The organism is Asaia lannensis NBRC 102526 (genome assembly GCF_024054035.1).
Taxonomy (GTDB): domain Bacteria; phylum Pseudomonadota; class Alphaproteobacteria; order Acetobacterales; family Acetobacteraceae; genus Asaia; species Asaia lannensis.
In genome coordinates this window covers 230,051-345,393 of record NZ_JAMXQU010000003.1, presented here as the reverse complement: position 1 = coordinate 345,393, position 115,343 = coordinate 230,051, and the positions used below count along the sequence as shown (strand labels likewise).

Below are 115,343 nucleotides of genomic sequence, written 5' to 3'. Positions count from 1 at the left end.
GCGACATGCTCGACCCCGATTTCGCGCCGGTATTCGCCCCGGAACTCGCCGATGTTCCTCCGGCCATGATCGTGACCGCAGGGTTCGATCCGTTGCGCGGGGAGGGGGAGCTTTACGCAACGCTGCTGCGCGCCGCTGGTGTGAAGACGAGGCTCGTCTGCTATCGCACGGCCATCCACGGGTTTCTCAACTTCTATGCACTGGTTGTGGAAGGGCGAAGCGCTCTGCGCGTTGGCGGGCAGTTTCTGCGGGACAGGTTTGCCCAGTGGCACAGGGACCGCAAACCCGAGGGCTAGAGGTGTAATACGGCTTTGCTTAGTAATCGCTATGCCATCGATGCCGTTTGAGAAGTGGCGGGGCAGAGCCTGCACATGAAAAAGCCGGGCATATAGCCCGGCCTTCAGCTTGTCGCAGAAGCTGTTCGTTACTGCTGCATCATGGCGTGGAAGCGACCTGGCGTGCCCTGATCGGTGGCAAGCATGCGATCGGCACGATTTACCTTGATGGTGAAAAGCCTGTCGAATGTGCCCGGCTTGCCGGGGCAGCCGTCATTGCTGCGTTCCATGAAGTCGATGCGTGTGGCCTCTGGCGGATCGTTTCCGTTGAGAATGGGCACAAGGCATTTGGCGGGCACATCGGTCATGCCATTATGTGTGACCATCACACGCAGATGTTCGACAAGCTTGGTGTTGTCGAACCAGGCGAGCCGGTCGAACTGGATCTTGTCCGCAGCCTGATCGAGCCATCCCATTTTCATGACGAGAATGGCCAGAAGCGAGGCAGGAACCAGCACGACCAGGCGGCGCAGCAAATGCTGCTTGAGCGTGCGTGGCTTGCGACGACCCGATCCGAGCCTTGGCGACCCGGACGGGGGTGTTGTTTTGGGATCGGAGGCCAATGGAGTGCCTTATTCCATATCTTCATGCCAGACCTGCCCGTCGCGGGCGAGCATCTGACGTGCTTCCTCGGGGCCCCAGCTACCGGCAGCGTAATGCGCCATGGGGACCTCGTTTTTCGCCCAGGCATCCATCACCGGTGCGACCCATTTCCATGCTGCCTCGACCTCGTCGCGACGGATGAACAGTACCGGATAGCCACGTACGGCATCGAGCAGCAGGCGCTCATAGGCATCGGGGTAGCGCACAGCGAACTCACGTTCGAAATGCACATCCATCGCCGTTTCCCACAGGCCGAAATCGTCGTCCATCGGGTTCTTGACGTTGAAGCGCCATGACACGCCTTCGTCCGGCTGGATGCGGATGACCAGCACGTTCCTTTCCGGCTGGGCCGGGAACAGATTGGTCGCAGAGGGCTTGAAGGTCACAACGATCTCACTGACCTTGGCCTTCAGGCGCTTGGCCGAGCGGATATAGAACGGCACGTTCTTCCAGCGTGGCGTATCGATTTCCGCACGCAGGGCGACATAGGTCTCGGTGTTGCTCTCATGACCGAGCTCTTCGAGATATCCTTCGACCGTCGCGCCCTTGATGTGGCCCTTCGTGTACTGCGCGCGCACCGTGCTCGTGGGGAGCGTGCTGGAATCGAGCGGCACGAGGGATTTCAGAACCGATACCTTGGCATCGCGCACGTCATCGGCCTGGAGCGAGCTGGGCTTCTCCATGGCCACGAGGCAAAGCACCTGCAGCAGATGGTTCTGCACCATGTCACGCAGCGCACCGGAATTGTCGTAATAGGCTGCACGCCCTTCGACGCCCACCACTTCACCCGCCGTGATCTGCACGGATTCGATGTGCTCGGCCGACCAGACTGATTCGAAAAGCGGGTTTGCAAAGCGCAGGGCAATGACGTTCTGGACCGTTTCCTTGCCCAGATAGTGATCGATGCGGAAAACGTAGTTTTCCTTGAAATACTTGCCCACAGCCTCGTTGATCTCGTCGGCTGTCTTCAGGTCGATCCCGATCGGCTTTTCAAGCACCACGCGGCTGTCTTCCGTGATCAGCCCTTCCTGATGCAGGTTCTTCGAGATGGCACCGTAAAGATCGGGAGCCGTGGCGTAGTAGAACACGCGCACATGGTCTTCGGCCTTGTGGTTCAGAACCTCGCGTAGGCCTTCCCAGTTGCTGTCGGGCTTGGAGCCGTCGAGGCTGACGTAATGAACCATTTCGAGAAAACGATCGACTGTATCCTCGTCGAAATCGTCGCTCTTGACGAAACGCTTGAGCGCATCGCGTGCGCGCGTCTGGTATTCGCTGCGCTTGAGCGGCGAGCGTGCCGTACCGATGATACGGGCCGTGTCGGGCACCTGTCCCATGGTCAGACGATAATAGAGCGCAGGCAGCAATTTGCGCATCGTCAAATCGCCGGTGGCGCCGAAAATGACGTAGTCGAATGGGGCGACCTTATGGCACTGGGTCATCTTCCTGGCTCTCCGGTTCTGAATGCGGGCAGTGCGGTCTTATGACATGCACGCCCGGATGGGGTAAAGAGTGCAAGGCAATGCACGAAACCGGTTCCGGGTTCCCGTGCAATAGGCGTTGACCCGCCCGGTCCCGGCGCGATAAGCCGCCGTTTCTCCCCTCATGCCGATGGGCTTCGCCTGGGTGCATCTGTGGCTGTTGCGGTCCGCAAGGGCTGTGCGTAACCCCCGTTTTTCGAGGTCTCCATGTCCGACATGCCTTTTGATATCGACGAAGCCGCCGCCAGCCGTGCGCGTCAGGCTGCCGATCCTGACTCGAATGTGGGCGGGATTGCCGTCGACCGTCTGCGTAGCGTGATCGAGCGCGTCGAGCGTCTCGAAGAGGAGCGCAAGGCGCTTGCAGGCGATATCAAGGATATCTTCAGCGAAGCCAAATCTGCCGGTTTCGATGTGGCAACAATCAAGAACATCATCAAGCTGCGCAAGAAAGAGCCGAACGAGATCGAAGAGCAGGAAACGCTTCTCGATATCTATCGTCGTGCCCTGGGCATGTAATTGCTGCCCCGAGAGCCTGCGGGGCGGTGTACTATCCGTTCCGACAGGCTTGCGGTTTCCATGAAGATTTGAAGACAGCGCGTATACCGCGCTGACAATGTACATCGCCCCCGATATGAAAACCGCATTTCCGGATTTTCATTTCTGGCAGGGTGGCAATGTCGACGGCAGACTGGTGCTTAGGACAATCTGTCTGGACGTCTCTGCATGAGCGTATTCGACGTCAGAGCCGTCGGAACGATACCGACGATCTGCTTCAGACAGCGCTATTGCATCTTTTCGAACGTGGGCTGGAGGGGATCGACCATCCGGAAGCCTATGTTCTGCGCGCTACACGCAATCTTGCCATCGATCGCGCCCGTCGCGAAAAACGTATCGGCTTCACGTCGCTTGATGACGAAGCAGGGACCGAGCCGGTTTGCGCATCGCCGGGCCCCGAGCGCATACTTCTAGGGCGCGAGCAGCTGAGCCGTGTGCGCAAGGCTTTTGCCATGCTCGACGAGCGCACGGCACGTATTTTCCTGATGCACAGACTTGAGGGGCTGACCTATAGCGCGATCGCCGGGAAAATGGCGCTGAGTGTGAGCACGGTCGAGAAATCCATAGCGCGTGCTCTGGCCCATCTGGCGCTTGCGCTGATGACGGAACGTACGCCTTGAGCCCGGATCACATCGAGCAGGCGGCGAGCTGGCAGGCGAGACTGTTATCTGACCGGTGCTCGGCACAGGACCGGCAGGGCTTCTCCGATTGGCTGCGTCAGGATGAGGCGCATCATCATGCCTATGATCTCGTTTCCCGGATCTGGAAATCTGGCAGTTTCGATCATGCGCCACGATCTCCTGCCGTGACGCGCCGCAGGGTACTTGGCGCAATGGCGGCCCTGGGTGCGACGCTTGTGACCACGTCACGCAGTGCCGATGCCGTAACGATCAGGACAGGGCGTGGCGCGACACGCCATGTCGCTTTCGGTGCGATTCAGATCGATATGGATGCCTGTAGTACCCTCATGCATGCGCCCGGGAGTGGCGCGTCCGGCATTGGTCCGGCCGCGCAGGGGGCCATCGCGTTCGGGGAGGGGCGTTATGCGTTGTCGATCACGCGCGCTGCTACACGTCAGACCTTCCATTGCGGCTCATGGCGCGCTGAAGGCGGGGTAGGGCGCTACGCAATCGATATCGCGCCGCAGGCCATGAAGATTGCGGTTCTTGCGGGTGGACTGAGATTGACGCATCCGCACTACCCCGTACTATCGCTCATTGAAAATCAGGTACTCGTCGTCGATGGCAGGACGGGTCATATCGAGCGCCAGTCGGTGCGCATGGACGATATTCTTGCATGGCGTGAAGGGCGCGTTGTTTTTCGCGACACGCCGCTCGATCGGGCTCTGAGTGAAATGGCACGCTATACGGATCGACCCGTGACACTGCTTTCGCCTGCACTGGGCGGGCTGCATATCAGCGGTGTGTTTCATACCCGCGATCCAAGGCGGTTCTTCAATGCACTATCCCAGCTCATGCCGGTGAAGGTGCTCTACGAGCCGCGTCGCATCGCAATTGTTAAGCTTTGATGAAACGGTGGCGAAACGGATGAGGGACTGAGCGGGACGGTCGTCCCACAGGGGAGAGATCATCGATCTGCCCCTGATGGAACCCGCCCTGATGAGACGTACCCACGCCCGAATGCCCGCCCGACGCCAGAAACTGGCTCTGGTTCTGGTTTCACTGACAGCCCTTCCCGGATCATGTCTTGCGCAGACGGCTGCACACTCCCATCCATCAGGTGGGCCCAATGCACCGGGGGGGCGCAACGCTGCCCCCGGCGATGCCAGCCTGCACGATCCCGACACGCGCAGGAGTATGACGCTCAATCAGCCAGCTGCATCGCTTGAAGAGGCGTTGACAGGGCTCGCGCGTCAGACAGGGCGGGATATCCTGTTTTCAAGCGATCAGGTGCGCGGCAAAAACGCACCGGCGCTTCGCGGCAGGCTGACGCTGGACAAGGCCTTGCAGAAACTGCTGGGCGGGTCCGGGTTGAATGCCCATATCCAGCCGGATGGTGCCGTGGTGATTGCCAATGCCGCACGCGGAAGCAATTTCGCGCATGACAGGCGTGACGACAAAACCGGGCAGGAGCATATTACGGTGATCGGTCGGGCAGAGCGTCTGGCGCCCTCGACGGTACCGCTGACGATCACCGAGCCGACCTCGATCATCCAGAAGCGGTTTATCACCAATAATATCGTGCCGCTTGCGAGTGTGGACGATATCATCAAGTTCCAGCCGAGCATCTGGACCCAGAACCCGAATGGCCCCGGCATGGGCAAGGCCGAAACGATGAGCCTGCGCGGCTTTCAGGACGGGCAGTATAACATGCTGTTCGATGGCATTCCTTTCGGCAATGCAAGCGACCTGCACCATACGACGTCGTCACTGTTCATTTCGCATTTTCTGGGACAGGTGCAGGTCAATCGCGGCCCGGGCACGGCATCGACCATAGGCAATGCAACATTCGGCGGCACGATAGGGTTCGAATCCCGCAATCCAGCCAAGAGCTTCGGCGTGACGCCCTATGGAACCTACGGCAGTTTCAATACCCGTGCTGGCGGCGTGGAGGTCGATTCAGGCAAGACCCGTTTCGGTTCGATGGTGCTCGACCTGCAACATGAGGAGACCGATGGCTATCTGACCGGCTCGGGCGAGCGACGCAATAACCTGCTTTTCAAGGATGTGGCCCAGCTTGGAGAGAGCACCACATTGACGCTGCTCACCACCTATAACTGGGAAAACCAGAATACGACCCAGGGCGCAACGCTGGAACAGTATCGCAAATACGGCAGGAATTATGGCCTGTGCAGTAACCCTGCGCTGCAATGCTATGCCGGTTATCAACCCAGTACCTATACGGCGGATTTCGATTACATCGACATCAAGAGCCGCGTCCTAGCCTGGCTCACGGTGGAAAACCGTCTTTATACGAACGGTTTCGAGCATGATTACACGGAATCGACCGACGCCAGTTCCGACGATCCGGCAGCGAATGGCGTGACCTTCTATTCTGCCAGCGGCAAGAAGCTGGCCACCTACAGAAACGACGTGCCCGGTAAGTATGCCGATGCCAAGTTTCGCGATTACGGCGATACGCTGACGTTCAAGGCTCATACGTCGCAGGGCGATATACTGCTTGGCGCGTGGGCCGATCTGCAGGATGACAGGCGCTATACCTATGCGCTCGACCTCAGCAAAGGCGGCATTATGGTGCCCGGCAAGAACGGTTCAGCCTATAGCTACGATATTTCCGACTTCAATACGACCGTTCAGCCCTATCTCGAATTCGACTGGAAGCCGTTCAGGAACACGGTCATCAAACCCGGCATCAAATATTCCTATTTCCGTCGCGATTACGATGCCGCGGTCAACAAATCGACCAAGGTCCCGCTCAGCGCCACACAGAAATTCAGCTCATGGCAACCTTCGATTTCGGCAAACCAGATCATTCTTCCTGGCTGGAGCGCCTATGCGCAGATTGCGCGCGGTTTTCTGGCGCCACCCATGAGCGTGTTCCAGACGCAGAATGTCGGCAATGTCAGCCCTGAAACCACACTGAACTATCAGGTCGGCACGGTGGTGCAGCAAAAGCGCTGGACGCTGTCCTTCGACGCTTATTACATCGATTTTTCCAACTATATTGCCTCGGCGCAGATCAGGGTGCCGGGTTTTGGCACGCAATCGACGTCAGTCAATAGCGGTGGTGCAATCTACAAGGGGCTCGAAGTCGAGGGGCAGTATGCCATAGGCAGGGGCTTCTCGCTTTACGGCAATTACAGTGTGAACGATGCCCAGTACAAGCACAGCTCTGTCCGTGTGGCTGCCACGCCGAATGTCCTTGCCTCTTTCGGGCTGCTTTATGACGACAATAAGGGGCCTTATGCCTCGATTATCGGCAAATTCGTTGGAAATCACTGGGGGCTCGACAGTACGACTGACAGTGCAGGCAAGACGGTTTTTGCCAATCAATACCGTATTGGCAGCACCACGACGGCCGACCTCGCTCTTGGCTGGCATTTCAAGAAACTAGGCGGATATATGCGCGACGTGACGCCTAGCCTGAAGATCTCGAACCTGTTCAATAACCGGGCTGTCAGCGATTTCGCCGGCAACCAGTCGGCAGCCAGCGCAGGTTATCCCGATGGCGCTCCGCTCTACTGGCGTCTGGCCGGTCGCAGCGTTTTCTTCAATCTGACGGTCACCCTGCCATGAACCGCTTTCGTATGCGTCGCACGGGGTTCACGCGTGGTCTCGCGCTTTGCTGCGTGATTATGGGGCTTGTAGCAGGCGCGACAGGCGCCTGGGCAGGTAGTCCCATTGCGCTTTCTGCCTCTCCTCCCGGTCCGAATGCCGTTCTTCAGCGTGTCGTTCTCGTGGCGCGTCACGGCATAAGAAGCCCTACGCACGAGCCTGCCTCGCTGAAAGAGGAGACCGGTCTGGACTGGCCCGACTGGCCCGTCGCTTCCGGCCAGCTCACACCTTATGGGCGCAAAACGCTCGATGCATTGATGCGCGATATTGCGCGCTTTTATGATTTCCCGTGCAGGTTGCCAGGTACATTCTGCCTCACGAAGGATGAGCCGGTTATCTGGGCGGACTCAGCCGATGACAGAACGAGAGAAAGCGGTCAGATCATGGCTGATGCTTTCTCATCGACGCGTCGCCTCCGGGCGCGCTCTATGGCGCCGGGTCAGCGCGATCCGGTTTTCAACGCGGTAACGCCCGAGTTCATCGCAGCCCATCGCGACAGGCTGCTGGAGGAAACTGCGCGCATTGTGGCACTGGATCGTCGCGCGCGTCCGCCCAGCGTCATCGAGGGGCTTCGGGCGCTTCAGGCAACGATCGCACCGCAGGGCTGTCAGGTGAAAGACCGGCCCTGCTACACGGCACAGCTCGCCCTCTCGGAGAACAGGGAACGCCCGATGGTTTTGGGTGGTGCGGCGCGTGCGGCCTCGGTCGCTGAAAATCTGCTTCTGGTTTACGTCGAGGGCCTTGAGAGCACGAGGCATGGATGGCTGGGTCAGATCGAGCCGGGGCTGCTGTTCACGGTCGTTCCCGTTCATGATTACTTCTCGGATCTGACACGCCGTCACGGTGTGCTGATTGAAGAAAAATCCCGTGTGATGGTGGGCATGATAGAAGCCTTTTTGGCAGGGCGGGATATTGCGCTCGGTGATGGCACGCCGGTGAGGCGCGAGACGCGCGTGCTGGCTTTTGCCGGGCATGACACGACCCTCGATGCGCTGGCGGGTCACTACGGGATCGACTGGCGCTTCAGCGACCAGCCCGATCGCACGGCCCCGGACACGACGCTGGCCTTCGAACGCTGGCAGAAGCCCGATGGAGAGATTGTCTATCGCGCACGGGTTTTTCATCAGTCTCTCGCATCGCTGCGCGCCGGTCAGGGAAACCCGAACCCACCTCAGGATGTCACACAGGTGCCATCCCGATAGGATCGAGCGATGGGGCTCCGAACTGCTGGAGGTGTGACCCGTTCACGGCATGAACAGGCGCGCAGACGCCACGCTTTTCGATACAGAACGTGTCGTGAACGCTTTTTCTCTATCGTGAAGGGTCGAAGCACCAAGATCGCTCTTGGCGGAGTCGGTGAAATTCGCATAGATCGCAGATCATGACGAGCGCTCTTCTCTCCCTGCCACTCTGGATGCAGTTTCTGACCGGGTTTATCCTGCTTGGTCTTGGGCTGATGTTCATTCTCATGCCGTTCTCGATTTTCGGCGTGAAGCCGCGCCTTGAGGAGGTCGAACTCCAGCTGAACGAGGTGCGAGCCGAATTGCGCATTATCGCCATGCGTCTTGCGCAGGGGGCGGGAGAGACAGGGCCATCGGGCGAGCCGATCTACGCGCCGCCACGCCGTGCGTCGCAGACCAGTGTCGAGGCCACCGTGCGCCCTGTCGAACCGGTCAGGAGCGCAGAACCCATGCCATGGTCCGCGCAGGCGGCGCGCCAGACGACCGCGCGAGCTGTTCCGGTAAATGAGACTCCCAGGCACGATCCAGCTTCGCGCCCGTCAGCTGGTACGCGTGAGCCTGTGGTTGAGGAGCGCCGTGAGCGACCCGTTTCTCCCCCTCCGGCGCGGGATGATTACAGCTATGCGGAATCGGGTGCGCAGGAAAATATCGAACGCATTCTTCGCCCGACGCATTTCGAACCGCCACCTTCGCGCGAGGCCCCGCGGCCGCCCATGCCGCCCTCGGGCAATCCCTCGGCGTCTCCCGCTGCCCAGCAGGCGTCGCGCCAAAGCAATGACGAGGCCTGGCGGCTGAGAGACCATCGTCAGGAAATGGCGCCACGCGGGGCAGGGGCCGAGGCCGAAAAGCTGCGCAATGCCGAGGAGGCCGGAGCCCGTCGCATGCGCTCGGAGCCTACCTTGCGATGGCCGCCCCGCCCCTGAGAGGGAAGGGGGCTGGAACGTAGTTCAGGTCTCGGCGCCCCGGTGCTGCTGGTTGGGAGAGATCTTGGCATGTAATCCCCATATATCGGGACAAAGTCTGGCGGTATCACGCCGGTAACTCCAATGTGCAGGTTGCAAAATATAATTTAGAAATCGGAAATATGTCTCCCGGAACGTCGTAAAATCAAGGGAGAAACAGGCGCCGGACTATCCGAAATCTGCCGGGAGATTTCTGTTCTGCAACGATGACTTTGCAGAGGCGCTATCCTGTTTGCTTTGTGTCGTATTATGTCCCTTGCCTGCATCATGCAGGAACAAGGAACGACGATCATGTCTGGTACACAGACCCCCCGAAATCTCCCGGCAGATCACTTTTCAACGCGTCAGGGCTATGCGCGGCGTTCGTTGCTGGCCGCAGGACTGGCGGGTGGGGCCGCTCTCTTCACGACAGCGACCCGTGCGAATGCAACCGCCGTGAACGATGATGGCGGTGATGCCTTGCCGCAGGTTCCTCCGGCCTACAGCGCCGGAGCGATCAAGCCGGGGCGTGGGTCCCAGCTTGCAGGGCGTGTTGCCGTGGTAACGGGAGCAGCGCGTGGAATAGGGCGTGCCATCGCGGTCGAATACGCGGCGAACGGGGCTGATGTCGTGGCGCTCGACATCGCAGGGCCGATCAGCACGGTTGCCGATGCGGTACCTGCAACTGGCGATGAACTGGATGAAACGGTCAGACAGATCCACTCATTCGGCCGGAGGGCGCTCGCAATCAAGGCCGACATCAGGCAGATCGGCCAGCTTCGTGCGGCCGCTGATCAGGTCATGAAAACATTCGGCAAGATCGATATTCTGGTTGCGAATGCGGCAATCCAGGGCTGGAAACCCCTGCTGGACATGAACGATGCCGACTGGGACGATCAGATAGAAAACAACCTGAACGGTACAGCGCGCACCCTGCGTGCCTTTGTGCCGCATATGACAGGCAGACCCGGCGGACGTGTGCTGATCGTGTCCTCCATGCAGGGGCGCCATGGTACGAAGGGCGGCGCGAGTTACTCCGCCTCGAAATGGGGACTGATCGGCCTGATGAAATCGGCCGCCATGGAGTTCGCGCCTTACGGCATGACGGTCAATGCCATTATTCCGGGACTGGTCGGCACAGCATTGACGCTGAACCCGGAGCGTCTTGCCGCCATTGAACAGCAGGTGCACCACAAGGTGTCGGGCCCCGTCAGCCCGGCTCAGGCATGGCGGGACAGGGCCAGCACAGAGGTCGAACCCATCGGCTGGCTCCGACCCGAGGATATTTCCCCGATCGCGGTTTTTCTGGCTTCGGAAGCCTCCGCCCTTACCACCGGCGCGGAATTCGAAGTCAATGGAGGCGACAGCGCCCTCATGACCTGAAGATGGATTGCCGCACTTCCGTGGCATAGTCTGTTCGGGAGTGCGGAGCCGGCTAAGTGCCGACTACCGAAGCTTCACATCTGCCATGGCCATTCTTTGGAGAGGCGCGTGCCTAAGTCCGCGCTAGATATTCAATTCCCTATAATCGTAATTGGTTGTGTTGGAAAATATGTATTTAATAATACGTATTATTATGGTTTTGGAAAATAAAACAATATATCATTAATAATTCAACTGCTCGGGCAGTGGATTTCCGCCCAACCTGATATGAGATGATCAAAATTTCGAAAATTGAAGCAGGCAGACCGGCCACGATTAGTCTGGTTCGGGGAGTTTTGATACTTATCGTTACGCAGTTATGGAGATGCGCTTTTTTATCAAAGTGTGAATAAAGGCTGTCGTTGAGAAAGCGTGATTGTATTCCTGATGATACGTTGCTTGAAATGCTGAGCAAACGATCACCCCCGTCGATTGTGTCGAGCGGTTATGTCGGTGGTGAACCGATATCTGATATCTCGGGTAGAGAAGTATTTTATGAAGTCAGAAAAGGCAGAATGCCTCATCGAACATGTCGGGCGGTATACACTCTCCCACTATAAAAAGAGTGCCGATACTATAGTTGTGGTATTTGCCTCTGCTGGTGCGCGCCTGGCTGGCCCTATTGAGGAATTCAAGGGTTCTTTACGTAAGTACAAGGTGTCTATGCTTTTCGTGCTGGATAGTGAAGCATCGTTCTTTGCAAAGCCAGAGACGATCGCCATGTTCGAAAAAGTTGCCGAGATTGCTGGACAATATGACAAAATCGCGGTCATGGGCGAGTCCATGGGTGGATCTGGCGCTCTGATATTTCCCAGGTTCTGTCATAAAATCGACCGAACGCTTGCGTTCTCCCCATTGTATAGCTTCGGTTATCCTTTCAGCAATTTCGCCTCGGGGCCCCGAGACGGTCATTCTCCAATTTTCTGGGCCTTCGACTCTGATGATAAGGCAGCCAAGGCACGTTCAGTGCTGATTTATGGTGCACGTCAGTGGCAGGATGCCGCGCATGCAGGGCAATATCTGCTGCATGGCTATGACGTGCTGACGCTCGCAGGTGCCGGTCATCTGGTCGCATCCTATCTCAAAAAGGGATACGATCTGAATTATCTCGCGAAGCTGCTTGATCTGTTTCTCGACTTTTCGATCCAGTTCGACGCCGGCCTTGTCAGGGATGCTCTCGCACCGGTTCTCGCGGAATATGGTTCGGATGAGCGGGAGTGGTCATTCGAATCTGCTATGAAGCGTGCTCATTTGCGGGTCGCGCATGTTACTTTGCCGGGACCTCCGGAGGGTGCAATCGATCTGGCAAAAGGCCGCCCGACAGAGCAGAGTTCGGTTTGTGAGTATTCAGCAGGAAAGACCACAGCAGAGGACTCAGCCAGGGCGCTATTAGATCCTCCCCCGGAGTTCTACGCATTTCATACCGATCTGGAAAATCGACCTTGGTGGAAGGTCAGTTTGGACAATGCCGCCGAAGTCGAGGAGATACGGATCTATAATCGTATAGACACGCATGCAGAGCGTGGATTGAGATTTACGATCGATGTGCGTGAGCATGGTCGTTGGAAATCTGTGTTTCGAAAAAACGACGACTCTATCTTCGGCGGGATCGATGGAACGCCGTTCATCTGGAGACCTGAGCAACCCATCCGCACGAGAGAGATCAGGGTACGATCACTCCTGCATGAGGATTATCTGCACTATCAGAAAATAGAAGTATTTGGACGTATAGGGTCAGGTCTTCCAGGGTCGGAGATTTTGCCGAGTCCTGAGTGTATCGACCTGGCCCTCGAACGACCAACTAGCCAGAGTTCGATTTGTAAATACTCGATAGGCAAGACGCCTGAGGAAGATTCGGCAAACGCGGTCAGTTCGCGCATATATCGACCCTATGCTTTTCACACCGATCTGGAAAAAAGGCCATGGTGGCAGGTCGACCTTGGTGCGCATGCCCTTGTTGAGGAAATCCACGTCTATAACAGGTCCGGAGACGAGGCATCTCGCGGACTATGCTTTGTTTTCGAATCTCACGAAAATGGCCGTTGGGTAGTTATACATCGCAAATCTGATGGTAAACCGTTCGGGGACCTGAATGGTGAGCCCTATGTCTGGAGACCGAAAAAGAGACGAGAGATTACGAAGCTTCGAATTCGTCTCTCCTCCGAGGATTACCTGCATTTTCAGAAGATAGAGGTGCTGGGTGTACGGATGCCTGTCATGGTCTCGGATGAGGGTTAAAAAATGTTGGCTGCAGGACCGCTCGCGCTCCAGTCCATATAATCAGGACTAAGGTTTTGTCGTGAGATATGCCACCAGGCGGCGTTTATCGCTTAACCATGGTGGCAGAACCCGCACCTGTAGCAGTCTCTCCCAGTATATCAGGGTAATCAGCCACTAAAAAACGAAACCGGCCTACCGTTGACGGATCAGCACCAGATCGTCGCGGTGGATCAGCTCGTCCCGGCCGGAATGACCGAGACATGCCGTGATGTCTTCCGAGCGGTGGCCGGCAATCAGGCGTGATTCGGAAGCGTCGTAAGCCGTGAGGCCGCGACCGAGTTCGTGGCCGTCTTCGTCGAGAATGACGACCAGATCGCCCTGATTGAATGTTCCTTCCACCTGACGTACCCCTGCCGGGAGCAGTGAGCCGCCATTATGAAGGGCGCGTACGGCGCCACGATCGATAATGACGCGGCCTTTCGTTTCCAGCGCGCTGGCCAGCCAGCGTTTGCGTGCCGAACCTGCGTCTTCCGCGGCAAGGAACCAGGTGCAGCGCCCCGTATCGAGCAACTGGCTGATCGGATGCGGGGAGAGACCGGATGCAATGGCCATGCGTGCGCCCGCGCGTGTCGCAATCTGTGCGGCGAGGAGTTTGGTGTGCATGCCACCGGAGGAGTACCCGGGCGGTGGGGCGCCGCCCATGGCCATGATCGACTCTGTCAGAGCCGTTACCTCAGGAATGTGCTGTGCATTCGGATCGAGACGGGGGTCGGCGGTATAAAGCCCATCGATATCGGAAAGCAGGATCAGTGTATCGGCACCGATCATCTGGGCGACGCGAGCCGCCAGACGGTCATTGTCGCCGAACCGGATTTCGGTTGTGGCGATGGCGTCGTTTTCATTGATGACCGGCACGCAGCCCAGGCTGAGCAGGGTACGCAAGGTTGCCCGTGCATTAAGGTGGCGCGCGCGATCTTCAGTGTCGTCGGGGGTGAGAAGCAGTTGACCTGCCGTGAGGTCCTGCAGGGACAGGGCTGCGCTCCAGGCCTGGGCCAGCTGGATCTGGCCGACACTGGCGGCTGCCTGCTTTTCTTCCAGGCGGAGCTTTCTCCCCACCATGCCCAGGCGCACGCGTGCGAGCGCGATCGCACCCGATGACACGACGACCACGTCGGTCCCCTGGCGTCGCAATCTGGCGATATCCTCGCAGACCGTGTTCAGCCAATGATGGCGAAGCGCTGCATTTTTGGCATCGACAAGAAGGGCAGAGCCGATCTTGATGACAACACAGCGCGCTTCGGCCAGTCGATTGGTCACTGATTACTCTCGCGTTCTTCCAGACGGTATTCGGTAACGCGATCCTGCACGATGCGCAGCAATTCGGCCAGTCCTTCATGGGTTGCTGCCGACAAGGTGAACACCTCGGCACCGGATGCCTTGGCAAGGGCCTTGGTCTTGGCTGTGATCTGCGTCTTGGTCAGGGCATCGCATTTGTTCAGCACAATGATTTCCGGCTTTTCGGCCAGGGTCTCGTCATAGGCGGCGAGCTCATTGCGTATCATGCGGTAGTTCTTGACCAGCTGACTCTCCGTGCCGTCCAGCAGATGGATCAGCATGGCACACCGCTCGACATGACCCAGAAAGCGGTCACCCAGACCTGCGCCTTCGCTGGCCCCTTCGATCAGCCCCGGAATATCGGCAATGACGAATTCTTCGGTCGAGGAGAGACGCACCACACCGAGCTGCGGATGCAGCGTGGTGAAGGGATAATCGGCAATTTTGGGCTTGGCGCGTGAGCAGACCGAGAGGAGGGTGGATTTGCCGGCATTGGGCAGCCCCACAAGCCCGACATCGGCGATCAGCTTCAGGCGCAGCCAGACCCAGCGTTCCTCGCCCGGCCAACCCTTGTCTGCGCGACGTGGTGCCCGGTTGGTGCTGGTCTTGTAGTTGGCGTTACCGAAGCCGCCATCGCCGCCCTTGCAAAGCAGCACTTCCTTTCCGGCCTCATCGAGGTCGGCGAGCATGGTCTCGCGATCGTCATCGAAAATCTGCGTGCCGATGGGCACATTGATGATCACGGTTTCGGCTTTTGCGCCGGTGCGGTCGGACCCTGCACCGTTGCCACCCTTGCGGGCGCGGAAATGCTGGGTGTAGCGGAAATCGATCAGTGTATTCAGGTTCGGTACGGCGCGGAAAATGATATCGCCGCCGCGTCCGCCGTTACCGCCATCGGGGCCGCCGAACTCGACATATTTTTCACGACGGAACGCGACAACACCATCCCCGCCATCGCCGGAGCGTACATAAATCTTGGCCTGGTCGAGGAATTTCATGGTCTGTCTCGTCTTCGTCCAACAATATCGTTCAAAACAAGAAAGGCCGGCCCAAGCGGACCGGCCTCTCCCGTCAACTGGTATTGGCCAGTCTTTTATTCTGCGGCTTCTGCCAGCGTCACGGAAACGTGGACGCGGCCTTCGGCGCGGCGCGTGAACTTCACAGCGCCATCGGCGAGGGCGAACAGGGTGTGGTCACGACCGACACCGACATTCGAACCGGCCATCATCTTCGTGCCGCGCTGACGGACGATGATGTTGCCAGCAACGACGGCTTCGCCACCGAACTTCTTGACGCCGAGACGGCGGCCAGCACTGTCGCGTCCGTTACGGCTCGAACCGCCTGCCTTTTTTTGTGCCATGGAGGTCTCTCCTTCTCTCTAGCGTCAGTTACGCTGCGTTGATCGCGTCGATGCGCAGGACGGTCACATGCTGACGGTGACCGTTCTTGCGGCGGCTGTTCTGCCGGCGACGCTTCTTGAAGATAATGACCGTGTCCAGACGATCCTGGGCGATCACGGTTGCCGTGACGGTGGCTCCAGCGACCAGCGGAGCGCCGATCTTGATGCCTGCGTCGGAACCGACTGCAAGAACGTCAGAGAAGGTGATGGTCGAACCGGCTTCGGCTTCGAGCTTCTCAACCTTCAGTGTGACCTGCGGGGCCACGCGATACTGCTTTCCGCCTGTGCGGATGACTGCGAACATGTCTAAACTCTCTATCAGTCCGATCTCTTGGCAATTTTGCCGGGGTTTTCCCCCAGTCGGCATTGCCCAGTCGCTTTTTATTATTGGCAGGCCCGCACACATGTGACTGCGCGCACTCCCGCGAGGGGGGCTCACTACAGGAGGCAGGGCGCAGCCGTCAATAATTATCGCGCGACCAGACCTCTAAAAGATGGTTCCGCAAGAAGGTCTTTCGCGATGGCCCAGATTACAGGGCAGGGATGGCATGCGGGAGGGGCCGAAAAATACGATAAAAAATTCTGCTGCCCCTCTTGCGCAGGGGGCAATCTCGCCCCTATAAGCCGCCCACGACCAGGTTATCCTGCTACGGAGAGGTGCCAGAGTGGTCGATTGGGACGGTCTCGAAAACCGTTGTGCCTTCACGGGCACCGTGGGTTCGAATCCCACCCTCTCCGCCAGACCCCATAATGATGCCCCTGCAAGGGCAGGCGGGTCCGAAACCATCCCAGAAATCAGCGCTATTCAGCCCGATCCCGGACTCGTTCCGTCTTTTCGGGGCGGTCTCTACGTTTGCCGTGCCATTTTCGCTGACAATATCCTGGGGACACGCTGCGCCAGTTTCACCCGCGTATCACCGTACCAAAGCAATCAGCGCGCCCAACGGGTTGGTGTCGGTAGTCCTGCGCCGGAGTGGCCCCATTACGTCCCGCCCCGTTACGCCCCGCCCCGTTACGCCACGTAACGCGATGCCCGCTTTGCAGGGAGCCCGGCGACGAGGTTTCCATATTCAAGGTGGATGCATTAGAGAAGGCAGCATTCAAGCAGGCCCGGATCGGGGCATCAACAACAGGAACAGGATCAAGATCGTGCAAAACGACCTTTGCCCGCAATGCGGTAGCGAACACATCTATCAGGACGGTGCCTTGTGGATCTGCCCGGAATGCGCCCTTGAATGGAGTGTGACCGCGACGGCGCCGGTATCGGAAGAGGATGAGGTCGTTCGGGACGCCAATGGAACGATCCTGTCGGATGGCGACAGTGTGACCGTCATCAAGGATCTCAAGGTCAAGGGATCGTCTTCGGTCATCAAGGGCGGAACCAAAATCAAGGGTATCCGTCTTGTCGACGCGAGCGATGGGCACAATCTCTCATGCAAGATCCCCGGGGTCGGCAGTATGAATCTCAAGTCCGAGTTCGTCCGCAAGGCATGAGAAACGACAATGCCTGAGAGACGGCGAGAGAAGAAAGGGTGAGACGGCGATGTCAGGTGGTTCCGGCGATCACGCGATGCTGCATCCCCGGACCCGACTGACACGTCGCACAATCCTCTCCTCGTCTCTTATGGTTTCCGCGGCGATGCTTGCGGGTTGCCATGGGCCGTCCCGCTCCGATGCGCCCGAACAGATCGCGCTCTGGGCGCAGACACCTCCGGGCGGCGGTGGCCCAAGCGGGCCTGAGCAGGCGACGGCCAGGGGTGCGCTGTACAATATTACCGAACCCCGTCTTGAAGTGTTTCGACCTGCTCGTCCCAATGGGAGCGCGGTCCTGATTGCAGCCGGTGGGGGGTATCAGCGTATCGGCATGCAGAGAGAAGCCTATCCTGCTGCGCGCTGGCTGACAGCACGCGGGATAACGGCTTTTGTGCTTGTTTACCGACTTCCGGCAGAGGGGTGGGCCGAAGGGCCGGTCGCGCCCTTGCAGGACGCAAGGCGTGCGCTCGCCATTATCGGGCATCACGCCTATGGCTGGGGGATCGACCCTGCACGCGTTACGCTTCTGGGCTTCTCGGCAGGGGGGCATCTGATGGGAATGACCGCAACGTCCTGGCCAGGGTCGGGGCCTTATGCCGATTCTGTCGTAGCCAGGGCGGATCTCTCCTCCGGCGTAAGGCCAGTCGGTGCCGCGCTGATCTATCCGGTAATCACGCTCGAAAAACCTTATGATCACACGGCGACCCACCGCGACCTCGTCGGGTCGAATGCCAATGCGCAGGATGCAGCACTGTGGTCGGTGCAAACCCATGTCGGCCTCGGCTATCCGCCGGTTTTTCTTACCCAAGCCGATAACGACCGAATTGCCAACCCGTATAACGCTGCGCTGATGGCGCGGACCTGTACAGCAATAGGAACGCCGGTCGATTATCATCGATTGCCTAGCGGTGGGCATGGCTTTGGTATGGGTGAGCCAAGCAAGGTGACATCGCTCTGGCCACATTGGTATGAGGCATGGCTCGGGGACCGCTTCCTGATTTGACGGGTACTCCCGTTCTGTCGGGTTTCCTCAGACGGCCGTTCTGACGTGACGGCGCCCCATGACGTAGGTCGCGGCAATGGAACGGTCGTCGCCCAGCATCGACAAGGCGAACAGCAGATCCGATACCGTCTCGGCGCGGTCTGCGCGCTGCTTCAGAAGTGGCGTCGCATAGGGATCCAGAACGCATAGATCGGCTTCCCTGCCGATTTCGAGCCTGCCGATCCGGTTTTCCAGCCCCAGTGCGTCTGCGGCGCCGGCAGTCGCCAACCAGTAGGCCTGTATGGGGTGCAGGCTTGTCTGGTGCGATTGCGCAGCGCAATAGGCATCGTTCATGACACGGAGCATCGACAGGCTGTTGCCCCCGCCGATATCGGTGCCGAGCGCGACATGAACGCGCCTGTCCGATCTGAGCGCGTCGAATAATCTGAACGCCCCGCTGCCCAGAAATGCGTTCGAGGTTGGGCAATGAGCAAGGGTACAGCCCTTATCGGCGCAGCAGGAAAAGTCGCGCTCATGCATATGAACGGCATGACCGAAAATACTGCGTGGACGCACCAGACCGGCATGGTCGTAAACATCGAGATAACCGGACCGATGTGGAAAAATCGTGCGAACCCATTCTTCTTCCTGAACGGTTTCCAGCAGATGGGTCTGCATGAAAAGGTCAGGAGACGTATCGAGGAGTGCTCCGGCAAGAACGAGCTGTTCCTCTGTGCTTGTCGGCGCAAAACGCGGCGTGACGGCGTAAAGCTGTCGTCCGGTGCCGTGCCAGTGGTCGATCAGGCGCCGGGACTGGTCGAAGCCCTGTTGCGCTGTATCGCGCAGATAGTCCGGCGCGTTGCGATCCATCAGAACCTTGCCAGCGATCATGCGCGTATTGCGCTTGCCGGACTCGGCAAAGAACGCATCGACCGACTCCGGGTGTACCGTGCAGTAGACAGCCGCCGTCGTGGTGCCATGATCGAGAAGACTGTCCAGAAAGCTGGAAGCAATCGCTGTGGCATAGGCACTGTCGGCGAAGCGGCGCTCTTCGGGAAACACGTACCGGTCGAGCCATGAAAGCAGCTGCTCGCCATAAGAGGCGATCACGCCGAGCTGCGGATAATGGACATGGGCGTCGATGAAGCCAGGACCGATCAGATGTCCATGATGATCGATAACGGGCAGGGAAGGGGCGAGGCCGGGCGAAAGGGCATCGTACGATCCGACCGCTGTGATGCGGCCGTTCTCTATGACGACCAGACCGTTCGTATCGGCTTTTAACGCCTCTTCCGGGGGCATATCGAACGGATTGCCGGCAAAGCGCAGTGTCGTTCCCCGCAGGGCGAGGCTTGGCGCCTTGTCGGTCATCGCGGTTCTCTCAGAAGCTGATGGCTGGTGCAACCATGCGTTTCATCCAGAAAAGCCGCATTGGCAACCAGCTCGTCTCTGATCACCACGAGATAGGAAATGCCGCGTATCAGTTCGAGTCGTGTCACGAGATCCTGCTCGGTGCGGTCGAGTTCACGCAGGCGTCGTACCGCAGCCGCTGCGACACGCGCCGGGCGGTCATGGCGATCGCGTGTATATTCCATACGATCCAGCAGGAGCTCGATAGGGCGACGTGCGGTTACGGGTAGATGCTCGCGGTCGAGAAGGGTGCGCAATCTGATGACGTTCAGACCGATTGTCATGACCGCCAGTGTGCCTTGCAGATAGCTTTCGACCACGGGCAGGGGCGAAGGGCCTGCATGACGGATCAGCCGGGCGAAGCGGTCGATATTGCGGCCGATCCAGGCCCGCGTTTCGGGTGCCTTGCGCAAATGGCAAAGGCTGCGCAGTTCGGACAGCATCTGACGGCGCAGACGCAGGCGCTCTGATTGGGGATTGAAAGGCAGGAAAGTGTGGAACACCAGCACAGCCGCGCAGGCGGCCATGACGGTCGCCATCGAACCGTTGAAAAAGGCAATCTCGTTCAGGCGATGGTGGTTCTGGACATTGACCATGCTCGGCATGAGCAGGCCATAGGCAGCTGCAGCCCCAGCGGTTGCCGCATTGGCGCGCGCAAGCCCACCGATGAACATCGCCGGGCCGAATGCCATGATGAACATTTCATAGGTGTCGAATTTCGGCACGAATATGAATGTCAGGATTCCGCCAGCAATGACCGACCAGATGGCGCCCTTGAGAAAGGCAGTCGTTCCAAGCACAGGATTTTCCTGCGTGGCGAACAGCCCACAGATCAGCGCCGTCATGGAAATAAAGCCCGTTCCGTTCGGCCAGGCCGTAACCTCCCAGACTAACGCAGTGAACAGAATCGCTGCCATCACACGCAAGCCGTTATTGATGGCATTGCGCGGATCGCGATGCGACTGGAGCCTGAAATGAAAGCGGTCCCGGGGAATGAGATGGGTACTCGCATCATATTCGATGATGGCGACTTCCAGATCGTTGAGCAGTTCACCGAGCGCCACATGCAGAACACGCTCGTCGATCGGCCCGAGCGCAGGCACGTTGTCCTGTGACGAGCGCAGGAAGGGCGCTGCATGAATGCGGCATCCCTCGATCAGGATATGCAGATCGGCAAGAATGGAATGGACGGGCTCACCCGATTTCAGTCGGCCTTCCAGACTCCGCAGAAACTCCTGAGCGTGATGCGAGGTCTCCCTGAAACTTCCATGACTGTGGGAGAGGGCAGCCAGACGCGTTGCCATGCCGAACCCGCGTGACAGCAGGATCGAGACTGCAGCAAGCGCGGCGCGGGCGTGATCGCCTTCGTGACCGTGCGGCCCCATCTCGATTTCGGCGAATTCGATCTCGCTGTTCAGGCGCAGGATGGTCGCGAAGAGTTCGCGCGCCTTGCGCTGTGTGCTTGCCGCATCCGAGAGAATATCGGCAATCGACAGCGAGACGAGAGAAAGCGCGGTTTGCAGTTTGGTACGCACCGCCTGACGGGCCTGACGCTCCTGACTCGTCGCAAAAATGAGCCCCATTCCGGCTTCGCAGATCACGCCGAGCGCAATGTAGGTCGAACGCGAGACCGCAATCATGAAGACATTATCGGGATCGTAGACCGCACCCATCGCGATGATCGCACAGGTGTAACCTGCCAGAACGAGGGCATAGGCCCGGAAATTACTGACGAACGTCGCAAACCCGGCGCACACACCCATCCATAGGGCAAGGACGAGAAAGAAAAGAGCGGGCTGTTGGGGGAAGACCGTAAAAAGCCCCACCGCAGCGGTGGCCCCCATGATTGTACCGACGATACGCCAGCGTGCCTTGGAGAGGCTTTCGCCACGCGTGCCCTGAGCCACGGCCCAGACGGTCATTGTTGCCCAGATCGGGCTGTCCAGCTCCATCCACATGGCGGTACCGAGTGCCAGAAGGGCGGCAATTGTATTGCGTAGAGCGAATTCTACTGCCTGGCCAGTTGGCGCGTAGAGCCATGCCCAGCGATCACGTCTGACCAGAGTGTTGAAACGCGCGATGGTGTTGCTGGCGGGTGGCATGAGCAGCGACGCGAAGCGGCTGGCATGCGTTGGGAAGCGGGGAAAAGGACGCAAGGGAGAAGACCGGTATCTTGCCTGGCTGAAGAGCGAGCTGGAAGCGATGACCCGGGCTGGAATGCGTCGGGATGGCGGCAGAATAGAGCAGCGCTGTCCAGCTATCGTCTAAAGAATCGGTAATAACGGGCATGTTTGTAAAGCCCCAAGCATTCTGTGGATCGGACATAACGCTGTAACAATGAACCGATAGTTAACGTTCGTTATTGCTTGGTTCATGTCCCTCTCAGGGCGTCTGTCGCAACCGTCGGGGCTCCCGGGGGAGGGAGACTCGTTGAGGATGACAACCAGTCCCCACGGCGTTCAATGGAATAATTTATGAATAACCGCAGGTAAAAAAGCAGAATCGATCATGAAAAGGGCGAGCCGAAGCGTTACAGCGGCAGGGCGAAGAGATGCATCGCGCTGGCAGCATATGCCCGGAGTCTTTACCTCGGTAGGGGCGTATCGCCCGGGAATTACGTAGTTCAGGGCGGTAGAGTCACAGAAACTGCAACGCTAACGCAAAGAAATATATCGTTAAATAACCGACAAATCCTTCAATCGTCAGGATTGTTGGTGCGTGGAAAAAAAAATCCTCGCGCAGGGGAGGATTTATCAAAAATTTTACCAAAAACTTCTATTATTGTTTTGACGAATATTGACGAGGTGAACAAGAAAAAGGATAAAACAATAGCACGGGAAGAAATTTTTTCTTGTGGGCAGATCGAAATCATTGTGAATTCAAGTGGCTTTTAACGAAGCAAGATCGGAAGTATAAATTTCGGTAGATAAATCGTTAAACCTATTTACCTCGTAAAACTGATGCTATAAAACACCCGGTTAAAAGAGTTAAACTTCAACAAAGAGAAAATAAATGTCTGAGTCTGAAACCAATGTCGCTCTTCTGGAGCTGACCGCACAGATCGTTTCCTCTCACGTTGCCAACAATTCGATGGCTGGCGACGACGTTCCTGGCATGATCAAGCAAGTATATAACGCGCTTCAGGGTGCCGGTCAGGCCGACCCCGAGCCGGAGCGCCCGCAGCCTGCCGTGCCGATCAAGCGCTCAGTATTCCCCGACTATATTGTGTGCCTTGAAGACGGTAAGAAGCTGAAGATGCTCAAGCGTCATCTTCAGAGCGCTTACGGCATGACGCCGGAACAGTATCGCGAGCGTTGGGGCCTCCCGAGCGATTACCCGCTGGTTGCACCGAATTACGCAGAGCGTCGCTCGCACCTCGCTCGTGAAATCGGTCTGGGTCGCAAGATCAATGCCGGTGCCGATGCTGCTGCGCGCGCCACGGCTGAAGAAGGTGCCGAAGGCGAAGATCGTGCTCCCCGTCGCGGTCGCGTCAAGAAGGCCTGAGGGTAAAAAGACCCGTCAGCAATAATTACCCTGTAGACGTGTCGCAAAAGGCAACTCATCCTGTGATGAGTTGCCTTTTTATTTGTCTGACAGGGGAAAACGATGGCGGCGTTCAATCGTCAGGATGACGACTCCGGTCCTGCGCTGGTTCAGCAGCGCAAACGCCTGCTCCTGTGGCGCGGCGTCGCTGTCGCGGCCCTTGCAGTCGCTGGCGTGTCTCTCCTTGCTCCGGGGCGGCATGGCACCCCACACGATTCCATTGCGCGTCTCGAGGTGAAGGGAGTTATTGGCAACAACATGCGGCCCACGGTTGAAGCGGTCGAAAGGGCGGAACACGATCCTCGTATCCATGGATTGCTGCTCGTCATCGATAGCCCCGGTGGCGGAGTGACGGGTGGAGAAGCGGTTCACGATGCAATTGAATCGTTTGCGGCGCATAAGCCCGTTGCGGTGTCGATGCAGGGCGTTGCGGCTTCGGCTGGCTATATGATTGCGGTCCCTGCGCAGCGTATTTTTGCCTATCCCTCGACGATTACCGGGTCGATCGGTGTCATTATGATGCGGCCGGATGCATCGGTACTTCTCAATCGTCTCGGCGTGAGCGCCGATACGATTACTTCCGGCCCCATGAAAGACCAGTCGCAGCCTTTCACCGCGCTCAAACCTGAAGGGCGCGCGATGTTGCAAGGGCTGGTCAACGATCTTTTCGACCAGTTCGTGACCATGGTCGCAAAGGGACGGCATCGCCCGGCGGACGAAATCAGGCAGCTTGCCGATGGGCGTCCCTATACGGGGCGTCAGGCCATTCCGCTTCATCTGATCGACCAGATCGGCGACGAGGACGGAGCGGCAATCTGGCTGCGCAGTCAGATCAGGGACGGCAAGGACATGCCGATCAGGAAACTCTCGGCCGAAAAGCCGCCGAGGACATTGTGGGAGCGACTCCATCATCGATTCGTCGGGTCGTGGTTCGGACTACCCGAAGCGATCGAGCAGATGGCTGCCTATCAGACGCTTGACGGTGCGGTCGCCATTTTGCCACGGTGAGAGTCGAGATCTCCGGGGCAGGACGTATCCTGCCTCTTGTTTTCACAGAAATTGCTGAGTCCCCAATGACGAAGTCCGAACTGATCGCAGAACTCTCGGCTGCCCACCCGCATCTTGCAGCGCGCGATGTGGAACTGATCGTGCAGACGATCCTGACTGAAATCAGTTCGGCATTGTCGCGTGGCGATCGGGTTGAAATCCGCGGGTTCGGTGCGTTTGTCGTCAAGAAACGCGATGCCCGTCAGGGGAGAAATCCGCGTACGGGAACGTCCGTTGCCGTCGAAGAGAAAACGATTCCCTTCTTCAAGGCGGGTAAGGAACTGCGTGAGAGGGTCAACGCTCATGCGGGCAAAAGAGGCTGACACGACAGGCACGGTCTGTCGTTCCGGTCACGACCGGACGTCCTCAAGTTCCGCAAACCCTGGTGACATCTGATCGCGCCGCGAAAGACCCGTGAGGGATGGTGCTGCGCACGCCGCGATGACTGCCAGCAGAGGCACTCCGGGTATTTTCGCTTACTGACGTGAGGACTGGATTTCGCTCAGAAGGAAATCGCGCAGCACCGTGATGCGTTTCGACATCTTGAGCTCTTCCGGATAGACGAAAAATGCCTCGACTGTCGGGACGGGTTCCTGCGGCAGAATATGCACGAGCTCGGGATGCGCCTGGGCCAGATAGGTCGGGACGGTTCCGATGCCCGCACCATTGGCCAGAGCGGTGGCAATGGCAGGAAAGCTGTTGATTTCGAGTTTGTTGCGCACGGAACCATGACATTGGCGTCGCACCAGCTCAAGCAGCCAGAATGCATCCGGGAGTGGGGGGGAGACACCAGCAAATCCGACAAGTTGATGCTGGCCCAGTTCGGCAATGGTCGTGGGCGTGCCATGCTGATCGAGATAGCTCCGACTGGAGTAGATCGGCATGGGGAAATTCGCCAGATGACGCTGGATCAGATCGGCCTGTCTGGGCGGATGCATGCGTATGGCCACATCGGCCTCGCGCATCCCGAGATCGAGATCCGTATCCTCCATGATGAGGCTGACCTCGATATCGGGATGCAGGACCAGAAAGCGCTCGAGCCGCGGCGCAAGCCACCCCAGACCGAAACCGGATGTGGTGGTGATCTTGAGTACGCCCTTGGCCTTGACCTTGCTCTCGCTCAGATACGCCTGGGTAAGCGAAAGCTTGGCAAAAACTTCCCGAACCGTGTGATTGAGCGTTTCGCCCTGCTCGGTCAGGATCAGACCGCGTGCATGGCGATGGAAGAGGGGTACGTTGAGTGTTTCTTCCAGGGCGGAAATCTGGCGCGATACGGCAGACTGGCTCAGATTGAGCCTGTCGCCCGCATGCGTGAACGATCCGGCTTCAGCGACCGCATGGAAGATTCGCAGTTTGTCCCAGTCCATGCGTCTTTCCTAGAGAGCGTCCCCGACCGCAACGAAACAAGCCCATCTCGAGGGAGTCTCCTCTCGATGTCGTCTGCGGTCATCTCGTGGTGAAGACACTGACTTGGCAGCATTCCACGGCGCTGCCAAGTCATTTTATGCACGGGAACTTACGCAGAAATAACGATTCGTCCCTCAGGACAATCCAGCCAGAAGATGCTCGGCTTCGAGAGCTGCCATGCAACCTGTCCCTGCTGCAGTAATCGCCTGCCGGAATTTCTTGTCCTGCACGTCGCCCGCCGCGAATACCCCCTCGACCGAGGTTCTGGTGCTTCCCGGCACTGTCAGGATATAGCCTTCGGAATCGCAATCGAGCGTATCCCGGAAGGGGTCGGTATTAGGGGTATGGCCGATTGCAACGAAGACACCGTCGACATCGAGTGTCTGGACGCTGCCATCAAGCGTGTTGCGCAGCTTCACGCCGCAGACAGTTTCGGGTTTTCCCGATCCCAGGATTTCCTCGACGGCATTGTTCCACAATACGGTGATCTTGGGATTGGCGAACAGACGATCCTGCAGAATGCGCTCGGCGCGCAGCGTGTCGCGTCGATGAACGAGGGTTACATGATCGGCGTGATGGGTCAGATAGAGCGCTTCCTCAACGGCTGTATTGCCGCCACCGATCACAGCAACCTTCTTGCCGCGATAGAAAAAACCGTCACAGGTGGCGCAGGCCGATACGCCGCCGCTCTGCAGGCGCGCCTCGGAAGGCAGGCCGAGCCATTTGGCCTGCGCTCCCGTCGCGATCACCACAGTACGGGCCAGATACTCAGCGCCTGAATCTGCCCTGAGGCTGAAATAACCCTCATCCGTTTTGCGGTCGAAGCGGCATTCCGTGATCAGGTCGTAATGGATTTCCGTGCCGACATGCTCGGCCTGAAGGCGCATCTGTTCGACAAGCCACGGTCCCTGTACCGGTTCGGCGAAGCCTGGATAGTTCTCGACTTCGGTTGTAATGGTCAGCTGACCGCCCGGCTGCAATCCGGCCACGAGAATCGGCTTGAGATTGGCACGGGCCGCATAAATGGCTGCCGTATACCCTGCGGGGCCTGCGCCTATGACAAGCAGGTCGGTCTTGAAGGTCTGGCTCACTGGTAGTGTCCTCGATCGGGGCCGGGGCCGGGACCCCGTGGTGATATGACGTGACAGTTGTGACGAGACAACGTGATAGAGACATGGCTCTTGGTTCAGGATGCAGATATAGGTGATGCAGCGCGCCTGCCAACCGACTAGTTTAGACCGACCCCACGGTGACGATGACTGACCACAGCGAAGACGACCATATTTCCCATCCCCTTTCATCGAAGGGCGACTCGCCACAGGGGGGATCGCCCTCAGGGGGCATGCATGCGGCAGGACCGTCTTCCGTGCTGTCCGGCACGGGTATTATCGATCTGGACCCGATCGACAGACAGATCGTCGCCGAGTTGCAGCGCGACGGGCGTATGACCAATGTCGAGCTCGCCAGACGCACCGGTATTTCTGCGCCGCCCTGCCTGCGCCGCGTTCGCCGCCTTGAGGAAATCGGGGTGATCGAGGGCTATCATGCCGATGTCGATGCTTCGCGTCTGGGATGGTCGCTCACGTTCTTCGCCCTTATCGGCCTCGAAAGCCAGAAGGGCAGTGTGCTCGAGGCGTTCGAGGCGGAAGTAGCTGCCTGGGCGGAAGTGCGCGAGTGCCACATGATTCGTGGCGGGGGCGATTTTCTGGTGCGGCTCGTCGCACGCGATGCTGCGCACCAGAATTATCTCACCAAGAAACTGACCGATCTCGATCACGTCGTGAGGGTTCAGACGCTTCAGACCATACGCACCAGCCTGAGCCGCGCTGGCGTTCCCGTATGACCCTGCCGCTTCCGGCGGAGCTTACTCTCGTCATCCCCTGTTACAACGAGGCCGCAAATGTCGTTCCCCTGATCGAAGGGGTCAGGCGGGCACTGGATGGCATGCGGTGGGAGATCGTATTCGTCGACGATGATTCTCCGGACGGGACCTCGCGCGCGGTCGAACGCTGCGCATGCGAAGACCCGCGTATACGCCTCATAAGACGTGTGGGGCGCCGGGGTCTTTCATCTGCCGTGATCGAAGGCGCCTTGTCTTCGACCGCACCCGTCATTGCGGTGATGGATGGCGATCTGCAGCATGACGAGGGGATATTGCGCGACCTCGTTGTGCCCTTGCTGGAAAACCGGGCCGATATTGCCGTGGCAAGCCGCCATGTCGAAGGCGGGGATAGCAGTGGCCTCGCCAATCGCTGGCGTCACCTGCTTTCGCAGGCAGGCATACGCCTTGCCCAGTCCATTCTGCCCATGCCGCTCTCCGATCCGATGAGCGGATTTTTCGCCCTGCGTCGGGAGATGTTCGATCGGGCCGTTCCCCGCCTTACGGGGACAGGGTTCAAGATCCTTCTGGAGATTGTGCTCTCCGTTCCGGAAAAGGTCCGTCTGGTCGAGGTGCCGTTCGTCTTCAGGCCCCGTGTTGCGGGAGAGAGCAAGCTCAGCCCTCTGGTCATGGTCCAGTTCCTTGGCATGCTGATCGAGCGCGCCTGCGGGGGATGGCTTCCCACGCGTTTCATTATTTTCGCGGCCGTCGGACTGGTCGGGATTGCGGTCAATCTCGTCGTTTCCGAGCTGGCACGGTATGCAGGGGCCGATTTCAGGGTCGGGCAGATTATCGGTACCGCCTGCGCCATTCTGGCCAATTTCCAGCTGAATAACCGCATCACCTATCTCGATCGCCCCTTGCGTGGCAGGCGCTGGCTGCCCGGCCTGCTGATCTTTGTGATTGGCGCCACAATCGGGGCTTTCGGGAATATCGGTGTGGCGCAACTCCTTTACGAAACACATGGACACTGGAGCCGCGCGAGCGCTGCGGGAGCGGTGATCGGTGTGGTGTGGAATTATGCGATTGCCTCTACCCTCGTCTGGCGTTGATCCTTCCGGCAGGACATCTGCCCGTTCGGAGCCGTTTCGTTTGTGGGGGATGCAGGCGGGTGCCGCGACGACCCTGTTCTGGGTGCTTCTTGCCGGGCTGACTATCCTGCGGCTCGGTCTGGCCGCGAGACTGGGCATCACGCCCGACGAGGCCTATTACTGGCTGTGGTCGCGTCATCTCCAGCCCGGCTATCTCGATCATCCCCCCATGATCGCGCTCTGGATCAGGCTTGGAACCGCGCTTTTCGGCAATGACGGTTTCGGCATCAGGGCGCTCGGTCCGGTTTTTGCCCTTCTGGGTTCCGTCGCCCTGATCCGGGCCGGGGAAGATCTCTTTGGATCCAGGGCGGCAGGATATCGTGCGGCTCTGCTTCTCAACGCCACATTGATGCTTGGACTGGGCGCCGCGACGGCGACGCCGGACACGCCGCTCGTGTTCTTTCTCGCGCTCGTGCTCTGGTCGCTCGGTCGTCTTGTCGCGACGGGGCGCCCCGTCTGGTGGCTCTGCACAGGTCTGTTCTTCGGGCTGGCTTTCGATAGCAAATATACGGCGGTTCTGCCGGCTCTCGGCTGCGGTCTCTGGGCCCTATCGACCCCTTCGGTTCGGCGACACGTATTCTGGTTGGCGGGCGGCGTAGCGACCGGACTGACGGCTATCGCGCCGGTCCTGTTCTGGAACGCCACCCATCACTGGGCGAGTTTCGTCAAACAGGGGGGCAGGGCGGGTGACTGGCATCCGCTGCGCGCCATCGGTTTTCTGGGCGAGCTGATCGGGGGGCAGATCGGCCTTGCTACACCCGTCGTCTTCATTCTGTTCTGCATCGGAATCGTGTGGTGTCTCAGGCGTGCAGGGGGCGATTCCGTCGCACGGCTGTTGGTCTTTTTATGCCTCGTGCCGATTGCCGTGTTTGTTCAGCATGCTTTTGGAGGGCGTGTGCAGGCCAACTGGCCGGTGGTGCTCTATCCTGCGGCCTCGCTTGCTGCTGCAGTCTCGATCCACCGCATTGGCCCTGCCTGCGCCACCGGCCTTGGCCTGACACTTGTCGTGACCGTTCAGGGGATTTTCGCGCCGCTACCGTTATCGGCCCATCACGATGTGATTGCCCGTCAGACCGCCGACTGGTCCGGATTGTCGAACCAGGTGAGGGCCGCCCTGCCGCCAGGGCGTGCACTTATGGTCGGTGATTACGCTCTGGCAGCGATCCTGAGTTTTGAGGCCCCCAGGGCCGCGGTTTACAGTTACGACACACGCTGGGCTTATCTGGGCAGAGCAAAACAGTCTCCCGGCCCTTCCGTCCTGCTTTTGCGCGATACCGAAAAGCCCGATCTTCCGCGTTCCTGGCTTGGGGCGCCTCTACCGGCACGCCCGTGTCGCAGGCTCAGGGGACAGGATCTGGTCTGTTATCGTCTGTATCCGGTCGATCCGCCAGCCGATATGACGTTTTATCGTCTGCCCTGACCGCAGGGCGTACTCCCGTGTTCCGGATCGGGAGTTTCCCGTCTCGTAACGATAGAGCATCGGTTTCCCTCTCCCTTCGGCATGGTCTACGCTCATTGCGATTCTATGAGGGAGACCGCCATGAGGCGCCTATATCTGGCGATGACATCGCTTGTCTGCACATCCCTTCTGGGTGCGGCACCGGTCGCGGTCCGGGCTGCGCCCGGTGTGGGGGAGCCAGCTCCACCGCGAGCCGTGCTCGAACAGGTGGAGGGGCAGCAGGCGCTCGACTGGGTAAAGGCCCAGAACAGCCGGAGTGCCGAGGCACTCAAGGCGGACAAGCGCTACAGCAAATTCTATGACGATGTCCTGACGGTCGAGCAGGCACCGGGACGGTTGCCTTTACCCGAGCAGGCGGGCGGAAAGCTGTGGAATTTCTGGCAGGACGCTGCCCATCCCAAAGGTATCTGGCGTGTCACCACGCCAGCCTCCTTTGCGAAGGCTGAGCCGGACTGGAAGCTCATGCTCGACATCGATGCGTTGTCGCGCAGGGAAAAGCGCGATTGGGTATTTCAGGGGGCAGAATGTCTCGAGCCCGAGGCGGAGCGCTGCCTGATTACGTTATCTCTCTCTGGCGAGGATGCTTCGTTCTATCGCGAGTTCGATACCACAACGGGGCAGTTTGTGTCCGGTGGCTTCGATCTGCCCCATTCCAAGCAGCGTGTGGAATGGCTGGACCGGGATACGCTTCTGGTTTCGCGCGACTGGGGGGCGGGTACGATGACGCAATCGGGCTATCCCTATAGCGTGCGACTGGTCAAACGCGGCGTGCCGCTTTCGGCGGCGAAGGAAATCTATCGTGGCGAGCCGGGTGACATGATTGTCGAACCCGAAGTCCTGCACGATGAAACCGGGCGTCGCATTGCCCTCATCCAGCGTAATCTGGATTTTTTCAGAAGCGAATACAGGGTTTATGATCCGTCCACCGGGTCACTGCGCCAGATCGCCTTGCCGCAGAAGCTCGGTTATCTCGGGTTCTATTCCGGCAAGCTGATCGTGCGCCTAGATCAGGACTGGACATCTGGTGCACAGTTCACGCGCGGGAGCATCGTTGCGGTTGATCCTCAGGCACCTGATGCGACACCGGTTCTCGTTTTCCGACCCGAGCAGAACGAAACGACGACCGATATCGGTATCACGTCTCAGGGGGTGATCGCTGTCGTCTATCGTGACGTCCACCCTTCAGTGCGCGTCTACAGACCGCAGGAGAGCGGCAAGGCCTGGCATGAGAATTACTATATTCTGCCACGCATGAGTTCGGCGACGCTCCAATCGTCCTCGCCTTCGGTCAGCTCTGCCTATCTCAGGGTCGAGGGGTACATTATCCCGCCCGAACTCTGGAGCTTCGACACGGCAAAGGGGTCTTCCGCAAAAATCAAGACGACGCCGGCTCTCTTCGATGCAAAGGGGTTGGTTACCGATCAGTACTGGGCAAAATCGAGCGATGGCGTGGAAATTCCCTATTTCGTCACCCATCGACGCGACTGGAAGGAAGATGGCCATAATCCCACGCTGTTCACGGCTTATGGCGGGTTCGATCTGTCCTATCTGCCGACCTATTATGCCGATATCGGCAAGACATGGCTGGAGCGTGGTGGCGTCTATGTCGTGGGGAATATCCGTGGGGGTGGCGAGTTCGGGCCTGCCTGGCACGAAGCCGGTATGAAATCGGGGCGTCAGCATGCCTATGACGATTTCGCAGCGATCGGGCGCGATCTTGCTGCGCGTCACATCGCCGATCGCGAGCATCTGGGCATACGCGGGCGGTCGAATGGCGGTCTGTTGATGGGGGTAGAGTTCACACAGCATCCGGAACTGTGGAAGGCGGTCGTGATCGGCGTGCCTTTGCTCGATATGGAGAATTTCGAGACCATGGCCGCCGGGGCTTCATGGGCGGCCGAATACGGACATATGAGCGTACCCGAGGAGCGGCGCTTCCTGCAGGGTATTTCCCCCTTGCAGCATCTGAAAAAGGATGTGTCCTACCCGGTACCGTTCATTTTCACATCGACTAAGGACGATCGCGTAGGCCCTGTCCATGCACGACTGTTTGCTGCGCGACTACAGGAGCTGGGCAAGCCGTTCTTCTATTATGAAGACACGGGGGGCGGTCATGCCGGAACGGTCAATGCGAAGGAAATCGCCTATGAGCGCGCGCTGGAGGCTGTTTATCTCTCCAGGAGCCTCATGGATCAGGACCCTGCTTTCAGGCACTGAGGCCCCTCGTTAACAAGGGCATACGGTGTGGCGCAGGAGATCTGTGTCACACCGGGCAGCTTTTGACTGGGCCGTCTCTGCCGCGGGGAGGGGGCGTTTTCAGGGCGCTCGATATAAGCTGTCCGGCAGGGGATGCCCGGAAACAGGACACTAAGGGTAGAGTTGTCTGAAATGACACGCCCGTCCGGGCGTTTTTCAGGCACAAAAAAACCGCCGTAAAAACGGCGGTTGTTCTGTTTGCCGGTTCGGCAGGCTGCTCAGAAGCCTTCACGCTCCAGGCGCTTGCGCTCCATCTTGCGTGCACGACGAACCGCCTCGGCAGCCTCACGAGCGCGACGCTCCGAGGGCTTTTCGAAATGGCGACGCAGCTTCATCTCGCGGAAAACGCCTTCGCGCTGCATCTTCTTCTTAAGCGCCTTGAGCGCCTGATCAACATTGTTGTCACGAACCAGAACCTGCACGGGTCTGCCATCTCCTGTCCGACCATGAAATCATGGTCTGTTTGTAAATGCGATGCCAGGAACGCGTTACCGATGGCAGTGCGTTCCAAAGAGGCCGCCGCCTTAGCACATGTTTTGAAGAGGACACAAACTCTTTGAGCAGTATCGCCCGAAATTTATTCATGTCACCATGGCGGCTATCACGGGAACTTATTCCGTCAGGTTGGAACTGGGTCAAGAAATGGCGTTGCTGAAAATCGCGCGTATGGGGCATCCGGTATTGCTCCAGAGAGCACAACCGGTTGAGGACGTTCACTCTTTATCGATAAGACAACTGGTTTCGGACATGATCGAGACCATGCTCGATTCACGGGGGGCAGGGCTTGCCGCTCCTCAGGTTCACAAATCCTTGCGCCTGTTCGTTTATCATGTGCCCGAGGCGCGATGCGGCGCCGGAGAGACCCCGATTCCGCCTCGCGTTCTTATCAATCCTGAAATTGCGCCTGTGGGTAATGCCATGATGCAGTGCACGGAGGGATGTCTCTCGCTACCGTCGCTGCGTGGGGTCGTGCCCCGTCATGCCGTCGTGACGTATCGTGCCCTCGATCTGGATGGGGCGGTGATCACAGGCGAGGCAAGCGGTTTTCACGCCAATGTGCTGCAGCATGAATACGATCATCTCGAGGGTATTCTTTATACGATGCGCATGACCGATTTCGCGACCTTCGGCTATGCCGAGGAATTCGCTCTCATGCGCGAGAGCTAGGCGATGTCGGGAGTACGAGTACAACGCGACGCGCCGGGTCAGGCGCATCTTTATCTGCGTGAAGAGCAGATACGTCTGACCTATGAGGCGATGCTTCTGGCCTGGCGCGAACTGGGCGCCACCTGCGATCCCTATCAGCGCGATCATCAACTGGGCGCAGCGCATCATCGCGTGATGTTTCTGGTCTCCACCCATCAGGGTCTGACCATGAGTGCACTCTTGCGTCGGCTCAACATCACCAAACAGAGTCTCAATCGCGTTCTGCAGGAGCTGATGGCGCGCAATCTGCTCGAACAGCGCCCCGATGAGCATGACAAGAGGCTGAAGCATCTGCACCTCACGCCTGAGGGAGCGGCGATGGAAGAAGAGATTTTCGCTGCTCTGCGCGACCGTATGACACTCGCCTATCGTGCAGCGGGTGGGCAGGCTGTCGAGGGGTTCAGGCGTGTTCTTGCGACCCTTCAGGGAGAGGGAGACATCTCATGACCCAGGCCCATGTTCTCGTCGTCGATGACGATGCACGTCTGCTTCGCCTGCTACAGCGTTTCCTGAGCGAAAACGGCTTCAGGATCACTACGGCGATGGATGCAGAGGCCGCACGCAAAATCCTTTCCGTCACGCAGCCCGATGCCATGGTGGCCGATATCACCATGCCCGGTGAGGATGGGCTGAGCCTGACACGCTGGCTGCGAGAAAAAGGCCAGGTGTGGCCGATCATATTGCTGACAGCGCGTGGCGAGCCGGCCGACAGGATCATTGGGCTCGAATCCGGAGCGGATGACTATCTTGGCAAACCCTTCGAGCCGCGCGAACTGCTGCTGCGTCTGCAGGCACATCTCAGGCGTCATGTTCCGCGCCCCTCGGGAGCACCGCGCCTGTTGCGCTTGGGGAAGCTGGAATTCGATACGGGACGCGGTCTGCTGAGCGGTCCTGAGGGGATTGTGCATCTTACCAGCGGTGAGGCGGCGCTTCTTGGCGTGCTGACACGCTCTCCCGGCGAGATATTGTCGCGTGAGGCGATTGCCGAGGCGCTGGGGATGGATGAAATCGGCGAGCGCGCCGTGGATGTTCAGGTGACACGTCTGCGCCGGCGCATAGAGCCGGACCAGAAAGAACCGCGCTTTCTGCAGACCGTTCGGGGCAAGGGTTATGTTCTGAAGCCCGGGAGCTGATATCGTCATGCAGCCTGCGCGTATGATGGAGCGGCTCGTTCGCCGTATTCTGCCGCGCTCCTTCCAGGGGCGGTCGCTGCTCATCGTCTTCATGCCGCTGCTGATTACGCAGATCGTGGCGTTGCAGCTTTTCTACGGCAATTATCTCAATGTCGTTTCGCGCCGCCTTGCCGATGGCGTTGTGGCCGATCTGGCCCTGATCAGGGATTCCGTTGAGCGTCATCCTGCGGACAAGGAATGGCTGATTCGTCAGGCGAGATGGCGCACCCAGCTCGATATTGCCTTCCATCCGGGCGAAACGCTGACCGATGCCCGCGCGCCTTTCGTGCTTGGCCCCATGGATGAAGACCTGACAAATGCCGTGCGCAGGGTGTTCGATGCGCCATGTCATATCGACTGGAATGCAACCAGACAGAGCGTGAGGCTGGAAATACCGCTCAGCGACGGCGTGCTCGATGTCATCGTGCCGAGGAAACGCCTCGATGTCGGGCCGATCTGGCTGTTCGTGGTATGGGAAGTCGGCAGTGCGATCCTGCTTTTCATCGTGGCGGGTCTTTTTATCGGCAAACAGGTGCGCGCCGTGCGCCGTCTGGCCAAGGCTGCCGAGAATTTCGGGCTCGGGCGCGACGATGGGCCGATAACCCCTCAGGGCGCGCTGGAGATACGCAAGGCGGCCCTGGCGTTCAATCGTATGCAGGCGCGCGTCAATCGCTTCGTCACCCATCGTACGGCCGTTCTGGCGGGTGTATCGCACGATCTGCGCACGCCGCTGACACGATTGCGTCTTACCCTGGCCATGATGCCTGTCGAAGGGGCGGTGGAGGCACAGGAACTGCGCCCCGATATCGAAGACATGATTGCCGATATCGCCGAGATGGAGCGTCTGATCGGCAGTTATCTCTCCTTTGCGCGTGGCGAGGGGGAAGAAGATCCTGTGCCGACCGATCTTCTTGCCCTGCTCAATGACGTGGCGGCGGCGACGACTCGAGCAGGGGGAGAGGTGCTCGCGATTCATGCAGAGCAGAGCCTCACCGTGACCGTGCGCCCCGATGCGATACGTCGCGTGCTGATCAATCTTGCGGAAAATGCCAGACGTCACGGCGGGCGCATGACGTTCTCCCTGCGCCAGACAGGGCGTATGGTCGAGGTCACGATAGATGACGACGGGCCGGGGATCGCCCAGTCACGCAGGAAGGATGTCTTCCGGGCTTTCAGCAGTACTGCAGGACCGCAGGGCGGGACGGGGCTGGGTCTGACCATTGCGCGCGATATCATGGCAGCGCATGGCGGGAGCGTCGTGCTGCGCAACAGCCCGCTTGGCGGTCTGCGGGTGATGCTCAAACTGCCGCAATAGGAACGGAGCGGTCGAGCCGATCCGGATAGCGAGGGCAGGGGAATTGCCTGTCGGGTGCACATTCCACACCCGGCATCTGGGGAAGCATCGCCGGGCTGATGCCGATCCATAAACTCAGACAGGTGACAGGCAACAAAAAACCGGCCTCGTCGCAAGACGAAGCCGGTTCGTATCGTGTGCCTTGGAGAAAGGGACGATCAGGGAATCGAGTTGCCCGTACCGCCATGGCCTGTACCCTGACCGGCACCGAGCGGGCCCTGTGTGCCGCCGAAGGTGCTGCCCATGTTGCTCATCGGGTTGTAGCGTCCGACATTGCCCAGCAGCTGTTGCAGCACGTTGATCTTGGTGCCCGGCGTCGGTGTCGTTTCGCCGACCATGCCGACATTGTAGCCGTTCTTGCGATGCAGCATGTCCATGCGGCGCAGCACGCCCGTCGTGTCGAAGGCCAGCACCAGAACGTTCTGCTTCGTCACCCGGGGAAAGCCGAGCGGCTGCGGTACCGTCACCATCGAGATATAGAACCACGTATTGTCGTCGAACGTCGCGTGGGTTGTGGGCGAGCCGAGAAGGTCGGTCACGTCGTTACGCGTGCTGGTGCCGGGCTGAAGCTGGGAATAATCGTCCTTTTCGATCAGCGAGCCACGATTCTGTGGGATCGGACCGAAAACCGAGCAGCCAGCCAGGGCAAGGGGAGCGATGCAAAGCAGGGCGCGCGCAAGGCCCGCATGCGATGTCTGCCGCGGGGAGGTCTTCTTGGAGGCGCTCTTCATGGCGGATTATGTCGTCCTGCAGTGATCGATAAAATGGCGAATGATCGTCCCGGACAGGAGAAAACGGTGTTTCTCCAACATCGCAGGACGAACCAACTCTTCTATATTGCGGAGAGCAACGGTAAGGCAATTCGTAAAAGAAAGCCTGTTCGCGGGTTTTTTCCAGCATAATCTCAGGAAGGCAGCATGAAAGACAGCAAGGGGTCGCCGTTTACCCAGTCCGGCATGGCGAGCACCGAGGGGCATCCCCCGGAGTTTTCACGCCGTCTGCTCATCAATCGCATCGGGCATGAGGGTCTGACCGAGACGGTCAAGGCCAATGAAGCCGAGTGCCGCCAGCTGGCCAGGCGGCTGGACATACCGGCCGTTCATGCGCTGAGCTGCAAGATCAGGGTCATGCCCGAGGGGGCTGACCAGTTCGTGCTCGACGGTGTGCTGACGGCACATGTATCGATGGAGTGCGTGATTACGGGCGAAGCATTCGAAGACGCCCTGACCGACTCCTTCGCGGTTCGCCTGGTGCCGATGCGACATTTTTCCGAAGAAAGCGCCTCCGATCTCGAAGCGATCGATGAGATCCCATATGAGGGTCACGCGCTGGATCTGGGTGAGATCACAACCGAACAGCTGGCTCTGGTTTTGCCGCCTTACCCGCGCAAGCCGGGTGCCGCACTTGAAAATGCGGTTGACGAAGCCCCGCGTGAGACGGCAGAGGATGCCCCTGATGAAGCGGACGCACGTCCCAATCCGTTCGGTGCTCTCGCAGGTCTGTCGCTTGACAAAAAAAAGACGGATCTGAGCTAGAATTGAACAGGATGCTTGCGACCCGGCCTAGGGTCTGCTAGAGCCGCCCGCCTGATCATAGTGAACAGTATCGTTCCCTGTTGCGGTCGAATGGCGACCGGATGCAGGGACGATCTAAGAAGAAAGAGGCTCCCGCCATGGCCGTCCCCAAAAGAAAGACCACGCCGTCCCGCATGGGCATGCGTCGCAGCCACCACGCCCTGACCGTTCAGGCTCATGCTGAATGCAGCAACTGCGGTGAGCTGAAGCGCCCGCACCATGTCTGCGCGCATTGCGGTCATTACGACGGTCGTGAAGTCGTGGCTTCCGGCAAGACGCTCAAGACGACCGTTCGCGTTTGAGGCTCGATGGGGCTGGCCCGTCCGGGGCCGGCTCATCTTGTTTGAAATGAGACGCGGGGCGGAGCATGACTGACCTAGATGCGCCGGCCAGCCAGGCTGCGCCTTATAGTTTGGCCATTGATGCGATGGGAGGGGATCATGCCCCCGATATCGTTCTGGCCGGTTTGGATCGCGCTGCCGATCGACATCCCTCAGCAAAAATCCTGCTTGTCGGTGACGAGGCCATACTGCGTCCGCAGCTTGCCCGTTACGCGAAAGCACAGCGTATCTGCGAGATACGTCACGCGCCTTCTTCCATTTCGATGGAGATGAAGCCCACGGCGGCTCTGCGTCTGCGTGACTCCTCGCTGCGTATGGCGATCGATGCTGTGGCCTCGGGCGAGGCCGGTGGTGTCGTGTCGGCTGGTAACAGCGGTGCAATGCTCGCTCTTGCCAAGATCGTGCTCAAAACATTGCCGGGCATTACCCGTCCAGCCATGGCAGCGGTCAACCCGTCTGCGCGTGGCGATGTGGTGATGCTCGATCTGGGGGCGAATATCGCCTGCGATACGCGCAATCTCGTCGAGTTCGCCGTTATGGGTGAGGCTTTTGCCAAGGCTGTGCTCGGCCTGCCTGCGCCGAGCATCGGTCTGCTCAATGTCGGCGCCGAAGAGCTGAAGGGCGACGAGCGCCTGCGTGCCGCAGCGGATATTCTGCGCGATTCGCCGCTTTCGTCCCAGTTTCACGGCTTCGTCGAAGGGCATGATATCACGGCCGGGACGACCGACGTGGTGGTGACGGATGGATTCTCGGGCAATATCGCCCTCAAGACAGGCGAGGGCGCGCTCAAGCTCGTCTCCCTGCTTCTTCAGCGCGTGTTCAAGACCAACCTTCTGACGCGCATCGGGTATCTTCTTGTGCGCCCCGGGCTGGAGCGCATGAAGGAGTGGATCGATCCGCGACGTTACAACGGTGCGGTATTCGTCGGGCTGAACGGCATTGTCGTGAAGTCCCATGGCGGTGCCGATGCTGAAGGTTTTGCCGCGGCGATCGATGTTGCGATGGATGCGGTAACCCACTCGATCAACGAAAAGATCCGTGAGCGTCTTCGTCAGGTCGAGGCGCTTATGGCCTCCGATGCCGAGAACGATCTTGCTCCGTCCACTACTGCGGCCTGACCGATACAGGGCCTTTACAAGATGCGGCGCGGTTGCATGACAATCGTTCGGCAGCCACTGCCGTCTTGTGCTTCGTTGTTCCGGCTCGCGCGGCGCCCGGAACACAGGCATCAGACAATCCCGGCATCAGTTCATGAGGAAGAGACATGCCCCTGCGCGCGCGCCTGACCGGATCCGGCAGCTATCTGCCCAAGCAGGTCGTCACGAATGCCGATCTTGCCCTGCGTATCGAGACCTCCGACGAGTGGATCAGGACACGCACCGGCATCGCCCAGCGTCATATCGCAGGCGATGATGAAACGGCTGTTTTCATGGCAACGCAGGCCGCGCGTGCCGCTCTGGATTTCGCGGGGGTCTCGGCCAGTGATGTCGATGCCGTCATTGTTGCTACCGCAACCCCGGATCAGAGCTTTCCCGCGACAGCCGTGCGTGTGCAGGCTGCTCTGGGCATGAGCCAGGGTTTTGCGTTCGATGTCACGGCGGCCTGTTCGGGTTTCGTCTATGCACTTTCTGTTGCCGAGGCGTTCATACGCAGCGGCCAGGCCAGGAAAGCCCTGGTGATCGGCAGCGAGGTTTACTCGCGCATACTGGACTGGGAAGACAGGACGACCTGCGTTCTGTTCGGCGATGGTGCCGGAGCCGTCCTGCTGGAGGCGACCGAGGAAGAGGGAGTAGGAATACTCTCGACCCATCTGCATAGCGACGGCGCTTTCGGCGACATGCTTTATGTCGATGGGCCAAGCTGCACCAAACCGGTTCTGCACATGCAGGGGCGCGATGTGTTCCGCCATGCCGTGGCCAAGCTGTCGGCCGTGGTCGACGAGGCCCTGTCGTGCAATGGGTTGACCGGGCAGGATATTGCCTGGCTTGTGCCGCATCAGGCCAATCTGCGGATTATCGAAGGAATGGCCAAGAAGCTCGCTCTGCCGCTCGACCGCGTTGTCGTGACAGTCGATCGTCATGCGAACACCTCGGCGGCTTCCATCCCGCTTGCGTTCGATGAAGCCATGAGAGACGGGCGTATCAAAAAGGGCGATCTCGTCCTTCTCGAGGCGCTTGGGGGCGGTCTCACCTGGGGTTCTGCGCTGCTGCGTATGTAAAGACGCATCGTCTCGTCTTCACATTACGTCTCACGTCACTGATTTGATTGACCTTCGTTACTGTCATGATACGGTGACGTCATGACCACGGTGACCCGCGCGCAAATTGCAGAGCATATCTACAGTGAAGTTGGGCTGTCCCGGCACGAATCCGCCGATCTGCTCGAGACGGTTCTCGAGCTGATCGCTGCGCGGCTCGAAAAGGGTGAGACGGTCAAACTCAGTGGATTCGGCACGTTTTCCGTCCGGCAGAAAGGTCGGCGTGTCGGTCGTAACCCGAAGACCGGCATCGAGGTGCCAATTCTGCCACGCTCAGTGCTTGTTTTCAGGCCGAGCCAGATCCTGCGGGCGGAGGTCAACGGAGAATCGACCGAGGGCCTGACCAGCGAAAGCGATGATTCATGACAACCTCCTATACCGGCACCACCTCTCCGAAGGTGCCGGAGGATCGAAACGATCTGGAACGCCTGGTCAAAGGTCCGAACGCCTATAGAACGATCAGCGAGGTGGCTGACGAGCTGCATGTCCCGCAGCATGTGCTCAGATTCTGGGAAACGCGTTTCCCGGAGGTTAAGCCGCTCAAGCGTGGCGGCGGCCGTCGCTATTATAGCCCGGAAGATATCGAAATCCTGCGCCATATCACCGACCTGCTCTATGTGCAGGGTTACACGATCAAGGGTGTGCAGCGCGTGCTCAAGGAGCGCGAGCAGGCCGATTCGGTTGTGGTTCAGGAAACGCCGGTCGAGGCCGTGGTGGTGCCAGTGCCGGTGTCCGAAGAAGAGGAGATCGCGCGCACCTCTTTCGATATTCCAGATTTTCCCGCGTCCGAAAGCGCCGAGGCAGCTTTGCCTGAAGGCGCCGGGGATGATGCATCCGCTGGGGTCATTTTCTCTGAAGAACACGGTATGCGAGCCAGCGATGCTCTGCCCGATGAGGCGGAGCACGAGGCGCTTCATCGGCCTGAAGAAGAAGTCGTGGACGCTGCCGAAGCGCTCATGATCGACCCCGGCGAGGAAACCAGCGCCGCTTGGGCGCATGAGGCACCGCAGGGTCCTGTGCAGGACGAGGTCCAGGCGGAGTCTGTGCTGGAGCATGATATCGAGACCGTTCTTCTCGACGAGCTTGCAGAGCTGCGCGCGCGTCAGGATCGCTGGACACAGGAGCGCCGTGCCCTGCGTCTGGCACTTGAGGACGTTCTGGGCGAACTGGATAATCTGCGTCAGATGGTCCCGACCAGCTGAGTGGAATTTTAGTGAAAAAACCTGCCCTCAGACGCTTGCAGGGAAAGCGCCCCCCTGCTAAACGGCCTCTACCGCAGGACTGACGGGCAGTAGCGCAGCCTGGTAGCGCATCAGTCTGGGGGACTGGGGGTCGTGGGTTCGAATCCCGCCTGCCCGATATCGTCCTGTCCTGCGGTTCTTTCCCCAAATTATCGTTCCAGCAGACCGTTTTTATGCAATCCGCATTGGGGCGTAGCCTCGTGCGGTTTTTTGCATGTGTTTGGGGCTGTCAGGCAGCATTCTGTGATGCTCCGTTGGGACCGCCCTGACGCCATATTGGATATTTGTTCTGGCTGTATGCTTTGGGCGGACGCATGACGCGAGACGCATGACGCGATGCGTTCCTGGCCCGCCTGTGAGGCTTTCACAGGACTGTGGCGCCGCAGGCAATGCGACGCCAGAGGGGGTTAATGCGCATCCTCACGAAGCTGGATTTCCGAATCGGAGCTCCAGATGCGCCATAGAAGGTGGACGGCTGCCATGATTGCCGGGCCGAGAAACAGGCCGAGCAGTCCCCAGGTTTCCACACCCCCCAGAATGCCCAGCAGGACCCATAGAAACGGCATTTGTGTGCTGCCGCCGATAAGGGCAGGGCGGATGAAGTGATCGGCCACGAAGATGACCACGGCCCCGAGTGCCACGACCACGATTCCGGCGATCATCTTTCCCTGCACGATGATGAGCAGAGCCGCAAAAAGGACAGTCGGCAGGCCAAGGAACGGGATCATGGCCGCAACACCCGTGAGGAGGGCGAATAGGAGCGGTTGAGGCGTATCTGTCAGGACATAGGCGATGCCCATGACGAAACCTTCTCCAAGGCCGACCAGAACGAGCCCTGCAACCGTTCCATGCACCGATGAGATGATCTGCCTGGCAAGCTTCTCCCCCCGTCGCCCGAAAGTCCTGTTCGAGACGACAAGAACGCGATGGATGATGTCGGCACCGTCACGCAGCAGGAAGAACAGGGTCAGGATGGAGAACAGGAACAGGGTGGCCCGTTTGGCGACCTGGGTCGTGACCTGACGGGTCACCGCCATGCCGTGATTCGCATCCACGGAATGGAAAAGACGGTTGAGATGTTCCGGATTGACCAGATTGTTCTGCCACCAGCGTGCAACCTGCGCACGCTCGAATGGAAGCTCGTTCAGCCATTCCGGCATGGGAATGCCTGTATGGCGTACCGTATCGATCCAGTGGAGCGCGCTCTGTGCCTCTTCTGCGGCCTTGTAGCCGACCAGACTCAGGGGAATCAGGAAGATCAGGGCGATCGCAGCGGTGAACAGCATGGGAAGCCATTCCGTGCGTCCGAAACGCGCTTCCGTGCGCTTGTAGAGTGGCCAGGAGGCAATTGCGAACACGCAGCCCCACAGGAGTGCTGGCAGGAAATTCTTGAGTGTGAAGAGAGCGAGCGCGATGAAGAAAAAGCCGAGCAGGCCGCGCGACCGTCTCTGGGCCCGGCCGACCGGGGAGCCGGTCGTGACTTCTTCTGGAAGATCGTCGTCCACCGTGCAGTCCTGACCGGCGGTGGATGCGCCTTTCAGGTTACGGGGTGGCATGGCGTTCTGATCGGTCATCATGTTCCTCAACCTCAGCGGCCTGCGCCTCGGAATTTCGAATGAGGCGTCGCGCGCGGTGCGCTGCCTGTCTTGTTATTGCGTGTAGCTTATTGCCGGCTGCGCTGGCATCGCCATGTCACCGTATCAGAGTGATTATGGAAAAGCCGAAAGTCAGTACGGACACGACAGAGGGTCACGTCAATATCATTTGCACATTCCAGTTTATCATGGACCGCACCGACAGGTCTAAATCCTGTAACCTTGGGACAGTGCCTGATCTGCACTGTCTTTTTTCGACCCTGAAACGAGGTCCCGACAGGATTGCCCGTTGAGGCCGCCTCAGAACGATGCGCAACCCGAATGCATAAACGCAGCGACCGATTTCTGGTTGAAGCGTTTTTTATAGGCTTCGCGAATGGCGTCGAGCGCAGGAACGAGGGACGGACTGTCCGGCGCCATGATCCATACCAGCCTTGACGGCTCATGCGTGACCGACTGAGCGGGCGTTTCCTGCCATTGCCCCTGAGCCTCGATGACAGACAAACCGGCGGGGAATCGTGGCGTCACGGTTCTGGCGAGGAAGTTGTTCCACGCCTCCGTCGTGATCTGTCGGCCATCGGGAGTCGTCAGGCCAAAGGCAAGCGTGATGGACTCCATTTTCTGGCCATGCGGCAAGAGGCAGAGGTCCCGGTCTCCCTGAGCTGTCTTTCCTGTCCGGCTGTCCGTTCCTGGTCGATCTGCTGTCGCGTCAGGACCCGCGCACCCCGAGAAACAGGCCACGCACAGTATCGCCACGAAATGGCGCAGGGCAGGGCATGTTGGGCTCATGCGCGATCGAGCGCTTCGCGCAGAACGATGCTCTGCTCGGGCGTGAACAGACCTTCGCGTATGAACAGGTCGATAAGCACCAGATTGACGTTGAACTTGATTTCGGTCGTATCGCGCACAAGGCGATATACGGTTTCGATCGGCATCAGCTCGAAGTACTCGACCTCGCCATCAACGGGTTGGGGCGTGAAGTCCTCAAGCAGGGTCAGATCATAGCAGAAAAGCGTGTCCTGTCTCAGTCCCTCAGGGCGCTCCATCGCGTAGCGCAATGTTGCCACAGGCCGTGCCTGTTCCGCGAGCGCAGGCGGGATGGCGGCTTCTTCGCCCGCTTCCTTTACCAGTGCCTCAAGAGGTGTGAGGCCTGCGCAGATACCGCCGGCGGCGAGGTGATCCAGTTTGCCTGGATCGAGGCGCTTGTTGCGCGCACGGTGACCCATCCAGAGAAACAGCCCGTCATCACGTCGCACCAGCCCGTTGAGATGCACGCCAGCGGCGGTACAGCCAAGCAGGGGAAGGGCGCCGCGGTCGATCTGGCCAATCACGTCGCCCTTGTCATCGAAAACGTCGAACAGCTCGTTATGGGGGCGATAAAGCCCGAGCGCTGCCAACCGTTCTCCAAGTATCACGAGGTCCGTGTTTTCGGGCAGCTGGAAGGAGGGGGAGCCTGCCGTCCGGTCGGGATCCGAGGCATAGCCGAACGATGTCAGGGCGTCGAACAGACGTGGATCTGCCAGGCCGAATATGTGTTGTCCGAGGGCGACGGGCCTGCGGTCGCCCGGCAGGATGGCCGTGTGGCATCGTGCGATATGGGCCAGAAACGGGACGAGACTGTCATCATGCATGAAAGGCGGTACTCTCTTGTCTGAACGCAAACGATATCGCGTATCGCGAGGCGATTGCAAAACGACCGGTGGCACCTCACTCTGGTGAGATGATCTTCTCATGGCGACTGCCTCAGGCAGTGACCGGTCTCGCCCGTGCCTGGCGGCTGGTCCTGTCTCACGATATCCGCTTTTTCCGGCTCGGTATGGGGCTCACCCTGCTTCTCCTGCTCGGAGAGCGCCTCTGCATTCTGGCTATTCCCTATATGTTCAGCCGTCTTGTGGCGCATTTTTCCGTTCAGGATCTCAGGATGCTGATCCCGGTCGGGCTGATTCTGGCTTATGGAGGGTTGATTTTTTTCCGCAGTGTTTTTTCGGCACTCCAGGAACTGGTGTATCAGCCAGTCGGTCAGCGGTTGCAGGCTCTGACCGCGCAGGAGGCGTTCAGACACCTGCTCGATCTACCCTACCGTTTTCATCGCGACCGTCAGACCGGGGCACTGACACGCGCCATCGAGCGCGGCTCGGAGGCCGCAGACACGTTGTTGCGCCTCGCTCTGTTCAACATCCTGCCTGCATTTCTCGATACCGGCCTTACGATTGCCGTGGTCTTTCATTTTCTGGGTGGGCGTTACGCTGCGGTGATTGCGGTTGCCCTGCTGAGCTATATCGGGCTTGCGCAATGGTTCGTGCGTCAGCGTGTCCGGGCGCGCCGGCAGCGTAACGAGGCCAACGGGCGCGCGCAGCATTTCCTGCTCGACTCACTGCTCAATTTCGAGGCTGTGCGGCATTTCGCCAACGAATCCCACGAATATGGACGTTACGAGGCCGCGCGTCGCGAGCAGGAAAAAGCCAGTCTGCGCATGACGATGGTGGCGGGGTTATCCTCTGTCAGCCAGAACGGCATGATCGCTCTGGCAACGCTGGCGATTTTCTTCATGGCAGCACGAGATCTCGCGGCAGGCAGGCTCGATGTTGCCGCCTTTGTCATGATCGGCACCTATCTGCGTACTCTCTATCAGGCCATTATCTCGCTCAATCTGGTCTATGCGGGCTGGCGTAATGCCTGCGTCGATCTGGAGCACCTGACCGATCTGATGGATGAAACGCCCAGGAGCGCGGGCGTTGCGCATGATTTACAGGATCAGGGAGCGCAGCAACCGGCATCGCTTTCCTTCGAGCATGTGGAGTTCGATTATGACGGACGTCAGATCCTGCAAGACGTGACCTTCCACGCGGGTGCCGGTGAGACCATTGCCATCGTCGGACCGACCGGAGCGGGGAAATCCACCATCGCGCGGCTTATTCTCGGAGCCTATGCGCCGGGTTCGGGGCGGATCCTGCTCGATGGGTGCGATCTGACCACCATTGCGCCGGCCGACCTTCACCGCATGGTCGGCGTGGTGCCGCAGGATACGCAGCTCTTCAACGATACGATCGGCTATAACATTGCCTACGGTCATCTCGATGCCAGCCTCGAGGCGATTAAGGAAGCCGCACGGCTGGCCCAGATCCACGACTTTGTCGACGGGCTGGAGGACGGGTACGATACGCTCGTGGGTGAGCGCGGGCTCAAGCTGTCCGGCGGGGAGCGGCAGCGTATCGCTCTGGCACGGATCATTCTGCGTCGTCCGCGCGTGCTGTTGCTGGATGAGGCCACCAGCGCGCTCGATACAGGCACCGAACAGAGGCTCATGGATGCCTTGCGTGACGTAACGGCGCGCCAGACGACCATCGCCATTGCCCATCGCCTGTCCACCATACGCCACGCGGGCCGTATTCTGGTGATCGAGTCCGGCAGGATCGTGGAGGAGGGGAGTCATGATGTGCTGATGGCACAGCAGGGGCGCTATTTTGAGATGGTGACCACCCAATTGGAGACAGGCACCTAGTTTTACGCATGCACGCGACCTACGTGTTGGGCCACAGGACAAAAGACCAAAGGAGACTGTTCATGACAAAGCAGGCCGAAGACCTCGCTCAGGATTTCCATCCGGACAAGGCTGTGGAGGAGGAGATCCGGGAACAGGCCGCTCATGAGCTTTCCGAAGATCCCGATGCCGTGGAGATTCCCGAGGAGCTGCGCCAGTGCGGTGCCGTGATCGACAAGGCAATCGGTTATCTTGTCGAACAGAACCTGCCGACCGAGCTTATCGCCTCGGCGCTGCTCGGCGGATCGCTGGGTGTGCTGGCCCGCACGACCGACGCCGAGACGATGATCCGCATGCTGCACACGGCCATAGAGAGCGTTCGTTCGGGTGAACTCATCTGCGCCGATGCCTTTTCGGACGGCGAATAGGCTGTTTGAGACGCTTTCGGCTTGACGGGAGCGGGGTGCTCCGTCATAAGCCGCGCCTTAACGCATCGTCGTATGCCGGGACTGGTCTCGGCGAACATATTACTACCGAGGATCAAGTCCATGTCACGCCGCTGCCAAATCACGGGCAAGGGTGTGCTGACGGGCAACAACGTCAGCCACGCCAACAACAAGACCCGTCGTCGCTTCCTGCCGAACCTGCAGGAAATCACCCTGCTGTCCGACATCCTGGGTACGGGCGTTCGCCTGCGTCTGTCCACGCAGGGCATTCGTACGGTTGAGCACAATGGCGGTCTGGACTCGTTCCTGATCAGCACGCCGAACCGCAAGCTGCCGGTTGAGGCTCAGGTCATCAAGCGTCGCATCCTGCGCGCTCAGGAAAGCAAGGCCGCTCAGTCCGCCTGAGACTGACGGCACCTGCCTTTTGCCGCCTGTTCCCAGCTGCCCTGCGCAGCAATGAGGTCCATGCAGCAAAAGGCAGGCTGCAACAAAATTGGCCTTGAAAACGTGATCGGGTTGTTTCATTCACCCTTTCGATCACAAGGCCCACTTGGTCGGTCCGGCTTCGACGTATTACTTCCCGGGTTTCTTCGGAAAAGCGTCGATCTGTGACGGCCACGGCAAAGGTGTTTCGGGGCGGCCTGAAGCACCTTTCATCGCATTCTGGAGGTATCCCGTGTCCGAAAGCAGCGTCGCAGAAGCCAAATCGGCTCTCTCGAAGATCCGCAATATCGGTATTACCGCGCATATCGATGCCGGCAAGACCACGACGACCGAGCGTATTCTGTACTACACCGGCGTGTCGCATCGCATTGGTGAAGTGCATGACGGCAACACGACCACCGATTACATGGCGCAGGAACGTGAGCGTGGCATCACGATCACCTCGGCAGCCGTGACCTGCGAGTGGGAAAACCACCGCATCAACATCATCGACACCCCGGGCCACATCGATTTCAACATTGAAGTGAACCGCTCACTGCGCGTGCTCGATGGCGCCATCTTCATCATCGAAGGCGTTGCCGGTGTTCAGCCGCAGTCGGAAACCAACTGGCGTCTGGCTGACCGTTACAACGTGCCGCGCGTCATTTTCATCAACAAGCTCGATCGCACCGGTGCCGATTTCTATCGCGCATTCGACACGCTGAAGGAAAAGCTCGACATCGTCGCTATTCCGCTTCAGCTGCCGATCGGCATTGAAGAAAACTTCGTTGGCGTGGTCGACCTGGTCGAAATGCGCGCCATCATCTGGGAAGGCGGCGAGCTGGGCGCAAAGTTCCACTATGCCGAGATCCCCGATGACCTGAAGGAAAAGGCAGCTGAAGCGCGCCAGAACCTTCTGGACACGGCACTGAGCGTTGATGAAGCTGCTATCGAAGAATACTTCGACAAGGGCGATGTCGATGTTGCAACGCTGAAGAAGTGCATCAAGAAGGGCGCCATCTCCGGCGTGTTCCGTCCCGTCCTGTGTGGCACGGCCTTCAAGAACAAGGGCGTTCAGCCGCTCCTCGATGCCGTGATCGACTACCTGCCGGCTCCTGACGAAGTCGAAGGTATCCGCATTGCTCCGCCGGAAGGCGAAGAGGTCGACGAGGACTTCCTGCCGATCGTGCCGGTCGACCCCGACGGCAAGTTCGCTGGTCTCGCGTTCAAGATCATCTCCGACAAGTACGGCACCCTGACCTTCGTGCGCGTCTATCGTGGTGTTCTGAAGTCCGGCGATACCGTGCTGAACACGACCAAGGGCCACAAGGAACGCGTGGGCCGCATGTTCCAGATGCACGCTGACAAGCGTGAGGAAGTGAAGCAGGTCGGCGCTGGCGATATTGCTGCTTTCGTGGGTCTGAAGGACACCCAGACGGGTGACACCCTGGCCGATGCCGCCGATCCGGTGGTTCTGGAGCGCATGCAGTTCCCGGTTCCGGTGATCGACATTTCGGTCGAGCCGAAGACCAAGGATGCCGTCGAGAAGATGACGCTGGCGCTGCAGAAGCTCGCCGCTGAAGATCCCTCGCTGCAGCTCAAGACTGATCAGGAAACGGGTCAGACCATCCTGTCCGGCATGGGCGAACTGCATCTGGACATCATCGTGGACCGTCTGCGTCGTGAATACGGCGTTGAAGCCAATGTCGGTGCGCCTCAGGTTGCCTATCGTGAGACGATCTCGCGTCCGCATATCGAGACCTACACCCACAAGAAGCAGTCCGGTGGTTCGGGTCAGTACGCTGAAGTCAAGATCGAGTTCACCCCGGTCGAGCGTAACGAAGGCATCAGCTTCGAGAACAAGGTCGTCGGCGGTACGGTTCCGAAGGAATACATCCCGGCTGTCGAAAAGGGCATCCGCATGCAGTCCTCGACGGGCGTGCTGGCTGGCTTCCCGACGGTGGACTTCAAGTTCACGCTGCTCGATGGCAAGTACCATGACGTCGACTCGTCGGCTCTCGCCTTCGAAATCGCCGCCAAGGCCTGCTTCCGCGAAGGCATGAAGAATGCCGGCCCCGTGATCCTTGAGCCGATCATGGACGTCGAAATCACGACCCCGAACGACCATGTCGGTGACGTGGTGGGCGACCTTAACCGTCGTCGTGGCATCATCCAGAGCCAGGAGACGGCCGGTTCGACCGTCATGATCCGCGCTCAGGTGCCGCTGAAGGAAATGTTCGGCTACATCTCGCATCTGCGTTCGGCCACCAAGGGCCGCGCGTCGTTCACGATGCAGTTCCATCACTATGATCCGGTGCCGCGCAACGTGGCCGACGAGATCATGGCGAAGAGCGCCTGATCCTTCGGGTTCAGTCTCGGAATACGGAAAAGCCGCCCTTCGGGGCGGCTTTTTTCGTATGGGCGGCACGGGGGTAACGGGATACCATTTCAGCCTGTGTTCAGACGGCCTCGGCCGGTGCGCAACGTGACTCGTAAAAGAGGAAAAGGCTTTTGCCAAAGAAAGTGAGTCCGATCATTGCGAGCAGGCTCAGCCTGAGCAGGGTATGGGCGCCGACAGGATCCGACTTCAGGCAGGACATGATGACAAACACGGCAGCTCGAAGCGTGAAATAGAGCGTCCAGGCAAGCGTATAGAGCCTGAAGAAGCGTGTAAGCCTGAGATGCCTGCTGTCGCTTACGACGAACTCTCCCCGACGCTGCTCGGCGAGCTGCATAACGAGGGGGACGCGCCACACGCTTCCGATCGCAAAAACAGCGGAGAGGATGAGCGCGCAGAGCGCTCCGAACAGATCGGGAGATAGACGATCTCCCACCAACCGGTCCATTGTGCTGAAAAGGAGCGCCGTGGCGTTGAAAAGCCACCAGATCCTCCCGAAACCCAGCCTTGCCCGATAGCGCCTTGCAGCGTCGGCGGCGATCAGCACGATGCAGGCAGGCAGGGCGAAGCGCTGTAATCCGGCCATTTCTCCACCCCAGACGAGTGCGAGACTGCCGACTTCTCCTACAACGGCGCGCCAGCTTCGAAGATTGGGGGATGACGGGCTTTCGTGCATGACTGATCTTGGGTTTGTGTTCTTTACAACGTAAAGATTGGGGCGACTGACTTATCCATGTCAACTTTTTCCTGTAAAGATTCTGCATGAACCGTTCGGCCCAGTTGCAACGACGCCCGCACGAAAGTGCACCTTATCATCATGGCGATCTGGCCCGTGCGCTGGTGGAGGCGGGGAGCGACATCCTCACGGAATCCGGTGTTGATGCCCTTACGCTCCGCGCCGTCACACGACGTGCGGGGGTATCTGCGACAGCTGCGACACCGCATTTCGGTAATCTGACAGGCCTGCGCTCTGCAATCGCGGCAAAGGGGTACGAGGCCCTGGCCACTCGTCTCAACGCCGCCAAAGGGGGCAGTACCCTTGAGGTCGGGATGGCCTATATCGGTTTTGCCAGAGCCAATCCCGACCTGTTCCGCCTCATGTTTCGTCGTACGATGCTGGACTTCAGCATTCCTGCTCTGGCTGAGGCCTCGGCGCGCGCTTTCGTCACCCTGGAGACCCTCGCAGGTCAGGCACCGGACGATGGGTCCAGCCCCGCGCGCATGGCGGGCCTATGGGGACGGGTGCATGGACTCGCGGTGCTCGCCATAGATGGCATGCTGATCCCTTTTCTTGGTGATGACAGCGATGAAACCGTGACGGGTTTTCTCATGCGTGCTCTTGGAGAGGGTAGATCGGCACGCTGAGACAGGCGTTAGCATTCTTTCACAGCGATCGGCAGAGGGTCGGGTAGCGGCTCCACAGAACCCGGCCCGGCCCTTCAAGATGAACTCGAATTAATTATCACGTTTTCGTATTATACCGTTTGATTGCAAAAACATTATATAAATTTAACAAAATATCTGCTTCTCTCATGAAAGGCAGAGGGACGCGTCAGGACCGGTCTCACTGCCCGATTTTTCATCCGGGAGACTGTTCCCATGACACTGGCCCAACACATTTCGTGTGATACGCAGGGCGATAAACCGCTTCTGCATATCGAGGGTATTTCCAAGACATTCTCGGGCGTTAAGGTCCTCAAGGATGTTTCCCTCGTCGCCTATGGTGGCGAAATTCTTGCCCTGATGGGTGAGAACGGGGCTGGTAAATCCACTCTTATGAAAATCCTTTCCGGGGCCTATACGGCCGATCCGGGTGGCGAAATCCGCATTGCCGGCGACGTTGCGAAAATTACCAACCCGGCTTCGGCGCGCGCTCTGGGCATCGGTATTATCTATCAGGAGCTGGCTCTCGCCCCGAACCTCACCGTGGCCGAAAACATCCATCTCGGTTCGGAGCTTCGCAAAAACGGCATGATCGATCGCGCGGCGATGAATGACGCCTGTCGCGATCTGCTCAGGGAGCTTGGCGCACCTTTCGGCCCCGAAGACAAGCTGTCGACCATGTCTGTGGCCGAACAGCAACTGGTGGAAATTGCCCGCGCCCTGCACCGGGATGCCCGCATTCTCGTGCTCGATGAGCCGACGACAGCTTTATCGGCGCGTGAGACGGACAGGCTGTTCGCCCTGATCCGTCAGCTGAGGGCGCGAGGGCTCGCCCTGATTTATATCAGCCATCGCATGGACGAAATCGATGAGCTGGCCGACAGGGTTTCGGTTCTGCGTGACGGTGCGCACGTCGGCACGCTGGAAAAGCACGAGCTTTCCTCAGCGCGTATCGTGAGCCTGATGGTCGGGCGCGATCTGTCCAGTTTTTATGAAAAAGACGGCAATCATGTCCGTCGCGATGCCGCCCCCATTCTCCGGGTCGAGGGTCTTACAGACGGACGGCGCGTCCAGCCGACCAGTTTCGATCTGCGCCCCGGTGAGGTTCTGGGCATTGCCGGGCTGGTCGGTGCCGGGCGCACCGAATTGGCACGCCTTGTTTTCGGCGCCGATCCGAAAACAGGCGGTACGGTCTGGCTGAATGCAGACAGGGTCGATATCCGCAGCCCGCGGGACGCGCTGGCGGCAGGGATCGCCTATCTGACCGAAGACCGGAAAGCTCTGGGGCTTTTTCTGGATATGTCGTGCAGCGGCAATATCAATCTGGGGGTGGTCGAGCGCGATTCACGCATGGGTGTGCTCGATCAGTCCAAGGGGCGCACAAGAGCGACTGGGTCGTTTTCGGCTCTGCGTATCAAGGCCCAGAACATGCTGACCAATGTGGGCGGTCTGTCGGGGGGTAATCAGCAGAAGGTTCTGCTCGGTCGCCTTCTGGAAACCGGGCCCAAGGTTCTTATCCTCGATGAGCCGACACGCGGTGTCGATATCGGGGCCAAGACAGAAATATATCGTATTATCAACGATCTGGCAGCGCAAGGACTGGGGATTATCGTTATCTCGAGCGAGATGGCCGAGATCATCGGTGTGAGCGATCGCGTTCTCGTCATGCGCGAAGGCCATCTCACGGGCGAACTCGAAGGCCGCGCGATCACGCAGGAGGCAATCATGTCTCTCGCAGTCGGGCTCGTCTCTCCCTCGCCAATCGCCGCCTAGGATATCACGTCTATGAGTAATACTCTCAATCCGGCGGTGGCGGTTTCGCCCGCCGCGCAGATGAACGCGCGCGCCACGACGCGCAGCATCATGCAGGCGGCTGGAATGCTGCCCGTCCTTATCCTGCTCGCTCTGGGCTTTCACTTCCTCGGCGGCCATCGTTTCCTGTCGGGGCAAAACCTCTCCATCATCGCCCAGCAGGCCTCGATCAACACCGTTCTTGCTTCGGGAATGACCTTCGTTATTCTCACCGGCGGTATCGATCTGTCGGTCGGCTCCATTCTGGCTTTCGCCGCCATGTGCGGTCTTCTCGTCTCGGTCATGCCGCATCTGGCCTGGCTCGCGGTGCCTGCCTGCCTTGGTGCAGGGCTGCTGATCGGTGTCTTCAACGGTGCCCTTATTGCGGGTGTGAAGATACCGCCTTTCATCGTGACGCTGGGTACGCTCACGGCCGTGCGTGGCCTTGCCCGTCTGATGGGTAACGACCGCACAATCTTCAATCCCGATCTGTCCTTTGCCTGGATCGGTAATGACGGCATCGCAATTACCTCAACCTTCACGATCCCCTGGCTCGCTGTCATTGCCTTTGCCGTGGTCGTTGCGAGCTGGTTCATTCTGCGTCGCACGGTACTGGGCGTTCATATCTACGCCATCGGCGGCAATCCTTCTGCCGCCCGTCTGGCGGGTATCCGTGTCGGCCTGGTTCTGATGTTCGTTTATGCGGCATCGGGCCTTCTGGCCGGTCTCGGTGCTGTCATGTCCTCGGCACGTCTCTACGCCGCCAATGGCCTGCAGCTTGGGCAATCCTATGAGCTGGATGCCATTGCGGCGGTCATTCTGGGCGGGACCTCCTTCGTGGGCGGCATCGGATCGATCTGGGGTACGCTGGTCGGCGCGCTTCTGATTGCCGTGCTCACCAACGGGCTCATCCTGATCGGCGTGTCGGATATCTGGCAGTTTATCGTCAAAGGGCTGGTCATTATCGTGGCTGTCGCACTCGACCGTTTCCGGGCACCGACGGCACGCACCTGATCGTGCTTCGCCAGCGGAAAGCGCCCTTCGTGGCGCTGCCTGCCGGGGGCCCTATCGATGCCTCCGGCTTTTCTCCTTCCATAGTTTGTCTTTCTTCCGTTTCGGATGTTTCAAGATGATCACTCGTTCCAAATTTTTCCTCGGCGCTCTCGCTCTCTCAACCATTCTGGCGGCGCCTGCGGCACGTGCCGATGGCATCTCCAATGTGGGCGTTTCGGTCGGCTCCCTCGGCAATCCGTATTTCGTGGCGCTCGTCAAAGGCGCGACGACGCAGCTCAAGACGGTGGCGCCGAGTGCCAGCATCAATGCGCTTTCAGCGGATTACGATCTGAACAAGCAGTTCTCACAGATGGACAGCTTCGTGACGTCGGGCGTCAATCTGATCCTGATCAACGGCGTCGATCCTCAGGCCGTCATGCCCGCAGTCAAGCGCGTGCAGAAATCCGGCGCGACCGTCATTGCGGTGGACGTGGCTTCTGCCGGAGTGGACGGAACGGTGCAGACCGACAACGTCGCGGCAGGCCGCATATCCTGCGAGTATCTTGCCAGGAAAATCGACGGCAAGGGTGAGGTGGCGATCGAGAACGGGCCGCAGGTTTCTTCGATCATCGACCGGGTGAAGGGGTGCAAGGAAGTACTCGCAAAATATCCCGACATAAAAATCGTCAGCGACGACCAGAATGGCGGGGCCGAACGTGACCTCGGGTTCAAGGTTATGCAGGGCTTCCTGGTGCGCTTTCCCAACCTGAAGGGCGTTTTTGCGATCAATGACCCCGAGGCAATCGGCGGTGATCTCGCAATCCGTCAGGCACGTCGTCAGGGTATTGTCGTGACATCGGTCGACGGCGCGCCGGATATCGTCTCGTCACTGAAAGATCCGCGCTCTTCCATCGTCGCCTCTGCAAGCCAGGATCCTTATCAGATGGGGAAGGATGGGGTGGAAATGGGGCAGGCCATCAAAGACGGCAAGGTTGCCAAAGGCACGGTACGCCTTATGGCACCCACGCTGATTACGCGTGATAATGTCGGCAGCTACAAGGGTTGGACAGGCGAATAAGAATACTGAACGAAATAGGTAATCCTCCCCGGCGCAGGACGCCGGGGAGCCGTGTTCAGTTTGGCTGATCGTTGTTCTTCGCAAAAATGCGGTAGATGAGAAGCAGGATCATGGCGCCGAATACGGATGCCACGAAACCGGCAGGCTGGCCTTCATGATAGAAGTGAAATTTCTGTCCCAGCCATCCTGCAAGCAGGGCGCCGGCAATGCCGAGAAAAATCGTGATGATGAAGCCACCCGGATCGCGCCCGGGCATCAGAAATTTGGCGATAAGTCCGACGAAGAAGCCGACGATCAGTGTCCAGATCAGATGCATGTCATCTCCATGGTTTTTCAGATTGCGAGAGTGTGAGTAATTATCAACTCTGTGTGACTAACATGAAACGCAAGTCATGTCACAGGGCCGCACGAATCAGGGTTTCCGATCCTGTTTGTTGAGCGACCAGCAACGCGATGTCGGGACATTCTGGTCGTTGCGCGTATCGGGCGGCGTTAGAGCGCAGATCAGCGTCGAGCCGCGACGCGAGAGGGTCATCACCAGCTCGGGGCCTGTACGGGCAATCGCCCCAATGCTGTATCCTTGGTCGAGATACGAATCGAGCGCTGCGGGCAGCGGTTTTAATGTGGTTGGAATGGCCAAGGGGGAGTACGGCGATTTAACCCCTGAATCGGGGAGAGGCCCAGTTTCCTCTGCCGCTAAGGCCGGTGACAATGCCGTATGCCCGAACAAAGCCCCGAGTAACGGGATCGTATAAGCAAGAAAGCGCAGTCGTTTCATGACAGATCCTTGAGCAAGGGGGCTTTGCAAGCCCCGCTTCAGAAGGGTTCGATACAGGTTGTATCCGTACCACGCGTCTTTAACGACTGAGCCTGTCCTTGCGTTCAGCCCCGGCGGTGCATTTTGCCCGCCACTGGGACTGAATTACCCACACAGAACAGGGATCTGCACCTGCCCGTTTTTTGGTTGTGCGGGCAGGGTTTTGAAGGTGTCAGCCGAATGACCCGTTAGCGTGCATGACCGCAACGCTGATTTCGCGCAGTAGCGCGAAAAGTCGTGCCATAGGCGCAAAGATTTCCTCGTGCTCCTTGGTGAAGCCGTGATCGTCGCGCGGACCGCTGGGCTCATGGAAATCGAGATCGGTCACCATGCCGGCCGATTGCGGGAAAATTTCCGACAGACGCTTGAGTACAGCGGGAATTTCGAGCTGGAGCACGAGCTTGAGCAGGGTCTCGCGATTGATGTCGTTGCGCGGACTGAAATACGGGATGCGCGTGGCCAGCAGCCAGATCTGTCCGATGACCGCATGCCGTATGGCATGAAGCGTACGCTCCTGTGCACTCATCTTGAGTGTGTGGCTCCAGGCGGATTCGAGCGCAATGTGATCGGCCTGGATACGTCTGAACATGGCGGGCAGGCTGCGCCAGAATTCGAGCCCTTCAAGCCCGCTTGCCAGCACGAGATGCTGGCTGCGCTGCTCCTCATTGCGTGCCGAGGCCGCGCGGTCCAGCCAGGTGCCAGGGTCCAGCAGGCGCACGATCCCACGCAGGGCGCCGATATCCGAATGCGCGGCGGCCTGACGGGCAAAGTCGAGCGCGAGGCCGAAGCGGCGGCTGCTGCGAGCCAGCTTTTCGAAGGTCTCGGGATGGCGCGATGCTGCCGTGCCGAAACCCTGCAATACGTTCGTCCACCAGCCGAGCTGTTCGAGAATCGCATTGTTTGGAATGGCGCGCAGCTGGCTGGGATGCGTGATGCGCGTCACACTGATGCCATCGCCCTGACGTGCTGAAGGACGAGAGCCGGATTTGTCGATCAGGGCAGGGCCGAAAGCACCGAGAAGGCCGGCATAGCCGGGATCCTCGACCAGGCTGCTCATATCGTGTGCGATGGTCGAGAAGAAATCGGCAGAGAAATCGGGCTCGTCATAAATCGGATCGCGCGCTGCGGAGAGCGGACGCACCAGATGCTCGGCCAGTGTCGCGATGGTCGAGGTGGCGAGCGGCGCCGTGCCGAACAGTGTATAGCCATCGCCCCCCTGAAAAGCGGCTTCCTCACGCAGGCTGATTCCGGCCTTGGCGAAAAGACCGCGCGTATGGTCAGGCGAGAAATAGCTCAGCCGGTCGGACAGGCTGAAAGGATGAGCGCCGCGCCCTATGCTCTCGCCATGCGTGTCGAACAGAACCAGTTCGATATCCTGCATGCCGTGTTTCTGCATGAGTGAGAGGGTGCGCAGGCGCAAACGCTCGACAAGATTGGTCGCGGCAAGCTGGCCGATATAACGGCCGGAATCCGAATAGCCGAATTGCAGGCAGAGGCGGCCGTTATTGCGAATATACTCACGCCAGTGCGGCGAACGGAAAGCTTCTTCCAGAATGATCTCGCCATGTTCGAGCGCGCTCTGCGTCTCGAAGAGCGGAGAGATCTGGATCTGCTCGTCACGGATGCCCAGCAGTCGCGCCAGCCAGAGCGTTGCGAGAAGCGTGTAGCCGCTCTCGGTCTCGGCAATCAGGAAGCGTATCGGCGTTGCGCCATCGATATGCTTGAGTATCTGCGCCATCGTCATCATCAGACGACCGGCAGAAGACTGCTCCATCATCACCGCGCCGAAATCGACCGGGATCGGCTCCTTGATGGCTTCGAGGGCTTCGTTGATCTGCGACAGCACGAGGCGCCGGCGCGAGGGGATGGTGGGGTCATCCTCGATGCCGAGGCGATGGCGCACGACATTGTAGATCTGTGTGGCATTGAGGCGTGTGTGGATATGGGCTGCGCCGAGCCCATGAGCCATGAAGCCGGACCGCGCCGTAAGAAGTGCTACGCGCCTGTCGTTGTCGTCGCCCATCAGGGTGAGGGCTTCGTCGAAAAGGGGCTTCAGCGGTTCAGCGGATACGAGTGCGGCTTCGCGTCGGCTGACGAGCGTCTGGGCGAAAGCGGCAATGGCGGTTGCATCGTGGTGCTGCTGATCCGGACAGGCGGCTTCCTGCTCCTTCACTGCGCCGAGGGCCACATCGATACGTGCAACCAGATGCGAGCATGCGGGCAAGAGCGATTCGAGCTGTGTGCGCAGTCGTTCGAGCTGGGTGCGCTTGAGCGCAAGACGGATGCGCAGCGTGTCCCACCAGTGAATATCGCTTCGGCCATCGGTGTCGAATCCGACCCACGTGGCCAGGATCAGCGTTCTGATATCGAGCGCACCCAGTATTTCGGGCTGATCGGGCCAGCGTTTGACCGCATGATCGAAAATGGCCGCATTGAAGATATCGAGGGCGTCGCGGCCGCGCAGGATTGCCGTGAGTGCGAGGTTCTGTTCATGGGCGAGGGTCGGTGCCCCCTCGCGACGGTGCGATTTCAGCTCGGGCAGACGATGGCTCGGATCGGTCGCCATTTCGACGATGTGTCGATAGACGTTATCGGCGAGCGCGAATGTGGGATGCGCGGTGAAGACGGCTGCAAAACCCGGGCGCGAAAGACGCGCAACCAGGGCCTCGACACTGCCGCAGCTTTCGACGGTCAGACGCGCGGCCTCGATAAGGCGTGCCTCGGGGGCTTTCTCATCCTTGAGGCCCACGTAATTGCGCAGCCGTGATGCGCGCTGCTTGAGATTGCCGTCACGCAGCACGCGTACGGCGTTTTCAAGCGTGGAGACCGCCAGAGCGCCATCGATCAGTTCATCGCCGATCTGGCTGGAAAGTGTCTCGATCGGATCGGGAGCATGACGCTCATGGGCAGCGCGATCCTGCAGCGCCTGCATTTCGCCCGTCAGATGCCTGGCGAAATCTGCGCCATCACGCATATCCGGTGCGATTTTCGGATTGGCTTTGCTGTCCGCTTCAGGGGCGGGCGTTCCGGAAGAGGCGTGATGCGGCGCAGTATGGGACAAGGCACTCTCGCTTGAATTCGGTTCACGGATTGCGCCCGGTTTTCCATGCCGCAAGAGTCATGGCAATGGAGGATTGCGCGCGGCGCAGGACTTTTTACCCCGCCAGTGGTATTCAATCCATCATGCATCATTCGATTTCCGATAATTCCCCACCAGTGGATCGTTCGGCCGAGGCAGCAGAACGCGAGGCACTGGCTGCCTTGAAGGCATCGCGTCGTCTGGCGAGCGGACTGCTCATCTCCATGGGGGGACTCATGGTGGTGTCGGCGGGTCTCCCCGCTGCCGGATTGATGCGCGACAGCTTTTTGCTTGAGGTGCTGCGCTCGGGCGCGCGTGCGGGCGTCGTGGGCGGCATCGCCGACTGGTTTGCCGTGACCGCGCTGTTCCGTCATCCGCTCGGCCTGCCCATTCCTCACACCGCCGTGTTGCCCCGCCAGCAGGTGCGTCTTGCCCGTGCGCTCGGGCGGTTCGTCTCGACGCAGTTCTTCACAGAGGAAGACGCCAGTCGTGCCCTGGCCTCTGCCGATGTGGCCCGCATTCTTGCCAACCTTCTGCGTCAGCCCCGTACGGCCAATGCCACAGCGGCGGCCTTGCAGCGCAGTGTGCCCGATATGCTCGACCGGCTTGAGGACGGGCGCGCGAGTGCGGCCATTGCAAAGGCCTTGCCCGTTCTCGCGCGCGGCGAGGCTTCGATCAATGTTGTGACGCGTGCCCTGCGCGCGCTGGTTGACGATGCCCTGCATCAGGAGGTGCTTTCCGCGCTGCTCGAGCGCTTCAAGGCCGGTGTGCAGAAACGCGAGGCGACGCTGCGCAGCTTTATCGAGGAGCGTGTGCGTGAGCAGGGGGGGCGCATGATCGGCTGGGCAATCGGCCCATCGGTCGCCAATCGCGTCATCACGGCGCTCTATCTCGAACTGGAGCGCATCGACCCTCAGGATTCCGAATTGCGTGAGGGATTCACCAGTTGGGTACGCGCGGAGATCGACCGTCTGGAGCAGGACCCGGATCGTCGTGCACGCTTTGGCGATGCCATTACCGGCTATCTGGGTCATGACAGCCTGAAGCTCTGGTGGTCGGAAATCTGGCAGCGCTTCAGGGGGCTTGCCGAGGCCGATCTGGCCTGCGAGCAGGGGTGGAGCCGCAGCGTGATCGAAAGCGCGTTGCAGAGCCTTGCGGATCAGCTCGATCACGATCCGACCATGCGTGCGCGTCTTGAACAGACGCTCAAGACAACGCTGGTGCGTATTCTGCCCTCGCTTCGCGACAAACTGGCCGCCTATATCTCATCGGTGATGGAGCGGTGGGACCCGGCGGAGCTTTCTGCCCGGCTGGAACAGCGGGTGGGGCGGGACCTGCAATATATCCGCGTCAACGGCACACTGGTCGGTTTTGTCGTGGGGGCCGTTCTCGACATGCTCATGCGTCTGTGTTTCGGTCATCTTGGTTGAGGCAGGTTTTTATCACCGCAACAAAGGGCGAAAAGGGTTGACGCGCGGCCCCCGGACGCGCATCTCCTAGAAAATAGCACCATTTAGGTCTTTAATTTCTGTTTATGCGGAACTGATCGAGGGAGCAGAATGCTCAGGTTATCCAAACTCGCTGATTACGCTACGGTTCTGCTCGTGCAGCTTGGGCAGCAGGATACGCTTGTGACGGCCACAGCGCTTGCTGCGGCAACCGGTGTGCCCGAGCCGACGGTAGCCAAGCTCCTCAAAGGGCTTGCAGCGGACGGTCTGGTGGCATCGCATCGCGGTGCGCGCGGCGGATATCGCTTGGCACGCTCCCTGTCCGAAATCTCGATCGCCGCGGTCATCACATCGGTCGATGGCCCTATCGCGCTCACCGCCTGTGTCGAGGGACGTATCTGCGAAGCGAAATCGCTTTGCGCCCTGTCCTCCGGGCAGTGGGATATCGTGAACAACGCCATACGCTCGACTCTCGAATCGATCAATCTGGCCGATATGAGCCGCGCTCATCTGTCGGGAGGGGCCATGACCGCCTCCGGATGCGCGGCGCACGACCACCATCCTGTAGGGGAGGGATGATATGCCAGCTGTAACCGAGACACGCGAAGCCGTCGAAACCCTTGGCCAGTCGACCTACAAATGGGGCTTCGAAACCGATATCGAGATGGAGTTCGCGCCCAAGGGCCTGAGCGAGGAGACGATCCGTTTCATCTCCGCCCGCAAGCAGGAACCCGAATGGATGCTCGACTGGCGTCTTCAGGCGTTTCGTGCCTGGCAGGCGATGGAAGAGCCGACATGGCAGAAGCCCGATTATCCGGCGATCGATTATCAGGATGCTTTCTATTTCGCCGAGCCGAAGAAGAAGCCCGGTCCGAAATCGCTGGAAGAAGTCGATCCGGAGCTGCTGCGTACTTACGAGAAACTCGGCATACCCTTGCATGAGCAGGCCATACTGGCCGGTGTCGAAGGGGCAGACCAGGCAGAGCGCCTGCCGGTCGCCGTCGATGCCGTGTTCGATTCAGTGTCGGTTGTCACGACATTCCGCAAGACGCTGGAAGAGGCAGGGGTCATCTTCTGCCCGATTTCAGACGCCATTCGCGAGCATCCTGAGCTGGTGAAACGCTATCTCGGCTCTGTCGTGCCGGTCAGCGATAATTTCTTTGCCGCGCTCAATTCGGCCGTGTTCACCGACGGGTCCTTCGTTTACGTGCCAGAGGGCGTGCGTTGTCCGATGGAGCTGTCGACCTATTTTCGCATCAATGCGCGCAATACCGGTCAGTTCGAGCGTACCCTGATCATCTGCGAAGACCGCGCGACCGTGTCCTATCTCGAAGGCTGCACCGCGCCGATGCGCGATGAAAACCAGCTTCATGCGGCCGTGGTCGAACTGGTGGCCATGAACGATGCCACGATCAAGTATTCCACGGTGCAGAACTGGTATCCGGGCGACGAGAACGGCAAGGGTGGTATCTACAACTTCGTGACCAAGCGCGGCGCGTGTCGCGGTCGCAATGCCAAGATCTCCTGGACGCAGGTCGAGACCGGTTCCGCCATCACCTGGAAATATCCTTCATGCATTCTGGCAGGTGAGGGATCGGTCGGTGAGTTCTATTCGGTGGCCGTGACCAACAATCGCCAGCAGGCCGATACCGGCACGAAGATGATCCATCTGGCACCGAACACACGCTCGACGATCATCGCAAAGACCATCTCTGCCGGTCATTCGGACAGTACCTATCGCGGTCTGGTGCGCATGATGCCCAAGGCGCGCGGTGCCCGTAACTTCACGCAATGCGACAGCCTGCTGATCGGCGATCAGTGCGGTGCGCATACCGTGCCCTATATCGAAAACCGCAACATGACGGCCCGTGTCGAGCATGAGGCGACAACGTCGAAAATCTCTGAGGACCAGCTCTTCTATTGCCGGTCACGTGGCCTGTCGGAAGAAGATGCCGTGGGTCTCATCGTCAACGGGTTCTGCAAGGATGTCCTGAAGGAACTCCCCATGGAGTTTGCAGTGGAAGCTCAGAAGCTCCTGCAGCTCAGTCTTGAAGGTAGCGTCGGGTAAAGAGCCGCATCATGAATGATTTTCTGAAAATTTCCGGTCTCTGTGCGCAGATCGACGATAACGGAACCCCCAAGGAGATTCTGCGCGGTCTGGATCTCGATGTGCCCAAGGGGCAGATCCATGCAATCATGGGGCCGAACGGATCGGGCAAGTCCACACTGTCTTACGTTCTGGCCGGGCGCGAGGACTATGAGGTAACCGGCGGTAGCGCGAGTTTCCTCGGTGAGGATCTGCTGGCGCTCGAACCTGAAGAACGTGCGGCACTTGGCGTCTTTCTTGCCTTCCAGTCTCCTGTGGAGCTGCCGGGCGTCAACAATGCCAACTTCCTGCGCACTGCGGTCAATGCCGTGCGTCGTGCCCGCAAGGAAGACGAGCTCGATGCCGTCGGCTTTCTGAAGGCCGTACGCGCCGAAACCAAGCATCTTCACATGTCCGACGAGATGCTCAAGCGCAACGTCAATGTGGGCTTTTCGGGCGGTGAGAAGAAGCGCAACGAGGTGCTGCAGATGCGTATGCTGCGCCCCAAATTCGCCATTCTCGACGAGACCGATAGCGGGCTCGACATCGATGCCCTGCGTATCGTTGCCGAGGGCGTGAACAGTCTGCGTGGCCCCGATTTCTCTGCGCTGATCATTACCCACCACCAGCGTCTGCTGGATTATATCCAGCCCGACCGCGTGCATGTCATGGCCAAGGGCAGGATCATCCATAGCGGTGGCGCCGAAGTGGCACTGGCGCTCGAGGCACAGGGTTATCAGCAATATCTTGAGGCGGTGGCATGAGCGATATCGCAGCTTTATCGCCTGCGGTCGCGTCTTTCGTTGCACGCGCGCATGAAGGCGAAGCCCGCGCACTTCTGGAACGCGAGGGTCTGCCGCAGCGTCGTCTGGAAGCCTGGCGCTATACCCCGCTGCGCGATATCGACAAGACGGGTTTCGAAGCACCCCGAGCTGTGTCGCTCGGTGAGGCCGAAGCACTGGTTGCGCGTCTCGCTCCCGAGGCGCGCACAGGGCATCGCATAGTTTTCATCAACGGTGTTGTCGTCGATGCGCTGACGCGTCTGCCTGAGGCGGTTTCGCTCGGTGGCGCCGGTGTGCCGCTCGTGGCCGATCGCCCCCTGAGCGTGCTCAATGCCGCCCTGCAGCAGCCAGGTCTGATGCTGCATGTGCCAGAAGGGGTGGAAGCCGGGCAGATATGCCTCGTCTCCCTTGTGACCAGCGAAGCCCCCGTCTCGACGCATCTTGCGCATCGCGTCGCGCTTGGTGCCGGGGCAAGCCTGACCCTGCTCGATATCCAGTCGGGCGAGGGGCGCTATCTTGCCAATCCGAGCCTTGCGGTGACGGTGGCCGAGGGGGCGCATCTTACGCATCTGCGTGTTCAGCAGGATGCCGCCGAGGCCACCAATCTCGCCTTCGTCGCTGCAGACGTGGTAGAAAATGGCACTTATGACAGCTTTACCCTGACGCTTGGCGCCAGACTGTCGCGTCATGAAGTGCTGGCCCATCTTGGGGGCAAACATGCCACCGTGCATGTCAATGCGGCCCAGCTTCTGGCTGAGTCCCAGCATGCGGATCTGACTTCGGTCATCACCCATGCGGCGCCCGACTGCAATTCGCGCCAGACCGTGAAGAACGTGCTGATGGATGCGTCTCATGGCGTGTTTCAAGGCAAGATCTTCGTCGATCGCATTGCGCAGAAGACAGACGGTTACCAGATGAACCAGGCGCTGCTGCTTTCCGAGAAGGCGCAGATCGACAGCAAGCCTGAGCTTGAGATCTACGCCGACGACGTGAAATGCAGCCATGGTGCAACTGTAGGCGCGCTCGATGACGAGCAGCTTTTCTATCTGCGTGCTCGCGGCATTCCCCATGCCGAGGCACGCGCTATGCTCGTTCGCGCGTTTTTGCTCGATGCGCTTTCCCTGGTGACGGATGAGACAGCGCATGCGCTGCTCGACCAGCGTGTCGATGCATGGTGGCAAAAAAGAGAGGGATGATGTCCTCAATCGACGTGCTCGACCGTTTTGCCGACCTGCGCGGCCGGTTTCCGATCCTGTCCGAGACGGTTCATGGCCGCCCGCTGGTCTTTCTCGACAGCGCAGCGTCGTCACAGAAACCGGATTGCGTGATCGAGGCGATGGCGGATGCGATGCAGCACCAGTACGCCAATATCCATCGCGGATTGCACTGGATGAGCGAGCGTACGACCGAGGCCTATGAATCGGTCCGGACGCAGGCAGCACGTTTTCTGAATGCGCCCGATCGCCATGAGATCGTCTTTACGCGCAATAGCACCGAAGCGATCAATCTGGTTGCGCATTCTTTCGGTGCTCTGCTCAGGCCCGGTCAGGCCGTTCTGATTTCCGAGCTGGAGCATCACTCCAATCTCGTGCCCTGGCAGATGCTGCGCGATCGTGCCGGAATCGAGCTGCGCGTCGCACCGATTACGGAAACCGGCGATCTCGATCTCGGGGCCTATGAGGCGCTTCTGGCCGATGGTCGTGTCGGGCTCGTGGCCATTACGCATATGTCCAACGTTCTTGGCACGTTGACCCCGGCCAGGGAGCTGGCGCGTCTGGCCCATCAATACGGGGCGAAGATCCTGCTCGATGGCTCGCAATCGGCTGTCCATCGCGCCATCGACGTGCAGGATCTGGACGCCGATTTCTTCGTCTGCACCGGGCACAAGCTGTACGGGCCGACCGGCATCGGTGTGCTCTGGGGGCGTAGCGAACTGCTCAATGCCATGCCGCCTTTCCTTGGCGGCGGCGAAATGATCGAAAGCGTCACCTTCGAGAAATCGACCTGGGCGGCCATTCCGCATAAATTCGAAGCCGGAACACCACCGATTATCGAAGTAATCGGGCTCGGTGCTGCCCTGTCTTTCATGGAAGAGCTCGGAGCAGAGGCGATTGCAGCGCATGAAAATGCGCTCGTGGCTTATACACGCGATGTGCTGGGCGGCAGCGAAGGCGTGCAGCTTGTGGGTGCACCGGTCGATCAGGGCGGGGTCGTCTCTTTCATTGTCGAAGGCGCGCACCCACATGATCTGGCAGTGTTGCTGGATCGGCAGGGCATAGCCATTCGTGCCGGGCAGCATTGTGCAGAGCCGCTGATCAGACGCCTCGGCCTGACGGCAACGGCGCGCGCGAGCTTCGGCGTTTACACCACACGTGACGATATCGATGCACTGGTGAAGGGCGTTGCGCGCGCCCGTCAGATGCTGGTCTGATCAAGGAGGTCATTCATGTCCGAAGAAAGCCATATCCTGACCAGACCGCTTGGCGCGCCGGCAGAACCGCCTGCGCCGGAAGTGCAGCCCGGTGTGCCGGATGAGGACAGCGTCATCTCGGCCATTGCTACGGTGTACGATCCGGAAATTCCGGTGAATATCTATGAACTCGGGCTTATCTACGCCATCGATCTTCATGATGACGGGCGTGTGGATATCGAGATGACACTCACGGCGCCCAACTGTCCGAGTGCGCAGGAGCTGCCCGAACAGGTGCGCGAGGCTGTTGCTGCGCTGCCGGGTGTCAGCAAGGCGACCGTACAGATCGTATGGGATCCACCATGGGACATGAGCCGCATGAGCGACGACGCCCGCCTTGCACTGAACATGTTCTGAACGGGGAATTATCATGAGCGATACACAGACCGCTCCGGCCCCCGCGCCGCGAGCCTTGCCGCCCCTTATGCAGATGACGGAGCGTGCCGCAGCACGTCTCAAAAAGCTCTATGAGGGAGCGAATAAAGGGCAGCTTCTGCGCATCGGTGTGAACACGCGTGGCTGTTCCGGCATGTCCTATGACATGAGCTTTGTCGATACCGTGTCACCGGGCGACGAGCGCGTGACCGATCATGGCGTCGATGTGCTGATCGACCGCAAGGCAACGCTGTTCCTGATTGGAACGGTGATGGATTATGAGGTCAAGGACCTCGAATCCGGCTTTACTTTCACCAATCCCAATGAAAAAGGCCGCTGCGGCTGTGGTGAGAGCTTTCACGTCTGACGACGTGAAAGCCTCTTCCTGCTTTTCGTAAAGGCCACGACGGCTTCGACTTCGGTCGACCAGAGAAACTGATCGATCACTGAAATCGACAGAACCTCATAACCAGCCTTCTGCAGGAGGGCGGAATCCTTCTGCAGGGCCTGCGGGTTGCAGCTGATATAGACGATATCCTCCACATTCGAACGGGCGATATGGTCCATCTGGATCAGGGCACCGGCATGAGGCGGATCGAGCACGACGACACGCGCTTTTGCCAGCTCTTTCGCGATGAGTGGCTGGCGTGTCAGATCGCGATGCGTGGTTTCGATACGCTGCCCGACTGCACCGGATCTGAGCGCGGCAATAGCCTCGAAATGTCCTTCGTAGGCAAGAACGCGACCCTTCTGGGCGAGGGGAACCGTCAATGTCCCAAACCCCGCGAAGAGCTCGACGATCGGGTCCTTGCGATTGAGGGCAGGTAACGCGGCCAGAACGGCATCGGCAATGGCGGTTTCGCTCTGTGCGCTCGCCTGCAGAAACCCTCCCGGCGGAGGTGTCAGCTTTACGGCGCCGAAAGCGTGAAAAACCGGCCCCTGCTGCGCGACGATCTCGTAACCCTCATTGGGGCGACGCTTCGAACGCCATGATATGCGCGGAATTTTGTGCACACGTCCGAAAGCGGCCAGCTTGACGCGATCCGTCGGCGCGAGCGTTGCATCGGTGGAAATCAGAATATCGGGGCCGGAGGTGTAGAGATTGATCTGAAGATCGCCCCCCCCGGTAACGGCGCCGAGTGAGGACAGCACATCGCGCAGCGGGTCGAGCAGGGCGAACAATGCGGGATCGATGACGTGACACTCTGTCATGTCGACGACATCGCCGTGACGACGATGCAGGCCCAGAACGACACGGCCCGGAAGGCGCTGGAACGCAAGATCGATGCGCCGGCGGCTGAGCGGAGGGACCTGCGTGGCCTCTATGTGCGGCAGGTTCCGGAATCCGGCGCGGTCCAGCGCATGCTGGACCAGCCCCGTCTTCCACTCCAGCAGTGCAGGCAACGAGATGGTCTGCATCGAGCAGCCCCCGCAGGTGCCGAACAATGTGCAGACGGGTTCAACCCGGTTTGGGGAAGGGGTGAGTATGTCGAGCACGTCGATATGACGGTCGTCGCCCACACGCAGTTTCAGGCGGTCGCCGGGGACCGCTTGCGGGATGTAGGCAGGCTTGTCGTCAATCAGGACAAGCCCGTCACCGTTCGCTCCATAGGAGAGAACGGTGGTTTCAAGAATTGAGGGCATGACGGATCAGACGGTGCCGCGATGCTGGATGGGACCGACATGCTCTTCGGTCTCTGCCTTGCGGTTGCGGCGCGGCAGAAGCATGAAGGCCGGTGTTTCGTGTCCGAACCCGGTGCGGGGCCCATCGTGATCGAACGCCGATGTCGGGGCCACCGAGCCGCGCTCGACACCCTGTCGCTCCGGTGTCGCTTCCGGTTTGGGGCGCGCAGCTTGACGGTCGCGTTCGGCCGATACAGGGCGGTCACGGTCACGGTCACGGTCACGGTCACGGTCACGGTCACGGTCACGGCTCTCGCCATGACGATTGTGACGACCGCCACGATCCTTGCCGCGCTTTTCGTGTCGTTCGGGCTGGCCTGTTTCCTGTTCGGGATCAGCCCAGGGGAGCGTTTCGATCCCGTCGATTTCGACCATGGGAATCGGCGCATGCTTCAGCTTTTCGATTGCCTCGGCCAGCAGCTTCTGACGCGGTGATGCCAGACTATAGGCGTGGCCGGTCTTGCCCGCACGCCCTGTACGCCCGATGCGATGGATATAATCCTCGGCGTTGAACGGCAGATCGAAATTGAACACATGCGACAGGCCGCCGATATCGATGCCGCGTGCGGCAACGTCGGAACAGACGAGAATCTGCAGCTCGCCGGCCTTGAAGCGTTCGAGCGTCTTGAAGCGCAGGGACTGCGCCAGATCACCATGAAGATGGCCTACCGCAAAGCCGTGCTTGTGCAGTGATTTGTAGAGCACATCGACATCGCGTTTGCGGTTGCAGAACACGATAGCATTCTGCACGTTCTCACGCTTCAGCAGCTTGCGCAGCACACGGCGCTTTTCGTGCTCGTCGACGACCAGCAGGGCTTCCTCGATGGTCGTTGCAACCGAAGAGGGGCGGGAGACCGTGATCTCTTCCGGCAGGTGCAGGAACTGATCGGCCAGCGTGCGAATTTCCGGGGCCATGGTGGCCGAGAAAAGCAGGGTCTGGCGACGTGCAGGCAGCATCGAAACAATGCGCGTGATATCGGGAATGAACCCCATATCGAGCATGCGGTCGGCTTCGTCGATCACCAGAATGCCGGTCTGGGTAAGAAGCAGCCCGCCACGATCGAAAAGATCCATCAGGCGGCCCGGCGTGGCGATGAGAATATCCACGCCCTGATTGAGCACGGCACGCTGGTCGGCCATGCTTTCGCCGCCAATCAGCAGGGCGTGATTCAGGCGCAGATGCTTGCCATAGAGCGTGAGATTTTCCGCAACCTGAAGCGCGAGTTCACGCGTCGGTTCGAGAATCAGCGAACGCGGCATGCGGGCGCGGGCACGTGACCCGGCAAGCTTTTCCAGCATGGGCAATGTGAACGAGGCCGTCTTGCCCGTGCCCGTCTGGGCAACACCGAGCACGTCCTGACCGTTCAGCACAACGGGAATTGCACGTGCCTGAATGGGCGTGGGATGCTCATAGCCCATTTCTTCAATAGCACGCATGATCGGCGCAGAGAGGCCGAGTTCCGAGAAAAGCGGCTTGGGCGCCTCGATAATGGCTTCCATCGCTGCGTCATCGGCTGGCGTCGGCGTGGCATCGGTGGCTTCGACCGGCACGGCAGGGACGGTGTTCTTTGCAACTGCCTTGCCTTGCGCCTTGGGTCGACCGCGCCCGCGCTTTGCACGCGGAGCAGGAGTTACATCGACCACTGCCGTCTCGGCACTCGCAGAAGCGGTGTTTTGGGCGACAGCATCGGCAGCATCGCTGTCGGAGACCGTCTCCGGGGCGCTGTCCTGCGATGCAGCCTTGGCGCGTGCGGAATTCACGGCCTGCTTCCGCGATCTCGCAGTTACAGAATTTGCTGCGTCACGCTGGGCATTGCGCTGGCGCGGGGGGCGACCAGCCTTTCTGGCGGGAACCGGTGCTTCAGCGGCTTCCGGAGCGGGCGCCGTTTCGACTGCAGGCAGGGCGGGCTCGATCGTATTTTCGATCTTGGTTTTGGGCTTGCGGCCTCTCCTGGGCTTTTCGGCGACGGTCTGCGTGTCGACCGGAGTGGCTTCAGCTGTTTCGGCGATCTGGGCAGCGACAGGGGTCTTGCGCGGGCGCCCGGGGCCGCGCTTCACAGGCGCCCCATCGATCTGGGTGGTCATTGCCGGCGCGGCGGAAGCAGTCTCGGATTTCTTTGTGGCAGCGCGGGGTTTGCGCGGAGATGCCTTCTTGTCGGCCATCGGTTTGGCAGCGCCTTCTTCAGCCGTTGCAGCCTTCGTCTTGCTGCGGGCTTTCACGGCAATGCCCGAACCCGAATTTTTTACGCTTGCAGCGCGGGATTTGGGCGCAGGCTTTGCTGACGATTGGGTCTCGGTCGTTTCGGCGTGATCGTTACGCGGTTGCGTGTCTGAAACGGCCTCCAGCACGGTCTGTTCCGTCTTCGGGGTGGAACGTTTCTTTCGCGTGGGGGAGGTTTTCGAGGAACCTGCGGACGATTTTGCGGTCAAACTGCTCTCTGATAACTTTGGAGTTTCGGAAAAAACGCAGTGCGTTGGCAACGCGTCGTTTCGAATGGGGTCAGCCTGAAACGCTGGCCAATCGCCAGTGCGTTATCTGGAAAACAGGCAAAAGGCAAGATTTTACGGAATATCGGAGGGCGGTTAGGTATTATTTTGCAAATAGTCGCCGCAGGTTAGGCGCTCTTGCGTGATCTGCGGGCGCGATTGCGCGGGGATTGTGGCCGCATAACCCCTGCGCAATCGCGGCTGCTGTTACATATTTCCGCCCATGGCTGCGGCGATGACCGTGAGGATGCCGACACCCACCATCAGAATGACGCGTTTGCGCACCTTGTCGAACAGGACAGGCTGGGGGCGGATGGCACGGCGCAGGCTCTGGAAAGGGCCGAAATAAGCGCTCAGGAACAGCAGTGCCATGATGAGAGCGAGGCCCTGCATGATATTGATGGGCAGGCTCATGACACCGAAGCCACCCATATGGATGACGAGCAGCCAGCCCGTGACCAGCGCGGTCGGGACAATATGCAAAAGAGCGCGAAAATAACGGGCAATAAGCTGCATCTGTACGTTCTGGCGCTGTGCGGGCTCCAGCAACGCAACCGTGCTGCGGCTGACGATGACGGCATAAATTCCGCCGCCTATCCAGTAGGCCATGCAAAGCAGGTGAAGCGCGAGCACCAGGCTCCAGAGAAACGGGTTCGACATAGGGGCTCCATGAGGGATCGGGTATCGGACGATCCTGCCCTCGAATGGGCAGCATCGCACATCGGGTTCATGCAAACTGGCGGTCTTTGCGACGTTCCCTAGCAGTCTGCACGAAATCATCAACAGTGGAGTGAAACCATGATGGCCCATACCCTGCGTTTCTGCCTGCCGACACCGGCGCAATGCGCGACAATGGATGAAGCGGCCAGCCGGATAACGGGCATTGCCGCATTGATGGATCGGGCAGGCTGGGCCGTTGCGCAGGCGGTGCGATCCCGTTTCGCGCCCTGTCGTGTGCTGGTGCTCTGCGGGCCGGGCAATAACGGGGGCGATGGCTACGTGGCAGCGCGCTATCTTGAGCGCGCACGATGGCCGGTGCAGGTCGCCGCGCTCGCTGAACCGCGCGAGGGTGGACCGGCCGCTGAAGCGGCGCGACTTTTTCGGGGTAACCGCGTGGCATTCACGCCAGAGAATGCGCGCCGCGCCGATCTCGTGATCGATGCTGTTTTCGGTGCGGGGCTGGATCGTGCGCCCGCGGATGAGGTGATGAATGTAATCCGCGAGGCAGGAACGCTGGTTGCGGTCGATCTGCCGAGTTTCGTCAACGGCAAAACCGGGGCCGCTCTGGCCGAGGGGCCGGATTACGCATTGAGCGTTACTTTCGTGCGGCCCAAGCCGGGCCATATCCTTCCACCGGGACGCGTAACAAGGGGCGAGCTGGTATGCGCCGATATCGGTATGCCGATGCGTTGTCTGGAAGCTGCCGCCCCGGACATCTGGCTGAACCAGCCGGGGTTGTGGTCGGTTCCTGCCATGAAGCCGGAGGATCATAAATACAGCCGCGGCGTCGTCAGCCTTTGCGGAGGGCGCATCATGCCGGGGGCGACGCGTCTGGCAGCGGCAGGGGCGCGTGCCAGCGGGGCAGGGCTGGTGCGCATCAGTGCGGGAAGGGCTGCCGAAGCCTATCGACTGGGCGCCCCCGGTCTCGTGATCGACGACGCACCGCTCGCGGCTTTGCTTGAAGACGAAAGACGCAAGGTCTGGCTATGCGGTCCAGGCCTGACCGAGGATGAGGTCGAGGCGACGCTGCCCGTTCTTGTTGCTGCAGGACGTGTGGTGCTTGCCGATGCCGGTGCTCTGGGATGGGCTGCCGGCGCCCCGGACAAGCTGCGAGGCGTTTCGGTCATCACCCCCCATATCGGAGAGTTTGCCGGCTTGTTCGGCAAACCTGGAGACGACAGGGTGCAGGCGGTTCGGGATGCTGCCCGCGAACTCGATTGCGTGGTGCTGCTCAAGGGATCCGTCACCGTTATCGCTGCTCCTGACGGTCGCGTTGCGCTGAACGATCATGCGACGCCCGCTCTCGCGACCGCAGGGTCGGGCGATACGCTCTCGGGGGTTATTGCGACACTGCTTGCCGCAGGCATGCCGCACTGGGAGGCTGCCTGTGCCGGCGCGTGGCTTCATGGCGAGGCCGGTCTGAATGCAGGGAACTGGCCAATCGTAGAAGATTTCGACGGGCATCTGGGGGATGCGCGCGCGAGGGCAATCGCCCTGGCGGCCGATGCTGCGTGTGACGACTGACGAAATCGTACACCCCGCTCTTGTGGAACAGGCAATCCCCTGTCTTGTGGAACGGACAATCTTGCTGTAAAGCGGCGCGCTTGACGGCTTAGCTCTGGCTGGGCCGCGTGTGCGGGCGTGGTGGAATTGGTAGACACGCCAGATTTAGGTTCTGGTGGCGCAAGTCGTGGGGGTTCAAGTCCCTCCGCCCGTACCAAAAATTTCTCCTTAGTCGGGGCTTTCCGCCTTGCCTGCGCTGCGATGAAGCCGGGTGCGGGGCTCCGACGGCAACCCGGTCAATAGAGGATCGCCTGACAGATGCAGGTTACCCAAACGCAATCCGAAGGTCTGAAGCGCGGCTTTACCGTCACTGTGCCGGCTGGCGATCTGGAGGCGCGACGCGCCGCTCGTCTCGCCGAGCTCGGCCGCACGATCAACCTCCCCGGCTTCCGCCCCGGCAAGGTGCCCGCATCGCTCGTCAAGCAGCGCTACGGCGCAGCTCTGAATGGCGAGATCATGGAGCAGGTCGTCAACGACTCCACCAACAAGGTGCTCGAAGAGAACAAGCTGCGTCCGGCAACACAGCCCAAGGTCGAGCTGGTTTCGGGCGGTGAAGGCGAAGGCGATCTGGTGTTCAAGATCGAACTCGAGACCCTTCCTGAAATCGCCATGCCGGACCTGTCCGGTCTTGAGCTGACGCGCCTGACGGCAAAGCCCAGCGATGAGACGATCGACAAGGCTCTTGCAGAGCTGGCCAAGCGTCAGCGCAGCTTCGAGACGATCGAGGAAGATCGCGCCGCTCGTCAGGGCGATGTCGTGAACTGTGATTTCGTCGGCAAGCTCGACGGCACGCCTTTCGATGGCGGTACGGCGCAGGACGTCAATGTCGAGATCGGTGGCGATGGTTTCATCCCCGGTTTTGCCGAGCAGCTCGAAGGCATGAAGGCCGGCGAAGAGAAGGTGATCACGGTCACGTTCCCTGCCGAGTATCAGGCCAAGGAACTGGCAGGCAAGGAAGCGACGTTCGATATCAAGGCGAATGCGCTCAAGACGCCTGTCGATCCTGCACTCGATGACGAGCTGGCAAAGAAGATCGGCTTCGAAACCATCGCTCAGGTGCGTGACATCATCGTCAAGCAGGCCGAAGGCGAATATGCCCAGCTTTCGCGTCTGCGCATCAAGCGCGAGCTGCTGGATGCCCTGTCGGACAAGACCGATTTCGAGGCTCCTGAGAGCATGGTCGATGCCGAGTTCGGTCAGATCTGGCAGCGCGTCGAACAGGACCGCGCTTCGGGTGAGATGGACGAGGAAGACGCAGGCAAGGACGAAGAGACCCTGCGTGCCGATTATCGCAAGATCGCCGAACGTCGCGTGAAGCTCGGTCTTCTGCTGGCTGAAATCGGACGCACCAAGGAAATCACGGTGTCCCGTGAGGAACTGATGCAGGCCGTTCGTCAGGAAGCCATGCGCTACCCCGGTCAGGAACAGGCCGTGTTCGAGTTCTTCGGCAAGAACCCGCAGGCTGCCGACGGTCTTCGCGGTCCGATTCTCGAGAACAAGGTTGTCGATTATCTGATCGAGCTGGCCAAGGTGACCGACAAGGAAGTGACCCCCGAAGAGCTGGCAGAAATCCCGCCGGCCGATCTCTGATCGTCTGAGTCGCACCGAAACATCCGGAGTCCGTTCGTTTTTTGACGGACGGGCTCTAGGCGTTCATGGTGGCCATACCAAGATCATAGAAGTCACACACCGGCCCGCACAGGGCCGGTGCCAGTTAGGAACGGAAATGGCCATGAGGGATCGCGATCCTGTCGAGATCTTCAATAACGCGCTCGTACCGATGGTCGTCGAGCAGACGTCACGCGGCGAACGCGCTTTCGATATCTATTCGCGCCTGCTTCAGGAGCGTATCATTTTCCTGACCGGCCCTGTCTATGATCAGGTGGCCGCTGTCATCTCGGCTCAGCTGCTCTATCTTGAGAGCGTCAATCCGAGCAAGGAAATCTCTTTCTACATCAACAGCCCCGGCGGTGTCGTTTCTGCCGGTCTCGCGATGTACGACACCATGCAGTATATCCGCTGCCCCGTGAGCACCGTGTGTATCGGTCAGGCTGCCTCCATGGGCTCGCTGCTTCTCGCCGCAGGTGAGAAGGGGCGTCGCTTCTGTCTGCCGAATGCGCGCGTCATGGTGCATCAGCCTTCTGGCGGCGCGCAGGGACAGGCTTCGGATATCGAGATCCAGGCACGCGAGATTCTTGAAATCCGCAAGCGCCTGAACAACATCTATCGCCACCATACCGGCCGCACGCTTGAGGAAATCGAGCAGAAGCTCGAGCGCGATGCCTATATGTCGGCTGAAGAAGCCAAGGCATTCGGTCTTGTTGACGAAGTGGTCCAGGCACGCCCCAAGAGCGTGACCGAGCAGGGCTGAGCACCTGCTCGCCGGTTGTGAGGTCCGGCCCTCCTGCCGGATTTTACAAGGGGCCTTTTCACGAACGCCCCGTGATTGCATCATGGTATCCAATCATTGCCCCGTGCCGGAGGGGCTTGCCGGGCTGTTCGGGCCTGGCCTAAGTTTGAAGTTCCCCCTGTCGCGATGTCATCGGCGATGCGTCGGATCGGGGAGGAGGAGCAGTGATGAATAACAAGACCGGCGATTCGAAAAACACCCTGTATTGCTCGTTCTGCGGTAAATCGCAGCACGAGGTGCGCAAGCTGATTGCCGGTCCGACCGTTTTCATCTGCGATGAATGCGTCGAGCTGTGCATGGATATCATCCGTGAGGAACACAAGACCCATCTTGTGAAATCCCGCGATGGCGTGCCCACTCCCAAGGAGATCTGCAAGGTTCTCGACGACTACGTGATTGGCCAGTTCATTGCCAAACGCGCGCTCTCGGTGGCCGTGCATAACCATTACAAGCGTCTGGCCCATGCCCAGAAAAGCAATGATATCGAGATTGCAAAGTCCAATATCATGCTCATCGGGCCGACAGGTTCGGGCAAGACGCTTCTGGCGCAGACGCTTGCGCGTATCCTCGATGTACCGTTCACCATGGCCGATGCCACGACGCTGACCGAAGCCGGCTATGTGGGTGAGGATGTCGAGAACATCATTCTCAAGCTGCTTCAGGCCGCCGATTACAACGTCGAACGCGCCCAGCGCGGCATTGTCTATATCGACGAGATCGACAAGATTTCCCGCAAGTCGGATAATCCTTCGATCACGCGCGATGTCAGCGGCGAGGGCGTGCAGCAGGCTCTGCTCAAGCTGATGGAAGGGACCGTGGCTTCTGTTCCCCCGCAGGGTGGACGCAAGCATCCGCAGCAGGAGTTCCTGCAGGTGGATACCACGAACATGCTCTTCATCTGCGGTGGCGCATTCGCGGGGCTGGACAAGATCATTTCTGCTCGTGGCAAGGGTTCGGGCATCGGCTTCGGGGCTGATGTGCAGAATCCCGATGATCGTCGTCTGGGCGCCGTGCTGCACGATGTCGAACCTGAGGACCTGCTGAAATTCGGCCTGATTCCCGAGTTCATCGGTCGTCTGCCTGTGGTGGCAACGCTTGAGGATCTCGACGAGGATACGCTCGTCGCCATTCTCTCCAAGCCGAAAAACGCTCTGGTCAAGCAGTATCAGCGTCTGTTCCAGATGGAGGGCGTCGATCTGACCTTTACGGACGATGCGCTCGTTCAGATTGCCCAGCGTGCCATTGCCCGCAAGACAGGCGCGCGAGGCCTTCGGTCGATCATGGAAAACATCCTGCTTGGCACGATGTTCGACCTTCCCGGGCTCGATGGGGTGGAAGAAGTCGTCATCAACAAGGATGTTGCTGAAAACCGTGCAGCCCCTGTTTATGTTTACGGCAAGGGCAAAGCGAGCGAACCGGCTGAACAGTCCGCCTGAGACTTTCGGCTGAAAAACACGGGGCTGGCTTGCCGCACCAGCCCCTCATCCTCACATAAAGTAGAGACTGCCTTCATAGGCAGCGCAGACGCGGCGTCGGCCATGCCGAATTCCGGGTGACCACGCTGAGATCGTCCTCAAGGAGATCAGAATTTTATGACTGAAAAAAAGAGGAAAACTGCGGTGAGCAAACTGAGCACCGCAGCGAAGGCAGAAGAGAGCAAGGCCAAGACGGTCGACAAGGCCAAGACGGTCGAGACGATCGCGGTTCTGCCTCTTCGTGATATTGTGGTCTTTCCGCATATGATCGTGCCGCTGTTCGTCGGGCGCGAAAAATCGGTTCGTGCGCTCGAAGCTGTCACGCGCGAAAACAAGCAGATCCTGCTTGTCGCGCAGAAGAACGCTTCGCAGGACGATCCGCCGGCCGAGGATATTTACCGTTTCGGCACGGTTTCCACGATCCTTCAGCTCCTCAAGCTGCCCGATGGAACCGTCAAGGTTCTGGTCGAGGGTATGCGTCGTGCCCGCATCAAGGAATTCCATGATGTGGACGGCCATTTCGAGGCCGAAATCGAAGAGGTGCAGGACGACGCAGAGACCGGGAGCGAAGTCGAGGCACTGGGTCGCACGGCAATTTCGCAGTTCGAGCAGTATATCAAGCTCAACAAGAAAATTGCGCCCGAAGTCATGGTGTCGCTGAACCAGATCGAGGATCTCTCGAAGCTGGCGGACACCATTGCAAGCCATCTCAACCTCAAGATTGCCGAAAAGCAGGAGATCCTCGAAGGAGGCTCCGTAAGTCAGCGTCTTGAGCAGGTTTTCGCTCATATGGAGCAGGAGATCGGCGTTCTTCAGGTCGAGAAGAAAATACGCAACCGCGTGAAGCGTCAGATGGAAAAGACGCAGCGCGAGTATTATCTGAACGAGCAGCTCAAGGCGATCCAGAAGGAACTCGGAGAAGGCGAAGACGGTCGCGATGAAACGGCCGAAATCGAGGAACGCATTGCCAAGACGCGCCTCAGCAAGGAAGCGCGCGAGAAGGCCATCGGTGAGCTGCGCAAGCTGCGCGGCATGAGCCCGATGTCGGCTGAATCGACGGTCGTGCGCAACTACCTGGACTGGATCCTGTCCATTCCCTGGAAAAAGCGCTCGAAGGTTTCGCGCGACTTCAACGCTGCGGAAGAAGTGCTCGAATCCGAGCATTACGGGCTGGAGAAGGTCAAGGAGCGTATCCTTGAATATCTTGCCGTGCAGACGCGTTCGCAGAAGCTCAAGGGGCCGATCCTGTGCCTTGTCGGGCCTCCGGGTGTCGGTAAAACGTCGCTCGCCCGCTCGATCGCCAAGGCGACGGGTCGTCAGTATGTCCGCATGTCGCTTGGCGGTGTGCACGATGAGTCCGAGATACGCGGTCATCGTCGCACCTATATCGGCTCGATGCCCGGCAAGATCGTGCAGGGTATGAAGAAGGCCAAGACGTCGAACCCGCTCTTCCTGCTCGATGAAATCGACAAGATGGGGTCCGACTGGCGTGGCGATCCGTCTTCGGCTCTGCTTGAGGTGCTGGATCCGGAACAGAACAGCACGTTCAACGATCATTATCTCGAGGTCGATTACGACCTGTCGGATGTAATGTTCGTCACGACCGCCAACAGCCTCAACATGCCCCAGCCTCTGCTGGACCGCATGGAGATCATTCGTCTTTCGGGCTACACCGAAGATGAGAAGGTCGAGATTGCTCGGCGCCATCTGGTGGGCAAGCAGGCCGAGGCGCATAACCTCAAGCCGCATGAATGGTCGATCAGCGATGACGCTCTGCGTAGCCTGATCCAGCACTACACGCGTGAAGCCGGTGTGCGTAATCTCGAGCGTGAGATCGCGAAGATTGCCCGTCGCGTCGTCAAGCGCCTGGTGACGAGCTCTGTCGAGACGATTGCGGTCACGCCTGAAAATCTCGGCGAGTTCTCCGGCATCCGTCGCTTCAAGCATGGCGAGACCGAGAGCGAGGATCTGGTCGGCATGGTGTCGGGTCTTGCCTGGACCGAGGTCGGTGGTGAGATCCTGACGATCGAAAGCGTGATGCTGCCCGGCAAGGGCCACGTGAAGGCGACAGGCAAGCTCGGCGAGGTGATGCAGGAGAGTGTTTCTGCTGCCGTGTCCTATGTGCGTTCGCGCGCACAGCATTTCGGCATCAAGCCCTCGCTGTTCGAAAAGCGTGACATCCATGTGCATGTGCCCGAAGGCGCAACGCCCAAGGACGGTCCGTCGGCTGGCGTTGCCATGGCAACATCTATCGTTAGCGTAATGACCGGTATCGCGATCCGTCGCGATGTGGCCATGACGGGAGAAATTACCCTGCGCGGTCGCGTGCTCGAGATTGGCGGTCTGAAGGAAAAGCTCTTGGCGGCCACACGCGCTGGCATCAAGACGGTGTTTATTCCCAAGGATAACGAGAAGGATCTGGCGGAAATCCCCGACAACGTAAAAGACGCGTTGACGATCATTCCTGTCTCTCATGTCGATCAGGTTCTGGCCTCGGCGCTCGTGCGTCCGCCTGAAGCGATCGAATGGGATGAGGAAGCAGAAACCGTTCCTGCGCCGCATACTGCCGACGGGATTGCGAACCAGCTGCCTCATTAAGCATCTGGATCGCTCTGTCTGGAAAACGATGGCCGCCCCGAAAGGGGCGGCCATCTGCGTTTCATGGCAGGAAAGTCGCAGCCTGCGGCAAAGCGTTAAACCTTGCGCGTCAAGGCTTTCAACGCTGTTGACGTTGCAGAAAACAGCTTCATAGTGCCTTGCATCATATCTGGTCGGTCCGGCATCACGCAGGACCGCAAGCCTAGTTTGCGAGGAAACGAGATGGAAAAGCCGCTGAATAAACAGGAGCTCATCGCGGCGGTCGCCGAGAAGACCGATCTGCCCAAGGCCAAGGCAGGCGATGTGGTCGAAGCCCTGTTTTCCAGCATTGAAGAGGCGCTCGCGCGCAAGCAGGAAGTGCGTCTGGTCGGTTTCGGGTCTTTCGCCACGGCAACGCGCAAGGCGGCAAAGGGGCGTAATCCGCGCACAGGTGAGGAAATCGACATTCCTGCGTCCGTTTCTGTGCGTTTCCGTCCCGGTAAGGGCTTGAAGGATGCCGTAAGTTAACGTATCCCCTCTTTCCACGGCAGGCAGCGATTCGAGTGCTCCTGCCCTGAGGGCGATTAGCTCAGCGGTAGAGCGTCTCGTTTACACCGAGAGGGTCGGCGGTTCAATCCCGTCATCGCCCACCATTCCTCAGCTTCCGGAAGATCGATGAGCTTCCAGACAGGCTTTCGCTGGACCCTAGAGTGCCACGAGTTACTCGGCTCCACCTCCGATTTCTGCAAGATTGCGGCCGATGAGGGAGCGCCTCATGGAATGGCCGTGCTCGCGTTTCGCCAGACGGCAGGGCGTGGCACGCGCGGCCGCCAGTGGGATGCCCCTGAGGGCAACCTGTCCTTCTCCTTCATCTGTCGTGACGCGCACTGTGACGCTCTTGTTGAAATCATGCCTTTTCTTCTGGCTGTCGCGTTGCACGATGCGCTCGCATCCTGCGTTATCAATGCGCCGCTGCGGATCAAATGGCCGAACGATATCACCGCTCATGGTGCCAAGCTGGCGGGTGTTCTGATCGAGCGCGGCGGAGCGGGTGAAAGCAGCTGGATCGTGACAGGGATAGGCGTGAATATCCGCTCTGCCCCCATGATCACAGGCAGGAAGACCGTCGCTCTCGTGACGCTGGGTGCGCAGATCGATGCGCCGTCTCTGGCACGGCTTATCCTCGATCAGGTAGGTCTGTGGCTGGGCCGCTGGAAGCGCGATGGCTTCGCGCCGCTGCGTCAGGCCTGGCTCGACCGCGCCCATGAGCCGGGTTCCCGGCTTGCGGTCCAGAGGGGGGAGAACTATATAGAGGGTTTCTTCGCGGGTCTCGATGAGCGCGGTCGGCTTCTTCTCCAGACCGACCTGAACGAGGTTCAGACGTTCGCGGCGGGTGATATTCTACTGCTTGGATGAAGGACGGTCTGTGCTCCTCGTTGTTGACGCTGGTAATACGAACATTGTCTTTGCCGTCCATGACGGCAAGGAATGGCGTGGAACCTGGCGTATATCGACCAACGACCAGCGCACTTCCGATGAATACGCTGTCTGGCTGCTGGGGCTGATCGCGCTATCCGAGCTGGACTACAGGGCGATAACCCGTGCCATCATCGGTACGGTGGTGCCCGCTGCGCTGTATCACCTGCGTCGCCTCTGCCGTGAGTGGCTCGATATCGAACCCCTGATTGCCAATAATGCGCTGAACTGGGGCTATCCGGTGAAGGTGGATACCCCGGCTGAAGTCGGCGTGGATCGCCGTCTGAACGGCCTGGCGGCACAGCATTTTTTCGGCGGACCGCTCGTCGTGGTGGATTTCGGTACCGCAACCACGTTCGATGTGGTGGATGCTGAGGGCGCGTTCTGCGGCGGTGCGATCGCGCCCGGTGTCAACCTCTCGCTCGAGGCACTGCATCAGGCGGCGGCGCGTCTGCCGCGCATCAGCGTGGGCCGTCCATCGTCGGCAATCGGGCGCAGCACGAGCGTTGCCATGCGCTCGGGCCTGTTCTGGGGCTATGTCGGTCTGGTGGAAGGGATCGTCTCGCGCATCGCGCTTGAGATGGCCACACCGATCAAGATCATTGCGACAGGGGGTCTGGCCCCGCTTTTTTCTGAAGGAACAGATCTGTTCCAGCACGTTGCCCCAACACTCACGCTCGATGGATTGCGCCTTCTGGCTGCGCGCAACTCGACGGGCGAATTTATTCCGGCACCAGGATGAAGGTGTATTTTTTGACTCAATCTAGGATTATTCGATGAGCATCACTGAAAAAGGTCTGGCCTTCCTGCCACTCGGCGGGACGGGCGAGATCGGGATGAATTTCAATCTCTATTGTCTCGACGGCAAATGGCTTGCCATCGATTGCGGGATCGGTTTTTCGGGGAACGATACCCCCGAAGCCGAAATTCTCATGCCCGATCCGCTCTTTATTGCCGAGCGGCACAAGAGCCTGTGCGGTCTTGTCATTACGCATGCCCATGAAGACCATCTGGGTGCTGTCGCGCATCTCTGGCCGCAGCTTCGTTGCCCGATCTACGCAACGCCTTTCGCCGCGGCCGTTCTGCGTCGCAAGCTGGGCGAGGCGCATCTCCTGTCGCAGGTGACCATCCATACGATCCCTATGGGGAGCCGTTTCGAGGTCGGACCGTTCGATCTTCAGTTCATCAACGTGACGCATTCGGTGCCCGAGGCGCAGTCGCTGGTTCTGCGCACGCCTTATGGCACCATCGTTCATACAGGCGATCTCAAGCTCGATCGCGAGCCCGTCGTCGGACCGCTTACCGATCTCGATGCGTTCAAGGCAGTCGGTGACGAGGGCGTGCTGGCCATGGTGTGCGACAGCACCAATGTCTTCCGTGAAGGCATTTCCGGCACGGAAGGCCAGGTGCGCGATTCCATGGCCGATCTGATCAAGACGCTTCACGGTCGCGTAGCCATTACCTGCTTTGCCAGTAACGTGGCACGTGTCGAGAGCATTGCGCGTGCAGCGAAGGCTGCCGGGCGCCAGGTCATGGTAGTCGGGCGGTCGCTGCGCAATCTCGAGGTTGCGGCACGCGAATGCGGTTATCTGCAGGATATCCCGCCTTTCCTCGATGAGCGCGAAGCGAATTCGGTACCTGATAACCGTCTGCTGATGATCATCACGGGCAGTCAGGGCGAGCCACGTTCGGCTCTGTCGCGCATCGCCTCTGATGTTCACCCGAACATTTCGCTGGGTGAGGGCGATACGGTCATCTATTCCTCGCGCATGATCCCCGGCAACGAGCAGGCAGTCATGGCTGTGCAGGATAACCTGACCCGTCGCGGTGCTACGGTGCTGACGGACAAGGACCATCTGGTCCATGTGTCGGGCCATGCCACGGCAGACGATCTGCGTCATCTCTACACGCTCGTCCGCCCGAAGCTGAGCGTCCCGACGCATGGCGAGTGGCGTCATCTGACGGCCCATGCAGCTCTGGCGCGTGAGACGGGCGCGGAAGCGATCCTTCTGGAAGACGGCGATCTGCTGCGCCTTGGTCCGGATCATGCCGAAGTTGTCGATACGGCTCCCACGGGCCGTCTGGCGCTGGATGGCGGACGCCTTCTCCCCATGACCGGGGGTGTTCTGGCTGCGCGTCGCAAGATGCTCTTCAACGGTATGGTCATTGCAAGCTTCGCCGTCGATGACGAAGGCTATGTGATCGGTATGCCCAAGATCAGCGCACCCGGCCTGCTGGAAGCGGACGACCCGGAAAGCACGCGTATTTCGGAAGAATTCGCCGACGCCATCGATGAAATTCCCGACGATCTGCGTCAGGACGACGATGCTTTCCGCGATGCGGCAAAAACGGCTCTGCGTCGCGCGCTGGGGCGCAAGCTGCAGAAGCGTCCTCTGGTCGATGTTCATCTGCTGCGGGTCTGATCCCGCAGTTTCTGCCAAGAACGCGCCGCTTCAGGCGCGCCTTTTTTCACACGAGAACGGTCACTCACGATGCGTCTGTCCCGCAGTTTCCTGCCCACCCTCAAAGAAGTGCCCGCCGAGGCCCAGATTGCGTCGCATCGCCTGATGCTGCGTGCCGGTCTGGTGCGCCAGACCTCTGCCGGTATCTATGCCTGGCTTCCTGCCGGTCTGCGCGTGCTGCGCAATATCGAGCAGATCGTGAGAGAAGAGCAGAACGCCATCGGGGCGCAGGAACTGCTTATGCCGACCGTTCAGTCTTCCGATCTGTGGAAGCGCTCCGGTCGTTACGATGCCTATGGGCCGGAAATGCTGCGTATCCAGGATCGTCAGGATCGCGAACTGCTTTACGGACCGACGAACGAGGAAATGATCACCGACCTTTTCGGTCAGGTGGTGAAATCCTATCGCGAACTGCCCCAGTCGCTGTACCATGTGCAGTGGAAATTCCGCGATGAGCTGCGTCCGCGTTTCGGCGTGATGCGCGGTCGCGAATTCCTCATGAAGGACGCTTATTCCTTCGACGCTTCCTATGACGATGCCGTCGCATCCTATCGTCGCATGATGCTGGCTTATCTGCGTACCTTCCAGCGCCTTGGCGTGCGCGCCGTGCCCATGAAGGCCGATACCGGCCCGATCGGTGGCGATTTGAGCCACGAATTTCTCGTACTTGCCCCGACGGGCGAAAGCGGCGTGTTTTTCGATGCCGCCCTCGAAGAGCAGGACTGGCTGCATGAAGCGGTCGATATCGCCGATCATGCAAGCCTCGAAGCCTTCTTCACCGGCGTCACGAAGCACTATGCGGCGACTGACGAAATGCATGATGACAAGGCCTGGAACGATGTACCCGCCGAGCGTCGTCGCGAGGGTCGCGGGATCGAGGTCGGGCATATCTTCTATTTCGGCACCAAATATACCGAGTCCATGGGTGTCTCGGTGAGCGGTGCCGATGGCAACCAGTTCTTCCCCGAAATGGGGTCTTATGGCATCGGCGTGTCGCGTCTCGTCGGTGCCATTATCGAAGCCAGTCATGACGAGGCCGGTATCATCTGGCCCGACTCTGTCGCGCCCTATCGTGCGGCTATCCTGAGCCTCAAGCCGGGCGACGAGGCGGTGGACGCCCTGTGCGAGCAGCTTTATGCCGCAGCACCCGATGCGTTTCTGTATGACGATCGTGGCGAGCGTGCTGGCGTGAAGTTCAACGATGCCGACCTGATGGGCCATCCCTGGCAGATGATCGTCGGTCCGCGTGGTGCGAAGGAAGGCAAGGTCGAACTCAAGCGTCGCGCCACAGGCGAGCGCTTCGAGCTGACGGCCGAAGAAGCCCTTGCGAAGGTGCTTGGGACCGACGCAGCAGGCAAGGACGCCGCCTGATCATGTTCAACCGCTTCGAGCGCGTGGTGGCGGGGCGCTATCTGCGCGCCCGTCGCGGGGAACGTTTCGTTTCCATTATTGCGATTTTCTCGCTCATCGGCATCGCGCTCGGTGTGGCGACACTCATTATCGTCATGGCGGTAATGAACGGGTTTCGTGCCGATCTGATGGGTCGTGTGCTCGGACTCAATGGCGATCTGAATATTTTCAGCGCGGGCCACAGCATCACCAATTATCAGGACGATGTGGTCGCCATACGCGAGGTGAAAAACGTCACCCGTGTCACGCCCATGGCCGAGGGCACAGTGCTGATCGATGCCGGCAATTATTCCACCGGAGGCGTGGTGCGCGGCATTATCCCTTCGGACCTGCGCGAACTTCATGCCCTGAGCGACAACGTTGTTGACGGCAGGCTTGACGATTTCAAGGGTGACGATGCGATTGCTGTAGGCACGACGCTCGCTGCGCGGGCAGGATTGACCGTAGGCAGCAAGGTGACCCTGCTTTCTCCCAACGGTCGGGCTACGCCTTTCGGCACCATGCCGCGCATCAAGGCCTATCATGTGGCCATGGTGTTCGATGCCGGTGTGAACGACTACGATACGAGCGTGATCCTGATGCCGCTGGAAGCAGCCCAGCGCTTTCTGATGATGCCGGGCGCAGTGTCGCTTATTCAGGTCGCAACGCGCGATCCGCTTGAGGTCGCGCCTGTCACGCGTGCCATCGCCCAGCGTCTGGATGATCCGAGACTGCGCGTCATGGACTGGACACAGAGCAATAACGCGTTTCTCGGGGCACTTACGGTGCAGCAGAACGTGATGTTCCTGATCCTCACCCTGATCATTCTGGTCGCCGCCTTCAACGTGATTTCTTCCATGATCATGATGGTCAAGGACAAGACGCGCGATATTGCCGTGTTGCGAACACTGGGCGCGAGCCGCGGTGCCGTCATGCGCATCTTCCTGATGTGCGGTGCCTCTGTGGGCGTTTCCGGAACGCTGATCGGCTTCGGGATCGGGGTGTTATTCTGCCTCAATATCGAGCGTATCCAGCACGGCGTGGAACACCTGACCCATACCAGCCTGTTCAATCCGGAATTCTATTATCTGGAGCATCTGCCGGCCAAGCTGATCTGGTCGCAGGTGATCGAGGTCATGGTGATGGCCCTCGTCCTGTCTTTCATCGCGACGCTCTATCCGTCCTGGCGTGCTGCCAAAACCGATCCGATCGAGGCGCTGCGCCATGAATGACACAAGCTCTGTCGCACCGGGCGGTTCCGTTCCACCGGTTCTCTCTCTGGCAGATGTCACGCGACGTTTCCGCTCGGGTGAGGAAACGCTGGAAATCCTCAAGGGCGCGTCTTTCGATCTCTACCCCGGTGAGATCGTGGCCCTTGTGGCTCCGAGCGGCACCGGCAAATCGACCCTGCTTCATATTGCTGGGCTGCTCGAATCCCCGCAGGAAGGTCATGTGCGCGTAGCAGGGCACGATACAGGGGCCCTGTCGGACAAGATGCGCACCCAGATCAGGCGTGACGAGATCGGGTTTGTCTATCAGTTCCACCATCTGCTCGCCGAATTCTCGGCGCTCGAAAATGTGGTGTTGCCGCAGCATATCGCCGGTGTATCACCGCGCGATGCCAAGGCAAGGGCAACAGATCTCCTGACGCGCTTCGGTCTGGCTCACCGGCTGAATAATCTGCCGGGCAAGCTCTCGGGAGGAGAAAAGCAGCGTGTGGCCATTGCGCGTGCGCTCGCCAATCGCCCGAAGCTTCTTCTGGCAGACGAGCCGACCGGCAATCTGGATGTGCATACTTCCGATGCCGTGTTCGACGAATTGCTCCATGCGGTTCGCAGCGAAAATGTCGGCGCGTTGATTGCTACCCATAATGAAGAACTCGCCGCGCGCATGGATCGCGTGGTCACGCTGCGCGACGGTCGGATCGTGGCGAAATAAAGAAAGGGATGAAGGGGGCGGGCGTGTCTGGTAGATCACGAGACATGCCTCATGCCTCCTTCGTTCACCTTCGTAATCACTCCGCCTATTCGCTGAGCCAGGGGGCCATACGCATCCCCGATCTGGTGGCTCTGGCTGCCGATTCTGCCATGCCTGCCGTCGCATTGACCGATACGGGCAATCTCTTCGGGGCGCTGGAATTCTCGCAATACTGCACAGGCAAGGGCGTGCAGCCCATTATCGGCTGCCAGCTCGCCTTGCCATCGCGCAGCGATAAGCCGGGCGCGCCGTCCGAACCTATGGTGGCGCTGGCGCGTAATGAGACGGGGCTCGCCAATCTCCAGTTTCTGTCGTCGGAAGGGTTCCTCAAAGGTGACCCATCCGACCCGGCCATTTTGCTCGAAACCCTCTGCGCCCATGCCGACGGACTCTTTCTGCTGACAGGCGGCACACGAGGACCGCTTTTTCGCCTGCTGGCCGAAGGGCAGGAAGATCAGGCCATGGCGCTGCTGCGTCGCCTGCAGGAAGGCTTTGGCGCGCATATGGCGGTCGAGCTGCATCGCCACGGCCTGCCCGAGGAAAGGGCTGTCGAGCCTGGTATGATTGCAGCGGCGGACAGGCTCGGTCTGCCGCTCGTCGCCACAAATGAGTGCTTCTTTGCCAAGCCTGCCATGTATGAAGCGCATGACGCGCTGCTTTGCATCGCGCAGGGGCGCACCATGGCCGAGCAGGAGCGCTGGCGCGTCACGCCTGAGCACTGGTTCAAGACGCCCGACGCCATGCGTGCGCTTTTTGCCGATCTCCCCGAGGCCTGCGACAACACGCTGATGATCGCGCAGCGTTGCGCAGTGAAGGTCTCGACACGTCCGCCGCTGCTGCCGGTCTGCCCCAAGGTCAATGAGGGAGCGACCGAGGAAGAGACGCTTCGGTCCATGTCTGAAGAAGGGCTGCGCCAGCGCCTGCTACGCATGCAGGCCGATGACGACACGCGCAAGCGCTACGAAGACCGTCTGGAAATGGAGCTGGGCATCATCGCCCGTATGGGCTTCCCCGGTTACTTCCTGATCGTGGCCGATTTCATCCAGTGGGCCAAAGAGCACGATATTCCTGTCGGGCCGGGACGTGGATCGGGTGCGGGCTCTCTGGTGGCCTGGGCGCTGACCATTACCGATATCGACCCATTGCCATTCAATCTGCTGTTCGAGCGGTTTCTGAATCCTGAACGCGTCTCGATGCCCGATTTCGATATCGATTTCTGTCAGGATCGCCGTGACGAGGTCATTCGCTATGTGCGAACCGAGTACGGTGGTGAGCGCGTGGCGCAGATCATCACCTTCGGCAAGCTTCAGGCGCGTGCCGCCGTGCGCGATGTAGGGCGTGTGCTGGGCCTGCCGTTCGGTATGGTCAACCGCGTGGCGGAACTGATTCCGAACAACCCGGCCAAGCCCGTTACACTCAAACAGGCCATCGATGGCGAGCCGCGCCTTCAGGAAATGCGCGATAGCGATGAGGCCCTGCGGCGCCTGATGGAAATCGCCTTGCAGCTCGAAGGGCTTTTCCGACATGCCTCGACCCATGCCGCCGGCGTGGTGATTGGCGATCGCCCTCTGGTCGAGCTTGTGCCGCTCTATCGCGATCCGAAAAGCGATATGCTTGTCACGCAGTACAACATGAAGTTTGTCGAGCAGGCCGGTCTGGTGAAGTTCGACTTCCTTGGCCTTACCACGCTCACCATTCTCAAACGCGGTATCAACTTCATCAAGCAGCAGGGTATTGAGGTCGATCTCGCCACCCTGCCTCTGGACGACGCACCGACCTACGACATGCTGGCCCGTGGCGATGCGGGCGGTGTGTTCCAGTTCGAAGGCGCAGGCATGCGCGACGTGCTCAAGCAGATGCGGCCCACGAGACTTGAAGATCTGATTGCTGCAGTGGCGCTGTATCGCCCCGGACCGATGGCGAATATTCCCGATTACTGCGCGCGCAAGCATGGTGCCTCGTGGGAGCCGCCCCATGAGGAAATTCGCGATATCCTGTCCGAGACTTACGGCATCATGGTCTATCAGGAACAGGTCATGCAGATCGCGCAGAAAATGGCCGGATACAGTCTCGGCGGCGCAGATCTTTTGCGTCGCGCCATGGGCAAGAAAATTCGCGCCGAAATGGACACGCAGCGCGAGATTTTCGTCAAGGGTGCGACAGGACGCGGCATTACGCCCGAAAAAGCGGCCGAGGTGTTCGACCTCATGGCGCGGTTTGCCGATTACGGGTTCAACAAATCCCACGCGGCCGCCTATGCGCTCGTCTCGTATCAGACGGCATGGATGAAGGCCAACCACCCGGTTGCCTTCCTTGCCGGATGTATGTCTCTGGCACGCGAAAAGACCGACAAGCTCGCCTCGCTCTGTCAGGAAGCGCGTCGGATGAAAATCAGGGTGCTTCCTGTCGATATCAATCGCTCCGAAGCCGATTTCTCGCTTGAGAAGCAGGAAGACGGGAGCTGGGCCATTCGTTATGCGCTTGCCGCCGTCAAGCGCGTGGGTTTTTCGGCCATGCAGGCCATTGTCGATGCACGAGGTGACAAGCCCTTCAGGAGCCTGGCCGATCTTGCGTCGCGCTGCGATGCCAAGCTGCTCAACAAGATCCAGATCGAAAATCTGGCGAAAGCCGGTGCGTTCGACTCGCTCGACAAGCCAAGACATATTGTCTTCGCCAGTTCTGAAATCATCATGCGCCGTGCGCAGTCCGATGCGCAGGAGGCTGCTTCGGGTCAGATCGGTCTGTTCGGGGCTTCGGCCGAGCCTGAGGAATTGCGCCTGGCCGAAGCCCCGTACTGGCCCGAATTCGAACGTCTGGCGGCCGAGGCTGAGGCGATCGGCTTTCATATGTCTGCCCATCCGCTCGACGCTTATCGCGCCGTTCTCAAACGGGCCAACGTGCTGACATCGCAGAACCTCATGACTGCCGCTGAAAACGGCTCCTATCGTGTGCGTATTGCAGGCTGCGTAGTCGACAAGAAGGAGCGCCCCACCAAGAGCGGCAGCAAAATGGCCTGGGTGCGCCTGTCGGATGCCACCGGCGGCTGCGAGGTCACACTGTTTTCAGAAGTATTGTCACGCTGTCGCGATCTGCTTGTGGCCGGTCAGGCCGTGATGGTCACGGCAGATCTGAAGCTGGAAGGCGACGCGCTGCGTATTACCGCCAATGACGTGACGGATCTTGAAAAGGCAGCGGCGCAGGAAAGCTCGGAAATGCGTGTCTGGATCAGCGATGCTTCTGCCGTGACCAAGGTGCGCGATCTACTGATCAGCAAGGGCAGGGGGCGTGGCAAGATCGTTCTGGTTCCCGCCGTGGATGAAACCAAGGCGGTCGAGGTGACCCTGACCGGCCATTTCCCCGTCACGCCGCGTCTGGGCGAGCAGTTGCGCACTATCCAGGGCGTGTCACGCATCGATCATTTCTGAAAGGCAGTCAGGCTTTGTCTTGTCGGGGGAGAGGAATTCGAGCCTCTCCCCCGATATGTGCCAAGCGACGTCGATCAGAATTCGAGACAGATCTTGCCGAAATGACGATTGGTCTCCTGATAACGGAAGGCGGCCACGATATCTTCCAGCCCGAAGGAGCGGTCGAGAACCGGGCGCATGGCATGCGCATCGAGCGCACGGATCATGTCGATCTGGTTTTCACGGCTGCCTACCAGCACGCCTTGCAGGCGAAACTGCTTGAGCAGCATGGGAACGAGTTCGAGCGATGCTGAGACGCCGCTCAGAATACCGATGGTTGCGATATGGCCACCCACGCGCACAGCCTCCATCGACTGGGCCAGCGAAGTGGCACCACCAACCTCGACCACATGATCGACACCCCGTCCGCCCGTGATGTCCCATGCCGTGCGGCCCCATTCGGGATTGCTGCGGTAATTGATCAGGTGATCTGCACCGAGTTCCCGCAGGCGCTGAAGCTTCTCATCGCTCGATGATGTGGCGATGACTGTTGCCCCCGCCATCTTGGCAAATTGCAGGGCAAAAATGGACACGCCCCCGGTCCCCTGAACGAGGACCGTGCTGGCTGGCGTGATGCGGTCATCGACGAAGAGCGAGCGCCATGCGGTCAGGCCGGCTGTGGTTAGTGTGGCGGCTTCGGCATGACTCCAGTTTTTCGGGGCATGGGTAAAAGAGGTCGCTTTTGCGGTCACTTCCTCACGTGCATAGCCATCGACGCCGTCGCCGGGTACCGTGGAGAAACCGATCACCTCGGGTCGGCCTGCAAGCCAGGTCGGGAAAAACGTGCTCACCGCACGATCGCCGATCCGGAATTCGGTGACGTTGCTGCCGGTCTCGATGACCTCACCCGCACCGTCGGCCATGGGGATCCGGGGTTCGGTAGGTGCCCACATGCCGCTGACGACGGCATAGTCATGATAATTGAGCGATGACGCATGCAGCCTGACACGGATCTCGTCAGGGCCAGGGGCCGGTGTCTCGATCTCGGTGAGCCTGATGTTCTCGAAGCCACCGGGTGGGGTGATAACCATGGCACGTGTCATGAGACGTGTTCGCTCCTTTGTTTCGATAAAAATCGAAATAATGAGCCTGTCCACCGAGTTCAAGGCCCCGGGTCATTCCCTGTCTGGTGCTTTACATGCGTCAGGAAAATGCAGGGCGATAAAGAATGCAACGCTCTGCCGGTCAGCTGTCCGCAGGGTCTTGGTATGGGAGGAACTTCTCCCTCGACAGGCAGAGGCATCTTATTTGCCGTCTATTAGGGAAACGTTTTTACGGGCCCTTCGGTTCGACTGTTGCGGTGATCTGCGGCATGTGTGCGCGCGGCAGGGCTTGCGGCTGCATGAGCCGACAGGTGCCCAAAGCGGTGTCTGTCATGGAGGGTTCATAAGGCATTTTGCGCTTACTTCTTGCCTTTTTCCGCGAAAACGGCGATACCGCGCCCGTTCTCTCTTGTCTGCGGCGCTGCTGCAGGAGGGAAAGAACAATTCGCACGTATGACGACAGACTCTCTGGTGCCCGCGAAAGCGCGCAATGTCATACGGAGGCACAACCAGAAGAACAGGAATTTGCATCATGGCGATGCCAGAATTCACCATGCGTCAGCTGCTCGAAGCTGGCGTTCACTTCGGTCACCACACGCGTCGCTGGAACCCGGCGATGGCACCGTATCTGTTCGGTGTCCGCAACCAGGTTCACATCATCGACCTGCAGCAGACCGTTCCCCTGCTCGACCGCGCTCTTCAGGCCGTTCGCAACACGGTGGCCGGTGGCGGTCGCGTGCTGTTCGTCGGCACCAAGCGCGCTGCTGCCGAGCACGTGGCTGAAGCTGCAACACGTTGCGGTCAGTACTACGTCAACCATCGCTGGCTCGGCGGCATGCTGACCAACTGGAAGACCATCACGGGTTCGATCAAGCGCCTGCGCCAGATCGACGAGATGCTTTCCGGCGACACGCATGGTCTGACGAAGAAGGAAATCCTCGACATCACCCGTGACCGCGAGAAGCTCGAGCGTTCGCTCGGCGGCATCAAGGAAATGGGCGGCCTGCCGGATATCCTGTTCGTGATCGACACGAACAAGGAAAAGCTGGCGGTTGAGGAAGCCAACAAGCTCGGTATTCCGGTGATTGCTGTTCTCGACAGCAACTCCAACCCGGCTGGCGTGACGTACCCGATCCCGGGCAACGACGACGCCATCCGCGCCATCACCACCTATTGCGACCTCGTGTCGCAGGCCGTGCTCGATGGCATCTCGGCAGAAATGGCTGCTTCGGGCGTCGATTTCGGCGCTTCCGAAGAACTGCCGGTCGAGACGGTTGTTACGGAAGAGACCACGGTGGAAGCTCCGGCTGAAGCCTGAAATGCGTGCGGGAGATCGTGAGATCTCCCCTGCATTCGAAATTTTCTGGCGTGCCCGGCTGAAAGGCTGCGGCGCGCCGTTTCGTTCCTGAAGGAGTTTGGAACATGGCGGAAATCACAGCTGCCCTCGTTCGTGACCTGCGCGAGAAAACCGGCGCCGGCATGATGGATTGCAAAAAGGCTCTTACCGAAGCCGCTGGCGACATGGACGCTGCCATCGACTGGCTGCGCGCCAAGGGTCTGTCGCAGGCTGCCAAGAAGTCCGGCCGTACCACGGCAGAGGGCCTCGTGGCTGTCGCTTCGGGCAAGAACAAGGCCGCCATGGTCGAAGTCAATGCCGAGACCGACTTCGTGGGTCGTAACGAAGCTTTCCAGGCATTCGTCGAATCCGTGGCTCACGCTGCTCTCGATGCCGGTGACGATCTTGACAGCCTTTCGCAGGCCAAGCTGCCCACGGGCCGTACGGTTGCCGAAGAGCTGACCCACCTGATCGCCACCATCGGCGAGAACATGTCGCTGCGTCGCGCCAAGGTGCTGACGGTTCCTTCGGGCATCGTGGCTTCCTACGTTCACGGCGCACTGCGTCCGGGCGTTGGCAAGATCGGCGTTCTGGCCGCTGTCGAGGCTCCTTCCGAGTCCGACGCGCTGCTGACGCTGGGCCGCCAGATCGGCATGCATGTTGCAGCAACGCGTCCGTCCGCTCTGGACGTCGCCAGTGTCGATCCGGAAGCCCTGGAGCGTGAGCGTCAGGTTCTGATCGAGCAGGCTCGTGAGTCCGGCAAGCCGGAAGCCATCATCGAGAAAATGATCGAAGGTCGTATCCGCAAGTTCTACGAAGAAGTCGTTCTTCTGGAGCAGGTCTGGGTGCATGACGGCGAAACGCGCGTTGCCAAGGTTGTCGAGAAGGCCGGTGCCAAGCTCGTTGCTTTCGAGCGCTTCCAGCTCGGCGAAGGCATCGAAAAGGAAACCAGCGATTTCGCCGCCGAAGTGGCTGCTGCCGCTGGTACCTGATCGTCTGCACGATCACGGGACGGATTGCTGCGCATGAATTTCGAATGTGCGGCAATCGTCCTCTCCGCCCGGCGCTACGGCGAGGGCGGAGCCGTGGTGCATCTCTTCACCGAAGAGTATGGCCGCATTGCCGGTCTGGTGCGTGGCGGATCGTCGCGTCGCCAGGCGGCACTCTGGCAGCCGGGTAATCTGATCCTTGCCCGCTATGCCTCAAGATTATCCGATCAGCTGGGCCATCTGACGGGAGAACTCGTTCAGGAAACAGCTGTGAGGCTGCTGGACCGCCCGTTACAGCTCGGTCTGGTGCAATCCGCTGCGGAACTGACCGACAGCGCCCTGCCGGATCGCGAACCCCACCCCGATTTTTTCCTGCGTACCGTGCGCGATCTGACCGCCTTTTGCGTGCTGGCCGATCCCGCACCCGTAATCGACTACATACGCTGGGAAACCGCGCTTCTGTCGACGCTCGGTTATGGCCTTACGCTCGATCGTTGCGCAACGACCGGGGAGACCGGCGGTCTGCGCTTCGTTTCTCCCAAAACCGGTCGTGCCGTCAGTGAGGAAGGGGCAGGGCCATGGGTTGATCGTCTGCTGCCGCTCCCGCCCTTTCTCAGACCGGATGGCGGCGATGAAGGCGAGGACGATCCCGCACTCTGGGTACAGGGGTTGACCCTGACCGGCCATTTTCTTGCTCGTCATTTGTTCGGCACGCGCCACAGGCCTGTGCCGGCATCGCGTGAGCGACTGGAAATGCGCATACGCAGTCTTGCTGAATCTATGTCAGAGGCGGTCGATTCCGCCTGAAATGGAACGCCGTCGTGCCGAACCTCCCCTGATGATGGGGGAATTGCGCGTTATCAGCATGTCGAACACCATATGGGGCAGGGTGAGTGCTGCCAGTAGCTGGAATGTCAGCTGTAACAGGCGCGATACAGGCGGCCCCGCATAAAGCGGCCAGAGACCGAAAGCGATAATGGCCGTCAGGAGCGACAGGGGGATCGCCCTTTTGAGCGCATCGCGCTGTGACGTGAGGCGAGACCAGTTATTCGACGCAGTCAGCCCGTCTATATGCGCCGGTGCATGGATGAAAATGAAATAGAGCATGAAGGCTGGCAAAGGCGGCAGCAGCCAGAAAACCAGCAGGACCGGCAGGAAAATCGCTACGACGACGTATCGATCGGTTTTCGCCAGCCATACGAGCGCGCAAACCGTCCAGACAGGCATGAGGTCTGTCATCCAGGGCGGTGGACCGTCCAGAACGTGAGGGGCGATCATGCCGTCAAGCAGAGTCGCTGTCTGAGCTGGATACAGACAGACTGGCAGAATGAGCGGTGCGCCGCCCAGTACGAAAGCCGATAACAGGGGACGGTCGGTCCCAGCGGTTTCGGCGCCAAAATGGCATAGCGACAGAACAAGAAATGCCGTGAGTGTCGCATAGGGCCAGATTTGCCATGCAGCGATCACGAGAGCGATCGCTGCAAGATAGGGCAGGCCGAAAAGAGGAAACCAGGCGACGCCCCAGCGTGCGTGCAAACGCTCCCGTGCCATTTCTCCATCCAGCGCCCCGTGAGGCACGCCAAAAAGGAGGATCGTCAGGAGCATCAGGGTCTCGTTTGCAAACGCTATGGACAAGACGGCGCTTGCTCCGGCGAGCAGCCAGTATGCCTGTACGATCCGGTCTGAAGGCCCGGTCGGAGCATCGAGCAGTCGACCGGGTATCATGCGATCAGGCTGTCACGAGTTTTCTGTCGTCGGACAGGCTGAGAAAACCGAAGCCGACCTTGGCCAGCACGTCGGTGATCGCAATGATCAGCACGCTCGCACCATCGGGCACGATCCCAAGACCGTCGGGCGACAGGGCCAGAATGACCGGGTAGACCATCCAGAGCACCGACAGGATTGCGGCGCTACGCAGATAGGCCTGCTGCACGGCCGGTGTTTCGAGCTGGTTCGCCTCTTTCTGTGACACCCAGATGACGTAATAGACGCCGAGAAAAGCGAGGCAGGAGAGAATGAACCAGATCCAGCGGCTGATCACGTTTTCAGACGCGCTGAAGGCAAAAGCCGTGACGATCATGATGATATCGGCTGCCACAGCGCCGAGCAGCAGATCGGCGCGCTTGCGACCACGCAGCATGCCAAGGCAACCGAGGCCGACCAGCAGAAGCGGGGTGGTGAAAAACCAGTCGATATAACGACCGAACCACAGGATACGCGTGGAATTGCCGACACCGGCAAGTGTTGCATCGGTGGGAAGCAGAACAGCGCCCTGGCCCGTCGCCATGGCGACATAGAGACACCCCGCAATAATCGGAACGATGCCATGGGCAAGGCTCATCACGCCTTCTGTTTCCGTGCGGCGTTTGCCGAGAAACAGCAGGGCCGTTCCTCCTGCGAACATGATCAGGGCAGTCAGCCAGAGGATGGACTGGGTCATTTTCGCATTTCTCATGGTAGTTGAGCAGCGATGAACGGGCGCTGACACATAAAGTTGTAGAGCCACGCGCTTGACCTGCTCTTTTCTGCTCCTTTCCTGCCGCGACGTTGCGCGCCGGCCATGCGAGCCGAGCAAGCACGGCAGCAGGAGAGAGTCAGACGCCACCGTCCGTGCACGGTGAAAAACATGGCCCACACAACAGGAACAAAAACGGGGTATTTACTCTGGACATCATGCGCCGCGCCGCCTTATCTGCCCTGAAACGAAAGGGCGTTGCATGAGTCAGGATCTGGCAGGACATATCGAGGATACGAAGCTCGCAGATGCGCTGAGCGAACGGTATATCGCCTACGCCATGTCCACCATCATGGCGCGCTCGCTTCCCGATGTGCGTGACGGCATGAAGCCGGTCCATCGTCGTATTCTTTACGCCATGCAGCAGCTCAAGCTCGATCCGAGCGCGGGTTTCAAGAAATGCGCGCGCGTCGTCGGTGACGTTATCGGTAAGTTCCATCCCCATGGCGATGCGGCAGTCTATGAGGCGCTCGTGCGCCTCGCGCAGGATTTTGCCGTGCGCTATCCGCTGGTCGAGGGGCAGGGCAATTTCGGCTCGATCGACGGCGATAATGCGGCCGCCATGCGTTACACCGAGTCTCGCCTGACGGCGGTAGCCAAGGCGTTGCTCGAAGGGATCGAGGACGACGCGGTCGATTTTCGCCCGACCTATGACAATGAGGATGCCGAGCCTGTCGTTCTGCCAGGTGCTTTCCCCAATCTGCTGGCCAATGGCGCTGCCGGTATTGCCGTGGGTATGGCCACAAGCATTCCCCCTCATAACGCGGCGGAAATCTGCCGTGCCGCACGTCATCTGATCGAAAATCCGCAAGCCTCGGTCGAGGCGCTGATGCAGTTCATGCCGGGCCCCGATTTTCCGACCGGTGGCGTTCTGATCGAAGATCCCGCCAGCATGCAGACGGCCTATGAGACGGGGCGCGGCAGTTTCCGCACGCGTGCGAAATGGGAGGTCGAGCAGGGCCGTTTCGGCACCTGGACCGTGATCGTGACCGAAATTCCCTATCAGGTGCAGAAATCGCGCCTGATCGAGCAGATTGCCGAGCTGATGGAGCAGAAAAAACTGCCTCTGCTGGCTGATATCCGCGATGAAAGCACGACCGATATCCGACTGGTTCTTGAACCCAAGACCAAGGGGATCGAGCCGGAAGTGCTGATGGAAACGCTGTTTCGCGTCACACCGCTCGAGAGCCGTTTCAGCCTGAACATGAACGTGCTGGATGCCAATCGCGTGCCGCGCGTCATGGGTCTGCGCGAGGTGATCCAGTCCTGGCTCGATCATCGCGAAATCGTTCTGGTGCGTCGTTCGCAGCATCGCCTGAATGCGGTGGATCGTCGTCTTGAGATCCTGGAGGGCTTTCTGGCCGTCTATCTCAATCTCGATGAGGTCATTCGCATCATACGCGAGAGCGATGAGCCCAAACCCGAGCTTATGCGTGCCTTCACCCTGACCGAGTTGCAGGCCGAGTATGTGCTGAACATGCGCCTGCGCTCCCTGCGTCGTCTTGAGGAAATCGAGATACGCAAGGAACGCGATGCCCTTCTCAAGGAGAAATCCGGGCTTGAGGGGCTGCTCGGCAGCGAGCGCAAGCGCTGGACGCGTATCGGCAAGGAGCTGGATGCGACGGCAGCGAGCTTCGGGTCCGGTGCGCTGGGCGACAGGCGCACGCGTATTGCCGCCCCGCCGGAGCCGATCGATCTGTCTGCGGCCATCCAGGTCGATCGCGAGCCGCTGACCGTGCTTCTGTCGCGTGAAGGCTGGGTACGCGCGATCAAGGGGCATGGAATCGATCCCGAAAGCCACAAATTCAAGGAAGGTGATGCATTCGGCCTGTCTCTCGAATGTCAGAGCACCGATCGGCTTTGCCTGCTCGTAAGCGGAGGGCGCGCCTTTACCCTCAAGGCCGCCGATCTGCCGCGCGGTCGCGGCTTCGGTCAGCCGATCCGTGTTCTGGCCGACCTGCCTCAGGATGAGGATATCGTCTCGTTCTTCGTCATAGATGAGGCCGGCCGGCATGTACTCGCCAGCGAAAGCGGGCGTGGCATGATCGTGCGCGACGCAGATATGGCGGCGGAAAAACGTACCGGCAAACAGGTGCTGACCGTACGTGAAGGCGACAAGGCGGCGTTCTGTGTGGCCGTGACAGGCGATCAGATCGTGTCCATCGGCAGTAATCGCAAGGCGCTGACCTTTGCGCTCGACGCCCTGCCTGAAATGACGAAGGGCATGGGTGTCACGATCCAGAAGCTGCCAGCAGGCCAGCGTCTCGTGGATCTGCGCGTTTTTGCTTCAGGGGTCGGTCTCGTCTGGCACGAGGGGCAAAAGCCGCGCACTGAGACCGATCTGGCGTTAATTGCTGGAAAGCGTGCGGATCAGGGCAAGGTGGCCCCGCAATGGATGACGCGCAAGCCAACCATACGAAGCTGAGGGGAATTTCCCCTTGGTCGCGTTTTTCTAGATGTTGTCGCTCTCGAGGCGGTGCCATTGCCCGCCTCGAAGAATTTCAGCCGGTTTGAACCGCGATTTATAGCCCATCTTGACGCTGTCGGGCACCCAGTAGCCCAGATAGAGATAGGGCTTTCCACGGCGTTTCGCTTCGGAAATGAGCCAGAGGATGGACGCCGTGCCGAATGAACGATGCGGATCGTCGAGGCAATAGAAGGTGTAAACTGCAGACAGACCGTCTGACAGCATATCCACAAGCGACACGCAGACGAGGCGTCCTTCGCGGGTGCGGAACTCGAACACGCTGGTCTCGACCGGGCTCGTTTCGATCATCGACTGGTAGTCATCGAGCCCCATCAGCGCCATATCGCCATCGCCGTGACGATGTTCCTGATAGGCGCGAAACAGTTCGTACTGCTCGACCGTAGCGACGATCGGCCTTTCGGTTACGATGAGATCGGCATGGTTACGGCCTACACGACGCATGGTGCGGTCCGGTGCGAAGGACGACACGGGCAACCTGATGGGAATACACGACTGGCAGCCGGTGCAGACCGGAGCATAGACAATGCCATGACTGCGCCTGAAGCCGGCCCGCGACAGACGGTCGTGAAGCAGGTCGGCATCTGACCCGGTGAGCTCGGTCATGACCTTGCGCTCGGTACGGCCGGGCAGATAGGGGCAGGGCGATGGCTCTGTCGTGTAGAAGAGCTGGGGTCGATGCGCTGACATAACCACCCTTTCTCTCCTTCTCGGCAGTGAGGACTGAAACTCTCCGGCCGGATCGGGGTGACGATCCGCCATAATTCCATATTTTACGATGAAATATCCGGTTGCAAGGGGCAGCCCTGTTCATTTCGTTCGAATACGCTAACGTTATGAGCCATGCACTGGCCCGTCACCCTTTTTGATTTTTTCATGATCGTCCTTCGCTTCTCCCTGGCGGTAGCGGTGACGCTTCATGTTTTGAGGACGAAACAGAACACGGCCGCCTGTGCGGGATGGATCGGGGTGAGCTGGCTAATGCCCATTACCGGCTCGCTGCTTTATCTCATGCTCGGCATCAACCGTGTGAGGCGCCTGGCAAAACGATTGGCGAGCGATCATCACTGGCGCGCACGCGGTCTGTCCTATCATGCACAGCATCGTGTCGAGGGGGCTTTCGCACCTCTGGCACGCATGGTCGGCAAGCTCACCGAAAGACCGCTGCTCGGGGGGAACGCAATCGACTGCCTGCATGACGGCGATACGATCTATCCCCGTATGCTGGACGATATCGCGCGGGCACGCGTATCGGTGCTGCTGTGCTCCTACATCTTCCGTTATGACAGGATCGGCCGACAGTTCGTCGAGGCGCTTGCCGCAGCGCAGGCGCGCGGTGTGCAAGTGCGTGTGCTGATCGACGGGATCGGGGGCGGATATTTCATCAGTGGAGCGTACAAGGCTCTGCGCGGGCACGATATTCCCTGCGAGCGCTTCATGCACTCCCTTCTGCCCTGGCGCATGCCGTTCCTGAATCTGCGCAACCATCGCAAGATCCTGATCGTCGATGGACAGACGGGTTTTATGGGCGGCCTCAATATCGGTGAGGAAAATCTCCGCCGTCTGCGCATCAAGCATCCTGTTGCCGATACACATTTCAGGCTCGAAGGGCCGATCGTGCATCAGCTGGGAGAAGCATTCGCGCAGGACTGGTCATTTACCTGCGGCGAGCAGCTCGATGGCGCGATCTTCTTTCCCGAACTGGAGAAGCGGGGCGATATGCCCATGCGTATCGTCACCTCGGGGCCGGATAACGACCTTGAGAAAATCGAATTCTCGATGCTTCAGGCCATTGCTCTGGCAAGGCGTTCCGTACGGATCATGACGCCCTATTTCCTGCCGAACGAGCGCCTCGTGTCAGAGCTTTGTCTGGCGGCGCTGCGCGGGGTGCATATCGATATCATTCTGCCCAGACGCAGTAATCACCGCCTGATCGATTACGCGCGCGATGCCAGTCTGGCCCCGTTTCTGCGCGCAGGCTGTCATGTCTGGATGAACAGACCGCCCTTCAACCATGCCAAGCTGATGGTGGTGGACGATGAATGGTCCTTTGTGGGGAGCAGCAATATCGACGCACGCAGCCTGCGCCTGAATTTCGAGATCAATCTCGAAATCTACAGCCCTTCATTCGCCCAGACCCTGACGCATTTCATGGAAAAGCATCGTACAGGACGCCTGACCCATCACGCGCTCGACAGCATGAGTCCGGCGCGAAAGACACGTAACGCGGCTGTCCGTCTGTTTATGCCTTACCTCTAGTCCTGTCCGTGCACTTTCTGGCCCCTAGATTTCCGGCGTTCGGCCAGACGCTGAAAGAGAGCGCGACGCTGGAAAAAGGCGCGATGATTGTCCGGCGCATCCAGACGCAGCGTGACACAGATCGGGTGATGATCGGAGCTGCGATTGGGTAGAACCGCGGTATCGAGCGCGGTCATGCCTCGTACGAGGCAGCGGTCGATTCTGATCGGCAGCATATCGGCCATACGATGGGTCGGCTCACGCGGTCCCACATCGCGAAATCCCGGCAGAAGCGTCGGGCCGACAAGATTGAAATCTCCCATCACCAGCGCACGGGGACGCAAAATCGGCGCAATGCGCCTGAGCTGACGACGGTTGAGAATCTGGCCGTGGGAGAGATGCACGTTGGCAATCGAGAACGAGCCGAAATCGACCAGCTGCGCCGTGCGTTTGACCATAAGGCCCGAGGGCAGGGCGCAGGAGATCGGCGCTCGATTGAATGCGAAGCGGCTCCAGCAGGCCGTGCCGTGAATGCGGTCCGGTAGCGGAATGCGCGCATAATGACCGCCGAGTATTTCAGGCAGGCGGTCGAACGCGTTTCCCGCTTCCTGCATCAGGAAGATATCGGGTTGCAGGCTGCGCGCGAGATCGACGACCTCGTCCAGCGGTGCACCGACGGCGCGTAGCAGATTCCAGCTCAGGATCCTGAATGTCTGGCCAATCCCGGGGACGGGTCGGTCGGGGATGGGTGAGAATGACATGTCTTGCGATAGGGCCAGGCTCATTGCACCGGTTTCTTTTCTGTCTGATAGGCGCCACGCGCGAATTCTGTCGTCAGTGTATAGCCGACACCGAGAAGAACGGGGCCGAGGAATATGCCCAGTCCGCCCAATGTGACGACGCCGCCGAGCACGCCCAGCACGGTGAGCAGATAGGGCAGCTGCGCACCGCGCGCGATGAAGGCCGGGCGTATGATATGATCCGCGCCGGAAATGAAGACGATACCGTACCCTGCCAGAAACAGCCCCCAGCCAAGATGATGATGCAGGGCGAGCCAGATGGCAGCAGGTGCCCAGACCAGAGGCGCGCCGACAGGGAACACAGCAACGAACGCGGCCACTCCCCCCAGCAGGACAGGGGCAGGGACACCGGAGATGAACAGACCGATAGAGGTCAGAACGCCCTGAACGATTGCGGTACCGAGAATGCCATAGACCGTCCCGCGTATGACCCCGCCGATGATCGTGATCAGGCGGTCCGCATAGGCGCCGGTGATGCGTGTCAGAACGGCCTTGATGACCCGACCGAGTGAATCGCCGCTGATCCAGAAAAACAATGCGATGAACAGCGCCATGACCAGCTCTGCCAGCCCGCTTGCCATCTGCATGAGGGCCTTGAGCGTATAACGGGCAATCTGCCCGGCATAGGGATGCAGGGCTTCGCCGAGGCCACGTACATCATGGCTCCAGTGCTGGTAGGCCGTGGTGAGTTGCGGCCCCAGCCCCGGCACCGAGGCGAGCCATTCGGGTGCCGGGTGTGTGCGTCCGAGCGCCTCGATTTCGGAATTGATACCACCGATGATGAGAGGCAGATCGGCAATGCCGGTCGAGGTCAGAAGCGCGAGCGGCATGACGATGGCGATCGCACTGCAGACCATCATGACTACAGCAGCAAGTGCTGGGCGCATATGACGCCTCAGGCGCTTGAAAAGCGGCCATGTCGTGAAGGTGAGAATGGCTCCCCACAGAATGGCGGAGAGGAAGGGCCACAGCACGACGCCGCAGCCATAGGCAACACCGAGCAGAAGCAAACCCAGCATGATGCGTTCGGTTGTCACAAAATCTCCCATGGCCGCCCATGGCACCAGTTGACCAGACGGTCCTGCTGGCTGCTATCGTGCGGCTCTCAACTCGTTCTTGCAAGGTCCGACCATGACGCTGCCCCCCCTTATCGATGTGCAGACCCTGCTGACGCTACCGGCGCGTCGTGTTCGTTATCTCGATGCTTCGATCCTGCTCCCCGGGCAGGAGGGCGACCCCGAAGCGGAGTTTAAGGAGTTAGCGCTTCCGGGCGCCGTTCGTTTCCGGATCAACGATATCTCCGACCGTTCGGATAGTCTGCCCCATACGGTTCCCGGCGCGTCGGTCTTTGCGCGAGCCATGCAGGATATGGGGATAACGCGCGATACGACGCTCGTTTTCTATGATCGCAAGGGAAGCATCGGGGCATGCCGTGCGCACTGGATGGCGTCGCTTTTCGGTCATGAGCGCGCTTGCGTGCTCGATGGCGGTCTCGCCGCACTGGTGCAGGCAGGAATTGCCATCGACGACGTGCCCGTACCGGAGTCACCCCTGAAATCGACGCCTGAGTTTCCGTTAGAATCTCCGTCAGAATTCCCATCGGACGGCCTCTACAGAACGTGTACACGTTACGCTCTGCTCGCGGGTAAGGGCGATGTTTCTGACGCTCTGACCGATCCTGGCAAATGCGTGCTCGATGCACGCAGCGCCGCGCGTTTTCATGGGCGTGTCGCTGAACCACGGCCTGACACGCGCGGCGGCCATATGAGGAACGCAATCAACCTGCCTTTCGCCGAGGTTCTGGATGCAGAAGGGTGTTTCCTGCCACCCGAAGCGCTTGCTGTGCGTTTGCACGCCAGCGGCATAGGGGGGCGTCATGTCATTACGAGCTGCGGTTCGGGTCTGACCGCAGCCACACTGACCATGGCCCTGCGTGTCGCCGGGCTCCCTCCGGGGCAGCTTTACGACGGGTCGTGGGCAGAATGGGGCGGCGATCCCACCATGCCTGTCGAGATGTGAGCGGCCTGAACGGCTTGGAACACCATCAGGTATCAAAAGGCCTGCGGGCACCAATGGAGAGAGAAGAAAGTGGAGAATACCGCCAAACAGGTCGTTTCCGGGTGGAAGCGTCTGTCTTCCCTGCTGGTACAGGGCGGCCGACCTGAGCCGACCCCGCCAGAGGGGGCTTTCGTCAACGGGCCTGTCACAAGAGGCTCGACCGTGCTTTTTCCTTCCCTCGACGCCATGCGCGAACAGGGTCTGCGCAGCCACGATCATGAACTGATTTATGGCGCGATGGGGTCGCCGGTGCAGCATGAGCTGGAAAAGCTCATTGCCCAGATCGAAGGGGGGACGCATACGCAGGTTGTCTCTTCGGGGCTTGCTGCCTGTACACTGCCTTTGCTGACCTTTCTGAGTGCTGGCGATCACCTTCTGCTGCCAGACTCCGTCTATGGTCCGACACGCCGGTTTGCGGGGACCATGCTGGCCCGTATGGGGATCGAGACCACCTACTACGCGCCTCTTGCCGATGAAGAGACGATCGTCGGCCTGATGCGTGAGAACACGCGTGTGGTTTTTGCCGAAAGCCCGGGCAGCCATACATTCGAGGTTCAGGACGTTCCGATGCTGGCGCGCGTGGCTCATGAACGTAATGCGCTGCTGATGCTCGATAACACCTGGGGGATCGGCATCTTCCAGCCGTTCCGGCATGGCGTGGATGTATCGATACAGGCGCTGACCAAATATCCTGCGGGGCATTCGGATGTGATTGCCGGGGCGATTACGGTTGCCGATGGCGCACTCTGGAAGGATTTGCGCGATGCTGCCATTCAGATCGGTCAGCTCGCAGGCCCCGATGAATGCTGGCTGACGCTTCGCGGTCTGCGCACGATGGCGGTCCGTCTGGAACGGCAATCGGCCTCGGCATTGCAGGTGGCGCAATGGCTGCGCGGTCGCCCGGAAGTGGCGCGCGTGCTGCATCCCGCATTCGAGGAATGCCCCGGTCATGAATTCTGGGTACGCGACTTCGATGGTGCGAGTTCGCTTTTCGGGGTGGAATTGCGTGCCGATCTCTCGGTCGCTGCCATGCGCGACATGATCGATGCGCTTGCCCTCTTCGGTATCGGTGCATCATGGGGAGGATACGAAAGTCTCGTTCTGCCGACGACGGGTGGCGTGCGTCGCTCGCTGCCGGACGCGATGCCCGAAGGACCGAGCTTTCGCCTGCATATCGGCCTGGAAGATCCCAACGATCTTATTGCCGATCTGGAAGGCGGTCTTGAGGTGCTGCGCGCCTCGCTGGCTGGATAGGCTATGGCCTGTCACCGTGCATTCCCTCGTTTCGATAAGTGAATGGGGGGAATGCACGGTACCGTATGCACGAACCGCCAATCGTGACCGGTGTGGATACGAAACGAAACCTAAGCGTGCGCAGAATGCACACCGTTTTGCGGTCGATGGTTGAAGGCTGCAAGACGGGAGCGGTATGTATATCGGAGGCGAACGGTTTCAGGACACGCTGCGTGCAGTCTGCCTGTTTCTTCTTGGTGAATGCCCATGGTGAAAATGCGTGGCGAACGCCTGGACGTTGATGAGGCAATGCATTGAAAGATAAATATAAATCAACCTAACCTTTAGGTGACGTGCGTAATTATCGGAACTACCGTTGGTCGATCAGCGATTATTTTTCGTTGACGTATTTGTAGTTCTGAGGACAGATCATGTCGGTATATAAAATTCTCCGTGAGGCTATCGAGCAGGAAAAGCCTGTTGCCTACACGATGAACGAAAAACGCTATGTCGGATCGCCTCACGCGCTTGGTAAGGGCGATAATGTTGCCAAGGTACTGATGTATGTCGGGACAGACGGCCACGAGAAGGAAATTCCAGTGCAGGGCCACTGGCATGCCATTGCAGTTTCCGAAATTGCTGAAGTCATGATTCTCGAGCACGAGCCTTTCCATAAAGGGCACCCGGATGCACATGCGCGCTCGGCATTGCGCGAAATCGATATCGAAATGTTCTGAGCGAGCCGTTTTTTCGTTAATCTGTCACCTGTAGTACCGGAAGAGGGCGCATCATGAACGACTGGACCAAAGACTCAGCCTCGAAGAAAGCGCGTGTCGCTGCCTTGATGCAGGAGCTGTGGAAAGCCGATCAGTCTCCTGCTTGCGGGCCCGAGGCTTATCGCGAGAGAGCCGAGGAGCTTGCTTCCATGGAACAGCACCCTCATGCCGGAGAAGTTTCCGCCCGTCCGGAATGGCCCGTCGGGCCGAACGGCCAGCCGATCGAGGAAGCCTGGATTGAGGACAATCTTGGCAATCCCGGCGGAGCCATGAACGAGCTCGATGACCACCGGGAAACGCCTTATGCAACGCGTAAGGAAGAGGCCGAGCATCTGCGCTCCGACGACTGATCCCATGCGTCGAACGAAAAGAACAAGAAAATGATCCTCCCTGTTTTGCTCAACGAGACCTCGACCCCCAAAGCGCCGAACGGCAATGGGTGGTATCTTCTCGATGGGGACACATTGCGCGATGTCGGTCCTTTCGAGAGCGAATATCAGGCCTCCCTCTGGGTCGATCAGGAAGAACCGCCCCTGCGCTCCGAAACGCTCGTGGCACCCTGACCGGTGAAAACGTCCATGCGGCGCGCTGCAATGAGCACCGCATGGACGTTGTATTTCCCGAGAGCGATCTTACGAGCCGGGCTATTCCCGTAACCCGACCGTGAGACCACGGCAGTGCAGGCGCGGCTCGGCCTTCAGGCCGTGCCGGCACGCTCTCCCGCTGCTGCAAGCTGGCGATGCGCCTTGAAGTCCTGACGACACGGCTTCTCCAACGGCGACCATGGAAGCCGACCGCAGAAGCCTGTGCCAGTAAGTCCTAACGTAACCTGTATCCGAGCGCCTCACGCAGGTGAGGAACATCGACCGTGTCCGCTTGACCGAGATCGGCAATGCTGCGCGCTACGCGGAGCAGTCTTGTCAGGCCACGGGCCGAGAGGCGCAGTTTTGTCGCTGCCTCGCTGACCAGATTGCGTGCTTCGCTTCCCATTGCGATCTCCTGGGCGGAAATCTGTGCATTGGGCACGCCCTGCCGCGCAATCTGACGATGGCGCGCTTCGATGACACGTGCGCGTACGGTCGCGCTGCTTTCCCCGTCGGGTGCCGCAATCATGTCCAGTGGTGAGACGGGGGTCACGAAAAGCGAGAGATCGATACGATCGAGCATAGGGCCGGAAAGGCGCGCAAGATAATCGTCGCCGCATTGCGGTGCTTTGCGGCAGGCGCGCTCTGCATCGCCAAGGTAACCGCAGCGACAGGGATTCATGGCCGCGATGAACTGGAAGCGTGACGGGTAAAGCACGGTCTGGCGGGCGCGGGCTACCGTGATGGTTCCTGTCTCGAGCGGTTGCCTCAGGGACTCCAGGCAGGCGCGCGAGAACTCAGGCAATTCGTCGAGAAATAGAACGCCATTATGTGCGAGACTGACTTCTCCCGGGCGGGATCGTGATCCACCGCCGACCAGCGCGGGCAGGGTAGTCGAGTGATGCGGCGCCCGAAACGGAGGGCGGGTTACGAGCGTGCTGCCTGTCGCCTGCCCCCCCAGACTGTGGATGCGGCTGCACTCAAGCACCTGCTCGTGGGTCAGATCGGGAAGAATGGATGGCAGGCATTGAGCCAGCATCGATTTTCCAGCGCCGGGTGGGCCTGACATGAGCAGGGAATGGGCACCGCATGCTGCGATTTCCAGAGCGCGCCGCCCCAGATCGAGCCCTTTGATCGAGGTGAGGTCGGCGAGTGGAGGGGTGAACGGCACAGGCTCCAGTTCCGGCGATGCCAGCACGGCCTCGCCGCTGAAATGGGCCAGAAGGGCGCGGAGCGTATCGGGCGCAAGAATATCGAGCGTATCGCTGGCCCATCTGGCTTCCTGCGCCTGAGGTCTGGGGCAGATGAGGCCGAGCTGCATTCCGACCGCTTCGAGCGCGGCCGAGAGCACGCCGCCTGTCGCCTGTAAACGCCCGTCGAGCGAAAGTTCGCCTATGGCGGCATAGGGCAGGATCGCTTCATGAGAAAAAATGCCCATGGCTGTCATGATGGCCAGCGCAATGGGCAGGTCGAAATGCGATCCTTCCTTGGGCAGATCGGCCGGGACCAGATTGATAAGGATCCGTTTTGGGGGGAGGGCCAGGCCGAGCGCCGCAAGAGCTGCCCGCACCCTCTCACGCGATTCGCCGACGGTCTTGTCCGGCAGGCCCACGATAATAAAAGCGGGCAGGCCGGATGAAATCTGGATTTCTACCGTGACCGGAATGGCATCTATGCCTGCGAAGGCGAAGCTCTGGATCCGGGCAATGGAAGATGAATTGGACACCGACACCAACGAATAATCAGGAAAGAACGACTCTGTTCCTGACTATTCTTAGTGTGGCATCAATAATTCATCAAATGACTTCAGCGCTGGTAGATGAGTCGCGCGCGCATCGTGCCTTTCAGCTCACGCAGGCTGTTGAGCAGGCGTGTGTCGAGTTCGCTATCGGGGCTTGCGTCGGTTTCCACCACCACATAACCGACTTCGCCATCGGTCTGCAGGTATTGCGAAACGATATTGCAGTCCTCGCTGGAGAAGATCTCGTTGATCTGACGCATGATCCCCGGGCGGTTCTCATGCACATGCATGAAACGCGTGCCACGCGGGCGCTCGGGGAGCTGGACTGCGGGGAAGTTGACGGCGCCCAGTGTGGAGCCGACATCGGAATATTCCACGAAGCGCTTGGCGACTTCCACACCGATACGTTCCTGCGCTTCCATCGTGGAGCCGCCGATATGCGGGGTGAGAATGACGTTCGGCAGACCCTGAAGCGGTGAAACGAAGCTCTCTCCCGCGCCCTTGGGTTCCTTGGGGAACACATCCACGCCAGCGCCCATGAGGTGGCCGTCGCGTAGCGCAGCGGCCAGTGCATCGATATCGACAACGGTGCCGCGGGCATTGTTGAGCAGGATCGAATTCGGCTTCATGGCGCGTATTTCGGCCTCGCCGATCATGTCCTTGGTCTGCTCGGTCTGGGGAACATGCAGGCTGACGATATCGGACTGGGACAGCAGGTCATGGAGCGTGTCGACTGCCGTGGCGTTGCCATGGGGAAGTTTGTCTACCGTGTCATAGAAGATCACGCGCAGGCCGAATGCTTCGGCCAGCACGGAGAGCTGCGAGCCGATGGAGCCGTAACCGACGATACCGAGCGTCTTGCCACGCACTTCCCAGGCGTTCACAGCCGATTTGTCCCATCCGCCAGCATGGCACTGTTCCGAGCGCGAAGGGATGCGGCGCAGAAGCATCACGATTTCGCCCATGACCAGTTCGGCCACGGAACGCGTGTTGCTGAAGGGTGCGTTGAAAACGGGAATGCCTGCCATGCGTGCTGCGTTGAGATCGACCTGGTTGGTACCGATGCAGAAGCAGCCGATCGCCATCAGGCGGTCAGCGGCTTCGATAACCGGTGCAGTGAGCTGCGTGCGTGACCGTATACCGACCATGTGCACGCCCTTGAGCGCCTCTGACAGGGCCTCGCCCTCAAGCGCCGTTTTGACACAGGTGACCTGATTGTATCCCTGCGCGGCGAGATGCTTGGCAGCACTCTCATGAATGCCTTCGAGCAGAAGAATGCGAATGCGGTCTTTGGGGAGAGAAAACGAGGCTTCCATGTCCGGCTCCTGTCAGCGGCGCAAATCCGAAAAGCGGTGCTAACCCATACGCGGGTCAGGGGGAAGGGCGCAGCGAGGCAACGGCCTGTGGAAGCAGGCCCCTGTCGCCGCAGGCGAGGACCGTGCCATCGCTGTCGAGCGTCAGCTCATTACCCTGCCAGTCCGTTACGATGCCGCCTGCACCTGCAACGACGGGAACCAGTGCCCCCCAGTCCCACGGTTTCATGGTGCATTCGGCAATTATGTCGATCTGCCCGAGCGCAAGAAGCCCGTATCCATAGGCGTCGCCACCCCAGCTTGTGCGGCGCGTCGTGGATTTGAGCCCGGCAAAGCGCCGATCGTAGGGAGAGACGAGCATGTCTGGCGAGGTGCAGGATAATTCAGCCCGATCGAGCGCCAGACAAGGGCGTGTACCGGCTGCACCGGGCATATGGGAGGATTCGAAAACTGTTTTCTCGCCTTCGACGCCGATCCAGCGCTCCTGTGTGAAGGGCTGATCGATGATGCCGAGCACCGGCCGCCCTTTGTAGAAAAGCGCGACGAGCGTGGCAAAGCTCGGTCTGCCCGTGATGAAGGCGCGCGTGCCATCGATCGGGTCAAGCACCCAGACGAAGTCGCTCTCCACGCCGGAAAATCCGAATTCCTCTCCAAGTATCGCGTGGTCGGGGTGGTGCTGCTCGATCAGCGTCCTCATGGCCGTCTCAGCCTCGCGATCCGCTCGGGTGACGGGCGATTCGTCGCTTTTGTCATCCACGGTGAGACCGCTGCGGAAATGGGGGGAGACCGCTTTGCGCGCGCGATCGGCGCACAGACGGGCGGTGCGCAGGCAAAGGGTGAGATCGGGTTGGTCGGACATGGAATAGACCTCACGTAAGGGCCGGGAAAATGGCCGTGGAGAAGGGGAGCATGGCAAGTGACGCCCTTTCGTAGCGGGGAACCGTACGTTTGTGCGAGATCTGGCGAACGCCCGAGCCAACGAATGCCCGAGCCAACGAATGCCCGAGCCAACGAATGATTGACGCATCCTGGGGGGTGCGGCATGTCTGGCCTCGCGTTGCAGCCCTCACAAGACAAGCGGAAAGCCTGCTTCTACCTCATGAACCCGATCATCGTCATCCCATCGCGTCTTGCCTCGACGCGTCTGCCGAACAAACCCCTGGCTGAGATCGGCGGCAAGCCGATGATCTTGCAGGTTGCCTTACGAGCGCGCGCATCCGGTCTGGGGCCTGTGCTTGTTGCCTCGGGCGATCGGGAAATTCTCGATGTTCTCGAGGGCCATGATATCGCTGGCGTATTGACCGACCCTGCGCTTCCAAGTGGATCGGATCGGGTGCATGCAGCTCTTGAGGTCTATGATCCGCAGGGAACTCATGATGTTGTGATCAACTTGCAGGGCGATCTGCCTCTGGTGGCGCCTCAAACGCTCTCATCTGCGCTTTTGCCCGTTACACGGGGGTTCGATATCGGCACGCTCGTTGCGCCTGTCGAGACGGATGAAGAGGCGCAGCGTGTCTCTGTGGTCAAGGCAGCCTGCGCTTTCGTCCCCGGTCAGGATGTGGCGCGTGCACTTTACTTTTCGCGTCAGGTCATTCCGTGGGGTGAGGGGCCGCTTTGGCACCATGTGGGTGTGTATGCCTGGCGGCGCGAAATGCTCGCGCGCTTCGTGGCGCTTGCGCCGTCTCCTCTGGAGCGCCGTGAGTCGCTCGAGCAGTTACGGGCGCTTGAGGCCGGTATGACCATCGGCTGTGCTGCGATCGACGAGGCGCCTCTGGGGGTGGATACCCCTGAGGATCTGATGCGTATTCATCAGGTGCTGGGCGCATGAGCAATATCATCGCTTTTCAGGGTCGCCCCGGTGCCTATTCCGATCTGGCCTGTCGTACGGCTCGGCCCGGCTGGACGACGCTGCCTTGTCCGAGCTTCCAGGCGGCGATCGAAGCCGTGCGCGAAGGCCGGGCCACGCTCGGCATGCTGGCCTGCGAGAACTCCCTTGCCGGTCGTGTGCCTGAAATCCACGCACTTTTACCAGAAGCGGGGCTTCCGATCATCGGGGAGCATTTCCAGCGTGTTGAGCATTGTCTCATTGCCCTGCCGGGTACGAAGATTGAAGAGGTGCAGCGCATACACACGCACCCCGTTGCGCTGGGACAGATCAGAAACCTGATACGTGAACTCGATGTCGAACCCTGCTCGGCGTTCGACACGGCGGGCGCCGCCGAAATGGTGGTGAAATGGCAGTCGCGTCAGGATGCCGCTGTTGCTTCGGCACTGGCGGCGGAACTCAACGGGCTCGAAATCCTGCGTGCGAATGTGGAAGATGCTGCCCATAATACCACCCGCTTCTATCTGGTGGCGCGTGAAGCACAATGGCCCCCTGCGGACGATCCGCGCGTTATGACCACACTGGTATTTCGTGTCCTCAACCGCCCCGGTGCGCTTTATCAGGCTCTGGGCGGATTTGCCGGGAATGGTGTGAACATGACCAGGCTCGAAAGCTATATGAGCCCGGGCACGCTCACGGCGACGGGTTTCCTGCTGGATGTCGAGGGGCACCCGGATCAGCCCGCGCTGTCCCGTGCGCTCGCAATGCTTCAGGACTGTAGCGAAAAGATCGCCATACTTGGTGTTTATCCGGCCAGCCCCTCGCGTTATCCCGAGTAGCGGGCCTGCAGGGGCAGACTGCACGATATCCATTTGACAGCGGCGTCTAGAGTTCTATTTAGCAGCAGGTTTGATTAACGCGGCAGGTGAAGGCTCATGGCACGGAACAAGGAATTTAAAGGGTCTCTGACCGCGCTGCTGACCCCTTTTCGCGATGACGGCACGGTCGATCTTGCCGCTCTGGGCCGGTTTATCGACTGGCAGATCGATCAGGGTACGGCGGGCCTTATTCCGGCCGGGACGACAGGCGAGAGCCCGACGCTGACTCACGACGAACACGCGCTTGTCGTCGCACATACGGTCAAGGTTTCGGGTGGCCGTGTGCCCGTGATGGCCGGTGCCGGATCGAACAGCACGCATGAGGCAATCGGTATGGCGCGCCATGCCAAGGCCGTCGGTGCTGATGCGCTGCTGGTCGTTGCACCTTATTACAACAAGCCGACGCAGGAAGGGCTGTATCAGCATTTCATGCTCGTGGCCGATGCGACCGATCTGCCGCTTTATGTCTATAATGTGCCCGGCCGTTCGGTTGTGGAAGTGCTGCCCGAGACCATGGCGCGTCTGGCCCAGCACCCCAATATCGTCGGCACGAAAGACGCGACGGCGAATCTCTCGCGCCCTCTTCAGCTTCGTGCGCTGCTTGGCGATGCGCCTTTCACCCTCCTTACGGGCGATGACGGGACAGCGGTGTCGTTCCTGGCTGCCGGCGGGACCGGCTGTATCAGCGTGACCGCCAATATCGCCCCGCGACTCTGCGCCGATATGCATGAGGCATGGCAGTCCGGCGATGTGGCGCGTGCCATGGAGATCCAGCAGCGTCTTACGCCGCTTCACGATGCCATGTTCTGTGAGAGCAATCCCGGACCGGTGAAATATGCGGCATCGCGCCTCGGTCTGTGCACGCCGACCCTGCGTCTGCCGCTCTGTGAACCCAGCGCCGCCTCCTGCGCTTTAATTGACGAGGCACTGAGCAAAACCGGCCTGTCAGGATGAATTGTGGCTGAAAAGAAAAAATCCGGTCTGATCTCTCACGGCATTGCCGCGCAGAACAGAAAAGGCCGCTTCAATTATACCATTCTTGAGACGGTGGAGGCCGGTCTGGTTCTGAAAGGACCCGAGGTCAAAAGTCTCCGTATGGGGCGGGCAGCGATCAACGAAGCCTATGCCGGGGAGCGCGATGGAGAAATCTGGCTCTTCAACTCGTATATCCCTGAATATCAGGGCGGCGTTCTTTCCCGCTTCGATACCCGTGCACCGCGCAAGCTGCTTCTGCACAAGAAGCAGGTCGCTCATCTTCTCGGTGCCGTATCGCGAGCAGGGGCATCGCTCGTGCCGCTGGATGTGCATTTCAATGCACGCGGTGTGGCCAAGCTGACGCTCGGTCTGGGTCAGGGACGCAAGAAGGAAGACAAGCGCCATGCCATCGCTGAACGCGACTGGCAGCGCGACAAGGCCCGGTTGCTGCGCAGCAAGGGTAAGGAGTACTGACGTATCGCTCTTCGGGCGAGGGCGTTCAGGGGTTTTGAAAGGGACCTTCCTGCTGCTGCGGGAAGGTCCTTTTTTGTGCAGTTCTGCATGCTTGCCGCGTTCGTGCTCCGGGTCGAAGCAGGGCTGACGGGCATAAGGCGGCAGATATCCGGTCGCGATGCCTGGCCTGACCAGGCTTTTCCGGAACTTCAGGCATAAAAAAACCCGGCATGAAGCCGGGTTTTTCTGATCGGGAGAGCGATCAGGCGATGCTGATGTCAGCAGCTTCCGGACCCTTCTGGCCCTGAACCACCTTGACATCGACGGCCTGGCCCTCGTTCAGGCCGGAAAGGCCCGAGCGCTCGAGAGCGGAAGCATGGATGAAGATATCCTTGCCACCGTTTTCCGGCGTGATGAAGCCAAAGCCCTTCGTGGCATTGTACCACTTGACGATACCGCGCAGGTCTTGGGCGTGCGACAGGTCGGGTGCCGGACGAGCCGGACGACCGCCGCCACCGAAAGCCGGACGCGGGCCAGCGGGGTTGAAGGCAGCGCGCGGACGCGGTGCTTCAGCCGTGCTGGTGTCGACGTTAAGCACTTCAGCGACCTGGCGACCCTTGGGGCCCTGGCCGATGCGGACGTTCAGCGTCGTGCCGGGGTTCACGCTGGTATGACCAGCCGTGGAAAGGGCGTTTGCATGGAGGAAGACGTCGCCTGATCCATCAGCAAGCTCGACGAAGCCGAAGCCCTTCTCGCTGTTGAACCATTTAACGCTGGCGCCCACTTCCGGGCCTGACGCCAGAACCTGTGGGCCGCCCGAAGGGGGACGACGGCTTTGCATCCCACCACGGTCGCCGAAGGAGGAGGGTGCCATAAAATCGTCGTCGAATCCGCCGCGGCGCGGGGAACGTGGGCTGCGGTCGGTACGGTTGCTTCTCAACGGTCTAATCCCGAGATCTGTGCGGTGATTCATCAAGGGAGAATCACCAGTGGAGTAAGTCGAAACGGTGTGCACGGGCCTGCCGGCTGGAACGGAACGGGCGATGTCCACAAGGGGTTTCATCAGGACCCTAACACGCTTTTTTCGGGTTGTGCCACTGGAAAACGTGGCCCGATTACCACGATCTTCTTTATTTCGCTTTTTTATGGGGCGATAGTCTTGGTGCTTCTGTTAGCAACTGTTTCCAGTCACGTGAAATCGGCTATGGTGGCCGCCTGTTATTTCGGAAGGGGATGGATTTGCGCTGTTCAAAGTCGCGCTGGCCGGGCGCCAGACAGGTCAGAGCCGGGTCGCTCTCGGTTCTCGGTCTCGCGCTGATGGGTGCCACGGCGCACGCTACACCGAAGCAGGATCCTTATGGAACCTGGACCCTGCAGGGCGAGAACGACGCAGTTTCGACGCTCAAGGGCACTTCGGACCAGTATTATACGTCCGGGCTTCGTTTCAACTGGACCTCGGGCACGGATAATCTGCCCAAGCCGTTCGCCGATGTGAACCGTTTTCTGTTGGGTAACGGTATGCAACGCGTCAGCCTTGGCGTGCAGCAGCTTATCTACACCCCTCGCGATACGCAGGTCGATCAGCCTCTCTCTGGCGATCGCCCTTACTCGAGCCTCCTGCTCGGTACGGTCAATTTCATCAACGATACGGATCTGTCGCGCAGCGTTGCCGGCATTCAGTTTGGCGTGATGGGCCCTGCCGGTCTGGGTCGTCAGCTTCAGAACGGATTCCACGGGGCTATCGGCGATACCAAGAATCGCGGTTGGCACACGCAGCTTCAGAACCAGCCGATCTTCCAGATCCAGGCCGGGCGCATCTGGCGTCTGCCGGTCGTCAATCTCTATGGCATCAGCGCCGACGTGCTGCCTGCTATCTCCGGTGCAGCGGGTGACTATCGTACCTATGCCGATGCCGCAGGCACCTTCCGTATCGGTCAGGGGCTGGATAGCGATTTCGGCAATGCGACCATCGGGCCGGGCCTCGATGGCACCGACGCCTTCGTCGCAACCCGCCCTGTTGCCTGGTATCTTTATGGGGGCGTTGAAGGGCAGGCCGTAGCGTACGACTCGACCCTTCAGGGCAATACGCTGCGCGACAACTCACCGCATGTCAGCAAGACCTGGGATGTCGGCATGATCCATGCCGGTGTGGCCGTCATGTGGCATGGCGTACGTCTGTCTTACAGCCAGAACTGGCAGACCGCCCAGTTCAAGACGGCCAAGGCCGGGCTGTTCA

At 59.7% G+C, this 115,343-nt stretch carries 106 protein-coding genes and 4 tRNA genes (2 of these 110 running past the window's edge); 77 read left to right on the top strand and 33 right to left on the bottom strand.

Annotated features, from left to right (window positions below; translation table 11 throughout):
• On the top strand, positions 1-296 hold the 3' end of the coding sequence (locus NF685_RS06425; protein WP_252849017.1) for an alpha/beta hydrolase. Its footprint begins 697 nt before the window's first position; 296 of the gene's 993 nt are visible here — the last part of the coding sequence; its start codon lies off the left edge, out of view; it ends in the stop codon at positions 294-296.
• Positions 297-424: 128 nt separating this feature from the next.
• Here the strand turns inward: NF685_RS06425 and NF685_RS06420 are convergent, their stop codons facing one another.
• Together NF685_RS06420 and zwf are read right to left on the bottom strand one after the other, a co-directional pair.
• A complete protein-coding gene (locus tag NF685_RS06420) occupies positions 425-898 on the bottom strand; it encodes a hypothetical protein (RefSeq protein WP_222547090.1) in 474 nt (157 codons plus the stop codon).
• 9 nt (positions 899-907) lie between these two features.
• Entirely contained in the window at positions 908-2,377 is a 1,470-nt protein-coding gene (gene zwf / locus NF685_RS06415; protein ID WP_252849016.1) for a glucose-6-phosphate dehydrogenase, read from the bottom strand.
• Between the two features lie 255 nt (positions 2,378-2,632).
• On the opposite strand from zwf, the gene NF685_RS06410 reads away from it, so the two are divergent.
• From NF685_RS06410 to NF685_RS06375, 8 genes are all read left to right on the top strand, one after another.
• Entirely contained in the window at positions 2,633-2,932 is a 300-nt protein-coding gene (locus NF685_RS06410; RefSeq protein WP_051395789.1) for a DUF2312 domain-containing protein, read from the top strand.
• 158 nt (positions 2,933-3,090) lie between these two features.
• On the top strand, positions 3,091-3,591 hold the full coding sequence (locus NF685_RS06405; protein WP_252849015.1) for an RNA polymerase sigma factor: 501 nt from the start codon (positions 3,091-3,093) through the stop codon (positions 3,589-3,591).
• Positions 3,588-4,499, top strand: a complete 912-nt coding sequence (locus tag NF685_RS06400; RefSeq protein WP_252849014.1) for a DUF4880 domain-containing protein — start codon at positions 3,588-3,590, stop codon at positions 4,497-4,499. The genes NF685_RS06405 and NF685_RS06400 overlap by 4 nt, the downstream gene beginning before the upstream one ends.
• Positions 4,500-4,590: 91 nt before the next feature.
• Positions 4,591-7,188 carry a TonB-dependent receptor domain-containing protein gene (locus NF685_RS06395; protein WP_252849013.1) on the top strand — a complete coding sequence of 866 codons (2,598 nt, stop codon included), beginning with the start codon at positions 4,591-4,593 and terminating at the stop codon, positions 7,186-7,188.
• Positions 7,185-8,429 (top strand): histidine-type phosphatase, encoded by a 1,245-nt coding sequence (locus NF685_RS06390; protein ID WP_252849012.1) that lies wholly within the window; start codon positions 7,185-7,187, stop codon positions 8,427-8,429. Before NF685_RS06395 ends, NF685_RS06390 begins: the two co-directional genes overlap by 4 nt.
• Before the next feature lie 179 nt (positions 8,430-8,608).
• Positions 8,609-9,391 carry a hypothetical protein gene (locus NF685_RS06385; RefSeq protein ID WP_252849011.1) on the top strand — a complete coding sequence of 261 codons (783 nt, stop codon included), beginning with the start codon at positions 8,609-8,611 and terminating at the stop codon, positions 9,389-9,391.
• Positions 9,392-9,721: 330 nt separating this feature from the next.
• Positions 9,722-10,792 carry an SDR family NAD(P)-dependent oxidoreductase gene (locus NF685_RS06380; RefSeq protein ID WP_252849010.1) on the top strand — a complete coding sequence of 357 codons (1,071 nt, stop codon included), beginning with the start codon at positions 9,722-9,724 and terminating at the stop codon, positions 10,790-10,792.
• Between the two features lie 534 nt (positions 10,793-11,326).
• The gene (locus NF685_RS06375; protein ID WP_252849009.1) at positions 11,327-13,069 is read left to right on the top strand and encodes a discoidin domain-containing protein; all 1,743 of its coding nucleotides are present in this window, start codon (positions 11,327-11,329) and stop codon (positions 13,067-13,069) included.
• A gap of 174 nt (positions 13,070-13,243) precedes the next feature.
• Here NF685_RS06375 and proB read toward each other — a convergent pair whose 3' ends face one another.
• From proB to rplU, 4 genes are all read right to left on the bottom strand, one after another.
• A complete protein-coding gene (gene proB, locus NF685_RS06370; protein ID WP_252849008.1) occupies positions 13,244-14,368 on the bottom strand; it encodes a glutamate 5-kinase in 1,125 nt (374 codons plus the stop codon).
• Positions 14,365-15,384, bottom strand: a complete 1,020-nt coding sequence (gene obgE, locus NF685_RS06365; RefSeq protein ID WP_252849007.1) for a GTPase ObgE — start codon at positions 15,382-15,384, stop codon at positions 14,365-14,367. The genes proB and obgE overlap by 4 nt, the downstream gene beginning before the upstream one ends.
• 95 nt (positions 15,385-15,479) lie before the next feature.
• Complete coding sequence (gene rpmA / locus NF685_RS06360; protein ID WP_222547100.1) at positions 15,480-15,746, bottom strand: 50S ribosomal protein L27; 267 nt, start codon at positions 15,744-15,746, stop codon at positions 15,480-15,482.
• Positions 15,747-15,774: 28 nt separating this feature from the next.
• Complete coding sequence (rplU, locus tag NF685_RS06355; RefSeq protein ID WP_222547101.1) at positions 15,775-16,089, bottom strand: 50S ribosomal protein L21; 315 nt, start codon at positions 16,087-16,089, stop codon at positions 15,775-15,777.
• A 347-nt stretch (positions 16,090-16,436) separates the two neighbouring features.
• Here rplU and NF685_RS06350 point away from each other — a divergent pair.
• From NF685_RS06350 to NF685_RS06340, 3 genes are all read left to right on the top strand, one after another.
• Positions 16,437-16,526, top strand: a tRNA-Ser gene (locus NF685_RS06350).
• A gap of 408 nt (positions 16,527-16,934) precedes the next feature.
• Positions 16,935-17,279, top strand: a complete 345-nt coding sequence (locus NF685_RS06345) for a zinc ribbon domain-containing protein YjdM (protein ID WP_252849006.1) — start codon at positions 16,935-16,937, stop codon at positions 17,277-17,279.
• Positions 17,280-17,328: 49 nt separating this feature from the next.
• A complete protein-coding gene (locus tag NF685_RS06340) occupies positions 17,329-18,321 on the top strand; it encodes an alpha/beta hydrolase (protein WP_252849005.1) in 993 nt (330 codons plus the stop codon).
• A 27-nt stretch (positions 18,322-18,348) separates the two neighbouring features.
• On the opposite strand, the gene guaD is transcribed toward NF685_RS06340, so the two are convergent.
• Complete coding sequence (gene guaD, locus NF685_RS06335) at positions 18,349-19,671, bottom strand: guanine deaminase (protein ID WP_252849004.1); 1,323 nt, start codon at positions 19,669-19,671, stop codon at positions 18,349-18,351.
• The gene (locus NF685_RS06330) at positions 19,668-21,866 is read right to left on the bottom strand and encodes an FUSC family protein (RefSeq protein ID WP_252849003.1); all 2,199 of its coding nucleotides are present in this window, start codon (positions 21,864-21,866) and stop codon (positions 19,668-19,670) included. Before NF685_RS06330 ends, guaD begins: the two co-directional genes overlap by 4 nt.
• 558 nt (positions 21,867-22,424) lie before the next feature.
• On the opposite strand from NF685_RS06330, the gene NF685_RS06325 reads away from it, so the two are divergent.
• The 4 genes from NF685_RS06325 (at position 22,425) to NF685_RS06310 (ending at position 24,623) form a co-directional block, all read left to right on the top strand.
• The gene (locus NF685_RS06325) at positions 22,425-22,604 is read left to right on the top strand and encodes a hypothetical protein (protein WP_252849002.1); all 180 of its coding nucleotides are present in this window, start codon (positions 22,425-22,427) and stop codon (positions 22,602-22,604) included.
• A 118-nt stretch (positions 22,605-22,722) separates the two neighbouring features.
• Positions 22,723-23,214: a MucR family transcriptional regulator gene (locus NF685_RS06320; RefSeq protein WP_252849001.1), complete on the top strand. Its 492-nt coding sequence runs from the start codon at positions 22,723-22,725 to the stop codon at positions 23,212-23,214.
• 102 nt (positions 23,215-23,316) lie between these two features.
• A complete protein-coding gene (gene sppA, locus NF685_RS06315) occupies positions 23,317-24,261 on the top strand; it encodes a signal peptide peptidase SppA (RefSeq protein WP_252849000.1) in 945 nt (314 codons plus the stop codon).
• A 65-nt stretch (positions 24,262-24,326) separates the two neighbouring features.
• A complete protein-coding gene (locus NF685_RS06310) occupies positions 24,327-24,623 on the top strand; it encodes an integration host factor subunit beta (protein ID WP_222547106.1) in 297 nt (98 codons plus the stop codon).
• A 153-nt stretch (positions 24,624-24,776) separates the two neighbouring features.
• Here the strand turns inward: NF685_RS06310 and NF685_RS06305 are convergent, their stop codons facing one another.
• Together NF685_RS06305 and trxB are read right to left on the bottom strand one after the other, a co-directional pair.
• Entirely contained in the window at positions 24,777-25,667 is an 891-nt protein-coding gene (locus NF685_RS06305) for a LysR family transcriptional regulator (RefSeq protein WP_252848999.1), read from the bottom strand.
• Between the two features lie 174 nt (positions 25,668-25,841).
• Positions 25,842-26,798, bottom strand: a complete 957-nt coding sequence (trxB, locus tag NF685_RS06300) for a thioredoxin-disulfide reductase (protein WP_252848998.1) — start codon at positions 26,796-26,798, stop codon at positions 25,842-25,844.
• Between the two features lie 251 nt (positions 26,799-27,049).
• Between trxB and NF685_RS06295 the strand changes: the two genes are divergently transcribed.
• The 4 genes from NF685_RS06295 (at position 27,050) to NF685_RS06280 (ending at position 32,353) form a co-directional block, all read left to right on the top strand.
• Entirely contained in the window at positions 27,050-27,550 is a 501-nt protein-coding gene (locus tag NF685_RS06295; protein WP_252849086.1) for an Lrp/AsnC family transcriptional regulator, read from the top strand.
• Entirely contained in the window at positions 27,547-28,638 is a 1,092-nt protein-coding gene (locus tag NF685_RS06290; protein WP_222547109.1) for a glycosyltransferase family 2 protein, read from the top strand. Before NF685_RS06295 ends, NF685_RS06290 begins: the two co-directional genes overlap by 4 nt.
• 49 nt (positions 28,639-28,687) lie before the next feature.
• The gene (locus NF685_RS06285) at positions 28,688-30,097 is read left to right on the top strand and encodes an ArnT family glycosyltransferase (RefSeq protein ID WP_252849085.1); all 1,410 of its coding nucleotides are present in this window, start codon (positions 28,688-28,690) and stop codon (positions 30,095-30,097) included.
• 120 nt (positions 30,098-30,217) lie between these two features.
• Positions 30,218-32,353 (top strand): prolyl oligopeptidase family serine peptidase, encoded by a 2,136-nt coding sequence (locus NF685_RS06280; protein WP_252848997.1) that lies wholly within the window; start codon positions 30,218-30,220, stop codon positions 32,351-32,353.
• A 257-nt stretch (positions 32,354-32,610) separates the two neighbouring features.
• On the opposite strand, the gene rpsU is transcribed toward NF685_RS06280, so the two are convergent.
• A complete protein-coding gene (gene rpsU / locus NF685_RS06275; RefSeq protein ID WP_007283570.1) occupies positions 32,611-32,814 on the bottom strand; it encodes a 30S ribosomal protein S21 in 204 nt (67 codons plus the stop codon).
• Positions 32,815-33,034: 220 nt separating this feature from the next.
• Between rpsU and def the strand changes: the two genes are divergently transcribed.
• Genes def through NF685_RS06255 form a run of 4 tightly spaced genes read left to right on the top strand, consistent with a single transcriptional unit; the run spans position 33,035 to position 36,085 of the window.
• Positions 33,035-33,559, top strand: coding sequence for a peptide deformylase (def, locus tag NF685_RS06270; protein ID WP_252848996.1), 525 nt, complete (start codon positions 33,035-33,037; stop codon positions 33,557-33,559).
• Between the two features lie 3 nt (positions 33,560-33,562).
• Complete coding sequence (locus NF685_RS06265; protein WP_252848995.1) at positions 33,563-34,045, top strand: MarR family winged helix-turn-helix transcriptional regulator; 483 nt, start codon at positions 33,563-33,565, stop codon at positions 34,043-34,045.
• Positions 34,042-34,731 carry a response regulator gene (locus NF685_RS06260; RefSeq protein WP_252848994.1) on the top strand — a complete coding sequence of 230 codons (690 nt, stop codon included), beginning with the start codon at positions 34,042-34,044 and terminating at the stop codon, positions 34,729-34,731. The genes NF685_RS06265 and NF685_RS06260 overlap by 4 nt, the downstream gene beginning before the upstream one ends.
• A 7-nt stretch (positions 34,732-34,738) precedes the next feature.
• Positions 34,739-36,085, top strand: coding sequence for an ATP-binding protein (locus tag NF685_RS06255; RefSeq protein ID WP_252848993.1), 1,347 nt, complete (start codon positions 34,739-34,741; stop codon positions 36,083-36,085).
• 197 nt (positions 36,086-36,282) lie between these two features.
• Here the strand turns inward: NF685_RS06255 and NF685_RS06250 are convergent, their stop codons facing one another.
• Positions 36,283-36,855, bottom strand: coding sequence for an outer membrane protein assembly factor BamE (locus tag NF685_RS06250; protein ID WP_222547114.1), 573 nt, complete (start codon positions 36,853-36,855; stop codon positions 36,283-36,285).
• 186 nt (positions 36,856-37,041) lie between these two features.
• Between NF685_RS06250 and NF685_RS06245 the strand changes: the two genes are divergently transcribed.
• From NF685_RS06245 to NF685_RS06215, 7 genes are all read left to right on the top strand, one after another.
• Positions 37,042-37,659, top strand: a complete 618-nt coding sequence (locus NF685_RS06245) for a YceD family protein (protein WP_252848992.1) — start codon at positions 37,042-37,044, stop codon at positions 37,657-37,659.
• Between the two features lie 137 nt (positions 37,660-37,796).
• Positions 37,797-38,000, top strand: coding sequence for a 50S ribosomal protein L32 (gene rpmF / locus NF685_RS06240; RefSeq protein WP_023977526.1), 204 nt, complete (start codon positions 37,797-37,799; stop codon positions 37,998-38,000).
• A gap of 65 nt (positions 38,001-38,065) precedes the next feature.
• Positions 38,066-39,157 (top strand): phosphate acyltransferase PlsX, encoded by a 1,092-nt coding sequence (gene plsX, locus NF685_RS06235; protein ID WP_222547115.1) that lies wholly within the window; start codon positions 38,066-38,068, stop codon positions 39,155-39,157.
• A gap of 146 nt (positions 39,158-39,303) precedes the next feature.
• Positions 39,304-40,257: a beta-ketoacyl-ACP synthase III gene (locus NF685_RS06230; protein ID WP_252848991.1), complete on the top strand. Its 954-nt coding sequence runs from the start codon at positions 39,304-39,306 to the stop codon at positions 40,255-40,257.
• Between the two features lie 81 nt (positions 40,258-40,338).
• Entirely contained in the window at positions 40,339-40,662 is a 324-nt protein-coding gene (locus tag NF685_RS06225; RefSeq protein WP_222547117.1) for an integration host factor subunit alpha, read from the top strand.
• Positions 40,659-41,498, top strand: coding sequence for a MerR family transcriptional regulator (locus NF685_RS06220; RefSeq protein WP_252848990.1), 840 nt, complete (start codon positions 40,659-40,661; stop codon positions 41,496-41,498). The genes NF685_RS06225 and NF685_RS06220 overlap by 4 nt, the downstream gene beginning before the upstream one ends.
• 83 nt (positions 41,499-41,581) lie before the next feature.
• Positions 41,582-41,655: transfer RNA gene (locus NF685_RS06215), tRNA-Pro, on the top strand.
• A gap of 289 nt (positions 41,656-41,944) precedes the next feature.
• On the opposite strand, the gene NF685_RS06210 is transcribed toward NF685_RS06215, so the two are convergent.
• From NF685_RS06210 to NF685_RS06200, 3 genes are all read right to left on the bottom strand, one after another.
• On the bottom strand, positions 41,945-43,114 hold the full coding sequence (locus tag NF685_RS06210; protein ID WP_252848989.1) for an AI-2E family transporter: 1,170 nt from the start codon (positions 43,112-43,114) through the stop codon (positions 41,945-41,947).
• A gap of 318 nt (positions 43,115-43,432) precedes the next feature.
• Positions 43,433-43,750: a DUF3574 domain-containing protein gene (locus NF685_RS06205; RefSeq protein ID WP_252848988.1), complete on the bottom strand. Its 318-nt coding sequence runs from the start codon at positions 43,748-43,750 to the stop codon at positions 43,433-43,435.
• A gap of 167 nt (positions 43,751-43,917) precedes the next feature.
• Positions 43,918-44,763 carry an NUDIX hydrolase gene (locus NF685_RS06200; protein WP_252848987.1) on the bottom strand — a complete coding sequence of 282 codons (846 nt, stop codon included), beginning with the start codon at positions 44,761-44,763 and terminating at the stop codon, positions 43,918-43,920.
• Between the two features lie 68 nt (positions 44,764-44,831).
• Between NF685_RS06200 and NF685_RS06195 the strand changes: the two genes are divergently transcribed.
• From NF685_RS06195 to fusA, 4 genes are all read left to right on the top strand, one after another.
• Positions 44,832-46,634 carry an ABCB family ABC transporter ATP-binding protein/permease gene (locus tag NF685_RS06195; protein WP_252848986.1) on the top strand — a complete coding sequence of 601 codons (1,803 nt, stop codon included), beginning with the start codon at positions 44,832-44,834 and terminating at the stop codon, positions 46,632-46,634.
• Positions 46,635-46,696: 62 nt separating this feature from the next.
• Positions 46,697-47,041 carry a hypothetical protein gene (locus tag NF685_RS06190; RefSeq protein WP_252848985.1) on the top strand — a complete coding sequence of 115 codons (345 nt, stop codon included), beginning with the start codon at positions 46,697-46,699 and terminating at the stop codon, positions 47,039-47,041.
• 120 nt (positions 47,042-47,161) lie between these two features.
• On the top strand, positions 47,162-47,464 hold the full coding sequence (gene rpmB, locus NF685_RS06185) for a 50S ribosomal protein L28 (RefSeq protein WP_222547121.1): 303 nt from the start codon (positions 47,162-47,164) through the stop codon (positions 47,462-47,464).
• 271 nt (positions 47,465-47,735) lie between these two features.
• Positions 47,736-49,841 carry an elongation factor G gene (gene fusA / locus NF685_RS06180; protein WP_222547122.1) on the top strand — a complete coding sequence of 702 codons (2,106 nt, stop codon included), beginning with the start codon at positions 47,736-47,738 and terminating at the stop codon, positions 49,839-49,841.
• 100 nt (positions 49,842-49,941) lie between these two features.
• Here the strand turns inward: fusA and NF685_RS06175 are convergent, their stop codons facing one another.
• Positions 49,942-50,556 (bottom strand): hypothetical protein, encoded by a 615-nt coding sequence (locus NF685_RS06175; RefSeq protein ID WP_252848984.1) that lies wholly within the window; start codon positions 50,554-50,556, stop codon positions 49,942-49,944.
• 86 nt (positions 50,557-50,642) lie between these two features.
• Here NF685_RS06175 and NF685_RS06170 point away from each other — a divergent pair, with 86 nt between their 5' ends.
• The 4 genes from NF685_RS06170 to NF685_RS06155 all read left to right on the top strand — a co-directional run bounded on the left by NF685_RS06170 (position 50,643) and on the right by NF685_RS06155 (position 55,125).
• Positions 50,643-51,245, top strand: coding sequence for a TetR/AcrR family transcriptional regulator (locus NF685_RS06170; protein ID WP_252848983.1), 603 nt, complete (start codon positions 50,643-50,645; stop codon positions 51,243-51,245).
• Positions 51,246-51,479: 234 nt separating this feature from the next.
• Positions 51,480-53,036, top strand: coding sequence for a sugar ABC transporter ATP-binding protein (locus tag NF685_RS06165; protein ID WP_252848982.1), 1,557 nt, complete (start codon positions 51,480-51,482; stop codon positions 53,034-53,036).
• 12 nt (positions 53,037-53,048) lie between these two features.
• Complete coding sequence (locus tag NF685_RS06160; protein ID WP_222547127.1) at positions 53,049-54,068, top strand: ABC transporter permease subunit; 1,020 nt, start codon at positions 53,049-53,051, stop codon at positions 54,066-54,068.
• Between the two features lie 115 nt (positions 54,069-54,183).
• Positions 54,184-55,125 (top strand): ABC transporter substrate-binding protein, encoded by a 942-nt coding sequence (locus tag NF685_RS06155; protein ID WP_252848981.1) that lies wholly within the window; start codon positions 54,184-54,186, stop codon positions 55,123-55,125.
• A gap of 55 nt (positions 55,126-55,180) precedes the next feature.
• Here NF685_RS06155 and NF685_RS06150 read toward each other — a convergent pair whose 3' ends face one another.
• The 3 genes from NF685_RS06150 to NF685_RS06140 all read right to left on the bottom strand — a co-directional run bounded on the left by NF685_RS06150 (position 55,181) and on the right by NF685_RS06140 (position 58,916).
• A complete protein-coding gene (locus tag NF685_RS06150; protein WP_222547129.1) occupies positions 55,181-55,441 on the bottom strand; it encodes a GlsB/YeaQ/YmgE family stress response membrane protein in 261 nt (86 codons plus the stop codon).
• Between the two features lie 96 nt (positions 55,442-55,537).
• Complete coding sequence (locus NF685_RS06145; protein WP_252848980.1) at positions 55,538-55,903, bottom strand: hypothetical protein; 366 nt, start codon at positions 55,901-55,903, stop codon at positions 55,538-55,540.
• A 211-nt stretch (positions 55,904-56,114) separates the two neighbouring features.
• On the bottom strand, positions 56,115-58,916 hold the full coding sequence (locus NF685_RS06140; RefSeq protein ID WP_252849084.1) for a phosphoenolpyruvate carboxylase: 2,802 nt from the start codon (positions 58,914-58,916) through the stop codon (positions 56,115-56,117).
• Between the two features lie 209 nt (positions 58,917-59,125).
• Between NF685_RS06140 and NF685_RS06135 the strand changes: the two genes are divergently transcribed.
• The 8 genes from NF685_RS06135 (at position 59,126) to NF685_RS06100 (ending at position 66,549) form a co-directional block, all read left to right on the top strand.
• Entirely contained in the window at positions 59,126-60,451 is a 1,326-nt protein-coding gene (locus NF685_RS06135) for a DUF445 domain-containing protein (RefSeq protein ID WP_252848979.1), read from the top strand.
• Between the two features lie 129 nt (positions 60,452-60,580).
• The gene (locus tag NF685_RS06130; protein ID WP_222547131.1) at positions 60,581-61,048 is read left to right on the top strand and encodes an SUF system Fe-S cluster assembly regulator; all 468 of its coding nucleotides are present in this window, start codon (positions 60,581-60,583) and stop codon (positions 61,046-61,048) included.
• A gap of 1 nt (position 61,049) precedes the next feature.
• Positions 61,050-62,537: a Fe-S cluster assembly protein SufB gene (gene sufB / locus NF685_RS06125; RefSeq protein WP_222547132.1), complete on the top strand. Its 1,488-nt coding sequence runs from the start codon at positions 61,050-61,052 to the stop codon at positions 62,535-62,537.
• Positions 62,538-62,548: 11 nt separating this feature from the next.
• Positions 62,549-63,319 carry a Fe-S cluster assembly ATPase SufC gene (gene sufC, locus NF685_RS06120; protein ID WP_222547133.1) on the top strand — a complete coding sequence of 257 codons (771 nt, stop codon included), beginning with the start codon at positions 62,549-62,551 and terminating at the stop codon, positions 63,317-63,319.
• A complete protein-coding gene (gene sufD / locus NF685_RS06115) occupies positions 63,316-64,533 on the top strand; it encodes a Fe-S cluster assembly protein SufD (RefSeq protein WP_252848978.1) in 1,218 nt (405 codons plus the stop codon). The genes sufC and sufD overlap by 4 nt, the downstream gene beginning before the upstream one ends.
• Entirely contained in the window at positions 64,530-65,768 is a 1,239-nt protein-coding gene (locus tag NF685_RS06110) for an aminotransferase class V-fold PLP-dependent enzyme (RefSeq protein WP_373317814.1), read from the top strand. The genes sufD and NF685_RS06110 overlap by 4 nt, the downstream gene beginning before the upstream one ends.
• A gap of 15 nt (positions 65,769-65,783) precedes the next feature.
• The gene (locus NF685_RS06105; RefSeq protein WP_252848977.1) at positions 65,784-66,164 is read left to right on the top strand and encodes an SUF system Fe-S cluster assembly protein; all 381 of its coding nucleotides are present in this window, start codon (positions 65,784-65,786) and stop codon (positions 66,162-66,164) included.
• Between the two features lie 13 nt (positions 66,165-66,177).
• Positions 66,178-66,549 carry a HesB/IscA family protein gene (locus NF685_RS06100; protein ID WP_222547136.1) on the top strand — a complete coding sequence of 124 codons (372 nt, stop codon included), beginning with the start codon at positions 66,178-66,180 and terminating at the stop codon, positions 66,547-66,549.
• On the opposite strand, the gene NF685_RS06095 is transcribed toward NF685_RS06100, so the two are convergent.
• The 3 genes from NF685_RS06095 to NF685_RS06085 form a co-directional block, all read right to left on the bottom strand.
• Positions 66,540-67,826, bottom strand: coding sequence for a class I SAM-dependent RNA methyltransferase (locus NF685_RS06095; RefSeq protein WP_252848976.1), 1,287 nt, complete (start codon positions 67,824-67,826; stop codon positions 66,540-66,542). The genes NF685_RS06100 and NF685_RS06095 overlap by 10 nt on opposite strands.
• Positions 67,827-67,832: 6 nt before the next feature.
• A complete protein-coding gene (locus NF685_RS06090; RefSeq protein WP_373317818.1) occupies positions 67,833-70,028 on the bottom strand; it encodes a DEAD/DEAH box helicase in 2,196 nt (731 codons plus the stop codon).
• Positions 70,029-70,559: 531 nt separating this feature from the next.
• Complete coding sequence (locus NF685_RS06085) at positions 70,560-71,012, bottom strand: hypothetical protein (protein ID WP_252848975.1); 453 nt, start codon at positions 71,010-71,012, stop codon at positions 70,560-70,562.
• Positions 71,013-71,150: 138 nt separating this feature from the next.
• Here NF685_RS06085 and NF685_RS06080 point away from each other — a divergent pair, with 138 nt between their 5' ends.
• From NF685_RS06080 to clpX, 5 genes are all read left to right on the top strand, one after another.
• Positions 71,151-72,596, top strand: coding sequence for an NAD(P)H-hydrate dehydratase (locus NF685_RS06080; RefSeq protein ID WP_252848974.1), 1,446 nt, complete (start codon positions 71,151-71,153; stop codon positions 72,594-72,596).
• A 111-nt stretch (positions 72,597-72,707) separates the two neighbouring features.
• A tRNA-Leu gene (locus NF685_RS06075) sits at positions 72,708-72,792 on the top strand.
• Between the two features lie 101 nt (positions 72,793-72,893).
• Entirely contained in the window at positions 72,894-74,225 is a 1,332-nt protein-coding gene (gene tig, locus NF685_RS06070; RefSeq protein ID WP_252848973.1) for a trigger factor, read from the top strand.
• Positions 74,226-74,367: 142 nt separating this feature from the next.
• Entirely contained in the window at positions 74,368-75,006 is a 639-nt protein-coding gene (locus NF685_RS06065; RefSeq protein WP_222547141.1) for an ATP-dependent Clp protease proteolytic subunit, read from the top strand.
• A gap of 206 nt (positions 75,007-75,212) precedes the next feature.
• Positions 75,213-76,481 carry an ATP-dependent Clp protease ATP-binding subunit ClpX gene (gene clpX, locus NF685_RS06060; protein ID WP_222547142.1) on the top strand — a complete coding sequence of 423 codons (1,269 nt, stop codon included), beginning with the start codon at positions 75,213-75,215 and terminating at the stop codon, positions 76,479-76,481.
• Positions 76,482-76,627: 146 nt separating this feature from the next.
• On the opposite strand, the gene NF685_RS14335 is transcribed toward clpX, so the two are convergent.
• On the bottom strand, positions 76,628-76,843 hold the full coding sequence (locus NF685_RS14335; RefSeq protein WP_353936377.1) for a hypothetical protein: 216 nt from the start codon (positions 76,841-76,843) through the stop codon (positions 76,628-76,630).
• On the opposite strand from NF685_RS14335, the gene lon reads away from it, so the two are divergent.
• From lon to dnaE, 10 genes are all read left to right on the top strand, one after another.
• Positions 76,785-79,118, top strand: coding sequence for an endopeptidase La (lon, locus tag NF685_RS06055; protein ID WP_252849081.1), 2,334 nt, complete (start codon positions 76,785-76,787; stop codon positions 79,116-79,118). The genes NF685_RS14335 and lon overlap by 59 nt on opposite strands.
• A 222-nt stretch (positions 79,119-79,340) precedes the next feature.
• Positions 79,341-79,625, top strand: coding sequence for an HU family DNA-binding protein (locus NF685_RS06050; protein ID WP_222547144.1), 285 nt, complete (start codon positions 79,341-79,343; stop codon positions 79,623-79,625).
• A 50-nt stretch (positions 79,626-79,675) separates the two neighbouring features.
• Positions 79,676-79,750: transfer RNA gene (locus tag NF685_RS06045), tRNA-Val, on the top strand.
• A 22-nt stretch (positions 79,751-79,772) separates the two neighbouring features.
• On the top strand, positions 79,773-80,513 hold the full coding sequence (locus NF685_RS06040) for a biotin--[acetyl-CoA-carboxylase] ligase (protein ID WP_252848972.1): 741 nt from the start codon (positions 79,773-79,775) through the stop codon (positions 80,511-80,513).
• Between the two features lie 10 nt (positions 80,514-80,523).
• Positions 80,524-81,315, top strand: coding sequence for a type III pantothenate kinase (locus NF685_RS06035; RefSeq protein ID WP_222547146.1), 792 nt, complete (start codon positions 80,524-80,526; stop codon positions 81,313-81,315).
• Positions 81,316-81,349: 34 nt separating this feature from the next.
• Entirely contained in the window at positions 81,350-82,996 is a 1,647-nt protein-coding gene (locus tag NF685_RS06030) for a ribonuclease J (RefSeq protein WP_222547147.1), read from the top strand.
• Positions 82,997-83,065: 69 nt separating this feature from the next.
• Positions 83,066-84,406 carry a proline--tRNA ligase gene (gene proS / locus NF685_RS06025; RefSeq protein ID WP_252848971.1) on the top strand — a complete coding sequence of 447 codons (1,341 nt, stop codon included), beginning with the start codon at positions 83,066-83,068 and terminating at the stop codon, positions 84,404-84,406.
• Positions 84,407-84,408: 2 nt separating this feature from the next.
• Positions 84,409-85,656, top strand: coding sequence for a lipoprotein-releasing ABC transporter permease subunit (locus NF685_RS06020; protein ID WP_252848970.1), 1,248 nt, complete (start codon positions 84,409-84,411; stop codon positions 85,654-85,656).
• A complete protein-coding gene (locus tag NF685_RS06015; protein ID WP_252848969.1) occupies positions 85,649-86,362 on the top strand; it encodes an ABC transporter ATP-binding protein in 714 nt (237 codons plus the stop codon). The genes NF685_RS06020 and NF685_RS06015 overlap by 8 nt, the downstream gene beginning before the upstream one ends.
• Before the next feature lie 44 nt (positions 86,363-86,406).
• Entirely contained in the window at positions 86,407-89,826 is a 3,420-nt protein-coding gene (dnaE, locus tag NF685_RS06010) for a DNA polymerase III subunit alpha (protein ID WP_252848968.1), read from the top strand.
• 74 nt (positions 89,827-89,900) lie between these two features.
• Here the strand turns inward: dnaE and NF685_RS06005 are convergent, their stop codons facing one another.
• The gene (locus tag NF685_RS06005; protein ID WP_252848967.1) at positions 89,901-90,908 is read right to left on the bottom strand and encodes a zinc-dependent alcohol dehydrogenase family protein; all 1,008 of its coding nucleotides are present in this window, start codon (positions 90,906-90,908) and stop codon (positions 89,901-89,903) included.
• 532 nt (positions 90,909-91,440) lie between these two features.
• Here NF685_RS06005 and rpsB point away from each other — a divergent pair.
• The 3 genes from rpsB (at position 91,441) to recO (ending at position 94,040) form a co-directional block, all read left to right on the top strand.
• Positions 91,441-92,226, top strand: a complete 786-nt coding sequence (gene rpsB, locus NF685_RS06000; RefSeq protein WP_222547152.1) for a 30S ribosomal protein S2 — start codon at positions 91,441-91,443, stop codon at positions 92,224-92,226.
• Positions 92,227-92,330: 104 nt separating this feature from the next.
• Entirely contained in the window at positions 92,331-93,236 is a 906-nt protein-coding gene (gene tsf / locus NF685_RS05995) for a translation elongation factor Ts (RefSeq protein ID WP_222547153.1), read from the top strand.
• 33 nt (positions 93,237-93,269) lie between these two features.
• Entirely contained in the window at positions 93,270-94,040 is a 771-nt protein-coding gene (gene recO, locus NF685_RS05990; RefSeq protein WP_252848966.1) for a DNA repair protein RecO, read from the top strand.
• Here recO and NF685_RS05985 read toward each other — a convergent pair.
• Positions 94,017-94,958 carry a Brp/Blh family beta-carotene 15,15'-dioxygenase gene (locus tag NF685_RS05985; protein ID WP_252848965.1) on the bottom strand — a complete coding sequence of 314 codons (942 nt, stop codon included), beginning with the start codon at positions 94,956-94,958 and terminating at the stop codon, positions 94,017-94,019. The genes recO and NF685_RS05985 overlap by 24 nt on opposite strands.
• A 4-nt stretch (positions 94,959-94,962) precedes the next feature.
• Positions 94,963-95,673, bottom strand: a complete 711-nt coding sequence (locus tag NF685_RS05980; RefSeq protein WP_252848964.1) for a bacteriorhodopsin — start codon at positions 95,671-95,673, stop codon at positions 94,963-94,965.
• A gap of 277 nt (positions 95,674-95,950) precedes the next feature.
• Here NF685_RS05980 and parC point away from each other — a divergent pair, with 277 nt between their 5' ends.
• Positions 95,951-98,173 carry a DNA topoisomerase IV subunit A gene (gene parC / locus NF685_RS05975; RefSeq protein ID WP_252848963.1) on the top strand — a complete coding sequence of 741 codons (2,223 nt, stop codon included), beginning with the start codon at positions 95,951-95,953 and terminating at the stop codon, positions 98,171-98,173.
• A gap of 27 nt (positions 98,174-98,200) precedes the next feature.
• On the opposite strand, the gene NF685_RS05970 is transcribed toward parC, so the two are convergent.
• On the bottom strand, positions 98,201-98,923 hold the full coding sequence (locus NF685_RS05970) for an arginyltransferase (RefSeq protein ID WP_252848962.1): 723 nt from the start codon (positions 98,921-98,923) through the stop codon (positions 98,201-98,203).
• A gap of 186 nt (positions 98,924-99,109) precedes the next feature.
• On the opposite strand from NF685_RS05970, the gene NF685_RS05965 reads away from it, so the two are divergent.
• On the top strand, positions 99,110-100,492 hold the full coding sequence (locus tag NF685_RS05965; RefSeq protein WP_252848961.1) for a phospholipase D-like domain-containing protein: 1,383 nt from the start codon (positions 99,110-99,112) through the stop codon (positions 100,490-100,492).
• Here the strand turns inward: NF685_RS05965 and NF685_RS05960 are convergent.
• Both NF685_RS05960 and NF685_RS05955 read right to left on the bottom strand, forming a co-directional pair.
• Positions 100,489-101,232, bottom strand: a complete 744-nt coding sequence (locus NF685_RS05960; RefSeq protein WP_373317817.1) for an endonuclease/exonuclease/phosphatase family protein — start codon at positions 101,230-101,232, stop codon at positions 100,489-100,491. The genes NF685_RS05965 and NF685_RS05960 overlap by 4 nt on opposite strands.
• A gap of 20 nt (positions 101,233-101,252) precedes the next feature.
• Positions 101,253-102,308 (bottom strand): AI-2E family transporter, encoded by a 1,056-nt coding sequence (locus NF685_RS05955; RefSeq protein WP_252848959.1) that lies wholly within the window; start codon positions 102,306-102,308, stop codon positions 101,253-101,255.
• Positions 102,309-102,402: 94 nt separating this feature from the next.
• Here NF685_RS05955 and NF685_RS05950 point away from each other — a divergent pair, with 94 nt between their 5' ends.
• From NF685_RS05950 to NF685_RS05930, 5 genes are all read left to right on the top strand, one after another.
• A complete protein-coding gene (locus NF685_RS05950; protein WP_252848958.1) occupies positions 102,403-103,290 on the top strand; it encodes a sulfurtransferase in 888 nt (295 codons plus the stop codon).
• A gap of 69 nt (positions 103,291-103,359) precedes the next feature.
• A complete protein-coding gene (metC, locus tag NF685_RS05945) occupies positions 103,360-104,583 on the top strand; it encodes a cystathionine beta-lyase (RefSeq protein ID WP_252848957.1) in 1,224 nt (407 codons plus the stop codon).
• 410 nt (positions 104,584-104,993) lie between these two features.
• On the top strand, positions 104,994-105,299 hold the full coding sequence (locus tag NF685_RS05940) for a type 1 periplasmic-binding domain-containing protein (protein ID WP_222547163.1): 306 nt from the start codon (positions 104,994-104,996) through the stop codon (positions 105,297-105,299).
• A 53-nt stretch (positions 105,300-105,352) separates the two neighbouring features.
• A complete protein-coding gene (locus NF685_RS05935) occupies positions 105,353-105,688 on the top strand; it encodes a hypothetical protein (protein ID WP_222547164.1) in 336 nt (111 codons plus the stop codon).
• A 30-nt stretch (positions 105,689-105,718) separates the two neighbouring features.
• On the top strand, positions 105,719-105,901 hold the full coding sequence (locus tag NF685_RS05930) for a hypothetical protein (protein ID WP_222547165.1): 183 nt from the start codon (positions 105,719-105,721) through the stop codon (positions 105,899-105,901).
• Positions 105,902-106,157: 256 nt separating this feature from the next.
• Here the strand turns inward: NF685_RS05930 and NF685_RS05925 are convergent, their stop codons facing one another.
• From NF685_RS05925 to NF685_RS05915, 3 genes are all read right to left on the bottom strand, one after another.
• The gene (locus tag NF685_RS05925; protein ID WP_373317813.1) at positions 106,158-107,654 is read right to left on the bottom strand and encodes a YifB family Mg chelatase-like AAA ATPase; all 1,497 of its coding nucleotides are present in this window, start codon (positions 107,652-107,654) and stop codon (positions 106,158-106,160) included.
• A 74-nt stretch (positions 107,655-107,728) separates the two neighbouring features.
• Complete coding sequence (serA, locus tag NF685_RS05920; protein ID WP_252848955.1) at positions 107,729-108,979, bottom strand: phosphoglycerate dehydrogenase; 1,251 nt, start codon at positions 108,977-108,979, stop codon at positions 107,729-107,731.
• A 55-nt stretch (positions 108,980-109,034) separates the two neighbouring features.
• The gene (locus NF685_RS05915) at positions 109,035-109,835 is read right to left on the bottom strand and encodes an inositol monophosphatase family protein (RefSeq protein WP_252848954.1); all 801 of its coding nucleotides are present in this window, start codon (positions 109,833-109,835) and stop codon (positions 109,035-109,037) included.
• A 240-nt stretch (positions 109,836-110,075) separates the two neighbouring features.
• On the opposite strand from NF685_RS05915, the gene NF685_RS05910 reads away from it, so the two are divergent.
• From NF685_RS05910 to smpB, 4 genes are all read left to right on the top strand, one after another.
• Positions 110,076-110,804 (top strand): 3-deoxy-manno-octulosonate cytidylyltransferase, encoded by a 729-nt coding sequence (locus NF685_RS05910; RefSeq protein WP_252849080.1) that lies wholly within the window; start codon positions 110,076-110,078, stop codon positions 110,802-110,804.
• Positions 110,801-111,640, top strand: a complete 840-nt coding sequence (locus NF685_RS05905) for a prephenate dehydratase (RefSeq protein ID WP_252848953.1) — start codon at positions 110,801-110,803, stop codon at positions 111,638-111,640. Before NF685_RS05910 ends, NF685_RS05905 begins: the two co-directional genes overlap by 4 nt.
• A gap of 96 nt (positions 111,641-111,736) precedes the next feature.
• On the top strand, positions 111,737-112,633 hold the full coding sequence (dapA, locus tag NF685_RS05900) for a 4-hydroxy-tetrahydrodipicolinate synthase (protein ID WP_252848952.1): 897 nt from the start codon (positions 111,737-111,739) through the stop codon (positions 112,631-112,633).
• The gene (gene smpB, locus NF685_RS05895; RefSeq protein ID WP_252849079.1) at positions 112,634-113,128 is read left to right on the top strand and encodes an SsrA-binding protein SmpB; all 495 of its coding nucleotides are present in this window, start codon (positions 112,634-112,636) and stop codon (positions 113,126-113,128) included. It begins immediately after the preceding gene.
• A 241-nt stretch (positions 113,129-113,369) separates the two neighbouring features.
• Here smpB and NF685_RS14280 read toward each other — a convergent pair whose 3' ends face one another.
• A complete protein-coding gene (locus tag NF685_RS14280; protein ID WP_289847386.1) occupies positions 113,370-114,047 on the bottom strand; it encodes a cold-shock protein in 678 nt (225 codons plus the stop codon).
• Positions 114,048-114,424: 377 nt separating this feature from the next.
• Here NF685_RS14280 and NF685_RS05880 point away from each other — a divergent pair, with 377 nt between their 5' ends.
• Positions 114,425-115,343, top strand: partial view of a lipid A deacylase LpxR family protein gene (locus NF685_RS05880; protein ID WP_252849077.1) — the 5' portion only. Its footprint extends 35 nt past the window's final position; only the first 919 of its 954 coding nucleotides appear in the window; the start codon lies at positions 114,425-114,427; its stop codon lies off the right edge, out of view.

Excerpts from the sequence above, each read along its gene's own strand:
- NF685_RS06230 (WP_252848991.1), top strand. The coding sequence starts at position 39,304 with ATGCCCCTGCGCGCGCGCCTGACCGGATCCGGCAGCTATCTGCCCAAG.
- tig (WP_252848973.1), top strand. The coding sequence starts at position 72,894 with ATGCAGGTTACCCAAACGCAATCCGAAGGTCTGAAGCGCGGCTTTACC.
- NF685_RS06310 (WP_222547106.1), top strand. The coding sequence starts at position 24,327 with ATGACGAAGTCCGAACTGATCGCAGAACTCTCGGCTGCCCACCCGCAT.
- NF685_RS05935 (WP_222547164.1), top strand. The coding sequence starts at position 105,353 with ATGAACGACTGGACCAAAGACTCAGCCTCGAAGAAAGCGCGTGTCGCT.
- recO (WP_252848966.1), top strand. The coding sequence starts at position 93,270 with ATGAATTTCGAATGTGCGGCAATCGTCCTCTCCGCCCGGCGCTACGGC.
- NF685_RS05915 (WP_252848954.1), bottom strand. The coding sequence starts at position 109,835 with ATGTCCGACCAACCCGATCTCACCCTTTGCCTGCGCACCGCCCGTCTG.
- NF685_RS06150 (WP_222547129.1), bottom strand. The coding sequence starts at position 55,441 with ATGCATCTGATCTGGACACTGATCGTCGGCTTCTTCGTCGGACTTATC.
- NF685_RS06225 (WP_222547117.1), top strand. The coding sequence starts at position 40,339 with ATGACCACGGTGACCCGCGCGCAAATTGCAGAGCATATCTACAGTGAA.
- NF685_RS06190 (WP_252848985.1), top strand. The coding sequence starts at position 46,697 with ATGACAAAGCAGGCCGAAGACCTCGCTCAGGATTTCCATCCGGACAAG.
- NF685_RS06395 (WP_252849013.1), top strand. The coding sequence starts at position 4,591 with ATGAGACGTACCCACGCCCGAATGCCCGCCCGACGCCAGAAACTGGCT.
- NF685_RS06140 (WP_252849084.1), bottom strand. The coding sequence starts at position 58,916 with ATGCGTGATGGCGCAGATTTCGCCAGGCATCTGACGGGCGAAATGCAG.
- NF685_RS06205 (WP_252848988.1), bottom strand. The coding sequence starts at position 43,750 with ATGGAGTCCATCACGCTTGCCTTTGGCCTGACGACTCCCGATGGCCGA.
- NF685_RS06305 (WP_252848999.1), bottom strand. The coding sequence starts at position 25,667 with ATGGACTGGGACAAACTGCGAATCTTCCATGCGGTCGCTGAAGCCGGA.
- clpX (WP_222547142.1), top strand. The coding sequence starts at position 75,213 with ATGAATAACAAGACCGGCGATTCGAAAAACACCCTGTATTGCTCGTTC.
- dapA (WP_252848952.1), top strand. The coding sequence starts at position 111,737 with ATGGCACGGAACAAGGAATTTAAAGGGTCTCTGACCGCGCTGCTGACC.
- NF685_RS06090 (WP_373317818.1), bottom strand. The coding sequence starts at position 70,028 with ATGGCCGACAAGAAGGCATCTCCGCGCAAACCCCGCGCTGCCACAAAG.
- NF685_RS06320 (WP_252849001.1), top strand. The coding sequence starts at position 22,723 with ATGTCTGAGTCTGAAACCAATGTCGCTCTTCTGGAGCTGACCGCACAG.
- sufD (WP_252848978.1), top strand. The coding sequence starts at position 63,316 with ATGAGCGATATCGCAGCTTTATCGCCTGCGGTCGCGTCTTTCGTTGCA.
- plsX (WP_222547115.1), top strand. The coding sequence starts at position 38,066 with ATGACTGACCTAGATGCGCCGGCCAGCCAGGCTGCGCCTTATAGTTTG.
- rpsB (WP_222547152.1), top strand. The coding sequence starts at position 91,441 with ATGGCGATGCCAGAATTCACCATGCGTCAGCTGCTCGAAGCTGGCGTT.
- NF685_RS06375 (WP_252849009.1), top strand. The coding sequence starts at position 11,327 with ATGAAGTCAGAAAAGGCAGAATGCCTCATCGAACATGTCGGGCGGTAT.
- NF685_RS05910 (WP_252849080.1), top strand. The coding sequence starts at position 110,076 with ATGAACCCGATCATCGTCATCCCATCGCGTCTTGCCTCGACGCGTCTG.
- NF685_RS06405 (WP_252849015.1), top strand. The coding sequence starts at position 3,091 with ATGTCGACGGCAGACTGGTGCTTAGGACAATCTGTCTGGACGTCTCTG.
- NF685_RS06050 (WP_222547144.1), top strand. The coding sequence starts at position 79,341 with ATGGAAAAGCCGCTGAATAAACAGGAGCTCATCGCGGCGGTCGCCGAG.
- NF685_RS06015 (WP_252848969.1), top strand. The coding sequence starts at position 85,649 with ATGAATGACACAAGCTCTGTCGCACCGGGCGGTTCCGTTCCACCGGTT.
- NF685_RS06385 (WP_252849011.1), top strand. The coding sequence starts at position 8,609 with ATGACGAGCGCTCTTCTCTCCCTGCCACTCTGGATGCAGTTTCTGACC.
- NF685_RS05940 (WP_222547163.1), top strand. The coding sequence starts at position 104,994 with ATGTCGGTATATAAAATTCTCCGTGAGGCTATCGAGCAGGAAAAGCCT.
- NF685_RS06260 (WP_252848994.1), top strand. The coding sequence starts at position 34,042 with ATGACCCAGGCCCATGTTCTCGTCGTCGATGACGATGCACGTCTGCTT.
- NF685_RS05965 (WP_252848961.1), top strand. The coding sequence starts at position 99,110 with ATGATCGTCCTTCGCTTCTCCCTGGCGGTAGCGGTGACGCTTCATGTT.
- NF685_RS06005 (WP_252848967.1), bottom strand. The coding sequence starts at position 90,908 with ATGACACGTGCCATGGTTATCACCCCACCCGGTGGCTTCGAGAACATC.
- NF685_RS06095 (WP_252848976.1), bottom strand. The coding sequence starts at position 67,826 with ATGCCCTCAATTCTTGAAACCACCGTTCTCTCCTATGGAGCGAACGGT.
- obgE (WP_252849007.1), bottom strand. The coding sequence starts at position 15,384 with ATGAAATTCCTCGACCAGGCCAAGATTTATGTACGCTCCGGCGATGGC.
- NF685_RS06080 (WP_252848974.1), top strand. The coding sequence starts at position 71,151 with ATGATGGCCCATACCCTGCGTTTCTGCCTGCCGACACCGGCGCAATGC.
- sufB (WP_222547132.1), top strand. The coding sequence starts at position 61,050 with ATGCCAGCTGTAACCGAGACACGCGAAGCCGTCGAAACCCTTGGCCAG.
- NF685_RS06170 (WP_252848983.1), top strand. The coding sequence starts at position 50,643 with ATGAACCGTTCGGCCCAGTTGCAACGACGCCCGCACGAAAGTGCACCT.
- NF685_RS06040 (WP_252848972.1), top strand. The coding sequence starts at position 79,773 with ATGAGCTTCCAGACAGGCTTTCGCTGGACCCTAGAGTGCCACGAGTTA.
- NF685_RS06175 (WP_252848984.1), bottom strand. The coding sequence starts at position 50,556 with ATGCACGAAAGCCCGTCATCCCCCAATCTTCGAAGCTGGCGCGCCGTT.
- NF685_RS06220 (WP_252848990.1), top strand. The coding sequence starts at position 40,659 with ATGACAACCTCCTATACCGGCACCACCTCTCCGAAGGTGCCGGAGGAT.
- NF685_RS06340 (WP_252849005.1), top strand. The coding sequence starts at position 17,329 with ATGTCAGGTGGTTCCGGCGATCACGCGATGCTGCATCCCCGGACCCGA.
- NF685_RS05905 (WP_252848953.1), top strand. The coding sequence starts at position 110,801 with ATGAGCAATATCATCGCTTTTCAGGGTCGCCCCGGTGCCTATTCCGAT.
- zwf (WP_252849016.1), bottom strand. The coding sequence starts at position 2,377 with ATGACCCAGTGCCATAAGGTCGCCCCATTCGACTACGTCATTTTCGGC.
- NF685_RS06100 (WP_222547136.1), top strand. The coding sequence starts at position 66,178 with ATGAGCGATACACAGACCGCTCCGGCCCCCGCGCCGCGAGCCTTGCCG.
- rpmA (WP_222547100.1), bottom strand. The coding sequence starts at position 15,746 with ATGGCACAAAAAAAGGCAGGCGGTTCGAGCCGTAACGGACGCGACAGT.
- NF685_RS05960 (WP_373317817.1), bottom strand. The coding sequence starts at position 101,232 with ATGTCATTCTCACCCATCCCCGACCGACCCGTCCCCGGGATTGGCCAG.
- NF685_RS06410 (WP_051395789.1), top strand. The coding sequence starts at position 2,633 with ATGCCTTTTGATATCGACGAAGCCGCCGCCAGCCGTGCGCGTCAGGCT.
- NF685_RS06380 (WP_252849010.1), top strand. The coding sequence starts at position 9,722 with ATGTCTGGTACACAGACCCCCCGAAATCTCCCGGCAGATCACTTTTCA.
- NF685_RS06390 (WP_252849012.1), top strand. The coding sequence starts at position 7,185 with ATGAACCGCTTTCGTATGCGTCGCACGGGGTTCACGCGTGGTCTCGCG.
- NF685_RS06290 (WP_222547109.1), top strand. The coding sequence starts at position 27,547 with ATGACCCTGCCGCTTCCGGCGGAGCTTACTCTCGTCATCCCCTGTTAC.
- NF685_RS06155 (WP_252848981.1), top strand. The coding sequence starts at position 54,184 with ATGATCACTCGTTCCAAATTTTTCCTCGGCGCTCTCGCTCTCTCAACC.
- NF685_RS06145 (WP_252848980.1), bottom strand. The coding sequence starts at position 55,903 with ATGAAACGACTGCGCTTTCTTGCTTATACGATCCCGTTACTCGGGGCT.
- NF685_RS06085 (WP_252848975.1), bottom strand. The coding sequence starts at position 71,012 with ATGTCGAACCCGTTTCTCTGGAGCCTGGTGCTCGCGCTTCACCTGCTT.
- sppA (WP_252849000.1), top strand. The coding sequence starts at position 23,317 with ATGGCGGCGTTCAATCGTCAGGATGACGACTCCGGTCCTGCGCTGGTT.
- rplU (WP_222547101.1), bottom strand. The coding sequence starts at position 16,089 with ATGTTCGCAGTCATCCGCACAGGCGGAAAGCAGTATCGCGTGGCCCCG.
- dnaE (WP_252848968.1), top strand. The coding sequence starts at position 86,407 with ATGCCTCATGCCTCCTTCGTTCACCTTCGTAATCACTCCGCCTATTCG.
- NF685_RS06020 (WP_252848970.1), top strand. The coding sequence starts at position 84,409 with ATGTTCAACCGCTTCGAGCGCGTGGTGGCGGGGCGCTATCTGCGCGCC.
- def (WP_252848996.1), top strand. The coding sequence starts at position 33,035 with ATGGCGTTGCTGAAAATCGCGCGTATGGGGCATCCGGTATTGCTCCAG.
- sufC (WP_222547133.1), top strand. The coding sequence starts at position 62,549 with ATGAATGATTTTCTGAAAATTTCCGGTCTCTGTGCGCAGATCGACGAT.
- NF685_RS06265 (WP_252848995.1), top strand. The coding sequence starts at position 33,563 with ATGTCGGGAGTACGAGTACAACGCGACGCGCCGGGTCAGGCGCATCTT.
- proS (WP_252848971.1), top strand. The coding sequence starts at position 83,066 with ATGCGTCTGTCCCGCAGTTTCCTGCCCACCCTCAAAGAAGTGCCCGCC.
- rpmF (WP_023977526.1), top strand. The coding sequence starts at position 37,797 with ATGGCCGTCCCCAAAAGAAAGACCACGCCGTCCCGCATGGGCATGCGT.
- NF685_RS06135 (WP_252848979.1), top strand. The coding sequence starts at position 59,126 with ATGCATCATTCGATTTCCGATAATTCCCCACCAGTGGATCGTTCGGCC.
- NF685_RS06295 (WP_252849086.1), top strand. The coding sequence starts at position 27,050 with ATGCATGCGGCAGGACCGTCTTCCGTGCTGTCCGGCACGGGTATTATC.
- parC (WP_252848963.1), top strand. The coding sequence starts at position 95,951 with ATGAGTCAGGATCTGGCAGGACATATCGAGGATACGAAGCTCGCAGAT.
- NF685_RS06245 (WP_252848992.1), top strand. The coding sequence starts at position 37,042 with ATGAAAGACAGCAAGGGGTCGCCGTTTACCCAGTCCGGCATGGCGAGC.
- NF685_RS06110 (WP_373317814.1), top strand. The coding sequence starts at position 64,530 with ATGATGTCCTCAATCGACGTGCTCGACCGTTTTGCCGACCTGCGCGGC.
- NF685_RS06255 (WP_252848993.1), top strand. The coding sequence starts at position 34,739 with ATGCAGCCTGCGCGTATGATGGAGCGGCTCGTTCGCCGTATTCTGCCG.
- NF685_RS06210 (WP_252848989.1), bottom strand. The coding sequence starts at position 43,114 with ATGATGACCGATCAGAACGCCATGCCACCCCGTAACCTGAAAGGCGCA.
- rpmB (WP_222547121.1), top strand. The coding sequence starts at position 47,162 with ATGTCACGCCGCTGCCAAATCACGGGCAAGGGTGTGCTGACGGGCAAC.
- guaD (WP_252849004.1), bottom strand. The coding sequence starts at position 19,671 with ATGACCGACAAGGCGCCAAGCCTCGCCCTGCGGGGAACGACACTGCGC.
- NF685_RS06105 (WP_252848977.1), top strand. The coding sequence starts at position 65,784 with ATGTCCGAAGAAAGCCATATCCTGACCAGACCGCTTGGCGCGCCGGCA.
- NF685_RS06160 (WP_222547127.1), top strand. The coding sequence starts at position 53,049 with ATGAGTAATACTCTCAATCCGGCGGTGGCGGTTTCGCCCGCCGCGCAG.
- NF685_RS06130 (WP_222547131.1), top strand. The coding sequence starts at position 60,581 with ATGCTCAGGTTATCCAAACTCGCTGATTACGCTACGGTTCTGCTCGTG.
- lon (WP_252849081.1), top strand. The coding sequence starts at position 76,785 with ATGATCGTGCCGCTGTTCGTCGGGCGCGAAAAATCGGTTCGTGCGCTC.
- NF685_RS05950 (WP_252848958.1), top strand. The coding sequence starts at position 102,403 with ATGACGCTGCCCCCCCTTATCGATGTGCAGACCCTGCTGACGCTACCG.
- NF685_RS05970 (WP_252848962.1), bottom strand. The coding sequence starts at position 98,923 with ATGTCAGCGCATCGACCCCAGCTCTTCTACACGACAGAGCCATCGCCC.
- tsf (WP_222547153.1), top strand. The coding sequence starts at position 92,331 with ATGGCGGAAATCACAGCTGCCCTCGTTCGTGACCTGCGCGAGAAAACC.
- NF685_RS05980 (WP_252848964.1), bottom strand. The coding sequence starts at position 95,673 with ATGACCCAGTCCATCCTCTGGCTGACTGCCCTGATCATGTTCGCAGGA.
- NF685_RS06065 (WP_222547141.1), top strand. The coding sequence starts at position 74,368 with ATGAGGGATCGCGATCCTGTCGAGATCTTCAATAACGCGCTCGTACCG.
- NF685_RS05985 (WP_252848965.1), bottom strand. The coding sequence starts at position 94,958 with ATGATACCCGGTCGACTGCTCGATGCTCCGACCGGGCCTTCAGACCGG.
- NF685_RS06165 (WP_252848982.1), top strand. The coding sequence starts at position 51,480 with ATGACACTGGCCCAACACATTTCGTGTGATACGCAGGGCGATAAACCG.
- NF685_RS06250 (WP_222547114.1), bottom strand. The coding sequence starts at position 36,855 with ATGAAGAGCGCCTCCAAGAAGACCTCCCCGCGGCAGACATCGCATGCG.
- serA (WP_252848955.1), bottom strand. The coding sequence starts at position 108,979 with ATGGAAGCCTCGTTTTCTCTCCCCAAAGACCGCATTCGCATTCTTCTG.
- NF685_RS06280 (WP_252848997.1), top strand. The coding sequence starts at position 30,218 with ATGAGGCGCCTATATCTGGCGATGACATCGCTTGTCTGCACATCCCTT.
- NF685_RS05930 (WP_222547165.1), top strand. The coding sequence starts at position 105,719 with ATGATCCTCCCTGTTTTGCTCAACGAGACCTCGACCCCCAAAGCGCCG.
- NF685_RS06285 (WP_252849085.1), top strand. The coding sequence starts at position 28,688 with ATGCAGGCGGGTGCCGCGACGACCCTGTTCTGGGTGCTTCTTGCCGGG.
- NF685_RS06200 (WP_252848987.1), bottom strand. The coding sequence starts at position 44,763 with ATGCATGATGACAGTCTCGTCCCGTTTCTGGCCCATATCGCACGATGC.
- NF685_RS06030 (WP_222547147.1), top strand. The coding sequence starts at position 81,350 with ATGAGCATCACTGAAAAAGGTCTGGCCTTCCTGCCACTCGGCGGGACG.